The 93956-nt window shown below is 68.6% G+C and carries 97 protein-coding genes and 3 tRNA genes (1 of these 100 cut by a window edge); 43 read left to right on the top strand and 57 right to left on the bottom strand.

Features of this window, described 5'->3' with window-relative positions; all coding sequences use genetic code 11:
- Nucleotides 1-177: 177 nt before the first annotated feature.
- The 4 genes from ACK4S2_RS00720 to dnaQ all read left to right on the top strand — a co-directional run bounded on the left by ACK4S2_RS00720 (nt 178) and on the right by dnaQ (nt 3192).
- Nucleotides 178-885, top strand: coding sequence for a CatB-related O-acetyltransferase (locus ACK4S2_RS00720; RefSeq protein WP_409619312.1), 708 nt, complete (start codon nt 178-180; stop codon nt 883-885).
- A gap of 171 nt (nt 886-1056) precedes the next feature.
- Nucleotides 1057-1911: a shikimate dehydrogenase gene (locus ACK4S2_RS00715; RefSeq protein ID WP_409619295.1), complete on the top strand. Its 855-nt coding sequence runs from the start codon at nt 1057-1059 to the stop codon at nt 1909-1911.
- Nucleotides 1908-2504, top strand: a complete 597-nt coding sequence (gene coaE, locus ACK4S2_RS00710) for a dephospho-CoA kinase (RefSeq protein ID WP_409619293.1) — start codon at nt 1908-1910, stop codon at nt 2502-2504. Before ACK4S2_RS00715 ends, coaE begins: the two co-directional genes overlap by 4 nt.
- Nucleotides 2497-3192 (top strand): DNA polymerase III subunit epsilon, encoded by a 696-nt coding sequence (dnaQ, locus tag ACK4S2_RS00705; RefSeq protein ID WP_409619292.1) that lies wholly within the window; start codon nt 2497-2499, stop codon nt 3190-3192. Before coaE ends, dnaQ begins: the two co-directional genes overlap by 8 nt.
- Before the next feature lie 52 nt (nt 3193-3244).
- Here the strand turns inward: dnaQ and secB are convergent, their stop codons facing one another.
- Nucleotides 3245-3715, bottom strand: coding sequence for a protein-export chaperone SecB (gene secB / locus ACK4S2_RS00700; RefSeq protein WP_409619290.1), 471 nt, complete (start codon nt 3713-3715; stop codon nt 3245-3247).
- 228 nt (nt 3716-3943) lie between these two features.
- On the opposite strand from secB, the gene rpsA reads away from it, so the two are divergent.
- The 5 genes from rpsA to ACK4S2_RS00675 all read left to right on the top strand — a co-directional run bounded on the left by rpsA (nt 3944) and on the right by ACK4S2_RS00675 (nt 7592).
- Nucleotides 3944-5626 carry a 30S ribosomal protein S1 gene (rpsA, locus tag ACK4S2_RS00695; protein WP_409619288.1) on the top strand — a complete coding sequence of 561 codons (1683 nt, stop codon included), beginning with the start codon at nt 3944-3946 and terminating at the stop codon, nt 5624-5626.
- Between the two features lie 178 nt (nt 5627-5804).
- Nucleotides 5805-6110 carry an integration host factor subunit beta gene (ihfB, locus tag ACK4S2_RS00690; RefSeq protein ID WP_409619286.1) on the top strand — a complete coding sequence of 102 codons (306 nt, stop codon included), beginning with the start codon at nt 5805-5807 and terminating at the stop codon, nt 6108-6110.
- Nucleotides 6107-6463 (top strand): lipopolysaccharide assembly protein LapA domain-containing protein, encoded by a 357-nt coding sequence (locus tag ACK4S2_RS00685; RefSeq protein WP_409619284.1) that lies wholly within the window; start codon nt 6107-6109, stop codon nt 6461-6463. The genes ihfB and ACK4S2_RS00685 overlap by 4 nt, the downstream gene beginning before the upstream one ends.
- A 2-nt stretch (nt 6464-6465) precedes the next feature.
- Nucleotides 6466-7152 carry a phosphoribosylanthranilate isomerase gene (locus ACK4S2_RS00680; RefSeq protein WP_409619310.1) on the top strand — a complete coding sequence of 229 codons (687 nt, stop codon included), beginning with the start codon at nt 6466-6468 and terminating at the stop codon, nt 7150-7152.
- Nucleotides 7149-7592, top strand: coding sequence for an N-acetyltransferase family protein (locus ACK4S2_RS00675; RefSeq protein ID WP_409619282.1), 444 nt, complete (start codon nt 7149-7151; stop codon nt 7590-7592). Before ACK4S2_RS00680 ends, ACK4S2_RS00675 begins: the two co-directional genes overlap by 4 nt.
- On the opposite strand, the gene yidD is transcribed toward ACK4S2_RS00675, so the two are convergent.
- From yidD to rpmH, 3 genes are all read right to left on the bottom strand, one after another.
- Entirely contained in the window at nt 7593-7847 is a 255-nt protein-coding gene (gene yidD, locus ACK4S2_RS00670; protein WP_409619280.1) for a membrane protein insertion efficiency factor YidD, read from the bottom strand.
- Nucleotides 7844-8185, bottom strand: coding sequence for a ribonuclease P protein component (rnpA, locus tag ACK4S2_RS00665; protein WP_409619278.1), 342 nt, complete (start codon nt 8183-8185; stop codon nt 7844-7846). The genes yidD and rnpA overlap by 4 nt, the downstream gene beginning before the upstream one ends.
- Before the next feature lie 102 nt (nt 8186-8287).
- Nucleotides 8288-8422, bottom strand: coding sequence for a 50S ribosomal protein L34 (gene rpmH, locus ACK4S2_RS00660; RefSeq protein ID WP_409619276.1), 135 nt, complete (start codon nt 8420-8422; stop codon nt 8288-8290).
- Nucleotides 8423-8711: 289 nt separating this feature from the next.
- On the opposite strand from rpmH, the gene ACK4S2_RS00655 reads away from it, so the two are divergent.
- The gene (locus tag ACK4S2_RS00655; RefSeq protein ID WP_409619308.1) at nt 8712-10046 is read left to right on the top strand and encodes a sensor histidine kinase; all 1335 of its coding nucleotides are present in this window, start codon (nt 8712-8714) and stop codon (nt 10044-10046) included.
- Nucleotides 10047-10109: 63 nt separating this feature from the next.
- Nucleotides 10110-10186: transfer RNA gene (locus tag ACK4S2_RS00650), tRNA-Arg, on the top strand.
- Nucleotides 10187-10203: 17 nt separating this feature from the next.
- On the opposite strand, the gene ACK4S2_RS00645 is transcribed toward ACK4S2_RS00650, so the two are convergent.
- Nucleotides 10204-10605, bottom strand: coding sequence for a hypothetical protein (locus tag ACK4S2_RS00645; protein WP_409619274.1), 402 nt, complete (start codon nt 10603-10605; stop codon nt 10204-10206).
- Between the two features lie 173 nt (nt 10606-10778).
- Between ACK4S2_RS00645 and ACK4S2_RS00640 the strand changes: the two genes are divergently transcribed.
- Together ACK4S2_RS00640 and ACK4S2_RS00635 are read left to right on the top strand one after the other, a co-directional pair.
- Nucleotides 10779-11777, top strand: coding sequence for a hypothetical protein (locus tag ACK4S2_RS00640; RefSeq protein ID WP_409619272.1), 999 nt, complete (start codon nt 10779-10781; stop codon nt 11775-11777).
- Nucleotides 11778-11786: 9 nt separating this feature from the next.
- Nucleotides 11787-12674, top strand: coding sequence for a recombinase family protein (locus ACK4S2_RS00635; protein ID WP_409619270.1), 888 nt, complete (start codon nt 11787-11789; stop codon nt 12672-12674).
- A 15-nt stretch (nt 12675-12689) separates the two neighbouring features.
- On the opposite strand, the gene ACK4S2_RS00630 is transcribed toward ACK4S2_RS00635, so the two are convergent.
- Complete coding sequence (locus ACK4S2_RS00630; RefSeq protein WP_409619268.1) at nt 12690-14204, bottom strand: malonate--CoA ligase; 1515 nt, start codon at nt 14202-14204, stop codon at nt 12690-12692.
- A gap of 63 nt (nt 14205-14267) precedes the next feature.
- Nucleotides 14268-15371, bottom strand: a complete 1104-nt coding sequence (locus tag ACK4S2_RS00625; protein WP_409619267.1) for a DUF475 domain-containing protein — start codon at nt 15369-15371, stop codon at nt 14268-14270.
- Nucleotides 15372-15702: 331 nt separating this feature from the next.
- Between ACK4S2_RS00625 and ACK4S2_RS00620 the strand changes: the two genes are divergently transcribed.
- Nucleotides 15703-16173 carry an Rrf2 family transcriptional regulator gene (locus ACK4S2_RS00620; RefSeq protein WP_409619265.1) on the top strand — a complete coding sequence of 157 codons (471 nt, stop codon included), beginning with the start codon at nt 15703-15705 and terminating at the stop codon, nt 16171-16173.
- A gap of 45 nt (nt 16174-16218) precedes the next feature.
- On the opposite strand, the gene katG is transcribed toward ACK4S2_RS00620, so the two are convergent.
- Nucleotides 16219-18390, bottom strand: coding sequence for a catalase/peroxidase HPI (katG, locus tag ACK4S2_RS00615; protein WP_409619263.1), 2172 nt, complete (start codon nt 18388-18390; stop codon nt 16219-16221).
- Nucleotides 18391-18530: 140 nt separating this feature from the next.
- On the opposite strand from katG, the gene ACK4S2_RS00610 reads away from it, so the two are divergent.
- Nucleotides 18531-19421, top strand: a complete 891-nt coding sequence (locus ACK4S2_RS00610) for a LysR substrate-binding domain-containing protein (RefSeq protein ID WP_409619261.1) — start codon at nt 18531-18533, stop codon at nt 19419-19421.
- Nucleotides 19422-19548: 127 nt separating this feature from the next.
- On the top strand, nt 19549-20055 hold the full coding sequence (locus ACK4S2_RS00605; protein ID WP_409619259.1) for a murein L,D-transpeptidase family protein: 507 nt from the start codon (nt 19549-19551) through the stop codon (nt 20053-20055).
- A gap of 37 nt (nt 20056-20092) precedes the next feature.
- Here the strand turns inward: ACK4S2_RS00605 and ACK4S2_RS00600 are convergent, their stop codons facing one another.
- From ACK4S2_RS00600 to ACK4S2_RS00575, 6 genes are all read right to left on the bottom strand, one after another.
- Nucleotides 20093-21289, bottom strand: a complete 1197-nt coding sequence (locus ACK4S2_RS00600; RefSeq protein WP_409619258.1) for a phenylacetate--CoA ligase family protein — start codon at nt 21287-21289, stop codon at nt 20093-20095.
- A 14-nt stretch (nt 21290-21303) separates the two neighbouring features.
- On the bottom strand, nt 21304-22125 hold the full coding sequence (locus tag ACK4S2_RS00595; protein WP_409619256.1) for an ABC transporter ATP-binding protein: 822 nt from the start codon (nt 22123-22125) through the stop codon (nt 21304-21306).
- Between the two features lie 58 nt (nt 22126-22183).
- Nucleotides 22184-23470, bottom strand: a complete 1287-nt coding sequence (locus tag ACK4S2_RS00590; protein WP_409619255.1) for an ABC transporter substrate-binding protein — start codon at nt 23468-23470, stop codon at nt 22184-22186.
- Nucleotides 23471-23541: 71 nt separating this feature from the next.
- Nucleotides 23542-24618 carry a branched-chain amino acid ABC transporter permease gene (locus ACK4S2_RS00585; protein WP_409619253.1) on the bottom strand — a complete coding sequence of 359 codons (1077 nt, stop codon included), beginning with the start codon at nt 24616-24618 and terminating at the stop codon, nt 23542-23544.
- Between the two features lie 84 nt (nt 24619-24702).
- Nucleotides 24703-24933: a hypothetical protein gene (locus ACK4S2_RS00580; RefSeq protein WP_409619251.1), complete on the bottom strand. Its 231-nt coding sequence runs from the start codon at nt 24931-24933 to the stop codon at nt 24703-24705.
- Nucleotides 24934-25143: 210 nt separating this feature from the next.
- Nucleotides 25144-26130, bottom strand: a complete 987-nt coding sequence (locus tag ACK4S2_RS00575; protein WP_409619249.1) for a branched-chain amino acid ABC transporter permease — start codon at nt 26128-26130, stop codon at nt 25144-25146.
- Nucleotides 26131-26275: 145 nt separating this feature from the next.
- Between ACK4S2_RS00575 and ACK4S2_RS00570 the strand changes: the two genes are divergently transcribed.
- Entirely contained in the window at nt 26276-26992 is a 717-nt protein-coding gene (locus tag ACK4S2_RS00570) for a papain-like cysteine protease family protein (RefSeq protein ID WP_409619247.1), read from the top strand.
- Between the two features lie 22 nt (nt 26993-27014).
- Here the strand turns inward: ACK4S2_RS00570 and ACK4S2_RS00565 are convergent, their stop codons facing one another.
- Nucleotides 27015-27848: an ABC transporter ATP-binding protein gene (locus tag ACK4S2_RS00565; protein WP_409619245.1), complete on the bottom strand. Its 834-nt coding sequence runs from the start codon at nt 27846-27848 to the stop codon at nt 27015-27017.
- Nucleotides 27845-29818, bottom strand: coding sequence for a long-chain fatty acid--CoA ligase (locus ACK4S2_RS00560; protein WP_409619243.1), 1974 nt, complete (start codon nt 29816-29818; stop codon nt 27845-27847). The genes ACK4S2_RS00565 and ACK4S2_RS00560 overlap by 4 nt, the downstream gene beginning before the upstream one ends.
- A 282-nt stretch (nt 29819-30100) precedes the next feature.
- On the opposite strand from ACK4S2_RS00560, the gene ACK4S2_RS00555 reads away from it, so the two are divergent.
- The 3 genes from ACK4S2_RS00555 to ACK4S2_RS00545 all read left to right on the top strand — a co-directional run bounded on the left by ACK4S2_RS00555 (nt 30101) and on the right by ACK4S2_RS00545 (nt 33174).
- The gene (locus ACK4S2_RS00555; protein WP_409619240.1) at nt 30101-32041 is read left to right on the top strand and encodes a PAS-domain containing protein; all 1941 of its coding nucleotides are present in this window, start codon (nt 30101-30103) and stop codon (nt 32039-32041) included.
- Nucleotides 32038-32745 (top strand): response regulator transcription factor, encoded by a 708-nt coding sequence (locus tag ACK4S2_RS00550; RefSeq protein ID WP_409619237.1) that lies wholly within the window; start codon nt 32038-32040, stop codon nt 32743-32745. The genes ACK4S2_RS00555 and ACK4S2_RS00550 overlap by 4 nt, the downstream gene beginning before the upstream one ends.
- 72 nt (nt 32746-32817) lie before the next feature.
- Nucleotides 32818-33174 (top strand): dihydrodipicolinate reductase, encoded by a 357-nt coding sequence (locus tag ACK4S2_RS00545; RefSeq protein ID WP_409619234.1) that lies wholly within the window; start codon nt 32818-32820, stop codon nt 33172-33174.
- 64 nt (nt 33175-33238) lie between these two features.
- Here the strand turns inward: ACK4S2_RS00545 and ykgO are convergent, their stop codons facing one another.
- Together ykgO and ACK4S2_RS00535 are read right to left on the bottom strand one after the other, a co-directional pair.
- Nucleotides 33239-33364 carry a type B 50S ribosomal protein L36 gene (gene ykgO, locus ACK4S2_RS00540; RefSeq protein ID WP_409619231.1) on the bottom strand — a complete coding sequence of 42 codons (126 nt, stop codon included), beginning with the start codon at nt 33362-33364 and terminating at the stop codon, nt 33239-33241.
- Between the two features lie 71 nt (nt 33365-33435).
- Nucleotides 33436-33510, bottom strand: a tRNA-Val gene (locus tag ACK4S2_RS00535).
- A 198-nt stretch (nt 33511-33708) separates the two neighbouring features.
- Between ACK4S2_RS00535 and ACK4S2_RS00530 the strand changes: the two genes are divergently transcribed.
- The 5 genes from ACK4S2_RS00530 to ACK4S2_RS00510 all read left to right on the top strand — a co-directional run bounded on the left by ACK4S2_RS00530 (nt 33709) and on the right by ACK4S2_RS00510 (nt 37282).
- On the top strand, nt 33709-34575 hold the full coding sequence (locus tag ACK4S2_RS00530; RefSeq protein WP_409619228.1) for an N-formylglutamate amidohydrolase: 867 nt from the start codon (nt 33709-33711) through the stop codon (nt 34573-34575).
- Between the two features lie 192 nt (nt 34576-34767).
- Complete coding sequence (gene trmD, locus ACK4S2_RS00525; RefSeq protein WP_409619306.1) at nt 34768-35511, top strand: tRNA (guanosine(37)-N1)-methyltransferase TrmD; 744 nt, start codon at nt 34768-34770, stop codon at nt 35509-35511.
- A gap of 230 nt (nt 35512-35741) precedes the next feature.
- The gene (gene rplS, locus ACK4S2_RS00520; protein ID WP_409619225.1) at nt 35742-36113 is read left to right on the top strand and encodes a 50S ribosomal protein L19; all 372 of its coding nucleotides are present in this window, start codon (nt 35742-35744) and stop codon (nt 36111-36113) included.
- An 11-nt stretch (nt 36114-36124) separates the two neighbouring features.
- Nucleotides 36125-36346 carry a 50S ribosomal protein L31 gene (gene rpmE / locus ACK4S2_RS00515; protein ID WP_409619222.1) on the top strand — a complete coding sequence of 74 codons (222 nt, stop codon included), beginning with the start codon at nt 36125-36127 and terminating at the stop codon, nt 36344-36346.
- A 126-nt stretch (nt 36347-36472) separates the two neighbouring features.
- Nucleotides 36473-37282: a division plane positioning ATPase MipZ gene (locus ACK4S2_RS00510; protein WP_409619220.1), complete on the top strand. Its 810-nt coding sequence runs from the start codon at nt 36473-36475 to the stop codon at nt 37280-37282.
- Nucleotides 37283-37327: 45 nt separating this feature from the next.
- Here the strand turns inward: ACK4S2_RS00510 and ACK4S2_RS00505 are convergent, their stop codons facing one another.
- The 7 genes from ACK4S2_RS00505 to dapF form a co-directional block, all read right to left on the bottom strand.
- Nucleotides 37328-40564, bottom strand: a complete 3237-nt coding sequence (locus tag ACK4S2_RS00505) for a beta strand repeat-containing protein (protein WP_409619217.1) — start codon at nt 40562-40564, stop codon at nt 37328-37330.
- A gap of 180 nt (nt 40565-40744) precedes the next feature.
- Complete coding sequence (gene infB / locus ACK4S2_RS00500; protein ID WP_409619215.1) at nt 40745-43291, bottom strand: translation initiation factor IF-2; 2547 nt, start codon at nt 43289-43291, stop codon at nt 40745-40747.
- The gene (locus ACK4S2_RS00495) at nt 43288-43932 is read right to left on the bottom strand and encodes an RNA-binding protein (protein WP_409619212.1); all 645 of its coding nucleotides are present in this window, start codon (nt 43930-43932) and stop codon (nt 43288-43290) included. Before ACK4S2_RS00495 ends, infB begins: the two co-directional genes overlap by 4 nt.
- 22 nt (nt 43933-43954) lie before the next feature.
- The gene (nusA, locus tag ACK4S2_RS00490) at nt 43955-45562 is read right to left on the bottom strand and encodes a transcription termination factor NusA (RefSeq protein WP_409619209.1); all 1608 of its coding nucleotides are present in this window, start codon (nt 45560-45562) and stop codon (nt 43955-43957) included.
- Nucleotides 45563-45574: 12 nt separating this feature from the next.
- Complete coding sequence (gene rimP, locus ACK4S2_RS00485; protein WP_409619304.1) at nt 45575-46204, bottom strand: ribosome maturation factor RimP; 630 nt, start codon at nt 46202-46204, stop codon at nt 45575-45577.
- 234 nt (nt 46205-46438) lie between these two features.
- Nucleotides 46439-47692, bottom strand: coding sequence for a tRNA (N(6)-L-threonylcarbamoyladenosine(37)-C(2))-methylthiotransferase MtaB (gene mtaB, locus ACK4S2_RS00480; RefSeq protein WP_409619206.1), 1254 nt, complete (start codon nt 47690-47692; stop codon nt 46439-46441).
- A complete protein-coding gene (gene dapF / locus ACK4S2_RS00475; protein ID WP_409619203.1) occupies nt 47689-48507 on the bottom strand; it encodes a diaminopimelate epimerase in 819 nt (272 codons plus the stop codon). Before dapF ends, mtaB begins: the two co-directional genes overlap by 4 nt.
- 107 nt (nt 48508-48614) lie before the next feature.
- Here dapF and ACK4S2_RS00470 point away from each other — a divergent pair.
- Nucleotides 48615-48691 (top strand) — tRNA-Lys (locus ACK4S2_RS00470).
- A gap of 104 nt (nt 48692-48795) precedes the next feature.
- A complete protein-coding gene (locus ACK4S2_RS00465) occupies nt 48796-50052 on the top strand; it encodes a DNA polymerase IV (protein WP_409619302.1) in 1257 nt (418 codons plus the stop codon).
- A gap of 54 nt (nt 50053-50106) precedes the next feature.
- Here ACK4S2_RS00465 and rimM read toward each other — a convergent pair whose 3' ends face one another.
- The 6 genes from rimM to ACK4S2_RS00435 all read right to left on the bottom strand — a co-directional run bounded on the left by rimM (nt 50107) and on the right by ACK4S2_RS00435 (nt 54248).
- Nucleotides 50107-50607 carry a ribosome maturation factor RimM gene (gene rimM / locus ACK4S2_RS00460; RefSeq protein ID WP_409619200.1) on the bottom strand — a complete coding sequence of 167 codons (501 nt, stop codon included), beginning with the start codon at nt 50605-50607 and terminating at the stop codon, nt 50107-50109.
- 61 nt (nt 50608-50668) lie between these two features.
- Entirely contained in the window at nt 50669-51016 is a 348-nt protein-coding gene (gene rpsP, locus ACK4S2_RS00455; protein ID WP_409619197.1) for a 30S ribosomal protein S16, read from the bottom strand.
- Nucleotides 51017-51055: 39 nt separating this feature from the next.
- Complete coding sequence (locus ACK4S2_RS00450) at nt 51056-51370, bottom strand: chorismate mutase (RefSeq protein ID WP_409619194.1); 315 nt, start codon at nt 51368-51370, stop codon at nt 51056-51058.
- Nucleotides 51367-51936: a GNAT family N-acetyltransferase gene (locus ACK4S2_RS00445; RefSeq protein WP_409619191.1), complete on the bottom strand. Its 570-nt coding sequence runs from the start codon at nt 51934-51936 to the stop codon at nt 51367-51369. The genes ACK4S2_RS00450 and ACK4S2_RS00445 overlap by 4 nt, the downstream gene beginning before the upstream one ends.
- The gene (gene ffh / locus ACK4S2_RS00440; protein ID WP_409619188.1) at nt 51933-53447 is read right to left on the bottom strand and encodes a signal recognition particle protein; all 1515 of its coding nucleotides are present in this window, start codon (nt 53445-53447) and stop codon (nt 51933-51935) included. The genes ACK4S2_RS00445 and ffh overlap by 4 nt, the downstream gene beginning before the upstream one ends.
- A 288-nt stretch (nt 53448-53735) precedes the next feature.
- On the bottom strand, nt 53736-54248 hold the full coding sequence (locus ACK4S2_RS00435; protein ID WP_409619185.1) for an FxsA family protein: 513 nt from the start codon (nt 54246-54248) through the stop codon (nt 53736-53738).
- Between the two features lie 139 nt (nt 54249-54387).
- On the opposite strand from ACK4S2_RS00435, the gene ACK4S2_RS00430 reads away from it, so the two are divergent.
- The 7 genes from ACK4S2_RS00430 to ACK4S2_RS00400 all read left to right on the top strand — a co-directional run bounded on the left by ACK4S2_RS00430 (nt 54388) and on the right by ACK4S2_RS00400 (nt 59168).
- Complete coding sequence (locus tag ACK4S2_RS00430) at nt 54388-55050, top strand: Tim44/TimA family putative adaptor protein (RefSeq protein ID WP_409619182.1); 663 nt, start codon at nt 54388-54390, stop codon at nt 55048-55050.
- 1 nt (nt 55051) lies between these two features.
- Nucleotides 55052-56053, top strand: a complete 1002-nt coding sequence (locus ACK4S2_RS00425) for a murein transglycosylase A (RefSeq protein WP_409619179.1) — start codon at nt 55052-55054, stop codon at nt 56051-56053.
- A 3-nt stretch (nt 56054-56056) separates the two neighbouring features.
- Complete coding sequence (locus ACK4S2_RS00420) at nt 56057-56665, top strand: Smr/MutS family protein (RefSeq protein WP_409619176.1); 609 nt, start codon at nt 56057-56059, stop codon at nt 56663-56665.
- Between the two features lie 10 nt (nt 56666-56675).
- Nucleotides 56676-57128 (top strand): tryptophan-rich sensory protein TspO, encoded by a 453-nt coding sequence (gene tspO, locus ACK4S2_RS00415; protein ID WP_409619173.1) that lies wholly within the window; start codon nt 56676-56678, stop codon nt 57126-57128.
- 58 nt (nt 57129-57186) lie between these two features.
- Complete coding sequence (locus ACK4S2_RS00410) at nt 57187-58059, top strand: SPFH domain-containing protein (RefSeq protein WP_409619170.1); 873 nt, start codon at nt 57187-57189, stop codon at nt 58057-58059.
- A gap of 22 nt (nt 58060-58081) precedes the next feature.
- Entirely contained in the window at nt 58082-58330 is a 249-nt protein-coding gene (locus tag ACK4S2_RS00405) for an NfeD family protein (protein ID WP_409619167.1), read from the top strand.
- Nucleotides 58331-58415: 85 nt separating this feature from the next.
- Complete coding sequence (locus ACK4S2_RS00400; RefSeq protein ID WP_409619165.1) at nt 58416-59168, top strand: hypothetical protein; 753 nt, start codon at nt 58416-58418, stop codon at nt 59166-59168.
- A gap of 320 nt (nt 59169-59488) precedes the next feature.
- Here ACK4S2_RS00400 and pyrF read toward each other — a convergent pair whose 3' ends face one another.
- The 3 genes from pyrF to ACK4S2_RS00385 form a co-directional block, all read right to left on the bottom strand.
- Nucleotides 59489-60208, bottom strand: a complete 720-nt coding sequence (pyrF, locus tag ACK4S2_RS00395) for an orotidine-5'-phosphate decarboxylase (RefSeq protein WP_409619162.1) — start codon at nt 60206-60208, stop codon at nt 59489-59491.
- Between the two features lie 93 nt (nt 60209-60301).
- On the bottom strand, nt 60302-60919 hold the full coding sequence (locus ACK4S2_RS00390) for an enoyl-CoA hydratase/isomerase family protein (RefSeq protein ID WP_409619159.1): 618 nt from the start codon (nt 60917-60919) through the stop codon (nt 60302-60304).
- On the bottom strand, nt 60916-61671 hold the full coding sequence (locus tag ACK4S2_RS00385) for an SDR family oxidoreductase (protein ID WP_409619156.1): 756 nt from the start codon (nt 61669-61671) through the stop codon (nt 60916-60918). Before ACK4S2_RS00385 ends, ACK4S2_RS00390 begins: the two co-directional genes overlap by 4 nt.
- Before the next feature lie 123 nt (nt 61672-61794).
- Here ACK4S2_RS00385 and ACK4S2_RS00380 point away from each other — a divergent pair, with 123 nt between their 5' ends.
- The 4 genes from ACK4S2_RS00380 to ACK4S2_RS00365 all read left to right on the top strand — a co-directional run bounded on the left by ACK4S2_RS00380 (nt 61795) and on the right by ACK4S2_RS00365 (nt 66063).
- Nucleotides 61795-63279, top strand: a complete 1485-nt coding sequence (locus ACK4S2_RS00380) for a DUF2125 domain-containing protein (RefSeq protein ID WP_409619153.1) — start codon at nt 61795-61797, stop codon at nt 63277-63279.
- Between the two features lie 67 nt (nt 63280-63346).
- The gene (locus tag ACK4S2_RS00375) at nt 63347-64711 is read left to right on the top strand and encodes a TldD/PmbA family protein (RefSeq protein WP_409619150.1); all 1365 of its coding nucleotides are present in this window, start codon (nt 63347-63349) and stop codon (nt 64709-64711) included.
- A complete protein-coding gene (locus tag ACK4S2_RS00370; protein ID WP_409619147.1) occupies nt 64698-65483 on the top strand; it encodes a 3'(2'),5'-bisphosphate nucleotidase CysQ in 786 nt (261 codons plus the stop codon). Before ACK4S2_RS00375 ends, ACK4S2_RS00370 begins: the two co-directional genes overlap by 14 nt.
- A gap of 112 nt (nt 65484-65595) precedes the next feature.
- Nucleotides 65596-66063, top strand: a complete 468-nt coding sequence (locus ACK4S2_RS00365) for an Hsp20 family protein (RefSeq protein WP_409619144.1) — start codon at nt 65596-65598, stop codon at nt 66061-66063.
- 56 nt (nt 66064-66119) lie between these two features.
- On the opposite strand, the gene ACK4S2_RS00360 is transcribed toward ACK4S2_RS00365, so the two are convergent.
- The 3 genes from ACK4S2_RS00360 to ACK4S2_RS00350 all read right to left on the bottom strand — a co-directional run bounded on the left by ACK4S2_RS00360 (nt 66120) and on the right by ACK4S2_RS00350 (nt 68818).
- A complete protein-coding gene (locus tag ACK4S2_RS00360) occupies nt 66120-66605 on the bottom strand; it encodes a CAP domain-containing protein (protein WP_409619141.1) in 486 nt (161 codons plus the stop codon).
- A gap of 73 nt (nt 66606-66678) precedes the next feature.
- A complete protein-coding gene (locus ACK4S2_RS00355; RefSeq protein ID WP_409619138.1) occupies nt 66679-68031 on the bottom strand; it encodes an aspartate aminotransferase family protein in 1353 nt (450 codons plus the stop codon).
- Nucleotides 68032-68041: 10 nt separating this feature from the next.
- A complete protein-coding gene (locus ACK4S2_RS00350) occupies nt 68042-68818 on the bottom strand; it encodes an IclR family transcriptional regulator (protein ID WP_409619135.1) in 777 nt (258 codons plus the stop codon).
- An 82-nt stretch (nt 68819-68900) separates the two neighbouring features.
- Here ACK4S2_RS00350 and ACK4S2_RS00345 point away from each other — a divergent pair, with 82 nt between their 5' ends.
- Nucleotides 68901-70382, top strand: coding sequence for an aldehyde dehydrogenase (locus ACK4S2_RS00345; RefSeq protein ID WP_409619132.1), 1482 nt, complete (start codon nt 68901-68903; stop codon nt 70380-70382).
- An 83-nt stretch (nt 70383-70465) separates the two neighbouring features.
- Nucleotides 70466-71704 (top strand): Tm-1-like ATP-binding domain-containing protein, encoded by a 1239-nt coding sequence (locus tag ACK4S2_RS00340; RefSeq protein ID WP_409619129.1) that lies wholly within the window; start codon nt 70466-70468, stop codon nt 71702-71704.
- On the opposite strand, the gene ACK4S2_RS00335 is transcribed toward ACK4S2_RS00340, so the two are convergent.
- The 15 genes from ACK4S2_RS00335 to ACK4S2_RS00265 form a co-directional block, all read right to left on the bottom strand.
- Nucleotides 71701-72453: an HpcH/HpaI aldolase family protein gene (locus tag ACK4S2_RS00335; protein ID WP_409619127.1), complete on the bottom strand. Its 753-nt coding sequence runs from the start codon at nt 72451-72453 to the stop codon at nt 71701-71703. The genes ACK4S2_RS00340 and ACK4S2_RS00335 overlap by 4 nt on opposite strands.
- The gene (locus tag ACK4S2_RS00330; protein ID WP_409619125.1) at nt 72450-73826 is read right to left on the bottom strand and encodes an FAD-binding oxidoreductase; all 1377 of its coding nucleotides are present in this window, start codon (nt 73824-73826) and stop codon (nt 72450-72452) included. Before ACK4S2_RS00330 ends, ACK4S2_RS00335 begins: the two co-directional genes overlap by 4 nt.
- Nucleotides 73823-74911, bottom strand: coding sequence for an LLM class flavin-dependent oxidoreductase (locus ACK4S2_RS00325; protein WP_409619122.1), 1089 nt, complete (start codon nt 74909-74911; stop codon nt 73823-73825). Before ACK4S2_RS00325 ends, ACK4S2_RS00330 begins: the two co-directional genes overlap by 4 nt.
- Nucleotides 74908-75597: a GntR family transcriptional regulator gene (locus ACK4S2_RS00320; protein ID WP_409619119.1), complete on the bottom strand. Its 690-nt coding sequence runs from the start codon at nt 75595-75597 to the stop codon at nt 74908-74910. The genes ACK4S2_RS00325 and ACK4S2_RS00320 overlap by 4 nt, the downstream gene beginning before the upstream one ends.
- Nucleotides 75594-76283 (bottom strand): EthD family reductase, encoded by a 690-nt coding sequence (locus ACK4S2_RS00315; RefSeq protein ID WP_409619116.1) that lies wholly within the window; start codon nt 76281-76283, stop codon nt 75594-75596. The genes ACK4S2_RS00320 and ACK4S2_RS00315 overlap by 4 nt, the downstream gene beginning before the upstream one ends.
- Nucleotides 76284-76289: 6 nt before the next feature.
- Complete coding sequence (locus tag ACK4S2_RS00310) at nt 76290-77615, bottom strand: TRAP transporter large permease subunit (RefSeq protein ID WP_409619113.1); 1326 nt, start codon at nt 77613-77615, stop codon at nt 76290-76292.
- 3 nt (nt 77616-77618) lie between these two features.
- Entirely contained in the window at nt 77619-78131 is a 513-nt protein-coding gene (locus ACK4S2_RS00305; protein WP_409619110.1) for a TRAP transporter small permease, read from the bottom strand.
- 97 nt (nt 78132-78228) lie between these two features.
- On the bottom strand, nt 78229-79203 hold the full coding sequence (dctP, locus tag ACK4S2_RS00300; RefSeq protein ID WP_409619107.1) for a TRAP transporter substrate-binding protein DctP: 975 nt from the start codon (nt 79201-79203) through the stop codon (nt 78229-78231).
- A 112-nt stretch (nt 79204-79315) separates the two neighbouring features.
- Entirely contained in the window at nt 79316-80935 is a 1620-nt protein-coding gene (locus tag ACK4S2_RS00295) for an AMP-binding protein (RefSeq protein ID WP_409619105.1), read from the bottom strand.
- Nucleotides 80932-81717: an aspartate/glutamate racemase family protein gene (locus ACK4S2_RS00290; protein WP_409619102.1), complete on the bottom strand. Its 786-nt coding sequence runs from the start codon at nt 81715-81717 to the stop codon at nt 80932-80934. The genes ACK4S2_RS00295 and ACK4S2_RS00290 overlap by 4 nt, the downstream gene beginning before the upstream one ends.
- On the bottom strand, nt 81714-82496 hold the full coding sequence (locus tag ACK4S2_RS00285; protein WP_409619100.1) for a cyclase family protein: 783 nt from the start codon (nt 82494-82496) through the stop codon (nt 81714-81716). The genes ACK4S2_RS00290 and ACK4S2_RS00285 overlap by 4 nt, the downstream gene beginning before the upstream one ends.
- Nucleotides 82496-83719: an SDR family NAD(P)-dependent oxidoreductase gene (locus ACK4S2_RS00280; RefSeq protein ID WP_409619097.1), complete on the bottom strand. Its 1224-nt coding sequence runs from the start codon at nt 83717-83719 to the stop codon at nt 82496-82498. The genes ACK4S2_RS00285 and ACK4S2_RS00280 overlap by 1 nt, the downstream gene beginning before the upstream one ends.
- Entirely contained in the window at nt 83716-84885 is a 1170-nt protein-coding gene (locus tag ACK4S2_RS00275; protein WP_409619094.1) for a thiolase family protein, read from the bottom strand. The genes ACK4S2_RS00280 and ACK4S2_RS00275 overlap by 4 nt, the downstream gene beginning before the upstream one ends.
- A 3-nt stretch (nt 84886-84888) precedes the next feature.
- The gene (locus ACK4S2_RS00270) at nt 84889-85323 is read right to left on the bottom strand and encodes an organic hydroperoxide resistance protein (RefSeq protein WP_409619092.1); all 435 of its coding nucleotides are present in this window, start codon (nt 85321-85323) and stop codon (nt 84889-84891) included.
- A complete protein-coding gene (locus ACK4S2_RS00265) occupies nt 85316-86917 on the bottom strand; it encodes an AMP-binding protein (protein ID WP_409619089.1) in 1602 nt (533 codons plus the stop codon). The genes ACK4S2_RS00270 and ACK4S2_RS00265 overlap by 8 nt, the downstream gene beginning before the upstream one ends.
- A gap of 103 nt (nt 86918-87020) precedes the next feature.
- On the opposite strand from ACK4S2_RS00265, the gene ACK4S2_RS00260 reads away from it, so the two are divergent.
- Complete coding sequence (locus ACK4S2_RS00260; RefSeq protein WP_409619086.1) at nt 87021-87908, top strand: LysR family transcriptional regulator; 888 nt, start codon at nt 87021-87023, stop codon at nt 87906-87908.
- A gap of 44 nt (nt 87909-87952) precedes the next feature.
- On the top strand, nt 87953-88894 hold the full coding sequence (locus tag ACK4S2_RS00255; protein WP_409619083.1) for an NADP-dependent oxidoreductase: 942 nt from the start codon (nt 87953-87955) through the stop codon (nt 88892-88894).
- Here the strand turns inward: ACK4S2_RS00255 and ACK4S2_RS00250 are convergent.
- Genes ACK4S2_RS00250 through cbiB form a run of 4 tightly spaced genes read right to left on the bottom strand, consistent with a single transcriptional unit; the run spans nt 88863 to nt 92661 of the window.
- The gene (locus ACK4S2_RS00250; RefSeq protein WP_409619080.1) at nt 88863-89552 is read right to left on the bottom strand and encodes a GntR family transcriptional regulator; all 690 of its coding nucleotides are present in this window, start codon (nt 89550-89552) and stop codon (nt 88863-88865) included. The two genes, ACK4S2_RS00255 and ACK4S2_RS00250, sit on opposite strands and share 32 nt — an antisense overlap.
- Nucleotides 89553-89612: 60 nt before the next feature.
- Nucleotides 89613-90524 (bottom strand): glycosyltransferase family 2 protein, encoded by a 912-nt coding sequence (locus ACK4S2_RS00245; RefSeq protein WP_409619077.1) that lies wholly within the window; start codon nt 90522-90524, stop codon nt 89613-89615.
- Nucleotides 90524-91687, bottom strand: coding sequence for a lytic murein transglycosylase (locus ACK4S2_RS00240; RefSeq protein ID WP_409619076.1), 1164 nt, complete (start codon nt 91685-91687; stop codon nt 90524-90526). The genes ACK4S2_RS00245 and ACK4S2_RS00240 overlap by 1 nt, the downstream gene beginning before the upstream one ends.
- A 59-nt stretch (nt 91688-91746) precedes the next feature.
- Entirely contained in the window at nt 91747-92661 is a 915-nt protein-coding gene (gene cbiB, locus ACK4S2_RS00235) for an adenosylcobinamide-phosphate synthase CbiB (protein WP_409619073.1), read from the bottom strand.
- Between the two features lie 218 nt (nt 92662-92879).
- On the opposite strand from cbiB, the gene ACK4S2_RS00230 reads away from it, so the two are divergent.
- Nucleotides 92880-93284, top strand: a complete 405-nt coding sequence (locus ACK4S2_RS00230; RefSeq protein ID WP_409619070.1) for a hypothetical protein — start codon at nt 92880-92882, stop codon at nt 93282-93284.
- On the opposite strand, the gene ACK4S2_RS00225 is transcribed toward ACK4S2_RS00230, so the two are convergent.
- Nucleotides 93247-93956, bottom strand: partial view of a glutathione S-transferase family protein gene (locus ACK4S2_RS00225; RefSeq protein WP_409619067.1) — the 3' portion only. It continues 277 nt past the right edge of the window; the window shows 710 of its 987 coding nt (coding positions 278-987); the start codon falls outside the window, past its right edge; its stop codon occupies nt 93247-93249. The genes ACK4S2_RS00230 and ACK4S2_RS00225 overlap by 38 nt on opposite strands.

Below are 93956 nucleotides of genomic sequence, written 5' to 3'. Positions count from 1 at the left end.
GCTGAACAGCGACCCGCTCGTCTCGTCCGTCCCGCGCATCATCACCCCCACCGTTGTCGTGCAAAGGGTGAATCATGTTCCTAACTCCGGGTCGAGGGCTGACTTCTTCAGCAGCCTGTTAGTGTCAAAATTGGAAACGACTTCGCCAGATCGGCGTGGAATCTTGTGCCAGCCTTGATGCAGTTCGACCAGGCCGCCGCCCAAGCCCTGTGGCAAAGCCACCGGATCACCTTTCACCCGCGGCTGCGCGACCCCGTGCCGCTGCAAGGCGCCGCAGCCCGGTTCGAGCGGTATACCCAGCACCTTCCCGGCGCCTTCATGCCGATGGGCGCCTACAGTTACAGCCGCAGCCATTTCGGGCATGTCGCCCGGATCGGGCGTTACTGTTCGATCGGGGCCGGGGTGCAGGTGATGGGCGATGCGCACCCGACCGGCTGGGTTTCCTCCAGCCCGGTGTTCTATCGGCGCCGGCGGGCGGCGCAGTGGGACAGCGCGCGCGAGGACTTCCCCGAGTTCCGTGCCCTCGGCCCCCCGGTCGAGATCGGCGAGGATGTCTGGATCGGCGACGAGGTTCTGCTGGCGCATGGTGTGCGGCTTGGCACGGGCTGCATCGTCGCGGCGCGGTCGGTGGTCACGCGCGATGTTCCGCCTTATGCCATCGTCGCCGGCGCGCCGGCGCGGGTGATCCGCAGCCGGTTTCCCGACGCGCTGGTCGAGCGCCTGCTTGCCTCGCGCTGGTGGGATTGGCCGGTTGCCGCCCGGGATGCGATCGACCCGCGCCGGGTCGAGGCGCTGCTCGACCATGCGGCCAGCCTGCCCGGCCGCGTGCCGCCCTTGCCCGAGAGCCGCTTTACCGTGGCCGAGGCGCTGGCCGCGCCGGGCTGATGCAACACGGGCACAGTTTTCGCCGCCGCGCCAAGCCCTCTGGCGGTTCGGGGGCGCAACCGTGCTATACCATGGTTCCGCAGCCCGAAGGGGCGCCATTCCGGGGGGGATGTCCATGAGCCACCAGCTGTTCGCGCAGCCCGAATGCGCACAAGCGCGGGCACGCGCCGCATGACGATGCAACCTGCGCCCGCGCATCCGCGGATTCCCCTGGCCGGCGTCATCGGGTCTCCGATCGCGCATTCGCGGTCTCCGGCGCTGCATGGCTTCTGGCTGCGCCGGCATGGCATCGCGGGGCACTATGTGCCGCTGGACATTGCCGCCGGCGACCTGGCCGCGGCGCTGAAGATGCTGCCCAAGATCGGGTTCGTGGGCTGCAACGTCACCATCCCGCACAAGGAAAACGTGCTGGCGCTGGCCGATATCGTCACCGACCGCGCCGCGCTGATCGGTGCGGCCAACACGCTGATCTTCCGCAAGGACGGCAAGCTGCACGCCGACAACACCGATGGCATCGGCTTCATCAACAACCTGCGCCAGAACGCGCCGCACTGGGTTGCCTCGGCCGGTCCGGCGGCGGTGTTCGGGGCCGGCGGTGCCGCCCGGGCCATCGTTTCCGCCTTGCTGGAGGCGGGCGCACCCGAGGTGCGGCTGGCAAACCGCACCCGCACCCGCGCCGAAACCCTGCGCACCGATTTCGGCACCCGGGTCACCGTGGTGGACTGGACGCAAGCCGCCGCGATGGTCGAGGGGGCGGCAACGGTCGTCAACACCACCTCGCTGGGCATGACCGGCAAATCCGAATTCAAGGTGCCGCTGGATCGGCTGAGCCCGCGCGCCCTGGTCACCGATATCGTCTACACCCCGCTGGAAACGCCGTTCCTGCGCGCGGCGCGCGACATGGGCTGCACGACGGTGGACGGTCTGGGGATGCTGCTGCACCAGGCTGTGCCCGGGTTCGAACGCTGGTTCGGTGTGCGCCCTGCGGTCGATGACGAAACCCGCGCGGCGGTGCTTTCGGCATGAAGCCTTACGTGCTGGGCCTGACCGGCGGCATCGGCATGGGCAAATCGACGACCGCAGCCATGTTTGCCGAAGCCGGCGTTCCGGTCTGGGATGCCGATGCGGCGGTGCACCGGCTCTATGCCCCGGGCGGTGCCGCCGTGGCGCCGCTGGCGGCCGCCTTTCCCGAGGCGGTGCAGGCCGGCGCGATCGACCGTGCCGCGTTGCGTCGCCGGATTGCCGCCGACCCTGCCGCATTGCCGCGGATCGAGGCCATCGTTCACCCGCTGGTTGCCGCCGACCGCGCCGCGTTTCTGGCCCGCCAGACCGCCCCGGTGGTGCTGCTGGACATTCCGCTGCTGTTCGAGGGCGGCAACGAGCGGCATTGCGACGGGGTCGCGGTGGTGTCGGTGCCGCCCGAGGTGCAGCGCGCCCGCGTGCTGGACCGCGGCACCATGTCGGCCGAGGACCTGGACCGCATCCTTGCCCGCCAGATGTCCGATGCCGACCGGCGCGCCCGGGCGACCTGGGTGATCGATACCGGCACGCTGGACAGCGCCCGTGCGGCGGTGCACTCCATCCTCGACGCGATCAGGGCGGGGCAAGCGCATGCGTGAAATCGTTCTCGATACCGAAACCACCGGGCTGGAGCCCGCCGAAGGCCACCGGATCGTGGAAATCGGCGCGGTCGAGCTTTACAACCACATGCCGACCGGGCGGGTGTATCACCAATACATCAACCCGCAGCGCGACATGCCGCCCGAAGCCTTTGCCGTGCACGGATTGTCCGAGGAGTTCCTGCGCGGGCACCCTGTGTTTGCTGCCATCGGCCAGGCCTTTCTGGACTTTGTCGGCGATGCGCGGCTGGTGATCCACAACGCGGCCTTCGACATCAAGTTCCTCAACTTCGAACTGGGCCGCATCGGCCTTGCCCAATTCGAGTGGGACAGGGTGACCGATACGCTTGCCCTGGCGCGCCGGCGGTTTCCCGGCGCACCGGCATCGCTCGATGCGCTGTGCCGCCGCTTCGGGGTCGACAATTCGGCGCGCGAGAAACACGGCGCCTTGCTCGACAGCGAAATCCTGGCCGATGTCTATCTGGAGCTGATCGGGGGCCGACAGCCCGACCTGGTGCTGGCGCCCACGGCCCCGCGCAGCACCGGCGCGGCAGTGCCCGATGCCGACTGGCGCCCACGGCCCCGCCCTGCCCCGCTGCCCCCCCGGCTGACCGAGGCCGAGGCCGAGGCCCATGCCGCCTTTGTCGCGGCGATGGGCGAGGCGGCGATCTGGAACCGCAAGGCCTGAACAATGCTGCGGCTGCCGGCCGGCTGCGGCGCCGGCCGGGCCGGGTGCCGGCTCAGGCGTTGCCGGCCTGGGCGCGGCGCGCCAGTTCCTGGCGGTAAAGGCCCAGGAAATCCACCGGGTCGAGGTTCAAAGGCGGGAAGCCGCCGTCGCGGGTCATGTCCGACACGATGCGGCGCACGAAGGGGAACAGCATCCGCGGGCATTCGATCAGCAGGAAGGGATGCAGCTGTTCGTCCGGCACGCCCTCGACGTGGAAGATCCCGCCGTAATCGACCTCCATCAGGAACATGGTCTCGCCATCGACCTTGTTCTTGGCGGTGATCTTGTATTTCTGCACCACCTCGAACTGGTGTTCGACCGCGCGTTTGCTGGCATCCAGCGCCACCTGGACCTGGATGTCGGGTTGCACCTCGCCGCTGTTGATGCCTTTCATCGCCAGCACGTTCTCGAAACTCAGGTCGCGGATATACTGCGCCACAATGTTCATGCGCACCTGCGGGGTGGCGCCGTTTTCTTCGGCCATTTCGGACTCCTGCTGAAAAAACCCGTCAGGCTCTGTTAACAGTAAGCCAAGCCCTGCCGCAATGGCGGCTGCGTTGCGGCTTTGCCTTGTCACGCGGGCATCAAGGCTGTAAAGGCCGCGCATCCCGCGCGACCGACTCAAGCCTCGGCTGGTCCGCCCGCGCGATGCCACCAGACCGGCGGAGCCAACCGCCTGGCCCGTGAAACAGACCAAAGGAAACTGAACCGCATGTGCGCTAAACCGACGATGGAGGAATTCGAAGCCCTCCTGAACGAAAGCTTCGAACTCGACACCCCCGAAGAAGGCTCGGTTGTCAAAGGCAAGGTCATCGCCATCGAGGCGGGCCAGGCCATCATCGATGTCGGCTACAAGATGGAAGGCCGCATCGACCTGAAGGAATTCGCAAACCCCGGCGAAGCGCCCGACGTGAAGGTCGGCGACGAGGTCGAGGTCTATCTCGACCGCGTGGAAAATGCCCGCGGCGAAGCCGTCATCAGCCGTGAAAAGGCCAAGCGCGAAGCTGCCTGGGATCGGCTGGAAAAAGCCTATGCCAAGGAAGAGCGCGTCGAAGGCGCCATCTTCGGCCGCGTCAAGGGCGGGTTCACCGTCGATCTGGGCGGTGCCGTGGCCTTCCTGCCCGGAAGCCAGGTCGATGTGCGCCCCGTGCGCGATGCCGGCCCCCTGATGGGCATGAAGCAGCCCTTCCAGATCCTCAAGATGGACCGCCGCCGCGGCAACATCGTGGTGTCGCGCCGCGCCATCCTGGAAGAAAGCCGCGCCGAACAGCGCGCCGAGATCATCGGCAAGCTGGCCGAAGGCCAGATCGTCGATGGCGTGGTCAAGAACATCACCGAATACGGTGCCTTCGTTGACCTCGGCGGCGTCGATGGCCTGCTGCACGTGACCGACATGGCCTGGCGCCGCGTCAACCACCCCTCGGAAATCCTGTCGATCGGCGAAACCGTCAAGGTTCAGGTCGTCAAGATCAACAAGGAAACCCACCGCATCAGCCTGGGCATGAAGCAGCTCCAGACCGACCCGTGGGATATCGTGGAACGCACCTATCCGATCGGGTCGGTCCACAAGGGCCGCGTGACCAACATCACCGACTACGGCGCCTTCGTCGAGCTGGAAGCCGGTGTCGAAGGTCTGGTCCATGTCTCGGAAATGTCCTGGACCAAGAAGAACGTGCACCCCGGCAAGATCGTCTCGACCTCGCAGGAGGTTGACGTCATGGTGCTGGAAATCGACAGCGCCAAGCGCCGCGTGTCGCTGGGCCTCAAGCAGGTCATGCGCAACCCGTGGGAAGTGTTCGCCGAACAGCACCCGCCGGGCTCGGTCATCGAAGGCGAAGTCAAGAACATCACCGAATTCGGTCTGTTCATCGGCCTCGAAGGCGACATCGACGGCATGGTCCACCTCAGCGACATCAGCTGGGACCAGCGCGGCGAGGATGCCATTGCCAACTACCGCAAGGGCGACATCGTCAAGGCTGCCGTTTCGGAAGTGGACGTCGAGCGCGAGCGGATCTCGCTGTCGATCAAGGCGCTGGGCGACGACAGCTTCAGCGATGCCGTCGATGGCGTGAAGCGCGGTTCGGTGATTACCGTGACCGTCTCGGCGATCGAGGATGGCGGGATCGAGGTGGAATATAACGGCGCCAAGTCGTTCATCCGCCGCTCCGATCTGGCGCGCGACCGTGCCGACCAGCGCCCCGAGCGCTTTCAGGTGGGCGACAAGGTCGATGCCCGTGTGACCAACATCGACCCCAAGACCCGCCGTCTGGGCCTGTCGATCAAGGCGCGCGAAATCGCCGAGGAGAAGGAAGCGGTCGAGCAGTATGGCTCGTCTGATTCGGGTGCCTCGCTGGGCGATATCCTGGGTGCGGCCCTGCGCGGCGACCGCAACTGATCCGTCGGGCAACCTGCCCGGGAAACGGCCCCGCCTCGGCGGGGCCGTTTTCGCATTGGCGCGCAGCATCGCGCGCATGGCCTGCGCAAAGGGTGCAATACTGTTTGTGCGCAGGGATTTTCTTTCTATAGTCGCCGCAGGCCCGGGAACAGGGCATCGCAACATGCGGGGGGACTGTATGATCAGGTCTGAGTTGATCCAGAAGATCGCGGACGAGAATCCGCATCTGACACAGCGTCATGTCGAGCGGATCGTGAACACGGTGTTCGAAGAAATCATCTCGGCGCTGGCGCGCGGCGACCGGGTGGAACTGCGCGGTTTCGGCGCATTTTCCGTCAAGTCGCGCGATGCAAGGGTGGGGCGCAACCCCCGCACCGGCGAATCCGTCGCGGTGGAACAGAAGCGCGTGCCGTTCTTCAAGACCGGCAAGCTGTTGCGCGACCGGCTGAACGGCCATGACACGGGACCGGACGACGACGAATGATGAAATACCTGCGGTATCTGCTGCTGGCCGTGCTGGCGATCTGTCTGGTTGTGGTGGCCCTGGCCAACCGCGATGCGGTGGTGGTGCGGCTGCTGCCCCCGGATCTCGAAGCCCTGACGGGCCTTTCCTGGTCTGCACAGTTGCCGCTGTTCGCCGTCATCTTTCTCGGCCTCGTCGCCGGACTACTGATCGGCTTCGTCTGGGAATGGCTGCGCGAACACAAGCACCGCGCTGCTGCTGCCGCCCATGCCCGCGAGGCCGAGCGTCTGGCGCGCGAGGTGGCGCGTGCCGCCCCGCCCCCGCCCAAGGATGACGTTCTGGCCTTGCTGGAACCCCCGCGCAAGGCAGGTTGATGATGGCATTTCGTCTGGTGGTCGGGGGCCGCGACATCGGCGCGGGCGGCCCGGTGCGCGTCAAGGTCTGCGGGCTGCGCACTGTTGCCGACATGGCGGCGGTGGCGGCGGCCGGCGCGGCCTATGCCGGCCTCGTGTTCTTTCCGCCGTCGCCGCGCAACCTGACCATCGCGCAAGCACGCGATCTGGCGCTGCAGGCTCCGCCCGGCCTTGCAAAGGTGGCGCTGACGGTCGATGCCGACGATGCCTTGCTGGAGGCCATTCTGGCCGAGGTTCCGGTCGATATCCTGCAACTGCACGGCCGTGAAACGCCCGATAGGGTGGCGCAGGTGCGGGCGCGGTTCGGCTTGCCGGTGATGAAGGCGGTGGGCGTGGGTTCGGAGGCCGATCTGCCGGCGCTGGAGGACTTCGGCGCGGTGGCCGACATGCTGCTGGTCGATGCCAAGGCGCCCAAGGGCGCCGCCCTGCCCGGCGGCAACGGTCTGGCCTTCGACTGGCGTCTGATAGCCGGGCGCCGTTGGTCTTGCCCCTGGATGCTGGCCGGTGGGCTGACGCCCGACAACGTGGCCGAGGCGTTGCGCCTGACGGGTGCGCGGCAGCTGGACGTCTCGTCCGGGGTGGAGTCGGCACCGGGGGTCAAGGATCCGGCGCGGATCGACGCCTTTTGCCGCGCTGCGGTGGCGGCGTGATCGTCTGGCGCCTTGCCACGCGGGCCGATGTGCCGGCGGTGGTGGCGCTGTTGGCCGACGATGCGCTGGGCGCCACCCGCGAGGGCCGGGACGCAGCCCCCTATCTCGCGGCCTTCGATGCCATGCAGGCCGAGGGGGGCAACCACCTGATCGTCGGCGAACTGGCGGGCCGGGTGGTGGCCACCTATCAGCTGACCTTCATTTCCGGCCTTTCGCTGCAGGCCACGCGCCGGGCCCAGGTGGAATCGGTGCGGGTTGCGGCCGACCTGCGCGGGCAAGGCCTGGGTGCTGCGCTGATGGCCGATGCCGAAGCGCGCGCCCGCGCTGCGGGTTGCGGCCTGATCCAGCTGACCACCAACCGCGACCGTGCCCGGGCGCATGCCTTTTACGCGCGCGAGGGCTATCGGCCCAGCCACATCGGGTTCAAGAAGCCGCTTTAGTCAGTGCCGGTGCCCGGCGTCGTGCTCGGGGTCGGCGCCCGGCACCGGATCGTAGCCGTGCCCGCCCCAGGGGTGGCAGCTTGCCAGCCGCCGCGCCGCCAGCCAGCCGCCCTTCAGCGCGCCGTGGCGCTCCAGCGCTTCCAGCGCATAGACCGAACAGGTGGGCTGATAGCGGCAGCCGTGGCCGACCCAGGGGCTCAGCAGCAGGCGATAGGCCCGGACCGGCAAGGCCAGCAGATGCGCCATCGGGCTCATGCCGGGCGGGCCTGATGCAACCGGGCCAGGGCGCTGCGCAGATCGGCGCGCAGTTCGTCGAACCCGCGGGAAACCGTGGCGTCGGGCCGCGCGACCAGCACGTAATCCCAACCCGCCATGCCGCCCGGCACCAGGATTTCGCGTGCCAGCGCCCGCAGCCGCCGCTTGGCGCGGTTGCGCATCACCGCGTTGCCGATCTTTTTCGAGGCGGTAAAGCCCACGCGCAGCGCGTCCGACCCGTCGTCGCGGGGCCGGGCCTGCACCAGAAACCCGGCCGTGCCCTGCCGCCGCCCCTGGGCGGTGCGCAGATAGTCGGCGCGGTGCTGCAGAACCTTCATGCGAGGCTTCTCACGGCAACGACAAAAGGCGCCGCAGGCGGCGCCTTTCAGACCCGGTGAACCCGAAGAACGAACAAGGGCCCGAAGACCCTGTTCCGAAGCTCAGGCGCAGAGGTTCTTGCGGCCCCGCGCACGGCGCGCAGCCAGAACCAGACGGCCGCCCTTGGTCGCCATGCGGGCGCGGAAGCCGTGGCGCCGCTTGCGGACCAGCTTGGAAGGTTGGTAGGTGCGTTTCATCGCGGCTCTCCATTCGTCTGCGGCCCGCACCCCAAAAGGATTCGAGAGCCGCCATGTTCAAGGCCCGGTTCCTACCGGCCCGAACCCGCCAAGTCAACCGCAGCGCCTGCCTTTTTTCGCCGATTCCGCCTGCCGGTTCCGCTTTCGCTGTTGCAGCACGTGCAGGTTTGATAGGAATGCGAAAAATGTCGCTTCCTGCGCTTTGGCCGGGCAGGGCGCACCAGAGGGACGGAGGATCATCCTGAACACGCTGTCGGGGCGGTTTCTGGCGCTGACCGTGGTTTTCGTCATGCTGGCGGAGGCCCTGATCTTTCTGCCCTCCGTCGCCAAGTTCCGCGAAGACTGGATGCGGCTGCGGCTGGAAAAGGCGCAGCTGGCCGCCCTGGCCCGCCTGACCACCGACGCGCCGGTGGACGAGGCGCTGGAGGCCGAGTTGCTGGCCAACGCCGAAGTGTTCAACGTGGTGCTGCGCCGCGACGAGGTGCGCCAGCTTGTGTTGTCGTCGCCGATCCCGTCGCCGGTGGCGGCCACCTACGACCTGCGGCAGGCAACCGTCTGGGATCTGGTGCGCGATGCCCTGGCCGCGATGCTGGGCAGCGGCAACGAGGTGATCCGCATCATCGGCACGCCGACCAACGATGCCGGCCTGCTGATCGAGATCACGACCGAAAGCGCACCGTTGCGCGCGGCACTGCTGGACTTCGGGTTGCGCATCCTTGCGCTGTCGGCGGCGATTTCGGCGGCAACGGCGCTGCTGCTGTTTCTGGCCGTGCGGCAGCTGATGGTGCGCCCGATCGCGCGGGTGGTGGAACACATGACCGCCTATGCCGCCGCCCCCGAAGATGCCCGCCGCGTGATCCGGCCCACCGCCCGCATCCGCGAATTGCGCGAGGCCGAGGAGGCGCTGCAAGCCATGCAGACCCAGCTGACCGGCGCCTTGCGACAGAAGGAACGCCTCGCCCAGCTGGGCAGCGCGGTGGCCAAGATCAGCCACGACCTGCGCAACATCCTGGCTTCGGCGCAACTCTTTGCTGACCGCATGGAAGGCAGCGCCGACCCGGCGGTCGCGCGGGCGGCACCCAAGCTGGTGGCGTCGATCAGCCGTGCCATCAACCTGTGCGAAACCACACTGGCCTTCGGCAAGGCCGAAGAACCCCCGCCGCGGCTGGCGCCGCTGGCCTTGCACCCGCTGGTCGAGGAGGTTCTGGAGGCCGAGGGCCTGACCGCAGGCGGCAAGGTGACCGCGCTGGTCGATCTGCCCGAAGGGCTGACCGCGATGGCCGATCACGAACAGCTTTTCCGGGTGCTGTCGAACCTCATCCGCAACGCGCGCCAGGCGATCGAGTCCACCGGCAAGGACGGCGAGATCGAGATCAGCGGCGGCGAGGATGCCGATGGTCTGTGGCTGCGCATCGGCGATACCGGCCCGGGCCTGCCGCCCAAGGCGCGCGAGAACCTGTTTTCGGCCTTTCAGGGTGGCGCCCGCAAAGGCGGCACCGGACTGGGCCTTGCCATCGCGGCCGAGCTGGTGCGCGGCCACGGCGGCCGTCTGGAACTGCGGCGCAGCGATGCGGAAGGCACCGAATTTCTCATCACGCTGCCGGCAGCCGCCGGTGCCGGTTGAACCGCGCGTCGCGTCGTTTTCGCCCTTGCATTGCCCCGAACCCGCCGCTAGAAGCGCGGCATCGGACCCGTAGCTCAGCTGGATAGAGCACCAGACTACGAATCTGGGGGTCGGGCGTTCGAATCGCTCCGGGTCCGCCACCTTCCTCTGAAATCAGTCATGTTTTCGGCATTGTGCCGGTCTTTCCCCAGGTTTCAGCAGATGCCTGGATGCAACAGATTGCTTCGGATTGCGGTCTGAACGATTCCCGCAACTGCCCGACGCGCATCCGGCCGTTGAAGGTGCGGCCGGAACCGTCGGCGAACGGGTCCAGCATGACGTCCGCCGACCAGCGGGCTTTGGCCACGGCTTCGGTGACCGGCGGCGCGCGGGTGCCCAAGGCGCGCTTGCGGCCCGCCTGCGCCGCACCGCCGGGCCCTTCGTGGGGCAGTGCCTTGGGGTCCGCTTGCAGCTCATCACATGGCCGTCGCGGCGCAGGATCGCATGAAGCCGCCGGGAACCGACCTCCCTCTCGCAGGATCGCGATGATCCGATTTTCCCTGAGCTTCGATCGCGTCATCTCCGGTCCTTTCCGCGCGCCGGGCTCTGCCATCGGATGGACGAGGTATCGGGGGTCACGGCAGGCGGCGTCGGGCCAATTCCCATCCTGCTGTGCCCCCATCCTGCTGTGCCCCTTGCGCCCGGGCGCCGGCCTGCGCAGTATCCGGCCGCGCCCGAACCACAGGTTGACCCATGTTTTCGCTTCGTCCCGCTCTTGTTGCCCTTTGCATCCTTGCGGCCCTGCCGGCCCATGCCGCGTCGCTCGACGGTCTGGCGGTCGAGGTCGTGAACGAAAGCGAACCCGTGCTGTGCGCCGAAAAGGACAACGTGGCACTGTCCTTCTCGCACCCCGGTGTCCGTGCGTTCCGCATCGAGGCAGCGCATCCGGTGTATCTGGCGCCGGGGATGCGCGACAACTGGGAAGCCGACTGGACGGCTTGCGACATGTCGGGCGATCCGGTGTTCGCCTCGCCCGCGCCGCCCGGGCGGGAAACGCTTTACGAACAGCCCGACATGTGGGTGGTGGGCTGGCGCCATTCCACCTTCTGGCGCCCGGCCACGGCAACCGTGCGCATCGGCGACAAGGTGCACGAAGGGTTGCACCTGCTTCAGGTCTGGCAACTGCGCACCGACGGCGCCGAGGAGGTGCTGGTGCTGTATCCGCAGGACGGGTATTGGCGCGCCCGGCCGCTGGCGCCGCGGCCGATGCGCAACACGGCCTACGGGTCTTCGTTTCTGGTCGGTCCGGTGGAGTTCGACGGCCGCCCCGTGGTGAACCTGCGCGAGGTGGCCTTCGATCCGGCGGCGCGGCGGTTCACGCTGCACTTTGCCCGCGGCGGCACTGGCACGGTCACCATGGTTGGCGTCGACGAAAACCGCATCGCGCTGGACGTGGGCTTTGACGCGCCCATCGCGGATGCGCCCTTTGCGATGCTGCGGTCGATGTATGTGACCGAGTTCAACAACGATGCCGCCCGCGTGGCGGTGCGCGAGGCGGGTGCCAATGCCTGGCGCGAACAAGGGGTCATGGCCTTTGACCGCGCCACCGCCACCGACATCTGGCTTGGGCGTCTGGCACCTTCGCAGCACAACAAGAGCGCGCCGGATTTCGTTCTGAACAGCTTTTCCGACGGGCCGGTGCCGAAACGTCCGAAAAACGAGCCGCCGCCCGGCCCCGGCGCCATCAACTGAGCCGGACTCGTGGCGCTGATCGGTTACGCCCGCGTTTCGACCGAGGACCAGACGCCCTTGCCCCAGGCCGAGGCGCTGCGCGCCGCCGGTTGCGCCGAGATTCATGAGGAACAGGCCTCGGGCGGCAATCGCGCGCGCCCGGTGCTGGCGCGGGTGCTGGACCGCATCCGCCGTGGCGACACGCTGCTGGTGGTGCGCATCGACCGGCTGGCACGGTCCTTGTCGCACCTGCTGGAAATCATCGAGCGGCTGGAGGCGAAAGGCGCCTTTTTCCGATCCTTGCAGGATCCGATCGACACGGCCAGCCCGCAAGGCAAGTTCACCTTGCAGGTGCTGGGGGCCGCCGCCGAATTCGAACGCGCGCTGATCCGCGAACGCACCCAGGCCGGGCTGAAGTCGGCCCGGGCGCAAGGCCGGATCGGCGGCAACCCGGGCTTGCGGGCGCGCGACCCGGCGGCCATCCGCAAGGTGCGCATCGCGCGGGCCGACAGCTATGTAGCGCGGTTGAACGAAACCGCCGAAGACTGGGTGCCGCATGTGCGCCGCCTGCGCCCCGACATGGCCTGGGAAGATGTGTTGCGCATCGTCAACGCCGGTCTGCCGGCCGGTCGCCCGGCCTGGACGCAGGCGCGGCTGCTGCGCGCCGTGAACCGCTATGTGTCCGAAGGCTTCCTGCCCGCAACCGTTCTGGGCCGGGCGCGCCGGGTCGAGGCCGACGACCGCCTGCCGGCCCTGGTGGCGGCGATCAAGGGGGCCGACCCCTCGATCACGTTGCAGGCCATCTGCGACCGGCTGGAGGCCATGCGCGAACGCACCCCGCGCGGGCGCAGCCGCTGGCAGCCTTCGTCGGTGCGAATGCTGCTGGAACGGGCCGGGCGGCTGGGATTGCTGCCCTGATCCGGTCGCCGGACTTCAGGCGCGGAACCGCGCGGCGTGCAGGGCGCGCAGTTCGTTCTTTTGCACCTTGCCCATGGTGTTGCGCGGCAGGGCATCCATCAGCACCAGCGCCTTGGGCTGCTTGAACCGCGCGAGTTGCGCCGCGAGCGCCGCCCCGATCGCGGCCAGGTCCGGCGCCTCGCCCGGTTTCGGCACGATCACCGCCAGCACCGCCTCGCCGAAGTCCGGGTGCGGCACGCCGACCACCGCCGATTCCAGCACGCCGGGCTGGTCGTCCAGGATCAGCTCGATCTCCTTGGGGTAGACGTTGTAACCCCCGGTGATGATCAGGTCTTTCTGCCGCCCGACGATGGTCAGGTAGCCGTCGGCGTCGAAGCGCCCGAGATCGCCGGTGATGAAGAACCCGTTGTCGCGCAATTCCTCGCGCGTCTTTTCGGGCATCTGCCAGTAGCCCTTGAACACGTTCGGGCCGCGCACCTCGACCATGCCGATCTCGCCTTGCGGCAGCGGGGTGCCGGTGGCGGGGTCGGTCACGATCACTTCGATCCCGGGCAGGGCAGGGCCCACGGTGCCCGCCCGGCGTTCGCCCTCGTAAGGGTTCGAGGTGTTCATGTTGGTTTCCGTCATGCCATAGCGTTCCAGAATCCGGTGGCCGGTGCGCGCCTCGAAGGCGGCATGCGTTTCGGCCAGCAGTGGCGCCGAGCCGGAAATGAACAGCCGCATGTGGGCGGCGAGTTCGCGGGTGAAACGCGGGTCGTCCAGCAGCCGGGTGTAAAAGGTCGGCACCCCCATCATGGTCGTGGCGCGCGGCATCAGGCGCAGCATCGCGTCCAGATCGAAGCCGGGCAGAAAGATCATCTCGCCCCCGGTCAGCAGCGCGATGTTGGTGCCGACGAACAGCCCGTGCGTATGAAAGATCGGCAGCGCGTGCAGCTGCACGTCGGCGGCGGTGAACCGCCAGGCTTGCGCCAGCGTTTCGGCATTGGACAAAAGGTTGCCCTGCGTCAGCATCGCGCCCTTCGACCGCCCCGTGGTGCCCGAGGTGTAAAGGAACGCGGCCAGATCCTCTGCGCCGCGTGCCACCGGTGCGAAATGGTCGGGCTGCGCGGCGGCGAGGTCGGCAAAGCTGCCCTGGCCTTGTGTGTCCAGCGTCAGCAACCGCGCGCCGTGGCGCTCGGCCACCGGGGCCAGTGCCGTGGCCGCCTTGGGGTCGGCCAGCAGAACCCCGGGTGTCGCGTTGCCGACGAAGTATTCGACCTCGGCCGCGGTATAGGCGGTGTTCAGCGGCAGGAAGATCGCGCCGGTGGCAACCGCGGCACCGTAAACCGCCAGCGCCGCCGGCGTTTTTGCCACCTGCACCGCCACCCGGTCGCCGGGCCGGATGCCGCAGGCCACCAGCGCATGCGCCGCCCTATGCACCATCGCCAGAAACGCCGCGCCCGAAATCGCGCTGCCATCGGCCAGATGCAGCAGCGCCCGGTCGCGGTCGGCCAGCGGGGCAAACAGGCGGTCATAAAGCGGGTTGGTCATGGCAGGGTTCCCGATATGGTCAGCCCGCCCGTTCTAGGCCAGCCCGGCGCCACCGCCAAGCCTTCAGGCGGTGGGGTTCCGCCGGCTCCACCGGATCGACGACCACAGCGACACGCCGATCAGCGCCGCACCGCCAAGGCCGGTGATGACTTCGGGAATGTGCAGCAGCGTCTGCACATACATGATGACCGACAGGATCAGGATGGCATAGAACGCGCCGTGTTCCAGAAAGCGGTATTGCGCCAGCGTCCCCTTTTCCACCAGCATGATGGTCATGGAGCGCACATACATCGCGCCGATGCCAAGGCCGATGGCGATGACGAACAGGTTGTGGCTGAGCGCGAAGGCCCCGATCACCCCGTCGAAGCTGAAGCTCGCGTCCAGCACCTCGAGATAGAGAAAGGCGCCGAGCCCGCCCTTGGCCGCCCCTGTCAGAACTTCCTGGCCGCGGTCCAGCACACCGCCCAGCACCTCGACCAGCAGAAAGGTCAGCAGGCCCCAGATTGCCGCATGAAAGAAGATGTTGGCCGCTACAGGGCCAAGCCGGGGGTCTTCGCTGGCACCGATGATGCGCGAAAAGACCAGCATCACGATCAGCACCAGCGCAATCTCGATTCCCTTGACCGAGGAATAGGCGCTGGCCTTTTCCTCCAGCCAGGCGACCCAGTGGATATCCTTTTCGTGGTCGAAGAAGAACGACAGTGCCACCATCATCAGGAACGTCCCGCCGAAAGCCGCAATGGGCAGGTGGGCATCGTGCATGATGCGCGCGTATTCCTCTGGCTGGCTGGCGGCCATGACCATCGCCGTCCAGGGCCCGACCTTGGCCGCAATCACCACGATCAGCAGCGGAAACACGATCCGCATGCCGAATACGGCGATGAGGATGCCCCAGGTCAGGAACCGCTGTTGCCAGGCGGGCGTCATGTCCTTCAGCTTGTTGGCGTTGACGATGGCATTGTCGAACGACAGGCTGATTTCCAGCACCGCCAGAACCGCGCAGATCAGAAAGATCGCGGCCGTGCCGCCCAGCGTGCCGGTGGTTTGCCACCCCAGCACGGCACCCAGCGCCAACCCGATGCCCGTCGCCACGAAGGCCCAGCGAAGATAGTGCAGCGTGCCGCGCTTCGGGATGCCTCCGGCCGGGGAAACATCGCTATGTGCCATGAGAGTCATGCCTTGCGGCTGAGGACGGAAAGGTTGCCGACATCGCGAAAGCACCGCAACTTTCGCCAGAGGGGCCCGGCCACCTGCGCGCGGAGCCAAGGCGCCGGGCTGCGCATCTGATCTAGCGGTGCGGGGCTGCCCTTGCAAGCCGCCGCCTTGTCTTGAACGGCGCGCTGCAGCACAGGCGCAACGGTCCTCGCCCCGGTGGGCTGAAAACCGCCAGCCACAAGAAACGATTCCCGGCCGGATTCCCAGCAGTCATGATTCAGATCAGATACCGCGCGCGGCCGCTCTGGCATCGTGTCAAAGTTGCCGTAGCGATGAGACTTTGATGCGCCTCACGATCCGAACCAATCTGGCCGCGCGCGTGCTGATGTTCTGCGCCGTCAACGACGGTCGCATCGTGCGCACCGCCGAAATCGCCCGGCAGTGCAATGCCTCGCTGAACCATCTGTTGCAGGTGGTGCATGTGCTGCAGGAAAACGGCTTTGTCGATACGCTGCGCGGCCGCACCGGCGGCTTGCGGCTGGCGCGGCCGATGGCGCAGATTTCGGTCGGGCATGTATTCCGGGTGCTGGAAAGCGGCACGCCGTTTGCCGAATGCTTCGATCCGGCCACGAACACCTGCCCCCTGGCGGGGCCGTGCCGGCTGCGCGATTGCCTGCGCCGCGCGGTCGAGGCGTTCTTTCGAGAGCTCGATACCGTCAGCCTGGCCGATCTGGTGCAAGGCAATTGCGGTCTGCGCGATCTCCTGCTGATGGCCGACGCTTTGAAGCCGCCTTGCGCGGCGGGGGCCGAATAGAGACGGCCCCCCGTTCGGGGGGCCGCAGCCGTCGATCGCAAAGGCTCAGGCCGAAAGGTCGAAGCGGTCGGCGTTCATCACCTTGGTCCAGGCCGCCACGAAGTCGTTCACGAACTTGGCGCGGTTGTCGTCCTGGGCATAGACCTCGGCATAGGCGCGCAGGATCGAGTTCGAGCCGAACACCAGGTCAACCCGGGTGGCGGTGTGCTTTACCGCGCCCGACTTGCGGTCCACGATGTTGTAGCTGTTCGCCCCGGTCGGTTCCCACTTGTAGGCCATGTCGGTCAGCGTGGTGAAGAAGTCGGTGGTCAGCGCACCGGCCCGGTCGGTGAACACGCCGTGTTTCGTGCCGCCGTGGTTGGTGCCCAGAACCCGCATGCCGCCGACAAGGCAGGTCATTTCCGCCGCCGTCAGGCCCATGAGCTGCGCGCGGTCCAGCAGCAGTTCTTCGGCGGAAACGGCATAGTCCTTCTTCAACCAGTTGCGGAAGCCGTCGGCCACCGGCTCCAGCCACTTGAAGCTGTCGGCATCGGTCTGCTCGGCCGTGGCATCGCCGCGACCCGGCGCAAAGGGCACCTCGATGTCGAAGCCGGCGGCCTTGGCTGCCATCTCGACCCCCACGTTGCCCGCCAGCACGATGATGTCGGCCACCGAGGCGCCGCGCTTGGCCGCGATCGGCTCCAGCACCGCCAGAACGCGCGCCAGCCGGGCGGGTTCGTTGCCTTCCCAGTCCTTCTGCGGGGCCAGCCGGATGCGGGCACCATTGGCGCCGCCGCGCAGGTCCGAGCCGCGGAAGGTGCGCGCCGAATCCCAGGCCGTCGCCACCAGATCGGCCACCGAAAGCCCGCTGGCGGCAATATCGCGCTTGGCCGCGCCGATGTCCCAGTCGGTGGTGCCGGCGGGAACCGGGTCTTGCCAGATAAGGTCTTCCTGCGGCGCCCAGGGGCCGATGTAGCGGCTGCGCGGGCCCATGTCGCGGTGGGTCAGCTTGAACCAGGCACGGGCAAACACCTCGGAGAAATGGGCCGGATCCTTGTGGAACCGCTCCGAGATCTGGCGATAGATCGGGTCCATCTTCATCGCCATGTCCGCATCGGTCATGATGGGCATGGTCTTGATCGAGGGGTCTTCGACATCGGGCACCATGTGTTCGGGCTTGATGTCGATGGGCATCCACTGCCAGGCGCCGGCGGGCGACTTCTTCAGCTCCCATTCATACCCGAACAGAAGGTCGAAATAGCCGTTGTCCCACTGGATCGGGTTCGTGGTCCAGGCGCCTTCGATGCCGCTGGTCACGGTGTTGCGCCCGATACCACGGGTGGTGTGGTTCATCCAGCCCAGGCCCATTTCCGAGATGTCGGCACCTTCGGGCGCCGGGCCGAGGTTGGCCGCATTGCCGTTGCCGTGCGCCTTGCCGACGGTGTGGCCGCCCGCGGTCAGCGCCACGGTTTCCTCGTCGTTCATCGCCATGCGGGCGAAGGTTTCGCGCACATGCAGCGCGGTCAGCAGCGGGTCGGGCTTGCCGTCCACGCCTTCGGGGTTCACGTAGATCAGGCCCATGTGCACCGCGGCAAGCGGGTTTTCCAGCGTGGCCGGGTTCTTGATGTCGGCATAGCGGTTTTCGGCCGGGGCCAGCCATTCCTTTTCGCTGCCCCAGTAGACATCCTTTTCCGGGTGCCAGATGTCTTCGCGGCCGAAGGCGAAGCCATAGGTCTTCAGCCCCATCGATTCATAGGCGATGGTCCCGGCCAGGGCCATCAGGTCGGCCCAGCTCAGCTTGTTGCCGTATTTCTTCTTGATCGGCCACAGCAGCCGCCGCGCCTTGTCGAGGTTGGCGTTGTCGGGCCAGCTGGCCAGCGGGGCAAAGCGGTGGTTGCCGGTGCCGGCGCCGCCGCGGCCATCGGCCACGCGATAGGTGCCCGCCGCGTGCCACGACATGCGGATCATCAGGCCGCCGTAATGGCCCCAGTCGGCCGGCCACCAATCCTGGCTGTCGGTCATCAGCGCGACCAGATCGGCCTTCAGCGCCTCGAAATCCAGCGTCCGGACGGCCTTGCGATAGTCGAAGCCCTTCAGCGGGTTCACCTTGCTGTCGTGCTGGTGCAGGATGTCGAGGTTCAGCGCCTTGGGCCACCAATCCATCACGCCGGTTCCAGTTGTGGTGTTCGCACCATGCAGCACCGGGCACTTGCCGGTTTTCATGTCGTTTCCGTCCATCGTTCGCTCCTCGTCTTGCATCATGTGGCAGCGGGTCTGCCCCTCTCGCGAAGGTGGGCATACCCAGGCTGGAATCGTTCTAGCATGGCCAGCCGATAATGAGAATTTGCATTTTCTAATGTAACCGATATGTTTTTCTGATGAATGGATTGTCGATGAAACACCTGCGCTACTTCGATGCGCTGGCCAGCCACGGCCATTTCGGGCGTGCGGCCGAAGCCTGCGCCATTTCGCAACCCGCCTTGTCGCTGCAGATCAAGGAACTGGAGGATTTGCTGGGCGCCGCGCTGGTCGAACGCGGGGCGCGGCAGATCCGCCTGACCAGCCTGGGCGAGGCCTTTGCGCTGCGGGTGCGCGATATCCTGCGGGCGGTGGACGAACTGGGCGACCTGGCCCGGGCCACGGCCGGCCCTCTTGCCGGGCGGTTGCGGCTGGGCGTCATTCCCACGGTGGCGCCCTATCTCTTGCCGCGCATCATCAAGCGGCTGGCTGCCCGGTTTCCCGGCCTGGACCTGCGCCCGCGCGAGGCGGTGACCGGCCGGCTGATCGACGAGCTTGCCGAAGGCCGGCTCGATACCGCCATCGTGGCCCTGCCGGTGTCGGAGCCCGCGCTGGTCGAACGCCCGCTGTTCGACGAGGAATTCGTGCTGGTCCGCCCGCTGGAAGATGCCGGCAAACCCGTGCCCGACCCGACGACCCTGCGCACGATGCGGCTGCTGTTGCTGGAAGAAGGCCACTGTTTCCGCGATCAGGCGCTGAGTTTCTGCAAGCTGTCGCCCAGCGTGGCCCGCGAGGTGATGGAGGGCAGCTCGCTTTCAACCCTGGTGCAGATGGTCGGCTCCGGCATCGGTGTGACGCTGATCCCCCAGATGGCGGTCGAGATCGAAACGCGGTCGGCCCCGGTGTCGGTGGTGCCCTTGGGCGAACCGCGGCCCGGGCGCACCGTCGGCATGATCTGGCGCCGCAGCAACCCGTTGTCCGACCAGCTGGAACGCATTGCCCAATGCGTCGGCGAAGCCGGCGCCGGATGACCCGGCACACGCCGATGTGATATGGCGGCGGCGCTGGCGCTGCTGTAGGAAACGCTGACCGGGGCACACCCCGGCGGGCAGGCGACAACAACATCCGGGCGTCCGACCCCGGGGACTGGGGCAGACGATGCGGTGGATGATCCGGCTGGGCATGTTGGTGGTTCTGGCGGTGGGGCTTGCGTCCTGCGCGCCATCCAAGTTCCGCAGCTACAACGGCCCCGAAGTGACCCGGATCGAGGTGCACAAGGCTGCGCGCAAGATGTATCTGCTGCACCACGACAAGGTGCTGAAGTCCTATGACATCGGGCTTGGCGCCAACCCCGAGGGTCACAAGCAGTTCGAAGGCGACAGCAAGACCCCCGAGGGGCTGTATTACATCGACCGCCGCAACCCCAACAGCAACTTCCACCTGTCGCTGGGCATCTCCTATCCCAACCCGCAGGACCGCGCCTTTGCCCAGGCGCAAGGCAAGTCGCCGGGGGGCGACATCTTCATCCACGGTCGCGCCGGCAAGCACAACCTGCGCGGCCGGGGCCAGGACTGGACCGATGGCTGCATCGCGGTGACCGACCGCGAGATCGAGGATATCTACGCGATGGTCCGCATCGGCACGCCGATCGCCATCTACCCCTGACAGCGGGGCAGGGCGCCGCGGCGGCGGGCGGACCGCCTCAGCCGTAGCTGCGGCGGTCCTCGATCACCTTGCCGTCGTTGGGCAGGCTGCCGGGCGGCACCAGCTCCACCCGACCCTTGAGTTTCAGCACGTCCAGCAGGCTGCTTTCGTACAGCGCCGGGTTCGAGGCGCGGGTTTCCACCTGCACCGTCATCACGTCCATCTCGCCCTGGCGTTCGGCAATGACGCGCGCCCGTGACACTTCGGTATGGCGGGCCACGAAATCGGCCACCTGTTCGGGGCGCACGAACATGCCCTTGATCTTGGTGGTCTGGTCGGCGCGGCCCATCCATCCCCTGATGCGCGCATTGGTGCGCCCGCAAGGGCTTTGCCCCGGCATCAGTGCCGACAGATCGCCGGTGGCAAAGCGGATCAGCGGGTAATCGGGGTTAAGGGTCGTCACCACGACCTCGCCGACCTCGCCCACCGGCACAGGATCGCCGGTGCCGGGGCGGACGATTTCCACGATCACGCCTTCGTCCAGGATCATGCCGTCCAGCGCGTCGGATTCGTAGGCGATGTTGCCCAGATCGGCGGTGGCATAGCATTGCCGGCAGGCGATGCCGCGGTCGGCGTATTCCTTGCGCAAGCTGGGGAACAGCGCGCCCCCGCCAACGGCCGCCTTGGCGATGCGCAAGGCCACGCCCATCTCGTCGGCCTTGTCCAGGATCACCTTCAGGAAATCCGGGGTGCCGGCATAGGCGGTGCTGCCGATATCCGCCGCAGCGCGCACCTGCAACTCGGTCTGCCCGGTGCCGGCAGGCACCACCACGGCGCCCACGGCGCGGGCGGCGTTGTCGAACATCATGCCGGCGGGCACCAGGTGATAGGAAAAGCAGTTCTGCACGATATCGCTGCGCCCGATGCCCGTGGCGTGCAGAAAGCGGCCAAGCCGCCACCAGTCGTGCCCCACGCCGCCCGGTTCGTAGATCGGCCCCGGCGACTGGAACACCTGCGCCACGTTCTGAACCGCGATGCCGCCGAAGGGGGGGGCTGCCTTCTGCCGCCCCGTCAGGTCGGCCTTGCGCAGCACCGGCAGGCGGGCGAGCGCGGCAAGGTCCGGCAGGGGGGCGCCGTCGATCTGGCAGGCCCCGGGATGCGCGGCAACCCGGGCGATCTGCGCGTTCAGCGCCGCAAGCTGCGCCGCCTCGCGTTCGTCGCGGCTGCGTGTTTCCAGAGCGTCGTAATGGCTCATGGCATTGTCCCCTCTCATGCCAGCCAGCGCTTGCGGCGGCGATAGCTGCGCACGTCGCGGAACGACTTGCGCCCCTTGTCCGACATGCCCAGGTAGAATTCCTTGACGTCCGGGTTTTCGCGCAGGTCGCGCGCCGTGCCTTCCATCACCACGCGGCCCGATTCCAGGATGTAGCCGGTGTGGGCATAGCGCAGGGCGACGTTGGTGTTCTGTTCGGCCAGCAGAAAGGTCACGCCTTCCTTCTCGTTCACCTCGCGCACGATCTCGAAGATCTGTTCGACCAGCTGCGGCGCAAGGCCCATGCTCGGCTCGTCCAGCAGCACGGTTTCGGGCCGGCTCATCAGCGCGCGTCCGATGGCGGTCATCTGCTGTTCGCCGCCCGAGGTATAGCCCGCCTGCGACCGGCGGCGTTCCTTCAGGCGCGGGAAATAGGTGTAGACCATCTCCAGATCGCGGGCCACCTCGGCGCGGCTGGCGCGGGTGTAGGCGCCGGTCAGCAGGTTTTCCTCCACCGTCAGGTGCTCGAAACAGTGCCGGCCTTCCATCACTTGGATCACGCCCATCCGCACAAGGTCGGCCGGGCTCATCGCGGCGGTGTTCTGCCCGCGATACAGGATGCTGCCCTTGGTCACGTCGCCGCGCTCCGAGGCCAGCAGCCCCGAAATCGCCTTGAGCGTGGTGGATTTGCCCGCCCCGTTGCCGCCCAGCAGCGCGGTGATGCCGCCCTTGGGCACCGTCAGGCTCACCCCCTTCAGCACGAGGATCACGTGGTTGTAGATCACCTCGATGTTGTTGACCTCCAGAACGGTCTCTCGGGTCGGGGCTGCGTCCAGCATGGGGCTTCTCCGGGGATCGGTGGGGGTGCGGGGCCGGGCGACCGGCCCCGCCGTCAGGTCAGTTGCAGCGCTTGGCGATGTTGTTTTCCTTGGCGAATGCCTCGGAGTCGGCCACGATCAGCGGGTCGATCACCTCGCTGTCCGACTGGATCCAGTCGGTGATCAGGTTCCACTTCTTCGCCTTGGCATCCCACTGCTGCACCAGACCCAGGCCCGGGCCGCCGTGGTTTTCGCAGGTCACCTTGAAGGCGGGCCCGAAGTTCGGCAGGCCCAGCTCGGCCATCCGCGCTTCGGTGATCTCCAGGTTCTCCATGCCGTCGCGCATCATCGCCGGGGTGATGTTCGGGGTCTTGTGGATTTCCTGCGCCTTGCGCGCCGCCTCGACCGCCAGCATCGCCGCATACATGCCGCGCGAATAGAGCACCGAGCCCACCTGGTCGCCGTTGCCGGCGGCCTTGCCCGCGTCGATCACGTATTTCTTCATGTCGGCATAGACGGGGTAATCCATCCCGGTGCCGTGCATCGCCAGGCTCTTGTAGCCATGCGCGCCTTCACCAGCGGGCAGCACGTCGTTTTCCGAACCCGACCACCAGACCCCGATGAAGTTTTCCATCGGGAAGCGGATGTTGGCGGCTTCCTGGATCGCCACGGCGTTCATCACGCCCCAGCCCCACATCAGCACGTAATCCGGTCGGTCGCGGCGGATCTGCAGCCACTGAGATTTCTGCTCCTGTCCGGGGCTGTCCACGGGCAGCAGCGTCAGGGCATAACCGTGCTTCTTGGCAAGTTCTTCCAGCGTGCGGATCGGTTCCTTGCCATAGGCCGAGTTGTGGTAAAGCAGCGTGATCTTCTTGCCGTCCAGCTTGCCGCCGTTGATGTCCAGCAGGTGCTTGATGGCGATGGAGGCGCCATCCCAGTAGTTCGCCGGATAGTTGAACACATGGCTGAACACGGTGCCGTTCTTGGCGCTGGTGCGCCCGTAACCCATCGTGTGCAGCGGGATCCCGTCGGCGGTGACCTTGGGGATCAGCTGGTAGGTGATGCCGGTGGACAGCGGCTGGATGATCAGCGGGTTCTGCCCCTTGATCGCCTCATAGCATTCCACGCCCTTTTCGGTGTTGTAGGCGGTTTCGCATTCGGTCTGGCGGATCTTCACGCCGCCGATGCCGCCGTCGCGCTCGTTGATGAGCGTCAGGTAATCGGAATAGCCGTCGGCAAAGGGGATACCGCCCGCGGCGAAGGGCCCGGTGCGATAGCTCAGCGACGGAAAATGCAGGTCCTGCGCCAGGACCGGGGTGCCAACGGCAATCGCCGCTGCCACCAGTGCTGCAAATCTGATCTTCATCCTTGGTTCCTCCCAAAGGGTTGCGAAGTTGCGCCGGGCGGGCCCGGTTCTTGGTCTTGGCCGGCCCGGCCCTAGTGCGGGAAGGGCCAGAGCCGAAGCTTTTCCTTGGCCACGCGCCACAGCTGGTTGATGCCATGCGGCTCGGCGATCAGGAAAATCACGATCAGCGCACCGACGATCATCAGTTCCATGTGCGCCGCAAGGTCGGTGGGCCAGCCGAACTGCCCCACCAGCACGTTCTTCAGCAGCACCGGCAGCAGCACCAGAAACGCCGCACCGGCAAAGCTGCCGAAGATGCTGCCCAGACCACCGATGATGATCATGAACAGAACCAGAAAGGATTTCTGGATGCCAAAGCTTTCGCCCACCTCGGCCGCGCCCAGGTAGACGGCAAAGAACAGCGCCCCCGCGATCCCGATGAAGAAGGACGATACGGCAAAGGCCGAAAGCTTGGCGCGCAGCGGGTTCACCCCGATGATCTCGGCGGCGATGTCCATGTCGCGGATCGCCATCCACTGCCGGCCCAGGGCGCCGCGCGTCAGGTTGCGCGCCAGCCAGGCCAGCGCGAACAGGATCACAAGGCAGAACAGGTATTTCGCCCAGGGCGCCGTGCCCGCGCCGGTGATGGCAATGCCGAACAGCGTGCGTTCGGGCGCGCTGATCTGCCCCGAGGCGGAATAGTTGTAGAACCACGGCACCTTGTTGAACAGCCACACCAGAAAGAACTGCGCCGCCAGCGTCGCCACCGCAAGATAGAACCCCTTGATCCGCAAGGAGGGCAGGCCGAACAGCACGCCCACGCCGGCGGTGATGCCCCCCGCCAGCAACACATGGATCAGGATGTTGACCTCGGGAAACGCGGTCATCAGCTTGTAGACGGCATAGGCCCCCACCGCCATGAACCCGCCCGTGCCAAGGCTGACCTGCCCGCAATAGCCGGTCAGGATGTTCAGCCCGATCGCAGCAATCGCATAGATCAGGAAGGGCACGAACACCGCATTGGCCCAGTAATCGTTGATGATCAGCGGGATGATCCCGAAAGCCACCGCCAGCACCGCATAATACCGGATCCGGTCGAACCGGATCGGAAAGGTCTGGCTGTCGTCCCGGTAGCTGGTCTTGAAATCTCCGGCCTCGCGGTACAGCATCTCAGACCCTCCCCCCGGTCATGCAAAAGGGCGCAAGGTTCCGGCCCGGAACCTGCGCCCTGTCCTTCAAGTTGCGCCGTGCCGTCAGGCGTGCGCGTTCTCCTGCTGCACCACGCGCGTGCCCACCGGCACGTCGCGCGTCAGCGCCACCACCTGCCGGCGCGCGACCACGCCAAGCGCCAGCCCCAGCAGGCACAGCACCGCCACCATCCAGAACAGCGGATGCCCGTCCACATAGGCCAGCACCGACAGCCCGCCGAACACCCAGAACGCCGAGAACCCCAGCGTGCAGGCGATCGCCCAGAACTTCTTCATCCCCCGACTCCTCCCCGAGCCCGGCGCAAGGCGCGCCATGATGTCGCAGAGTAGAACGGTCGCAGGCGGTGGCTGTCAACTTGTATTCGCAAGGCAGAATTTGTTGCGCCGCAGCGCGGCTTTCACCTTGGCCAAATATCCTCCGGGGGGTGCGGGGGGTGGAAAACCCCCCGCTGCCGACGCCCGGGCAGGTCACGATCCGGGTCATCCTCATACCCTCTCGATGATCTTTTCGCCAAACAGCCCCTGCGGGCGGAACACCAGGAACACCAGCGCCAGCACATAGGCGAACCAGTTTTCCGTGGCGCCCCCGATCATCGGGCCGATGAAGAACTCGAACAGCTTTTCGCCCACCCCGATGATAAGCCCGCCGACGATGGCCCCCGGGATCGAGGTGAAACCGCCCAGCATCAGCACCGGCAACGCCTTCAGCGCGATGAGGCTGAGCGAGAACTGCACCCCCGACTTCGACCCCCACATGATGCCTGCGACCAGCGCCACGAACCCGGCGATCGACCAGGTCAGCACCCAGATGAACCGCAACGAGATGCCCACCGACAACGCGGCCTGATGGTCGTCGGCCACGGCGCGCAAGGCGCGGCCCTGCTTGGAATACTGCGAAAACAGCGTCAGGCTGACCACCAGCATCACCGCCACCACCGTGGCCACGATGTCGAGCTGGTCGATGAAGAAGCCGTAGCCGAACAGGTTGTAAGTAAACTCGTCGATGGCCCCCGACATGCCCTGCGGAATGCCCACGTCCAGCTTCTTGATGTCGGCGCCCCACATCACGTCGCCCAAGCCTTCCAGGAAATAGGCCAGGCCGATGGTCGCCATGAACAGGATGATCGGTTCCTGGTTGACCAGATGCTTGAGGATGTAGCGTTCCACGATGATCGCCAGCCCCACCATCACCAGCGCGGTCAGCGCAATGGCCAGGACCGCCGGAACGGTCCAGCCGAACTTGTGCAGGTTGGTGCCGAACACGGCGTTGATGAGGTGGGCAAAGGGGATCTGCCCGTTCTGGATGCCGACCAGCGTCATCGCCGCAAACAGGGCCAGCACACCTTGCGCATAGTTGAAGATGCCGCTGGCCTTGAAGATCAGCACGAAGCCCAGCGCGACCAGGGCATAAAGCACCCCGGCCATCAGACCGTTCAGCGTGACCTCGATGGCGAAAAGCAGGGTATCAGGCATCGGCGAATTCCTTCAACTGCGCATTTGCCGACGGCACGCGAGTAGCGTAGGTTCGGCCCGTCGAGTGCTTGAATTTTCTGCCACGCGCGCCGTCGGCGCGCAGACTGCTCCGTTCGGCGCGATTGATGCCAAAAGGAGACGTCGCATGACCATGGTCCTGCGATCGGGCTCGACCAGCCCCGAAGTGGCCCGGCTGCCGGCGGCCTTGAACGCCGCCCTGACACCCAGCCCCAACCTGCCGCCCAACGGCCGATTCGATGCCCCCACCGATCAGGCGGTGCGCGCGTTTCAGCGCGAGGCCTGGCTGGAAATCGACGGGCTTGCCGGCATCTGCACCCAGAACGCGCTTTATGGGCAAGAGGCCTTTCCGCCCGTGCTGCACAACGTGCCCTGCCTCAGCCAGCCCACGCCCACGACCTGCTGGGCGGCCTCGGCGGCGATGCTGAAGGGCAGCACGGTGGCCGCAATCCGTCTGGCCACGCCCGCCCGGCTGCTCAACCAGGCCGGCGCGCTCATCAACGGGTCCGAGGCAACGGCCAGCGGCGCCGAACAGCGCGAGTTCGGCCGCATCCACGGCCTGCACCTGCACCCGCCGCGGTGCTGGCTGGTCTCGGCGGTCATCGCCCGGGTGACGATGGGGCCGGTGATGATGCAATGCCTGTGGAACACCGGCAGCTACCTGCAAGGGCAGGGGTCCGACGGGCACTGGGTGGTGCTGGTCGGTGTGCGCGGCACCCGCAACGAAACGGGGCGCGAAACCACATTCCGCATCCACGACCCGTTGAACGGGATCTATTCCGCCAACTATGCTGCCATGCTGCGCCGGGTGCCGCTGGCGACCTACGCCTTCTTCACCCGCTGAGCAGGGGGCCTGCGGGGGCCGGTCAGTCATGGCTGACCCCCAGATAGGCGTCGATCACCGCCTGGTTGCTGCGGATTTCGTCGGGCGGGCCGTCGCCGATCTTCTTGCCGTAGTCCATCACCACGACGCGGTCGGACAGGTCCATCACCACGCCCATGTCATGCTCGATCAGCGCGATGGTGGTGCCGAATTCGTCGTTCACATCCAGGATGAAGCGGCACATGTCCTCCTTCTCCTCGACGTTCATGCCGGCCATCGGCTCGTCCAGCAGCAGCAGCATGGGTTCCGCCGCCAGCGCGCGCGCCAGTTCCACCCGCTTTTTCAAGCCATAAGGCAGGCGGCCCACCGGCGTCTTGCGGATGTGCTGGATTTCGAGAAAGTCGATGATCTTCTCGACCTTCTCGCGGTGTTCGTCTTCCTCGCGCTGGGCCTTGCCCCACCAGATCGCCTGATCCAGAAAGCTTGCCCTGGTCATGGTCAGGCGCCCGGTCATGATGTTGTCCAGCACCGTCATGCCTTCGAACAGCGCGATGTTCTGGAACGTGCGCGCGATGCCCTGGCGCGCCACCTCGAAGGGCTTCATCGGCGGGCGCTTCTGGCCGCGGAACCAGACCTCGCCTTCCTGCGGGACGTAGAAGCCGGAAATGACGTTCAGCATCGAGGATTTGCCCGCACCGTTCGGGCCGATGATGGCGCGGATTTCGCCTTCGCGGATGTCGAAGGAAATGTCGGTGATCGCCTTTACCCCGCCGAAGCGCAGCGTGATGTTGCGCATCTCCATCAGCACGGGGCCGATCCTGCGCCCGTCCGGGGTGATCCAGCCTTCGGGGTTCTTCATGTCGATGGGGGCGTTCATGCGGCCTCCTTGCGGGCAGGGCGGGTGCCGACGACCTTGGCATCGCGCAGCTCCAGCGTGGCGCTGATATAGCCCTTGCGCCCGTCCTCGTAGGTGACTTCGGTGCGGGTGCTGACGGTGCGCGACCCGTCGTAAAGTGCCGCGATCAGGTCGGCGTATTTCTCGGCGATGATGTTGCGGCGCACCTTGCGGGTGCGGGTCAGTTCGCCATCGTCGGCATCCAGTTCCTTGTGCAGCACCAGAAAGCGGTGGATCTGGCAGCCCGACAGCATCTTGTCCTGCGCGACGCTCGCGTTCACCTCCTCGACATGGCGCTGGATCATATCCAGCACCCTGGGGTGGCCGGCCAGTTCCTGATAGCTGGAATAGGCGATGTTGTTGCGTTCCGCCCAGTTGCCTACCGCCGTCAGGTCGATGTTGATGAAGGCGGTGCAACGGTCGCGCCCGGCGCCGAACACCACGGCCTCGAGGATGTTGGGGTAGAACTTCAGCTTGTTTTCCACATACTTCGGCGCGAAAAGGCTGCCGTCGGCCATCTTGCCCACGTCCTTCGCCCGGTCGATGATGCGCAGATGCCCGGTGCCTTCCTCGAAGAAACCGGCATCGCCGGTGGCGACCCAGCCTTGCGCATCCTTGGTCGATGCGGTGCTGGACGGGTTCTTGTAATATTCGACAAAGGTGCCGGGGCTGCGATAGAACACCTCGCCCGATTCCGCGATGCGCACCTCGACCCCCGGGCTGGGCACACCCACCGTGTCCGAGCGCACCTGCCCGTCGGGCTGCTGGGTGATGAACACCGTGGCTTCGGTCTGGCCGTAAAGCTGCTTCAGGTTGATGCCCAGCGAGCGGTAGAAATCGAAGATCTCGGGCCCGATCGCCTCGCCGGCGGTATAGCCGACGCGGATGCGGCTGAAGCCCAGCGTGTTCTTCAGCGGCCCATAGACCAGCAGATCGCCCAGGGCGTATTTCAGCCGGTCGAGGCCGGACACCGGCTTGCCGTCCAGAATCGCCGGGCCGACCTTGCGGGCATGGGCCATGAAGGTGTCGAACAGCCATTTCTTGAACCGGCCCGCATCCTCCATGCGGATCATCACCGAGGTCAGTTGCGTTTCGAACACCCTCGGCGGGGCAAAGAAATAGGTCGGCCCGATTTCCCGCAGGTCGGTCATCATGGTGCTGGGGGATTCGGGGCAGTTCACGCAGAACCCGGTCCAGTAGGCCTGCCCGACCGAAAAGATGAAATCGCCCACCCAGGCCATCGGCAGATAGGCCAGGATATCGTCATCGGCGCGCAGCTTGTCGAATTCGCTGGAGTTCTTCGCCGTCTCGATCACGTTGCGGTTCGAAAGCACCACGCCCTTGGGCTTGCCGGTGGTGCCCGAGGTGTAAAGCATCACGCAGGTGTGGTCCCAGCCCAGTTCGGCGATGCGGGCGTCCAGCTCGGCATCCACCCGCTGATGGCCGACGCGGCCTTCGGCGGCCACGTCGTGCAGCCAGTTCAGATGCGCATGGTCGTATTTCCGCATCCCCCGCTTGTCGTGATAAAGGATGTGGGTGATCGCGGGCAGCCGGTCCTGGATTTCCAGCACCTTGTCCACCTGTTCCTGGTCGCCGGCAATCACGAACCGCGCGCCGCAGTGATCCAGCACATAGGCCATCTCCTCGGCCACGGCATCCTGATACAGCGGCACCGGAATGGCCCCGCACATCTGTGCGGCCACCATCGACCAGTAGAGCGCCGGGCGGTTGCGCCCGATGATGGCCACATGGTCGCCCCGGTCGATGCCCAGGATCATCAGGCCGCGGGCGATGTTGCGGATTTCCTCGGCCGTCTGCGCCCAGGTCCAGGTCTGCCAGATGCCGAATTCCTTTTCGCGATAGGCTGGCCGGCCGCCATGCTGGCGGGCGTTGCGCGCCAGCAGCGCAGGAATGGAAGACGGTGCGCCGGACGGCGGGGTTTGCGTGACCACGATGTCTCCTCCCTTCGCCGGTTGTCCGGCGCAAGCCCAAGTCGAGGCGTTGCCCGCCTTCGTTGCTGGTTGCCCCGATGGATCGGGGCGAATGATTGCCTGACTTTTTCGCAATCCTTACGAATTGCAACAGGCGCGGGCAGGGGGTTTTCGGCGCTGCGCCGGCGGTGCTAGGTATTCGGTGGGGCGCTGGCGGTTCGGGTGGGACCGGGGGCGCTGCCCCCGGACCCCCGGGATATTTTCGGACAGAAAATGGGGGCGGTGCGCCTTGGGGAGGGGCCGATGCCACTGAGCGAGGATGCCCATGCCAGCCTGACGCGGGCCGGGTTGAACCTGATCCAGCAGGCGCTGTCGATCTTCGACCGCGACTTGCGGCTTGCGTTGTGCAACCGGCGCTATCAGGACATGTTCGACTTTCCCGACTGGCTGGTCGCGCCCGGTGCCGGCTTCGAGGAGACCATCCGCTATCTCGTGCAGCGCGGCGAATACGGGCCGGTGGCCGATGCCGAGGAGGCGGTGCGCGTGCGGGTGGATACCGCCCGCGCCTTCGTGCCGCATTACATGGAGCGTCAGCGCCCGAACGGGCGGTGGATTTCGGTCGAGGGGGCGCCCTTGCCGCAAGGCGGGTGGGTGACCGTCTATACCGACATCACCGAGGTGAAGGTGCAGGAGGGTCTGTTGCGCGCGCGCTCCGAGGAGCTGTCGGGCGAGGTGCTGGCCAATGCCGAACGCCTGGCCAAGGCGAACCGGGCGCTGGCCGCCACCAACACCGCGCTGGAGGAAGCCAAGCGCGAGTTGACCGAGATGGAGGCGCGCACCCGCCTGACCACCGAGATGATGCCGGCGCATATCGCCCATGTCGGGCGCGACCTGCGCTATACCTATTCCAACCGGCGGCTGACCTCGGTGCTGCCCGGGCGGCCGTCGGACATTCTGGGCCTGACCGGGCGCGAGGCGCTGGGCCCGGCGACCTTTGCCAAGATCGAGCCGAACCTGCGGCTTGCCCTGGCCGGCGAGGCAAGCGTGGTGGAGTTCACCGACGACGACAGCGGCCGGCGCATCCGCGGCGCCTTTACCCCCGACCGGGTGGGGGACGGGCCGATCAATGGCGTCTACATCCTGTCGATGGACGTGACCGAGGAGGCGCAGGCCCGCGCCGCGTTGACCCAGACGCGCAAGCGCGAGCTGGCGGCCCAGCTGACCAGCGGCCTGGCGCATGACTTTGCCAATCTGCTGACCATCATCATGGGGTTGCAGACCCGGCTGCAGCGCATGCCGATGCCGCCCGAGGCCGGCGACCTGGTGGCGGCCACGCTGGCGGCTGCCCGTCGCGGCGGGGTGCTGCTGGACCGGATCGCCTCGATTTCCGGGCGGCGCGACCTGCGGCCGGTGCCGGTGGACCTGACCGCCTTCGGGGCCGAGCTGCGCACCCTGGCCCGTGCCGCGTTGGGCGACCGGGTGGCGCTGGACATCCGCATCGAGGGCTTCGACGGCCCTGTGCTGCTGGACCCGGGCGCCTTGCAGGATGCGCTGGTCAACCTGATCCTGAACGCGCGCGATGCGATCGGCCCGCGCGAAGGCCGGATCAGCGTCACCGCGCGGCCCCTGCGCGACACCTGGGCCGAATTCGCCGTGGAGGACGACGGGCCGGGCTTTACGCCGCAGGCGCTGGAGCGCGGGCTGGACCCGTTCTTTACCACCAAGGGCGGCGAGGGCTCGGGGCTGGGCCTGGCGATGGTTTACGATCAGGTCAAGCTGGCCGGCGGGTCGGTGCGGCTGGCCAACCGCCCGCAAGGGGGGGCCGTGGTCACGCTGCGGCTGCCGCTGCGCCCGGTGACGGTGCCGGTCGCCCCCGGCCTCGTGCTGCTGGTCGAAGACAGCGACGCCATCCGCGAATCGGTGCGCGAGATGTTGCGCGGCCTGGGCCATGCGGTGATCGAGGCCGCCAGCGCCGACGAGGCCGAGCCGCTGGCGGACTTGCCGGGCCTGACGCTGGTGCTGTCGGACATCAACCTCCAGGGCCCGACCACCGGCGTGGCGCTGGCCGAGCGCCTGGCCGGGCAGGGCTGCGCCGTGCCGCTGGCGCTGATGACCTCGCTGCCCCCCGGCGACCCGCGCCGCGCCGCGGCCGAGCGGCGCTTTCCCGTGCTGTCCAAGCCCTTCGACGCACCTGCGCTGGCCGCCTTTCTGGCGCGCCTGCCATTGACCGGAGCCGCCGCATGAGCCAGAGCCACATTGCCATTCTGGATGACGAGCCCGAGATCCGCCGGATGCTGGCCGATGCGCTGGAGGAAGCGGGCTACCGCGTGACCACCTTTGCCCGCGCCACCGAATTCGAGGCGGCGCTGAACCGCGCCACGCCGGATGTCTGCCTGGTCGATCTGGGCCTGCCCGACCGCGACGGTCTGGCCGTGGTGCACCGGCTGGCGCTGGAATCGGGCGCGGCGATCATCATCATCTCGGGCCGCGCGCAGGTGCAGGACCGGGTGACCGGGCTGGAACTGGGGGCCGACGACTATATCATCAAGCCGTTCGAGCCCGCCGAGGTGGTGGCCCGCGTCCGCGCCCGCCTGCGCAAGGGCCGCAGCGATGCCGCGCCCAAGGCGCCGCAGGTCGCCCGGTTCAACGGCTGGCGGGCCGAGTTCGACCGCTATGTCCTGGTGGCCGACGATGGCAGCGAAACGCCGTTCAGCCATGCCGAAGGCGAGGTGCTGCGCATGTTCCTCGACAGCCCCAAGCGGTTGATCTCGCGCGCGCAGATGCAGGAAACCCTGGGCGGGGCGGCGGGCGAAAGCTTCGACCGGGCGATGGACGTGCGCATCTCGCGGCTGCGCACCAAGCTGCGCGAGGATCCGCGCAATCCCCGCCTCATCAAGACGATCTACGGGGCCGGCTACATCTTTCTGGGCGAGGTGACCTGGGGCTGACCGGCGCCGGTGATCCGTCTGTTACGCGGCCGCGTATATTGCCGCGGACGTGTTGCCAAAGGTGCTTTCATCATGCGTGTCCTTCCTGTTCTTGCCGCCGGTGCCCTGGCCCTGATCGCCGAACCCGGGGTCGCCGACACCCAGCGGATCGAATCGCGCGATGCCTTCGTCTCGCTGGTCAAGGACCGGGCGCTGACCCGGTTCGGCATCACCCTGAACGTCGCCCCGGACGGCACCATCCGCGGCCGGGCCTTCGGGCGCCCGGTCACGGGGGCCTGGTCGTGGAAAGGCGGCTATTTCTGCCGCACGCTGATCTTCGGCGACGAGAACCTGGGCGACAACTGCCAGCTGGTCGAAAAGCGCGGGGAATCGCTGCGCTTTACCGCCGATCAGGGCAAGGGCGATTACGCCGACCTGCGCCTGCGATAGGCCGGAAAAAGCCAAAGGCCGCATCCTGGGATGCGGCCTTTGGCATTGCCTGCTACAGGAAGGCTCAGCCCTGACGGGCCTTGTAGCGCTTCTGCGTCTTGTTGATTACGTAGATCCGGCCCTTGCGGCGCACGATCTGGCAATCGCGGTGACGCGTCTTGAGCGAGCGGAGCGAGTTTGCGACCTTCATCGGTGCTCTCCTGACTTCGCGGCGCGGCGTGCGCGCTTCGGGTTGCGTTCTGCCCGTTTCCGGGCGGTGGATGGTGGGCGCGACAGGGATCGAACCTGTGACCCCTACGATGTCAACGTAGTGCTCTACCGCTGAGCTACGCGCCCGTTCCGCTTGCCGTCCTGCCGCCTGCGCATGCAGGAAAACAGGCCGGGGCCGCGGCGGTGCATGGGCGTATAGACAGAGTCGCCGCCGGCTTCAAGGGGGGATCGTGCGCCCCGGCACGAAACCCGGCCGATGAATCCGATGCCAAGGCATCGACAGGACAGGATTTCCACCTATACCATGTCCGGCAAGGAGGACCGATGCCCCGCCCGCCCTACGATCTGTTCCTGCCGCGCCGGCACGATACCGCCACGGTCTTTGCCTCGCCGCATTCGGGGCGGGATTACCCCGACGATTTCGTGGCGCAAAGCCCGCTGGCTGCGCATGTGCTGCGTTCGTCCGAGGATGCGTTTGTCGACCTGCTGTTTGACGCGGCGCCGAAATGCGGCGCGCCCCTGCTGGCCGCGCGCACGCCGCGCGCCTGGGTCGATCTGAACCGCGCGCCCGACGAGCTGGACCCGGCGCTGATCGAGGGCGTGCCGCGCGGGTCGCTCAACCCGCGGGTCGCCTCGGGGCTGGGGGTGATTCCCCGCGTGGTGGCGGGGGGCAAGGTGATTCATCCGCAGCGCCTTTCGCGGGCCGAGGCCGAGGCGCGGCTGGAACACGGCTGGCACCCCTATCATCAGGCGTTGCAGGATCTGCTGCGGCGGTCGCGCCAGACCTTTGGCGCGGTGCTGCTGGTCGATTGCCATTCGATGCCGCACGAGGCGATCGCGGCCCATGCCGGGCCCGGCCGCCGCGTGCCCGAGGTGGTGCTGGGCGACCGGCACGGCGCGGCCTGCGCGCCCGAGGTGATGGCCGGGGTCGAGGCCGCCTTTCTGCGCGCAGGTTTCGTGGTGGCGCGCAACAGCCCCTTTGCCGGGGCCTACATCACCCAGGCCTACGGGCGCCCGCCCATCGACCAGCATGTCGTGCAGGTCGAGATCGACCGCAGCCTTTACATGGACGAAGCCGTCGTGCGCCCTGCGCCGGGCTTCGAACTGCTGCGCCGACGCCTGTCGGCCGTGGTGGCCGATCTGGCCGAGCTCGGGCGCCGAATCGGGCGTCCGGCGCTGGCTGCGGAATAGGGCGCGGGCTGGTCACACAGGCCCGGGCGGTGTATCGCTGCGCCAGCGGCACCGGCCGGGGGTTTCGCACCCCCGGACCCCCGCGGGATATTTCTGCAAGGTGAATGGGCGGAGGGCGCGGTGTCGGGCGAAGGCAAGGGCAGGTCGCACGGGCGGTTTTCGGTGCAGGTTTCGGCGCGGCCGCGCGACCTGATGGAGGAACCCCGCGTGGTCAAGGGCGCCTGGCGCGCCCGCGTCGTCACCCTGTTCCCCGAGGCGTTCCCCGGCACGCTGGGCCTGTCGCTGACCGGCAAGGCGCTGGACCAGGGGCTATGGGCGCTGGACGCCATTCCCTTGCGCGACTTCGGCATCGGGCGGCACCGCAATGTCGACGATACGCCGGCCGGCGGCGGCGCCGGCATGGTGTTGCGCGCCGATGTGGTGGCGGCGGCGCTGGAGGTGGCCTGCCACGGCGCGCCGCCCGACCGGGCGCGCTGGCCGGTGGTCTACCTCAGCCCGCGCGGCGCGCGGTTCGACCAGGCCACCGCGCGGGCCTGGGCCGCGGCCGACGGCGTGACGCTGGTCTGCGGCCGCTTCGAAGGCGTCGACCAGCGCGTGCTGGACCGCTTTGCCATCCAGGAAGTCAGCCTTGGCGATTTCGTGATGACCGGGGGCGAGATCGCGGCCCAGGCGATGATCGACGCCACCGTGCGCCTGCTGCCCGGCGTGCTGGGCAATGCCGCCTCGACCGAGGAGGAAAGCTTTTCCGGCGGCTTGCTGGAGCATCCGCACTACACCCGCCCGCCGGTCTGGGAAGGGCGCGAGATTCCGCCCGTGCTCTTGTCGGGCAACCATGCCGAGGTGGCGCGCTGGCGCCAGGCCGAGGCCGAACGCATCACCGCCGAACGCCGCCCCGACCTGTGGGCGGCATGGCAGGCGCGCCCGCGCAAGCCTTGACCCCGCGGCCCGCTGCCCCTATACCACGGCGGTTCGCAGGCGGGATTCGCCTGGCGGACCTTGCCTTGTTGACCTTGGCCTTGCCTGCTTCGGCAAGGTGCCGGTCGGCGGCAAGCCGGATAAGGCACGAACGACCTTCTGCGGGCGCCACGGGCGGACCCGGTCGAAGACAGAAGCTCTCGGGCGGCATCACATCCGCGGATCAACCGCGCGTCAGGAAAGGAACCGCGATGAACCTCATCGCCCAGCTGGAAGCCGAGCAGATCGCTGCGCTTGGCAAGACCATCCCCGACTTCAAGGCCGGCGACACCGTGCGCGTCGGCTACAAGGTGAAGGAAGGCAACCGCACCCGCGTGCAGGCCTATGAAGGCGTCTGCATCAGCCGCAACGGCGGCGGCATCGGTGCCAGCTTCACCGTGCGCAAGATTTCCTTCGGCGAGGGCGTGGAGCGCGTGTTCCCGCTGTATTCCACCAACATCGACAGCATCGAGGTCGTGCGCCGTGGCCGCGTGCGCCGCGCCAAGCTGTATTACCTCCGGTCGCGCCGCGGCAAGTCGGCCCGGATCGCGGAAATCTCGAACACCAAATCCAAAGGCGAGTGAGGAGCGGTCCGATGAAAAGCGGCATTCACCCCGACTATCACATGATCACCGTCAAGATGACCGACGGCACAACCTATCAGACCCGCTCGACCTGGGGCAAGGAAGGCGACGTTCTGGCGCTGGATATCGACCCGCTGGCGCATCCGGCCTGGACCGGCGGTTCGACCAAGCTGATGGACACCGGCGGTCGCGTCTCGAAGTTCAAGAACAAATACGCCGGCCTCGGCTTCTGAGCCAGCGCCAGGGCGGAACGGAAGAAAGGCCCCGGAGACATCCGGGGCCTTTTGCATGCGCCTTCCCACTTCCCCTTGCGCCTCACCGCGCCTATGAAGGCGCAAATGTCGTGAAAGTGACAGGCAATGGCGCATATCATCGTTGTCGGCAATGAAAAGGGCGGTTCGGGCAAATCGACCACCTGCATGCACGTCGCAACGGCGCTGGCCCGCGGTGGCCTTCGGGTCGGGGCGCTGGACCTGGACCTGCGGCAACGCACCTTCGGGCGCTATGTCGAAAACCGGGTGGCCTTTGCCCGCAAGTCGGGGCTTTCCTTGCCCACGCCCGACCTGCGCGACCTGCCCGAACCCGACCCGGCCAGCCTGAAACCCGGCGAGAACACCTTTGACCACCGGCTGTCCGAAGCGGTGGCGGCGCTCGATGCCGTGTCGGACTTCATCGTCATCGATTGCCCCGGCAGCCATACCCGGCTCAGCCAGCTGGCGCACAGCCTGGCCGATACGCTCATCACGCCGATGAACGACAGCTTTGTCGATTTCGACCTGCTGGCGCGGATCGACCCCGACACGGGCAAGATCCTCGGCCCCTCGATCTATGCCGAAATGGTCTGGCAGGCGCGGCAGCTGCGGGCGCAGGCGGGTTTGCGCCCGATCGACTGGATCGTGCTGCGCAACCGCCTGGGCGCGCAGCAGATGCACAACAAGAAAAAGGTGGGAAAGGCGCTGGAAGACCTGTCGAAACGCATCGGCTTTCGCGTGGTGCCCGGGTTTTCCGAACGCGTCATCTTCCGCGAACTGTTCCCGCGCGGGCTGACCCTGCTGGACCTGCGCGATGTCGGGGTCGACAGCCTGAACATTTCCAACGTCGCCGCCCGGCAGGAATTGCGCGACCTGATGCGCGCCGTGGCCTTGCCGGGGGTCGAGCCGAACTTCTGATTGCCAAGGGGCCGCGCGGATTTACCCGCGCGGCCCCCTGCCGGATTACAGGAAGATGAAGTCGGCGCCGGTAAAGGCCGAGTTCACCACCTGGAAATCGGCCACGCCGAAGGTTCCGGTCAGGTCGATGCGGAAGTCGTAGCCCGCCGTGCCATCCAGCCCGACGAACAGCGATGTGACGCCGTTGGCCGACTGGATCTGCGCCTGCCCGCCCACCAGTTGCGACCCGTTGCCCGCAGAGAAGCTGTTGATGTTGATGGCGTTCAACCGGATCCGGTCGCCCGATTCGCCATCGGCGATCAGGTCCACGCCGACCCCGCCCGACCAGGTGTCGAACCAGAACTGGTCGGCCCCGGCCCCGCCGAACAGCACGTCGTTGCCGTCGCCGCCGTTCAGGATGTCGCGTCCGGCCCCGCCGCGCAGCGTGTCGGCCCCGCCGTGGCCGAACATGTTGTCGGCAAAGGCCGATCCGGTCAGGTCGAACCGTTCGACGTTGATGTACTGCATGTCATAGCCCAGCAGGCCGCGCAGCGCATACCAGCCACCGCCGACATACATCGACTTCACGCCGCTGGCCGATTGCGAGGCATCGGCGATCAGCAGGTCGTCATTCGCGCCGCCGTCCACACGGTGTTGCTGGCCGCGGCCCAGGTTCACCACGTCGTTGCCGCTGCCGGTGGCAATGCTGTGGTTGCCGGTGCTGAGCGACAGGTCGATGGTATCGTTGCCGGCGCCGGTGGTCAGTCGGACGTTTTCGATGCTGTTGACCTGGGTGGCGTTGTTGGTCAGCGTGCCGTTGCCGTTCGCGTCCAGCGTCAGTTTGTGCGACAGGGTCGAGGCGCCCAGGTCCATGATCCAGGTATCCGAACCGTCGCCGCCAAAGATGCGGTCGTTGCCGCCGGTTCCACCGTTCAGGATGTCGTCGCCGGCGCCGCCGCTCAGCGTATCTGCAAGGCCGCCGCCGTCCAGGGCATCGGCGCCGCTGCCGCCGGTCACGTTGAACCGCTCGACGTCGATGTGGTCCGTGGCCATGGTGCCGTCGACATCGCCATAGCGATACCAGCCGCCCGAGGTATACCAGCGCGACACTTGCGACGTGGCCGAGGAATAGTCGAGGATCAGCAGGTCGGTCCCGGCGCCGCCATGCACCACGTCGAACCCGAGGCCCACCGCGATCTGGTCGTTGCCGCCGCCGCCATAGACGGTATCGTCCATCGCGTAACCGGCGGTGCTGAAGTTGTCGTTCCCGGCCCCAAGGCCCACGTTCACCGATTCGATGTTGGTCACGCCAAAGCCCAGGCCCGTCATCTGCGCCGTGGTCTGGCTGGCTGCGGCGTTGAACACCAGGTTCTGGGTAAAGGCGCTCAGGTCTGCCACCCAGCGGTCGTTGCCCGTGCCGCCATCGATGATCGCGGTGCCTTGCGCGCTGTTCAGCACGTCGTCGCCCGCGCCGCCGCGCAGCACATCGTGCAGGCCGCCGCCGTCCAGCAGGTCATCGGCGCTGCCGCCCGTCACGTCGAACCGCTCGACGGCGATGTGGTCGACATAGTGCCGGTCGGCGCCCACGGCATAGCGATACCAGCCGCCCGAGGTATAGCGGTTGGTCACCGCTTCGGTCTGGGCGGAATAGTCGATGATGAGCAGGTCGGTGCCGTCGCCGCCATGAAACAGATCGCGCCCGGTGCCCAGGTTGACCGAATCGTCGCCGGCGCCGCCATAGACCGCATCGTTCAGGTTGTAGCCTGCGGTGCTGATGCTGTCGTTGCCCGCGCCCAGCGACAGCTCCACCTGCTCGATGTTGCGCAGGTCGAAGTTGCGGCCGGTCATCTGGCTGGTGGTCTGGCTGTCCGCCGCGTTGAAGTTGAAGTTGAAGGTCAGCGCGGTCAGGTTGGCATTCCACAGGTCGTCGCCCGCCCCGCCGTCGATGGTGGCGCGGCCCTGGTCGCTGGCCAGCGTGTCGTTGCCGGCGCCGCCGATCAGCGTGTCCACATCGGCGCCGCCACCCAGCCAGTCGTTGCCGGCACCACCTGTCAATCGGTAGCGTTCGAAGTTGATGTAGTCGACGCGGTTCCCGGCCTTGTCGGCATAGCGGTACCAGCCGCCCGAGGTGTAGCGATGCGTGATATGCGCGCTCGGGTCGGTCTGCGCGCTCCAGTCCATCACCAGCGTGTCGGTGCCGTTGCCACCGTTCACGTTGTCCTTGCCCTGGCCGGTCGAGATCGTGTCGTTGCCGTCGTTGCCGAAGATATAGTCGTTATAGGCGCCGGCATGGGCGACCAGGTTGTCGTTGCCCAGACCCGCGGTCATGTGCAGCGCCTCGATGCCCGAGATCGTGCCGACGTTGGTGGTCTGGCTGTTCAGGTTCACGTTGGTTGCCAGCGTGCGTGCCGACTGGTCGGCCTGCCAGGTATCCACCCCGTCGCCGCCGTGAATGGTATCGCGCCCGGCGCCGCCGTTCAGCCAGTCATTGCCGCCGTTGCCCGACAGCATGTCGTTGCCCGCCGCGCCCCAGAGCGAATCGCTGGCGCTGCCGCCGGTCAGCCAGAACTGTTCGACATTGATGAAATCCACCGAAAGGCGCCCGGCGCCATCGGCCAGCCGATACCAGCCGCCCGAGGTGTAGACCTGCGTCACCCGGGTGGTTGCCGCGCTGAAATCCGCCTCCAGCCGGTCGAAGCCGTTGCCGCCGTTGAAGGTGGACCGGCCCGCATTGACGATGAACACGTCGTCGCCGTCGCCGGAACTGAACCAGTGGTTGCCCGATTGTGCGCGGGTATCCAGCAGGTCGGCGCCCACCCCGGTGGTCAGGGTAACCGACTCGATCCGCCGGATCTGCGCGCCGGTGGCGGCGATGCTGGCCCAGGTGTTGCCGATGGTCAGCACCAGCGACACATCCAGGTTCAGGCTGCCGTAGTCGCCGATCCAGCGGTCGTGGCCCAGGCCGCCGTCGATCGAATCCGCGCCGAGGCCGCTGGTGATGACGTCATTACCTGCCCCGCCCGACAGGCTGTCATTCAGGCCGCCGCCTTGCAGCACGTCGTCGCCCGACCCGAACCACAACTCGTAGCGCTCGAAGTTGATGTGGTCGATCCGGCTGTCGAAATCGTCGGTAAAGGTGTACCAGCCGCCACCGACATAGCGATAGTCGATGTTGGTGGTCAGCGTGCGGTAATCCACGCGCAGCGTGTCGGTCCCGCCTCCGCCGTTGGCCGAATGCTGACCCGGCGGGGTGACGATGACAAGATCGTTGCCCGCGGTTGTCGGCAAGCCCGTGATTCCCATGATGACCTCCTGGGGTTGATGTCGGGCCGACACTGAACCGCCGCATTTCGACCGTATTTGATCTGGCGCAAACTCCACATTCCGGTTGCTGCAGTTCAAGACATTCGGTCGGCGCCGGCGCCAAGGAAAAAGGCCCCCGGACCTGCGTCCGGGGGCCTTTTCAACCGTGGGTCGAGGCGCTTACACCAGCGACCGTTCCACCGTCTCGCGCTCGAAGATCTCGATCACGTCGCCCGGGCGGATATCCTCGTAACGCTCGAAGGCCATGCCGCATTCCTGGCCCGACTGCACTTCCTTGACCTCGTCCTTGAAGCGCTTGAGCGTTTTCAGCGTGCCTTCGTGGATCACCACGTTGTCGCGCAGCAGGCGCACCCCGGCAGACCGGCGGGCGATGCCTTCGGTCACCAGACAGCCCGCGACGTTGCCGACGCCGGTGATCTTGAACACCTCGAGGATCTTGGCATAGCCGATGAAGTTCTCGCGCACTTCGGCCTTCAAGAGGCCCGAGGCCGCCTTGCGGATGTCGTCGATCAGGTCGTAGATGATCGAATAATACCGGATCTCGACGCCCTTCTGCTGCGCCGCCTGCCGCGCCGTGGCATTGGCGCGCACGTTGAACCCGATCACCGATGCCCCGCTGGCCTCGGCCAGGCCGACATCCGAATCGGTGATCGCGCCGACGCCATAGTGCAGCACGCGCACGCGCACCTCGTCGTTGCCCACCTTTTCCAGCGCCTGCACGATGGCCTCGGCCGAGCCCTGCACGTCGGCCTTGACCAGCACCGGCAGTTCCGCAACCGACTGGTCGGCCTTGGCCTTGGCCATCAGCTGTTCCAGCGTGGTGGCGGCGCCGGCGGCGGCGCGCTTGTCCTTGGCGACCTGTTCGCGGTAGGCGGCGATCTCGCGCGCCTGGGCTTCGGTTTCCACCACGTTCAGCACGTCGCCCGCTTCGGGCGTGCCGTTCAGGCCCAGCACCTCGACCGGAACCGAGGGCCCGGCTTCGGCGATTGTCTCGCCCTTGTCGTTGATCAGCGCGCGGACCTTGCCCCACTTTTCGCCGACGACAAAGATGTCGCCCTTGCGCAGCGTGCCGCGCTGCACCAGCACCGTGGCCACCGGGCCGCGGCCCACATCCAGCTTGGCCTCGATCACCGCGCCCATCGCCGCGCGGTTGGGGTTGGCCTTGAGTTCCAGGATTTCCGCCTGCAGCGCAATGGCTTCCAGCAGGTTGTCCAGGCCCTGGCCGGTCTTGGCCGAAACCTCGACATCCTGCACGTCGCCGGACATTTCCTCGACCACGACGTCGTATTGCAGCAGGTCGGTGCGCACCTTCTGCGGGTTCGCATCGTATTTGTCGATCTTGTTGATCGCCACGATCATCGGCACCTTGGCCGCCTTGGCGTGGTTGATCGCCTCGACCGTCTGCGGCATCACGGCGTCATCGGCCGCCACCACCAGCACCACGATATCGGTCACCTGTGCGCCGCGGGCGCGCATGCTGGTAAAGGCCGCGTGGCCGGGCGTATCGAGGAACGTCACCAGCGACCCGTTGGGCGTGGTCACCTGATAGGCGCCGATGTGCTGGGTGATCCCGCCGGCTTCGCCGGCCACCACGTTCGCCTTGCGGATCGCGTCCAGCAGGCTGGTCTTGCCGTGGTCGACGTGGCCCATGATGGTCACGATCGGGGGGCGCGGGCGCAGGTCTTCTTCGCGGTCCACGACCGTGTCGATGGCCTGTTCCACGTCGGCATCGGTCACGCGCACGGCGCGGTGGCCGAATTCCTCGATCACCAGTTCGGCGGTGTCGGCGTCGATGGTCTGGTTCATGCTGACCATCATGCCCATCTTCATCAGGCACTTGACCACATCGGCCGCGCGTTCGGCCATGCGGTTCGCCAGTTCCTGCACCACGATGGTTTCGGGCAGCTGCACGTCGCGCACCTGCTTTTCGGGCTTGTGGCCAAAGCCCATCGCCTTCTGGCGCGCCTTTTCCTGCTTGCGCTTCATCGCGGCCAGCGACCGGGTGCGGCCGCCTTCGCCATCCAGCGCGGCGGTCAGCGTCAGCTTGCCGGCGCGGCGGCTGTCGTCGCCGCCCTTGGCCTTGGCGGCACGCTCGCGGTCCTCGCGTTCGCGTTCGCGGTCGGTCTTGCGCGGGGTGGGCGCGGTCTTGGTGCGTTCGTCGGCAGGGCCGACCGGCGCCGCGGCGCCGGGTGCGCCGGCGCCGGCGGCGACCCTGGCCGGCGCATTCGCGGCGCGGCGGGCAATCTCGGCCTCGCGGCGGGCCTTGGCCTCGGCCTCGGCCTTCAGCCGCTCCTCCTCCTCGGCCTTGCGGCGGGCGGCTTCCTCGGCGGCGCGTTCCTCGCGTTCGCGCGCCTCGATTTCCTCGCGCTTGCGCTGGCGTTCTTCCTCGCGCGCCTTTTCTTCGGCGGCGCGGGCGGCGGCCTCCTCGGCCTCGCGCGACTTGGCTGCGCGCAGCGCCGCCAGGCGGCGCTCCATCTCGGCATCCGAGATCCCGGCCGGACGCTTGGCGGGGTCGCCCAGCGGCTGCGGCGATGCCCCGCCGGCGGCACCGGCGACGCCCGGCTTCTGCGGCACCACCACGCGCTTGCGCTTGACCTCTACGGCGACGCTCTTCGTGCGCCCGTGGCTGAAGCTCTGCTTCACCTGGCCAGGTCCACGCGTCCCGCCACCCAGCCCGAGGGGTTTCTTGCCGTCAGTATCGCTCATGCGTCTTTCGTATCCTTCAAGGCGGTCCTGCCGCCAACATGCTTGCCAGCTGCGCGGCGCAGCCCGGCCAGCCTTGCCGCTTCCTCTACAACACGTCCCGTGAGTCCACCAGCGCCAAGCGCGGCGTGTATGGCACGTTCACGGGCAAAAGCCAAACCCAATTCCTGCGCCGTCAGGCAGGTCACCAGGCTCTCGGGTCCGTCGGGCGGGCGCAACCGCGCCCTTTCGCGCTCCGACCCGTCTTCGGCCTGGATCAGCACCCGGGCCTTGTCCTTTTCCAGCCAGTCCTTGACCTTTTCCAGCCCGGCCACGGCCAGCCCGGCCTTGCGCGCCAGGGCGATCAGGTCCACCACGCGCCGCGCCAGCCCGGCCTCGACCATCGCGGCCAGGTCGGGCGGCACCGCCACCTGCTGCCGCGCAGCGCGCGAAAACAGGTTTTTCGACACCGCCTTGTCCAGCGCGGCCCGGTCAGAGGCCACATAAACGCCGCGACCCGGCAGCTTGCCCATCAGGTCGGGCACGACCATGCCGTCGGGGCTGATCGCAAAGCGGATCAACCCCGGTTTCGGCCGGCTTTCCCCGGTCGCAATGCACTTGCGTTCGGGGTCGTCCTGGTCGGTCTGCCTGCCGCCGCGCGTCAAGGGAATTGCCCGAGGCCCGAAATCAGGCCTCGTCCTCCTCGTCGTCGGCCGATTCGGCCTCGGGTTCATTCTCGGTCGGATCGACCCAGCCCAGCATGACGCGGGCGGTCATCACCAGGTTCTGCGCTTCTTCCAGCGACATGTCGAACTTTTCCAGGATGCCGTCGTCCTTCTTGCGCTGGCCGTTTTCGGTGGTCCAGCCGCCGGCAAGCTCCCAGTCGGCGCAGGTGGCAAAGTCTTCCAGCGTCTTGATGCCTTCCTTGCCCAGGGCCTCCAGCATCTGCGGCGTCAGCCCCTCGAAGTTGATGAGGCTTTCCTCCACCCCCAGCTTGCGCGCGGCTTCCAGCGCCTTGCGGGCCTGTTCTTCCAGATGGTCGCGGGCGCGGGCCTGCAGTTCCTCGGCGGTCGATTCGTCGAACCCGTCGATCGACAGCAGCTCGTCCATGTCGACGTAGGCCACTTCCTCGAGGTTGGCGAACCCTTCGGCCACCAGCAGCTGCGCCATCATCTCGTCCACGTCCAGCGTGTCCATGAACAGCTTGGTGCGTTCGGCGAATTCGGCCTGGCGGCGGGCCGATTCGTCGGCCTCGGTCAGGATGTCGATGTCAAGGCCGGTCAGCTGGCTGGCCAGGCGCACGTTCTGCCCGCGCCGCCCGATGGCCAGCGAAAGCTGTTCGTCCGGCACCACGACCTCGATCTTGCTGGCGTCCTCGTCGAACACCACCTTGCTCACCTCGGCCGGTTGCAGCGCGTTGACAAGGAAGGTCGCCACATCGGCGTTCCACGGGATGATGTCGATCTTTTCGCCTTGCAGCTCGTTCACCACCGCCTGCACGCGGCTGCCGCGCATGCCCACGCAGGCGCCCACCGGGTCGATCGAATTGTCGTAGCTGATGACGGCGATCTTGGCGCGGCTGCCCGGGTCGCGGGCGCAGGCCTTGATCTCGATGATGCCGTCGTAGATTTCGGGCACTTCCATCTTGAACAGCGCCATCATGAATTCGGGCGAGGTGCGGCTGAGGAACACCTGCGGGCCGCGGGCCTCGCGGCGCACATCCTTGACATAGGCGCGGATACGGTCGCCGATGCGATAGCTTTCGCGGCCGATCTTGTCGTTGCGGCGCAGGATGCCTTCGCCCCGGCCGATATCGACGATGATGTTGCCGTATTCCTCGCGCTTGACGGTGCCGTTGATGATGGTGCCGACGCGGTCCTTGAATTCCTCGTATTGCCGGTCGCGCTCGGCCTCGCGCACCTTCTGCAGGATCACCTGTTTGGCGCTTTGCGCGGCGATGCGGCCCAGGTCCACCGGCGGCACTTCGTCGACGATCTCGTCGCCGACCTTGGGGTCGCGCAGATAGTTCTTCGCCTGCTTGACGGTCAGCTGCGCGTGGTGGTTTTCCAGCGCCTCGTCCTCGACCACGGTGCGCACGCGGGCAAAGGTGGCCCGGCCGGTCTTGCGGTCGATCTTGACGCGGATGTCCATGTCGGCGCCGTAGCGCGACTTGGCGGCCCGTGCCAGGCTGTCTTCCATGGCCTGGATCACCAGTTCGGGGTCGATCATCTTTTCCCGCGCCACCGCATCGGCGGTTTGCAGCAGTTCAAGCTGGTTGGCAGAGGTGATTGCCATCGCGGCCTCCTGTCAGTGCTTCACGGGCGCGGCGGGATCTTCCGCCTCGTCGTCGTCATGGTCTTCGGTCTCGATCCCCTCGATCCCGTCTTCGTCGATGTCGGCGCCGTCGAAGGCCCCGGATTCCTTGCGCTGGCGCAGCATTTCCGCGATCAGCTCGTCGGTCAGGATCAGCTTGGCATCCGACAGCCATTCGAACCGCAGCCCGATGGTCACGTCCTCGCCGCCTTCCTCGATGGTGATGAGGATCTCGTCGCCTTCGGTGCCGGCCAGGATGCCCTTGAACCGGCGCCGCCCGTCGATCAGCTCGCCGGTTTCCACCCGCGCCTCGTAACCGTTCCAGGTGTCGAAATCCTTCAACCGCGTCAGCGGCCGGTCGATGCCGGGGCTGGACACCTCGAGCGTGTAATTGTCCTCGATCGGGTCTTCCACGTCCAGCACGGCCGATACGGCCGTCGAGATCCGCGCGCAGTCGTCCACGTTGATGCCGCCTTCGGGCCGGTCGGCCATGATCTGCAAGGTGCGCGTCTTGCCGCCCATCAGGCGGATGCGCACCAGCTCGTAGCCCATCGCCTCGATGGTGGGTTGAACGATGCCGGCAAGCCGCCGGTCGATGGCGGTTCTGGCAATGAGGTCGGACATGGTGTCGGTCACGGGGGCTCCCCCAAAACGAAAAACGGGCCGTCAGGCGGCCCGTTGCTTTTCCGGTGGGCTTCGGGTGTGGACCCCGAGGCGCCGCTGTTGCAAGCCATATACGCAGGATGCCCGCGCATTGCAAGGGCGCTTGGGGCAAAAGCAGGGGTGCTGCGCCGCCGCCTGGCGCTTCTCGGACCGATGTCGAACCCGACAGGCGCCCCCGGGGACAGAAAATGCAGATCAGGGCGCCAGCAGCACGCCGCCATCCTGCCCGGTCACCGTTGCGGTCACGATGGCGCCTTCGGGCCGGTCGGTGGCAAAGGCGACTTCGGTGAACTGTTCGGTGCGGCCCATGCGCGGGGATTCGGTCAGGATGCGGTGGGTGCGCCCGACCTGGGCGGTCAGGTGGCGGGTCAGCGCGGCCTCGCCCACCGCGCGCAAGGCGGCGGCGCGGTCGCGGATGAGGGGCCCGGGCAGTTGCGGCATCCGCGCCGCCGGGGTGCCCTTGCGCGGGCTGAAGGGAAAGACGTGCAGAAAGGTCAGGCCGCAGTCCTGCACCAGTTTCACCGAGTTGTCGAAATGCGCGTCCGTCTCGGTCGGGAAGCCGGCGATGATGTCGGCGCCGAACACGATGTCGGGGCGCAGGCGGCGCGCGTCTTGGCAAAAGCGGATGGCATCGTCGCGGCTGTGGCGGCGCTTCATCCGCTTCAGGATCAGGTCGTCGCCGTGTTGCAGGCTCAGGTGCAGGTGCGGCATCAGCCGCGGCTCCGAGGCGATGGCCTGCATCAGGTTTTCGTCTGCCTCGATGCTGTCGATGCTGGAAATGCGCAGGCGCGGCAGGTCGGGCACCAGGCGCAGGATGCGCAGCACCAGATCGCCCAGCCGGGGTTGCGCGGGCAGGTCGGCGCCCCAGCTGGTCAGGTCCACCCCGGTCAGCACCACCTCGGCAAAGCCCTTGTCCACCAGGCGCTTGATCTGATCCACCACCACGCCCGCCGGGACCGACCGGGAATTGCCCCGGCCGTAAGGGATGATGCAGAAGGTGCAGCGGTGGTCGCAGCCGTTCTGCACCTGCACATAGGCGCGGTGGCGGCCGAACCCGTCGATCAGGTGGCTGGCGGTTTCGCGCACCGCCATGATGTCGTTGACCTGCACCCGTTCGGTTGCCCCGATCAGGTCGGGCACCAGGCCGGCCCAGGTTTCGGGCTGCATCTTTTCGGTGTTGCCGATGACGCGCGTCACCTCGGGCATGGCGGCAAAGGTTTCGGGTTCCACCTGTGCCGCGCATCCCGTCACGATGATCGGCGCGTCGGGGTGTTCGCGGCGGATGCGGCGGATTTCCTGCCGGGCCTTGCGCACCGCCTCGGCCGTCACCGCGCAGGTGTTGACCACATGCGCCCCCTGCACCCCGGCGGCGGCCGCCAGGCCCTTCATCGCTTCGGATTCATAGGCATTGAGCCGGCAGCCGAGCGTGTGGAACACCGGCGCGGTCATGCCGCCAGCTCGCCCCGGAACACCAGCGCGGTGGGCCCGGTCATCCAGACCCCATCGTCGCGCCAGTCGATGTCCAGCGTGCCGCCATCGACATCCACGGTCACGCGCCGCCCCGTCAGCCCGCGCAGATGCGCGGCCACCGCCGTGGCGCAGGTGCCCGACCCGCAGGCCAGCGTGATGCCCGTGCCGCGTTCCCACACCCGCATCCGCAGCCGGTCGGGGGCGGTCAGGCTGGCGAATTCCACATTCGTGCCTTCGGGGAACAGCGGGTGGCGTTCCAGTGCGGCGCCCTCGCGGGCCACGTCCACCGATTCGGCATCCGCCACGAACAGCACGCAATGCGGGTTGCCCATGCCCACCGCGATGGGATCGCCCGGCAAGGGCAGGTGTGCAGGGTCGGCGCCGGGGGCCAGCGGGATCGCAGGCGCCTCCAGCAAGGGCGGGCCCATGTTCACCGCCGTCAGCCCGCCGCCTGCATCCACCGCGCGCAACACCCCGCGCACGGTGCGGATGGTGACCTCGGCCTTGCCGGTTTCGTCCATCAGCAGCCGCGCGACGCAGCGCGTGGCGTTGCCGCAGGCGCCCGCCTGGCTGCCATCGGCGTTCCAGAACACCAGCCCCGCATCGGCGGCATCATCGGCCACCACCTCGGCCAGCTGATCGAATCCCACACCCCGGTGCCGGTCGCCCAGCGCACGCGCCAGCGCCGCCGTCACCGGCGCCCCGCCCTTGCGGCGGTCGATCACGACGAAATCGTTGCCCAGCCCGTGCATCTTGAGAAACCGGACAGGCTCTGCGGCGGCATGCGTTTCCATGCCGGGGCATATACGCCTGCCCGGATTTTTTCGCCAGTGCCCGGTGCATTTTTCCAAGGCAGGCCCTTGACCCCCCGGCGCACTCCGCATAGGAAGCGCCTCGGTGAGGGCCCGTAGCTCAGTTGGTTAGAGCGGCTGACTTTTAATCAGTAGGTCATAGGTTCGAGTCCTATCGGGCTCACCACTTCCAAGGGCCCGGGCAGCAATGCCCGGGCCTTTCGAATTTCCCCTCGCCCCGGCGCGCCCCCCGTGGACCGCGGCGGGCCAAAGGCGCATCCTGTGCCCATCATGCCCGCCTTCTGCCGCGATTGTCTTGCCCCCCTTGCCGCGCCGGCGCCGCGCTGCCCGTCGTGCCGCAGCCCGCGGGTGCTGGCCGATGCCGAGCTGTTCGACCTGGCCATCGCCCATGTCGATTGCGACGCCTTCTATGCCAGCGTGGAAAAGCGCGAAAACCCCGCCTTGCGCGACCAGCCGGTGATCGTCGGCGGCGGCACGCGCGGTGTGGTCTCCACCTGCTGCTACATCGCGCGCATCCACGGCGTGCGCTCCGCCATGCCGATGTTCGAGGCGCTGCGCCGCTGCCCGCAGGCCGTGGTCGTCAAGCCGCGCATGGCGCTTTATGCCGAGGTCAGCCGCGCCATCCGCGACCGGATGCAGGCGCTGACCCCGGCGGTGGAACCCCTCAGCCTCGACGAGGCGTTCCTCGACCTGACGGGCACGCAGCGGCTGCACGGGGCACCGCCGGCGGTGCTGCTGGCGCGGCTGGCGCGCGGGGTGGAAACCGATCTGGGGATTTCGCTGTCGGTCGGGCTGTCGCACAACAAGTTCCTGGCCAAGATCGCCTCCGACCTCGACAAGCCGCGCGGCTTTTCGGTGATCGGCCGCGCCGGGACCGAGGCCTTTCTGGCCGACAAGCCGGTGCGCTTTCTGTGGGGGGTGGGCCTGGCCACGCAAGAGGCGCTGGAACGCGCCGGCATCCGCCGCCTGGCCGACCTGCGCGCCTGGGACAAGGCCGACCTCGCCGCCCGCTTCGGCGCCTCGGGCGCGCGGCTTTGGCATCTGGCGCGCGGGCAGGACGACCGCCCGGTTTCCCCGCACGATCAGCCCAAGTCGATTTCCCGCGAAACCACCTTCGACGCCGACCTGTCGGATGCCGACCTGCTGCAAGGCCACCTGTGGCGGCTGGCCGAACAGGTGGCCGACCGCGCCAAGGCCCGCGGGCTGCAAGGCCGCACCGTCACGCTCAAGCTCAAGCAGGCCGACCACCGCATCCTGACCCGCCGCCGCGCGCTGGCCGAACCGGCGCAACTGGCCGATGCGATCTGGCGCGCGGCCGAACCCCTGCTGGCGGCCGCACAGCCGCAGGCGCCATTCCGGCTGATCGGGGTGGGGCTTTCCGACCTGTCGCCGGCCAGCGGGCACGACCCGGCGGGCGACCTGCTGGACCCCGGCGCCGGCAAGCGCGCCGCCGCCGAACGCGCGGCCGACCGCATCCGCGCCCGCTTCGGCGCCGACGCCATCATCAAGGGCCGCGCGCTGCGCTGATCCCTGCTGCCTTTGGCGCGCAGGCTGCGGCGCCGGTCGGGGCAGGGCAGGGGCTCAGATTTCCTCGGGCAGGTCCACCACCAGGCGGCGCCCGGCAAGATCCACCGTCGGCACGACGGCGCGGGTAAAGGGCAGCATCAGCGATTGCTTCATGCCCGGCCCCATCACCTCGATCATGTCGCCGGCGCCGTGGTTCTGCACCGACACCACGCGGCCCAGCTCGGTGCCGCCGGCGTCGCGCACGCTCAGGCCGATCAGGTCGGCATGATAGAATTCGTCGTCCTCCAGCGCAGGCAGGCGGGCGCGGTCGGCAAACAGCTGCGTGCCTTTCAGCGCCTCGGCCTCCTCGCGGCTGCGCACGCCCGTCAGCCGGGCCGAAAGCCCGTTCGGAATCACGCCGGTCAGCGTGACGCCGAAGCTGCGTTTGCCGTCTTCGGTGAACAGCGGCGCATAGCCGGCGATGGCGGTGGGGTCGGCGGTAAAGCTTTTCAGCCGCACCTCGCCTTTCACGCCGAAGGCGCCCGCAATGGCGCCGACGCAGACACGTTCGGTCATGGTCCGATTCCGGGGCGCAAGGGGAAACGGCCCGCCCGGTGCCGGGCGGGCCTGCGGCGGATCATTCCGCGGCGGCGGCCTTCTTGGCCTTTTCGGCAGCGCGGGCCTGGGCCTTCTTGCCCGGCACGGCGGCCTTGGGGTTGTTGCGCTCGGTCTTGGCGCGCAGGCCGGCGGCTTCCAGGAACCGCGCGACGCGGTCGGTCGGCTGGGCGCCGAGGTTCAGCCAGTGCTGCACGCGCTCGACGTCCATCTTGACGCGGTTCTCGTTGTCCTTGGCCAGCAGCGGGTCATAGACCCCCAGCTTTTCCAGGAAACGGCCGTCGCGCGGCATGCGGCTGTCGGCGGCGACGATGGCATAGTGCGGGCGCTTCTTGCTGCCGCCGCGGGCCAGACGGATCTTCATGGACATGGGTCTTCTCCTTGGGTTTTCAGGGGCCGGAACTCCGGCTTACTTCTGCAGTTTCTCGTGATGCCGGATGACTTCCGAGATGATGAACGCCAGGAACTTCCGGGCGAATTCGGGGTCCAGGTCGGCTTCCTGCGAAAGCCGCTCCAGACGTTCGATCTGCCGCGCCTCGCGCGCGGGGTCGCTGGGGGGCAAGGCGTGCTCGGCCTTCAGCCGGCCCACGGCCTGGGTGTGCTTGAACCGCTCGGCCAGCGTATAGACCAGGATGGCATCCAGACGGTCGATGCTGGCGCGATGCTCGCGCAGCAGGGCGGCGGCGCGGATGGAGGCGTCGGTCGTCGGGGTGTCCGGGGTCATGCGCAAGCCTCCATTCCGCCGTCGGCCAGGGCCGCGGCCGCGGGGTGGCGCCAGATGTCGGTGGCGCCGTATTGTTCGTGAACAAAGGTTCCGTCCCGCACGCAGCCCATCCGCCGCGCCAGCGCGGCGCTGCGGGTGTTGTGCGGGTCGATCAGGCTGATCGCCGTGGTCCAGCCCAGAACGTCATAAGCCCAGGCCCGCGCCGCGCGCGCCGCCTCGTGCGCCAGGCCCTTGCCTTCGGCGCCCGGGTGCCAGACGCTCCAGGCGATTTCCGGTTCGGGCCAGCCTTCGGGGTAGAACGGCCCCGTGGTGCCCAGCGGCGCATCGGTGGCCTTGTCGCAGAACACGAACACCCCGTAGTCGCGATGCACCCAGTGCCCGGTCAGGTGGCAGAACCCCCGCCAGGCCAGGTTGCGCCCCACCCCGCCGCCCACGAAGGCCGCCCGGGACGAGGCCGCAAAGGCCGCATAGGGCTCGAAATCCGCGGCCACCGGCGCGCGCAGCCGCAGCCGTTCGGTTTCCGGAACCGGGGTGCCGACCAGCCGCGGATGCGTGCCTGCGTTCATTTCTTGCGCCCGAGGCCAAGGCCCGACAGCCCGCCCGGCAGCTTCAGTCCGCCCAGACCCCCGCCCAGGCCGCCGCCGCCCAGACCCGGCAGCTTCATCCCCTCGCTCATGCCGCGGCCCAGTTCGGCCAGCTGGTCGGGGGTCATCTTGCCGGGGTCGGGCATGCCGCCCTTGCCCATCATCTGCTTGATGGCGGCCTTGACCATGCCGCCCTTGCCCATCTTCTTCATCATGTCCGCCATCTGGCGGTGCATCTTCAGCAGGCGGTTCAGGTCGGCCACATCCAGCCCGGCGCCGGCGGCGATGCGTTTCTTCCGGCTGGCATTCAGCAGGTCGGGGTTGGCGCGTTCCTTTTTGGTCATCGACTGGATCAGCGCGATCTGCCGGCGCAGCATGCGGTCGTCGAAGCCCGCCTCCTCGGCCGCCTTCGCCGCCTTGCCCATGCCCGGCATCATGCCCATCAGGCTTTGCATGCCGCCCATCTTCAGCATCTGTTCCAGCTGCAGCTTCATGTCGTTCAGGTTGAACAGACCCTTGGCAAAGCGCCTGGCCATGCGTTCGGCCTGTTCGGCCTCGAAGGTCTCGCGCGCCTTTTCCACCAGCGCGACGATATCGCCCATCCCGAGGATGCGGCCCGCCACGCGCTCGGCGTCGAAAGCCTCCAGCGCGTCGGATTTCTCGCCCAGGCCGACAAAGCGGATCGGCTTGCCGGTGACGGCGCGCATGCTCAGCGCCGCACCGCCGCGGCCGTCGCCATCCATCCGGGTCAGCACCACGCCGGTGATGCCGACCTTGGCGTCGAATTCCTGCGCCACCTCCACCGCGACCTGGCCCGTCAGACCATCGACGACCAGCAGCGTCTCGCGCGGGGCCACGGCATCGCGCACCTGCGCGACCTCCTCCATCAGCGCGATGTCGATCTGCAGCCGCCCCGCGGTGTCGAGGATATAGACGTCATAGCCGCCCAGCGTGGCCGCCTGCCTGGCGCGCCGCGCGATCTGCACCGCCGATTCGCCTTTGACGATCGGCAGGAAATCCACCCCGACCTGTGCTGCGAGGATCTGCAACTGTTCCATCGCCGCCGGGCGCTGCGTGTCGAGCGAGGCGAGCAGCACCTTCTTGCCTTCGCGCTCCTTCAGCCGGCGCGCGAGCTTGCCCGAGGTGGTGGTCTTGCCCGAGCCTTGCAGACCCACCATCAGGATCGGCGCGGGGGGGTTGTCGATCTTCAGCCGTTCGGCCGGGCCGTCGCCCGAAAGCATGGCCACCAGTTCGTCATGGACGATCTTGATGACCTGCTGGCCGGGGGTCACCGATTTGGTAACCGCTTGTCCCGTCGCCTTTTTCTGCACCGCCTTGACGAAATCGCGCGCCACCGGCAGCGACACGTCGGCCTCCAGCAGCGCGGTGCGCACCTCGCGCAGCGCGGTTGCCACGTCGTTTTCGGACAAGGCCCCCTGCTTGGACAGGCGGTCGAAGACGCTGCCAAGGCGTTCGGACAGGTTCTCGAACATCGGGGCCTCCATCGGGCACGAAACGGGCGGCGCAATGGGCAGCGACACCCACGGGCGCAACGCGCTGGTGGATGGCGATCCCGGCATGCGCCAAGGGACCGGAAGGGCACGGCCATTCCGGGATTGCACCGCCGATACGCCGCGGCGGCGCCGAAGTCAAGCCGTGCCCCCGCGGCCGGCGGCGCAAGCGGGGGGTTTCACACCCCCCGCGCCGGTCGGCCCTGCAGGCCGACCGGCCCCCCCGTGGGATATTTCCGGACAGAAAATGAACCAGGGGTCCGGGATGCGTCAGCCTTGCGGCGGGCGGGTCCAGCCCGAAGGCGGCTGGCGCGGCAGCGGCCTTGCGGCGGGGTCGATCTCGGTGGCCTCGCCGTCGATCACGTCGTCGCGGGCCTCGGGCCAGCGCGGGCCGGGCGCAAAGCCGCCCGCGGTGCCGCCCATCGCGGCGCCCATCACCACCACCCGCGCGGCGATCCGCCGCATCAGCGCCGCCCGCACCGCCGGCACCAGCAGCAGGAACCCCAGCGTGTCGGTGAAGAACCCCGGGGTGATCAGCAAAAACCCCGCCAGCAGGATCATCGCGCCATGCGCCAGCGGCGCGGCCGGATCGGCCAGCCCGTTCAGCGACCGCTGCACTTCGCGCAGCGTGGCCAGCCCCTGGCGGCGCACCAGCAGCGTGCCCAGCGTGGCCGTCAGCAGCACCAGCCCCAGCGTGGGCCACAGCCCGATGCGGCTGCCGATGGTGACGAACAGCGCGATCTCGATCAGCGGGATCAGCAGCAGGGCAAGAAAGATCGGCACGGGCAGCGCCTTTCGGGCAAGGGTCGGTCGGCTGAGGTGGACTTGACAGCCCCCTGCACATACATAGGTGACAACGGTTCGCAGAACCAACCCCCCATGCGCCCTGTCGGCACCGGCAGGCCCCTGACCCCGAGGCCCCATGAGCTCGTCCCTGATCCAACTGCTGGTCCTGGCCGCGATCGCCGTATTCCTGATCGTCAAGCTGAAGAACGTGCTGGGCACGCGCGACGGTTTCGAACGCCCGGCGCAACCGCTGGAAGGGCCCGCCCCGGCCGCCCGCAAGCGCGACTTCGAGGTGATCGAAGGCGGGCAGGACCGCGACATCACCGACCATGTCCCCGACGGCAGCCCTGCCGCCAAGGCGCTGGCGGCGATGAAGCTGGCCGAGCCGGGCTTTTCGGTGACCGAGTTCCTGGGCGGGGCGCGCGGCGCCTACGAATGGATCCTGATGGCGTTCGAGCAAGGCAAGCTCGACGACATCGTGCCGCTGCTGTCCAAGGAGGTCTACGAAAGCTTTCAGGCCGTGGTGGACGCGCGCGAGAGGGAGGGTCTGAGCGTCGAGGCCAAGTTCGTCGGCCTGCGCGAGATGACCTTGCAGGATGCCACCTTCGACCGCGACACCCGCGAGGCCGAGCTGACCGTGCGGTTCGTGGGCGAGCTGACCAGTGTGATCCGCAACCGCATGGGCGAGGTGGTCGAGGGCAGCCCGACCGAGATCCGGCGCCAGCGCGACGTCTGGACCTTCGCCCGCCGCATGGGGGCCGACGACCCGAACTGGCAACTGGTCGCCACCGGCGAATGACATGTGGCGCGGGCTTGCCCTGGCGCTGGGTCTGATGGCCGGCGCGGCCGGGGCCGGCCCCTTGCGTTTCGACGACCTGCCGGGCTGGGCCGAGGATGACCACGCCGCCGCACTGGCCGTCTGGCGCGACACCTGCGACCAGCTGCGCGGCCCCGAATGGGGGCCGCTGTGCGCGCTGTCGGCCGAAGTGGCCGATGCCCGCGCCTTTTTCGAGATGTTCTTCCGCCCCGTGGTCGTGGGCGAGCCGCCGGCGCTGTTCACCGGCTATTACGAGCCCGAGTTGCAGGGTTCGGCGGTGCGCACGCCCCGCTTTGCCTGGCCGGTCTATGCCCGCCCGCCCGAGTTCGACGGCACCGGCCTCTGGCACAGCCGCGCCACGATCGAGCAGCGCGGGTTGTTGCGCGGGCGGGGGCTGGAGCTGGTCTGGCTCGACGATCCGGTCGAGGTGTTCTTCCTGCAGGTGCAGGGGTCGGGGCGCATCCGCCTGCAGGATGGCCGCACGATCCGGCTGGGCTTTGCCGCCAAGAACAACCACCCCTACCGTTCGGTCGGCGCCGAACTGGTGCGGCGCGGGGCGATGGCGCCGCATGCCGTGTCGGCGCAAGGCATCAAGGCCTGGGTGCGGCGCAACGGTGCCGAAGGCCAGCGCCTGTTGCAGCACAACCCGTCTTTCGTGTTCTTCCGCAAGCTGCCCGACCTGCCCCCCGACAAGGGCCCCATCGGCGCGATGGGCCGCAGCGTCACTGCCTTGCGCTCGGTCGCGGTGGATCCGGCCTTCGTGCCGCTGGGCGCGCCGGTCTGGGTGGAAAAGGACGGGCCCGACCCCCTGCGCCGGCTGATGGTGGCCCAGGATACCGGCACCGCCATCAAGGGCGCGCAGCGGGCCGACATCTTCTACGGCACCGGCGCTGCCGCGGGCGAGGCGGCGGGCCGCGTGAAGGATGGCGGGCGCATGGTGGTGCTGCTGCCCATCGACACCGCGCTTGCCCTGGCCGGGGACTGACCCATGCCCCGCCGCCGCAGCCTGCACCCCGAAGAACAGGAAGTCTGGGATCTGGTCGCCCGCACCGCCCGCCCGCTGCACCCGCCGCGCGCCCGCCAGGCCGAGACCGCCCCCCCGGCGGCGACCCCCGCCCCCGTGCCGCCGGTCGCAGAACCCGCCCCGCCGGCCCCCCTGCCGGCCTTTCGCATCGGCGCCCGCGCGCCGCAGCCGCCGGCGCGGCACGACCTCGCCCCCCCCATCGGCCAGCAGATCGCCGCCCACCCCCTGCGGATGGACGCCGCCACCCACAAGGCCATGCGCCGCGGCAAGCTGATGCCCGAGGCGCGGCTGGACCTGCACGGCCTGACCCTGGCCGAGGCGCACCCCGAGCTGATCCGCTTCGTGCTCAACGCCCAGTCTGCCGGGCTGCGGCTGGTGCTGGTGATTACCGGCAAGGGCAAGGACCGCGACCGCGGCGGCCCGATTCCCACCCGCTTCGGCGCGCTGCGCCACCAGGTGCCGCACTGGCTGGCGCTGCCGCCCCTGCGCGGCGCGGTGCTCCAGATCGCCGAGGCGCACCTGCGGCACGGCGGGTCGGGGGCCTTCTACGTCTATCTCAAACGAAGCCGGTAAAGGGGCACACATGGACTGGGGCCTGTTCCTGACCTACCTCGCCGCCTGCGGTGCCGCCGCCACCACCGGCGTCGTGTTCCAGCCCGGCGACTGGTATCGCAGCCTGGCGAAACCGGCCTGGACCCCGCCCGACTGGGTGTTCCCGGTGACCTGGACGGTGCTTTACCTGTGCATGTCCTGGGCCGGGGCGCGGGTGGCGGCCCTGCCCGGCACCGGGCAGGCGCTGGCGCTGTGGTCGGTGCAGATCGCGCTCAACACGCTCTGGACCCCGATCTTCTTCGGCCTGCGCCGCATGCAGGCGGGCTTTGTGGTGATCGTGCTCTTGTGGCTGGCGGTCGCGGCCACCGGCATCACCTTCTTCCTGCACGACCGGCTCGCGGGGGCGCTGTTCGTGCCCTACATCGCCTGGGTCAGCATCGCCGCGGCGCTGAACTGGTCGGTCTGGAAACGCAACCCGGCCTGACCCCTTTTCAAATCCTCCGGCCTGCGGCACCTTGGCGCAAAGCCGAAAGGAATTGCTCATGGAAGATTTCATCGGGGCCAACATCGTGTGGCTTGCCCTGGCCGCGCTGCTGGTCGTCACCGTGTTCCTCGGCGTGCGCGTGGTGCCGCAATCGGAAAAGTACGTGGTCGAACGCTTCGGCCGCCTGCAATCGGTGCTGGGCCCGGGGCTCAACCTGATCGTGCCGTTCATCGACACGGTGGCGCACCGGATCTCCATCCTCGAACGCCAGCTGCCGTCCAGCCGGCAGGATGCGATCACCGCCGACAACGTGCTGGTGCAGGTGGAAACCTCGGTGTTCTACCGCATCATCGAACCGGAAAAGACGGTCTATCGCATCCGCGATGTCGATGGCGCCATCGCCGCCACCGTCGCCGGCATCGTGCGCGCCGAAATCGGCACGATGGAACTGGACGAGGTGCAGTCGAACCGCAGCCGCGTCATCGCGCGCATCAGCGAAAGCCTGGCCAATGTCGTGGACGACTGGGGCATCGAGGTGACGCGCGCCGAAATCCTCGACGTCAACCTCGACGAGGCGACCCGCGCCGCCATGCTGCAACAGCTCAACGCCGAACGCGCCCGCCGCGCCCAGGTGACCGAGGCCGAAGGCAAGAAGCGCGCCGTCGAACTGGCCGCCGATGCCGAACTTTACGCCGCCGAACAGGTGGCCAAGGCCCGCCGCATCCAGGCCGATGCCGAGGCCTACGCCACCCGCGTGGTGGCCGAGGCGATCCGCGAAAACGGGCTGGAGGCGGCGCAATACCAGGTCGCGCTGAAACAGGTCGAGGCGCTGGCCTCGGTGGCGCAAGGCCCCGGCAAGCAGACCATCATCCTGCCGGCCGATGCGGTTGCCGCCTTCGGCGATGCGTTCAAGCTGCTTCGGGGGCGCTAGGGCCATGTGGCAGGCGTGGTGGATGTGGGTTGCCGCCGGCGTGGCCATCGGTGTGCTGGAACTGCTGGCCCCCGGCTATGTGTTCCTCGGCTTTGCGCTGGGCGCGGTGGCCACCGGGGCGCTGGTGGCGCTGGGCTGGGTCTGGTCGTTTCCGGTGGCGCTGGCGGCCTTCGGGGCGCTGTCGCTGGCGGCCTGGGCGGCGATGCGCCGCCTGCTGGGCCGCCGCGCCGGACAGGTCAAGGTCATCACGCGCGACATCAACGACAACTGAACCGCCCCGCGCTTGACCCCGCCGGCAAGCGCCGCGACACTGCGCGCGCAAGCGCCGCCCCGGCGCGGCCTTCAAGGGGGTTTCGATGCGCGCTATCGCCTTGGCCTTGCTGGCCTTTCTTCCGTCTGCCGTGGCGGCCGCCGAACCGGGCCGCTGGTCGCTGATCGCCGAATCGGGCGGGTGCGAGGTGGCCTTTCTGCCCGAAGCGGTGGATGACGGCATCTTCTTCGTCGATCGGGGCGAGGCCGATTGCGGCCCCGACATCGGCCGCATCACCGGCTATGCCCTGAACGAGGACGGCGCCGTGATCGTGTTCTATTCCACCCTGTCCGGGGTCGATCTGGTGGGCCAGGTCACGCGCAGCGACGACGGGGTGTTCACCGGCACCCTGCGCGGCGGCGGCGCCTTGCGGCTGGAACACCGCTCGGGCCCGCGCGGCATCACCGATCCGGGCACCGGCCTTCTGACCGGCGAGGCCCCCGTGACCATCGAGGACGACCCCGAGGCCGCGGCCGACGAACCGCTGGCCGCCGTGCCCGCGCCGGGCGATTGCCTCGTCTACGCCGGGCAGGAAGGCGCCTGTGTGGATCAGGCCGACCTCGGCCCGCCCGAAGGCGGCAAGCTTCAGGTGCTGACCCGCATGAACCTGCGCGACCAGGGCACCACGCAAGGCTCGCAGGTCGTGGGGCGCGTCGAGCCGGGCACCTGCCTCGATGCCGGCTTCTGCGCCGAGGATGGCGAAGGCCGGCTGTGGTGCGGCGTGCAAGGCGCCGCCGGCCAGGGCTATATCCTCAAGCAGGACGACAAGACCGTCTTTGCCCGCAATTCCTGCCGCTGAGCGGGCCGGGCCGGGCCGGGCGTTCGCCCGCCGCCGCCGTTGCGCAGGGCAGGTCAGGGCAGGGCAGCGGAAGGCTCCCGCACCCGTGCGGCGCCCCGGCGGGGCGCCCCCCGGCCTTGGGCCGGGCGGGGGGCTCTGCCCCCCGCACCCCCCGCCCTGGCGCGGGGGCGTCACACCGGGGCCTGCACCACCGGGCAGGGGCGGTTGTTCGGGCGGCGGCAGACAGGGCCAAAGGTTGCGCATTCGTTAAAACGCGCCGCCAACCCATTGAAAAACATGGGGTGGGATCCTGTCCCTCGCAGGGACGGGCGGGGCGGGGCTCAGCGGTTGGGGTGCCGGGCCTGCGGGTTGGCCAGCTCGGCATTGATCGCCAGCACCGCCGCGCGCGGGTCTGCGGCCTGCCAGACCGGGCGACCCACCACGATATGGTCGGCCCCGTCGGCCACCGCCTGCGCCGGCGTCGCCACCCGCTTCTGGTCGCCCGCCGCCGCCCCCGCAGGCCGCACCCCCGGCGTCACGATCAGCTTGCCCGCCGCCTGCGGCAAGGCCCGGATCATGGCGGCTTCCTGCGGGCTGGCGATCACGCCGTCGGCGCCCGCCTCCAGCGCCCGGGCGGCCCGTTCCAGCGCGATCTCGCGCAGGTCGCCGGGCCGGATCAGGTTGGCGTCCAGGTCGGCCCGGTCCAGCGAGGTCAGGATGGTCACGGCCAGGATCCGGGTCGGCTTGCCCGCCTTGCCCGCCGCCGCCGCCCGCACCACCTGCGGGTCGCCGTGCACGGTCAGGAAATCGGGCTCGTATTGCGCCAGCCCCCGCACCGCCGCCTCCACCGTCGCCCCGATGTCGAACAGCTTGAGGTCGAGAAAGATGCGCTTGCCCTGCTCCTGCTTCAGCTCGTTGGCCAGCGCCAGCCCGCCGCCCGTCAGCATCCCCAGCCCGATCTTGTAAAAGCCCGCAGCATCGCCGATCCGGCGCGCCAGGTCCAGCCCGTCCAGAATGTTCGGCACGTCCAGCGCCACGATCAACCTGTCGTCGGATGCCATCCTCGCCCCCTCCTTGCCGGGTTGCCTTGCGCCGGGCCACTGCCGGGCAAACGCCGCGCGCCTACCTTGCCGGGCGGCCGAAGGCAAGGCGGCTCAGCCCCGGATCATCGCCTTGATCGCCGCCGCATGCCCGGTCCGGGCGGCCAGCACGTCGGCCGCCACCTCGCGCACGCTGGCCATCAGCGCCTCGGGCGGCACCAGCCGGTCCACCAGCCCCCAGGCCAGCGCCTCGTCGGCCGGGATCTTCTGCCCGCCCATCAGGATCATCTTCGCCCGCGCCGGCCCGACCAGCGCCACCAGCCGCCCCGGATCGGACGGTTGCGGCAGAAAGCCCAGCCGCATCACCGGGTAAAAGAACCGCGCCCCCGGCACCGCTAGCCGCAGGTCGCAGGCCAGCACCATGCCCATCGCCCCGCCGGCCAGCGTGCCGTTCAGCGCCGCCACCGTCAGGCCGGGAAACTCGGCGATCGCGGCCGAAACCTCCTCCCACAGATCCGAGGTCGCCAGCCCCGCCCGCGCCTCGTCCAGGTCGGCCCCGGCGGAAAACACGTGGCCTGCCCCGGTCAGCACCAGCACCGCCGCCCCGTCGGCCGCCGCACTGCGCGCCACGTCGCGCAAGGATGCCAGCATCGCCCCGGTCAGCGAGTTCGCCTTTTCCGGCCGGTCCAGCGTCACCACCCAGAGGCCGCCTTCGGTTTCGACCCGGATCATGCCACCAGCCCCACCGCGCGCCGCACCGCCTCGTCCCGCAGGGAACATTCGCCACCGCGGTAAGCCTCGCCCCCCGGGCCGCACAGCCAGACCAGCGCCTGCGCCGGCCATTCGGGCGGGATATGCACCGACCAGTCCAGCTGGCTGACCGGGTTGATGCCCGAGGCGCGGATCTGCGCCTGCATGTCGGTGGCCACCGTGCCCGGCGACAGCGAGATCACCCGAACCCCGGCGCCGCCCGCCTCCAGATGCGCGGCGCGGGTCAGCATCAGCGCCGCAGCCTTGGAGGAACAATAGGCCGCCCAGCCTTCGAGCGGGTTGTAGGCCGCCCCCGACCCGATGGTCAGGATCGTGCCGCGCCCGCGGGCGATCATGCCGGGCAAGGCCGCGTGCATGCCGTTGAAAACGCCCGCCACGTTCACCGCCAGCGTGCGGGCGAAAGCGGCCGGGTCGGCGGTGGCGATGGGCGCGATGGGGTCCACCACGCCGGCGTTGTTCACCAGCACCTCCAGCGGGCCGAAGGCGGCCTCGGCCCGGGCCAGCGCCGCCGCCAGCGCCGCCGCATCGGCCACGTCGCACGGCAGCGCCAGCGCATCGGGCCCCAGTTCGGCCGCCAGCGCGCCCAGCCGCGCCGCATCGCGCGAGATCAGCGCCACCCGCGCCCCTTGCCCGGCAAAGGCCCGCGCCGCCGCCGCCCCGATGCCGCGCGCCGCGCCGGTAATTGCCACCAGCCGCCCGGAAAGTTCCGTCATCCCGTTCCCCTTCGTCGAATGCGCAGGCAAGGTTAGGCCCGCCCCCGCGCCGCCGCAACCGGCTTGACCGCCCGCGGCCGAGGCAGGATGCTGGATCAAAGCATTTTCCCGAAAGGATCGGTCATGCCCGCCTTGCGCCCTGTCATTGTTGCCGCCTTCGCCGCCACCCTTGCGGCCGGGCCCGCTGCCGCGCAGGTCACCCCCGAACAGGTCTGGACCGCGTGGAAGGGGCTGGCCGGCGACATGGGCTATACGCTGACCGCCACCGCCGAACGCCGCGATGGCAACCGGCTGGTGCTGGACGGCGTGCTGGCCACCATGTTGGCAGAAACCCACGCGATGCGCGCCCCGATGGGCCGGGTCGTGCTGCGCGACCGGGGCGACGGCACGGTGGACATCACGCTGGAGCCCGCCTTCGACATCACCATGACGGTGACCGAGCCCGACAGCGAGCCGGTGGAAATGGCGCTGTCGCTGGAGCAGGACGGTTACACCGCCGTCGTCTCGGGCACGCCCGAGGCGCTGACCTACGATTTCTCGGCCGCTGCGCTGACCATCGGCATGTCGGCCCCCAGGGTCGATGGCAAGGAAATGCCGCTGGACATGACGGTGACGCTGCGCGGCCTGGCCGGATCGGCGCGCACCCTGCCCGGCGACCCGATGGGCCTGGCCTCGGACCTGTCGGCCGAGGCACTGGAGCTGGCGGTTTCGGCCGAAAACCCCGAAGGCGAAGGCACCTTCGACCTGTCGCTGGGCGCCGAGGCGCTGCAATCGAGCTTTCAGGGCGCGATGCCGCAGGCGCTGGCGCAGGCCATGACCGCCGGCCTGACCGGCAAGGGCAGCTATGGCACCGGGCCCATCGAGTTCGCCTTCGACGTCGACGACAAGGGCAAGACCAGTTCGGTGGCAGGGCGCGCGGCCGGCAGCGGGGTGGAATTCGGGCTGGACCCGGCCGGCCTGTCCTATCGCGGCACGGTCACGGGCGCCGAAGTGACGCTGGCCGGGTCGGACATTCCGTTTCCGCAGCTGACCGTCACGCTCGGGGAATACACGATGGGCCTGACGATGCCATTGACCCGCAGCGACACCGCGGCCGATTTCGCGCTGCTGCTGCGGCTGGTGGACCTGGGCCTGCCGGACGAGATCTGGTCGATGCTGGATCCGGCCGCCAGCCTGCCGCGCGACCCGGCCACGCTGGTGCTGGACACCAGCGGCAAGGTGCAGCTGTTCCACGACCTGACCAGCCCCGAGGCGCAAGGCGAAGGCGCCCCCGGCCAGTTCGAAAGCGTCACGATCAACGCCTTGCAGCTGAAGGCGGCCGGCGCCGACCTGACCGGGACCGGCGCCTTTGCCTTTGACAACACCGATACCGAAACCTTCGGCGGCATGCCGCGCCCCGCGGGCAGTGCCGAGCTGACGCTGACGGGCGGCAACACGCTGCTGGACCGGCTGGTGGCGCTGGGCGTGGTGCCGCCGGATCAGGTGATGCTGGTGCGCGCGATGCTGGCGATGTTTGCCCGGCCCGGCGCGGGGCCCGATACGCTGACCTCGAAGCTGGAGATCACCCCCGAAGGCCAGATCCTGGCCAACGGCCAGCGCATCCAGTAACCCGGCGGCTGGACAGCCGGGGGGCGGCGCGTTACCTCGGGGGGGCATATGGAAAGGCCCCCTTGCGATGACAGATGCCCGCCTCGATTCCGCAGCCCTGGAACGCCTGACGCAGACGATGCTGGACATTGCCCGCAAGGCCGGTGCGGAAAGCGCCGATGCGGTGGCGGTGGCAGGGCAGTCGGTCTCGATCGACGTGCGGGGCGGGCGACTGGAACAGGCGGAACGGTCCGAAGGCGTGGACATCGGCCTGCGCGTGCTGATCGGGCGGCGGCAGGCCTGCGTGTCGGCCAGCGACGTGTCGCAGCGGGTGATGGCCGAGCTGGCCGAACGCGCGGTGGCGATGGCGCGCGAGGCGCCCGAAGACCCCTTTGCCGGGCTGGCCGCGCCGGAGCAACTGGCGCGAGGGTGGGATCTGGCAGCGCTGGAACTGGCCGACCCCGCCCCCGAACCCGCGCCGGCCGACCTGCAGGCCGATGCGCTGGCCGCCGAGGCCGCGGCCCGCAGCCACGCCGGCATCACCCAGGTGGACAGCGCCAGTGCCAGCTATGCGCGCCGGGCGTTTCATCTGGCGGCGACCAACGGGTTTTCGGGCGGCTACGGGCGCACCTCGCGTTCGGTGTCCTGCGTTGCGATCACCGGCACGGGCAGCGCGATGGAACGCGACTGGGCCGCGGAATCGCGCCTGTGGCAGGCCGACCTGCCCGACCCGGCCAGCGTCGGGCATCTGGCGGCCGAGCGCACGCTGGCACGAGCCGGCGCGCGCAAGCCGCCGACAGGCGCCTTTCCGGTGCTGTATGACGAACGGGTGGCCAATTCGCTGATCGGGCACCTGCTGGGGGCGATCAACGGCACGGCCATTGCCCGCGGCGCCAGCTGGCTGCGCGACGCGATGGGCACCCCGGTGCTGCCGCCGGGGCTGGACCTGATCGAGGATCCGCTGCGCCCGCGTATTTCGGCCAGCCGCCCCTTCGACGGCGAAGGTCTGCCGTGCACCCGCCGGGCGCTGGTGCAGGACGGGGTGTTGCAATCCTGGGTGCTGGACCTTGCCACCGGGCGCAAGCTGGGCCTGCCCAGCACCGCCAGCGCCGCCCGCGGCACCGGCGGCCCGCCGGCCCCCAGCCCGGGCAACGTGGCGCTTACGCAAGGCTCGGCCAGCCGCGCCGACCTGATCCGCGACATGGGCACGGGGCTGCTGGTCACCTCGATGCTGGGGGCGACGATCAACCCGACCACCGGCGATTATTCGCGCGGGGCGGCCGGGTTCTGGGTGGAAAACGGCGAAATCGCCTGGCCGGTGAACGAATGCACCATCGCCGGCAACCTGCGCGACATGCTGCGCCGCATCACCCCGGCCAACGATGCGCGGCCGCACCTGTCCACGGTCGTGCCCAGCCTGCTGGTCGAAGGACTGACGCTTGCGGGCGGCTGAAGACCTGGCGCTTCTGGCCGACGCCGCGCGCGAGGCCGGCGCCGTTGCCATGCGCTACTGGCGGCGCCACCCCAGGGCCTGGAACAAGTCCGACGGCACCGGCCCGGTGACCGAGGCCGATCTTGCCGTCAACGCCATGCTGGCGCAGCGGCTGCGCAACGCCCGGCCCGGCTACGGCTGGCTGTCCGAGGAAACCGCCGATACCCCCGACCGGCTGGAGCGCGCGCTGTGCTTCATCGTCGACCCCATCGACGGCACCCGCGCCTTCATCGAAGGGCAGGATACCTTTGCCATCGCGCTGGGCATCGCCGAGGCCGGTCGGATGCGCGCGGGCGTGGTCTATCTGCCGGCGCTCAAGCGGCTTTATGCCGCCCACAGCCAGGGCCGGGCCACGCTGAACGACCAGCCGCTGACCGCCAGCCCCGCCACCGAGCCCGACGGCGCCCGGGTGCTGACCACGGCGCCCAACATGGCCGCACAGCACTGGCCCGGCGGGGTGCCCGACCTCAGGCGCAGCTTCCGGCCTTCGCTGGCCTATCGCATCTGCCTGGTGGCCGAAGGGCGGCACGACGCGATGGTCACCTTCCGCGACGCCTGGGAATGGGACATCGCCGCCGCCAGCCTGATCGCCGAGCGTGCCGGCGCCATCGTCACCGATGCGCGCGGCGGGCCGCTGCAGTTCAACGCGGCGCATCCGCAGGTGCCCGGGGTGATCGCGGCGGCGCCCGGCCTGCATGGGCCCCTGCTGGCGCGCACCCGCGCCGCCTCTTGACATCGCGCCAGGGCATTCCCAGCTATCCTTTATCCGGGCGCCGCAACGGGCCCGGCAAACCCGCCTTGCCCCGAAGGGGAGGGCACACATCATCGCTCTGAATGAGGATGCCATGCGCAATTTCGATCTTGCCCCGCTCTACCGCGCCACCGTCGGCTTCGACCGCATCGCCGACCTGATGGACCGCGCCCTTGTGGGCGACGCTGCCCCCACCTACCCGCCCTACAACATCGAGAAGACGGCCGAAAACAGCTACCGCATCTCGATCGCCGTGGCCGGATTCGCGCCCGAGGATCTGGCCGTCGAGGTCAAGGACACCACGCTGCACATCACCGCCCGCAAGGCGCCGGAAACGGTGGAACGCACCTACCTGCACCGCGGCATCGCCACCCGCGCCTTCGAGCGCAAGTTCGCCTTGGCCGATCATGTCAAGGTGTCGGGCGCCATCCACGAACACGGGATGCTGCACATCGACCTTGTGCGCGAAACGCCCGAAGCGCTGAAACCCCGCCGGATCGAGATCGCCCGCGGCGATGTCCGCACGGTCGAGGCGACGGTCAGCGAACCGATCGACGCCTGATCGGACCCCAACCGGCTTTCGCGGCGGGGTGCGGGCAACCGCACCCCGTCTTGCGTTCAGCGCGCCATCACCAACACCCACCACAGCCGGCCGCTGCCCTTGGCCACCGCAAGGCCGGCGTGGCGCAGATCGCCGCGCAGCAACCCTTCCCGGTGCGGCGGCGACCCTTGCCAGATCTGCGCCACCACCCCGGCATCCAGCCGCCGGGTGAAGGCGAGGTTCTCGTGCGCGGCCTGCATCGCATAGCCCTGCGCCGCGATTCGTCCCCGCAGGTCCGGCCCGCCCGGGCGCTGATGGTCGAAAAACCCGTGCATCGCCATGTCGCAGGCATGGGCCCAGGCCGCCGCCCGCAGTGCGGCCGAGGGTTCCAGCGCCGCCACGCCATAGGCCGCGCGCGTGCGGTTCACCCAGTCCAGCAACCGCGCCTCGGCCGCCGTGCCGCCCTGAACCGGCACGCAAGCCCCCTGCGCCATCGCCAGCACCGGCCAGACCGCCAGCATCAGCACTGCCAGAAGCGCGCGTCCGATCCCGCCGTTTCCCATCTTCACCTTGTCCCAAATATCCCGGGGTGAATTGGCCGCAGGCCAAGAGGGGCAGCGCCCCTCGCCTTTCCGCCTACAACGCGGCAAATCCCGTTTCCAGTGCCGACAGGATCACCTGCGCATCCGCCTCGGTCAGCACCAGCGGCGGCGACAGGATGATGTTCGGCCCCGAAACCCGCACCATCGCCCCCGCACTATAGGCCACCTGCTGCACCCGGGCGGGCACCGCCTTGTCGGCGGGCCTGCGGCTGGCACGGTCGGCCACCAGTTCCAGCGCCAGCATCAGCCCATGCCCCCCGCGCACGTCGCCGATGACCTCGAAGCGGTCCTTCAGCCGGTTGATCCCGGCCCAGAGCTGCGCCCCCCGGGCCGCCGCGTTTTCCACCACGTTCAGCCGCTGCGTCTCGGTCAGGCAAGCCACCGCCGCCGCAGCCCCCACCGGGTGACCCGAATAGGTGTAGCCGTGGCCGATGGCGGCCTTGCCGCTTTCGTCGCGCTCGAACACCTGGGCCACGTGCTCGGCGATCATCACCGCGCCAAAGGGGAAATAGCCGTTGGTGATGGCCTTGGCGGTTGCCATGAAATCGGGTTGCACACCCCAAAGCCGGCTGCCGGACCAGGCGCCGGTGCGGCCGAAGGCGGTGATGACCTCGTCCGCGATCAGCAGGATGCCGTTCCGGCGGCAGATCTCGGCCACGCCGGGCATGAAGCTGGGGTGCGGCGGAATCACGCCGCCGGCGCCCAGCACGGGCTCCATGATGAAGGCCGCGATGGTGCCGGCGCCCTGAAAGGCGATTTCATCCTCCAGCGCCGCCAGGCACAGTTGTGCCAGCCGCGCCGGGTCGCTTTCGTTGAACGGGTTGCGATAGGTGTAGGGCGCGGGAATGTGAAAGCAGCCGGGCAGCAGGGGTTCGTACATCGTGCGGAAATTGGCGTTGCCGTTCACGCTTGCCCCGCCGAAATGCGTGCCGTGGTAGCCCTTTTTCAGCGACAGGAACTTCACCCGCCCCGCCTCGCCGCGGATCTTGTGGTATTGCCGCGCCAGCCGCAGCGCGGTTTCCACGCTGTCGCCCCCGCCCGAGGTGTAGAACGCCCGGGTCAGCCCGTCGGGGGCGAAGAATTCGCGCAAGGCCTCGGCCAGTTCGATCACCGCATCGTTCGAGGTGCCGCGGAAGATCGAATAGTAGGGCAGCCGGTCCAGCTGGGCGGCGATGGCATCCTTCACCGGCTGGCAGGAATAGCCGAGGTTGACGTTCCACAGCCCGCCGACGCCATCCACCACTTCTTTCCCGTCGATATCGCGGATGCGCGTGCCATGCGCCTCCACCACGATCGTCGGCGGGTTGGCCAGGCTGTCGGCCGGTGCCGTCATCGGGTGCCACAGGCTGCGGGCGTTGTTGGCTTTCAGGAAATTGGCGTCTTTCATGGGCGTCTCCTCAAGCCGCGGCGCGCCAGCGGGCGGCGATGTCGTCGGGCGGTTGGCCGCCCAGATGGGTGGTGATGCGGGCGGCGGCCTGCATCAGCGCGGGCAGCACGGTGGCGGGTTGCATCCGCGCGCGGGGTGCTGCCACCGCCAACGCGCCCATGCAGGCGCCGTCGGCGCCGAACAGCGGCACGGCCAGCGAATGCACCTCCAGCTCCAGCCCGCCGATGCTTTCGGCATGGCCTTCGGCGCGCACGGCAGCCGCGAGGCCGCGCAAGGCGGCCGGGTCGGTCACGGTCAGCGGCGTCAGGGCAGGCAGGGGGGCTGCCAGCACGGTTTCGCGCGCGGCCGGGTCCAGCGCGCCCAGCACCGCAAGGCCCGAGGCGGTGGCGTGAAACGGCAGCACATCGGCATCCGACATCATCACCCGCGTGGCGTGGCGCGTGGAATAGGCAAAGGCCAGCGCCTGCAACCGCCCGGCCACCAGCACCGACAGATGCGCGGTTTCGCCCGTTGCCTCGGCCAGCGCATCCAGCACCGGGCGGGCCGCAGCCTGCAACGGCACCGCCGATTCCCGCAAGGCGGCCAGGCGCAGCACCGCCGGCCCCAGCCGGTATTCCCGCGCCGGCCCCACCTGTTCCACCAGCCCCGCAGCGGCAAGGTCGGTCAGCAGCCGGTGGCAGGTGGCCTTGTTCAGCCCCGCCCGCCGCGCAAGCTCCGACAACCCCGCCTGGGGTTCGGCGCGGGTGAACAGGCTCAGCAGGTCCAGGGCTTTTGCAACGGTGCTCATGCAGGCAGCTTGACAGGGACAGGCCGAGCCGTCAAGATATTTGAACCAGTGGTTCATATATTGAACCGTTAAAGAGGGAATCATGGATCAGGCCGCTATCGACCGCCTTGCCGCGCAGCCCGTTCCGAAAGGGCGCCTGCTGATCGGCGGCGCATGGGTCGAGGGGCAGGGCGGCGAAACCCCGGTGATCTCGCCCATCGACGGCCGCATCCTGACCACGCTTGCCAATGCCAGCCCCGAGGATGTGGCCCGCGCCACCGCCGACGCCCGGGCAGCCTTCGAGGCCGGGCGCTGGTCGCGCGCCGCCCCGGCTGCCCGCAAGGCGGTGTTGCACCGGCTGGCCGACCTGATCGAACGGCACGCCCTGGAACTGGCGGTGCTCGGCGTGCGCGACAACGGCACGGAAATCTTCATGGCGCTGAAGGCCGAACCGGGCAGCGCCGCGGGCACCTTCCGCTATTACGCCGAGGCGATCGACAAGGTTTACGGCGAAATCGCCCCCACCGCGCCCAATGTGCTGGGGCTTGTCCACCGCGAGGCCGTGGGCGTGGTCGGCGCCATCGTGCCCTGGAACTTCCCCCTGATGATCGGCGCGTGGAAAATCGCGCCGGCGCTGGCGGCGGGCAATTCGGTGGTGCTGAAACCGGCGGAAACCGCCTCGCTCACCCTGTTGCGGCTGGCGGAACTTGCGATCGAGGCGGGCGTGCCGCCCGGCGTGTTCAACGTGGTCACCGGCCCCGGGCGGGTGACGGGCGAGGCGCTGGCCCTGTCGCCCGATGTGGATGTGCTGGTCTTTACCGGCTCGGGCGCCACCGGGCGGCGACTGCTGGAATACTCGGCCCGCTCCAACCTGAAACGCTGCTACCTGGAACTGGGCGGCAAGTCGCCCAACATCGTCTTTGCCGACGCCCCCGACCTTGCCGCTGCCGCGAAAGCCGCCGCCACCGCGATCTTCCGCAATGCCGGGCAGGTCTGCGTGGCCGGGTCGCGCCTGCTGGTCGAACGCAGCGTCCACGACGCCTTTGTCGCGGCCCTTTGCGCGGCAACGGCGACCATGCGCCCCGGCAACCCGTTGCACCTGTCCACGCAGATCGGCGCCGTCAATTCCGAAACCCAGCTGGCGGGCAACCTGCGCTTTGTCGCCGATGCGCAGGCCGAAGGCGGGCAAGTGGTGCTGGGCGGCACCCGCGCGCTGGCGGAAACCGGCGGTTTCTACATGGACCCGACCATCGTCGCCGGCGTCGCCCCCGGCCACCGCCTGTTCCGCGAGGAGGTGTTCGGCCCCGTGCTGGCCGTAACCCCCTTCGACACCGAGGACGAGGCGATCCGCCTGGCCAATGCCACCGACTACGGCCTTGCCGCCGGCGTCTGGACCGCCAGCCTGGCGCGCGCCCACCGCATGATCCGCGCCTTGCGCGCCGGGGTGGTGCACGTCAACACCTATGGCGGCACCGATGTCACCGTGCCGCTGGGCGGTGTCAAGCAATCGGGCAACGGGCATGACAAGTCGTTGCACGCGCTGGAAAAATACACCGATCTGAAAACCGCCTGGATCCAGCTTTGATCCTTTCACCTTGAGACAAATATCCCGCGGGGGTCCGGGGGCGCGAAGCCCCCGGCGCCGGCCGCCAGAACCGGAGCCGAGGCATGGGCGACCGTATCCTGATCGTCGGAACCTACGACACCAAAGACGACGAACTCACCTATCTGGCGCAGGTGATCCGCGCGCAAGGCGGGCAGGCGCTGACGATGGATGTCAGCGTTCTGGGCGATCCGCAGGCCCCGACCGACTGGTCCAAGCACGATGTCGCCGCGGCCGGCGGTGGCAGCATTGCCGAGGCGATCGCCGCTGAAAGCGAAAACACCGCGATGCAGCTGATGGCGCGCGGTGCCGCTGCCTTGTGCGCCCGGTTGCACCGAGAAGGGCGTTTCGACGGCGTGATCGTGCTGGGCGGCAGCATGGGCACCGATCTGGCGCTGGACCTGTGCGCGGCCCTGCCGCTGGGTGTGCCGAAATACATCGTCTCGACCGTCAGCTTTTCGCCCATGATCCCGCCGGAACGGCTGGCGGCGGATGTGCAGATGATCCTGTGGGCTGGCGGGCTTTACGGGCTCAACTCCGTCTGCAAGGCGTCGCTCAGCCAGGCGGCGGGCGCGGTCCTGGGGGCCGCCCGGGCGGCGGAGCCGCCGCGCCGCGACCGGCCGCTGATCGGCATGACCAGCTTCGGCAAGACGGTCCTGCGCTATATGGTCCGCTTGAAACCGGCGCTCGAATCGCGCGGCTACGAGGTGGCGGTGTTCCACGCCACGGGCATGGGCGGGCGAGCGTTCGAATCGCTGGCCGATCAGGGCGCCTTTGCCGCGGTGATGGATTTCGCCCCGCAGGAGGTTTCCAACCATCTGTTCGGATCGGCCATTTCCGCCGGCCCCGACCGCATGACCGCGGCCGGGCGCCGCGGGATTCCGCAGATGGTGGCGCCGGGCTGCTATGACCTGCTGGATGTGGTGGGCTGGCACGAACCCCCGGCCGCCTTCCGGGGCCAGCCGAGCCACGCGCACAACCGGCTGATTTCCAGCTATCTGCTGGATGGGCCGCAGCGCCGGCAGGTGGCGCGTGCGATCTGCGACAAGCTGGCCTTGGCCGAGGCGCCGGTCACGCTGTTTCTGCCCGTGCAAGGCTGCAACGAATGGGACAGGCCGGGCGGCCCCTTGTCCGACCCCGCCGCGCTGGCCGAGTTCTGCGAGGAGCTCCGGCTGCGCTGCCCGGCCAATGTCCGGCTGGTCGAGCTCGATGCCCATATCAACGACGACGCCTTTGCCGATGCGGTGCTGGCGGCCTTCGATGCCTGGGTGGCAGGTGGCATCGTGCCGCCCGGCCGGGCCTAGGCCGAGCCGAAGGCCGCGTCGAACCCGGCCACCAGCACCGAGGCATCCGACCCCGCGATCCCCAGCGCGATGCGCCCGGCAAAGGGCGCCAGCCCCTCGCGCGACATGGCAAAGATGCCGGCGGGGCAGCCTGCGCCCGCGCAGGCGGCAAGAATGCGGTCCACCGCCTGCGCCACGCTTTCGGGGCGCGCTGCCGCCGCCAGCCCCACGCCCAGGTCGCCCGGCCCGACGAACACGAGGTCCACCCCCGGCACGGCGGCGATTTCGGCTGCGGCCTCCAGCCCGGCGACGGTTTCCACCTGCACGGCGACCACGGTTTCGGCGCGCGCACGGTCCAGATAGCGCGGAATGTCGCGGCCATAGCCGGCGGCCCGCCCCGGCCCTGCGCCGCGCGAGCCTTCGGGCGGGTAGCGGGCGGCATCGACCGCCGCCAGCGCCTCGGCGGCAGAGTTCACCCGCGGCACCAGCACGCCGGCGGCACCCCAATCCAGCGCCTGCGCAATGGCCACAGGATCGTTCCCCGGCACGCGGACCAGGGCCGCGACCCGATGCACCGCAGCCGCCCGCACCATGCCTTCGCCGGTCGAAGGGTCGATCGGCCCGTGTTCCATGTCGATGCAGACGAAATCGGGGAACGAGCCGCAGGCGATTTCCACCACCATCGGCGAAGGCACTGCAAGAAACGGCCCGCGCAGCACCGGGGCCTCGCCGCGGTGGGCGGCGCGAATGCGCTGGCGCAGCGGTGTCATGCAAAGACCTTTCCGGGGTTCAGGATGCCGCGCGGGTCCAGCGCGGCCTTGATCGTGCGCATCGTGGCCAGCTCCGCCGCCGAGCGGCTGTGACCCATCACATCGCGCTTGAGTGTGCCGATCCCGTGTTCGGCCGATACGGTGCCGCCCAGATCGCGGGTCAGGTCGTAGACCAGGGTTTTGATTTCCTTCGTCGGCTGCGCGGCGCCGCAGGAGGGGACGTTGACCACGAGGTGCAGGTTGCTGTCGCCCATGTGGCCGTAGCTGAGCGTCTGGGCATCGGGCCAGCGCGCCTTGATGCGCGATTCCAGCGCGGCCACGGCAGCGATCATGCGGTCCAGCGGGATGCCGATGTCGAAAGGCGTGATCGGGCCCAGGATGCGCGGGTATTGCGAAACCGACTCGCGCACCGCCCAGAGCGCGCGTTCCTCGCGCAGGTTGGCGGCGATCACGGCATCCTCGACCACGCCGGCCTCCATCGCCTCGGCCAGCAGCGATTCCAGCCGGTCGCGGGTGGCGGGGTCGAACCCGCCGGCCTCGACGATGACATAGACGCCGTGCCGCCCGGTCAGCGGGTGCGCCGCACCCGACCCGGCCTGCATGACGTCGTAGAAGCTGGGCCACATCACCTCGAACGAGGTCAGCATCGGGCCAAGCGCGGCGCGCGCCCGTGCCAGCAGCGCCAGCATCGCCGCACTGTCGGGCAGGCCGGCAAAGGCCGTGGCACTGTGCGTGGGGCGCGGGTGCAGGCGGAACACCGCCTCGGTCACCACGCCCAGCGTGCCTTCGGCGCCGATGAACAGTTGCTTGAGGTCGAGCCCCACGTTGTTCTTCAGCAGCCGGTTCATCGCCGGCAACACGGTGCCGTCGGCCAGCACGGCCGTCAGGCCCAGGACGTGATCCCGGGTCATGCCATAGCGCAGCACCTGGTTGCCGCCCGCATTGGTGGAGATGATGCCGCCCAGCGTGCAAGACCCGCGGCCGCCCAGATCCACCGCCAGCAGCATGCCGGCATCGGCCGCTGCCGCCTGCGCGGTTTGCAGGATGCAGCCGGCCTCGGCGGTCAGGGTGGCCTGGGTCGGGTCCACCGACAGCACGCGGTTCATCCGTTCCAGCGACAGGGCCACACCGCCCGCCAGCGGATGCGCCCCGCCGCACAGCCCCGAAAGCCCCCCTTGCGTCACCACCGGGGTGCCGAGCGCGTTGCAGAGGCGCAGCACGGCGGCGACCTGATCGGTGTTGCGCGGGCGGATCAGCGCCAGCGGCAGCACCGGCGGCAGGCCGGACCAGTCCTTGCGGTTGCGGTCGGGGATGTCGTCCCCTGCGGTCACGATATCGGGGCCCAGTTCGGCCAGCAGGCGTTCGACGATCATGCCCGCAACCCCGCCTTGCGCAGCAAGGGCAACACGCCGTCGCAGAAGAATGGCAGTTCGTTGACGAAGTTGACGAAGCTGACCGTGGTGCCGGCAAAGCCCGCGCGCGACATTTCGACCATCTGTTCGGCAATGTCGTCCGGCGTGCCGATCAGCGGATAGGTTCCGGCGCCGCCGGCAAACCACTTGCGCCGCAGGCGATAGGTTTCCGCGTCGTGGTTCGAGGCATTGGCGGCCTGCGTGCCCATCATGTAGTCCAGCGCGGCGTTGTCGGCCATCGTGACGGCGTAGTGTTCGTAATAGTCCTCGGCCTCGGCGCGGCTGGGGCGGCAGACGACGTGGGTGGTGGTATAGACCCCGACCTTGCGCCCGGTCTGTTCCGACCGGCGGGCCACATCCTCGATGGTGTCGCGGCCGGCCTCGATGCTCTTGAAGGTGGTGAACAGGAAATCGGCGTGCTGCGCGGCAAAGGCCCGGCCGGGGGGCGAGAAGGCCGCGTTCAGCACCGGCGGGCGCACCCCGCGCAAGGGCTTGGGCGCGGTGGCGGCCTTGCGCAGCTTGTAGAAGCGGCCGTCGTAATCGAACGGCGCGGCTTCGCTGTAGAGCCGGCCGATGATCTCGATCCACTCGCCGGCCTGGTCATAAGGGGCATCCACCCGCTCCAGCCCGAACATGCCGAATTCGTCGGGGTTCCAGCCGGCCACGATGTTCAGCCCGGCCCGCCCGTTCGAAGCGTGGTCGACGGTCGCCCAGGCCTTGGCGGCAAAAACCGGGTGGACCATCGGCACATGCACGGTGGAAAACAGCCCGATGCGTTCGGTGACCCCGGCCAGGGCGGCGGCAAAGGTGAAGGTTTCGAACGAATGCTGGCGGGCGTTGGTTTCGCCCTCGAAGCCCTTCCAGCGGGCGATGGGCAGAAAGAAGTCGATGCCGGCCCGGTCGGCGATCTGCGCCGCCTGCACGATCTGCGGCCAGGCGGCCGTCCAGCGTTCGGGCACCTTGGTCACGGTCAGGCCGCCGTCGGCATTGGTCGAAAACACGCCCAGCTTGAAAAGGTTGGGCCCGTGCATGGGGTGGGGGGTCATGGGGTTTCCTTCGGGTCGGGGCGCGCGTTTTCGGGGGTGCTGACCGCGGTTTCGAACCAGGCCAGCGCGGAATCGATGAAATCCTGCATCACGCGGCGGGCGCCGGCGGCATCGCGGGTGGCAAAGCATTCCACCAGCGCGACGACGCCGGCCGTGGCAACCGCCGGCGCATCGGGCAGGCGCAGGGTCGCGCGGCGCACGACGATGACCTGATCGTCGAATTGCCGCAGCACCTGCTGCATGCGCTGGTTGGGAATGCGCGACAGCCACAGCGCGCGGAACGCGATGTTGGCGGCGGTGGCCTCGTCGGGGGTGGTGGCGGCCACCATGCGGTCGCGCGCGGCAAGGTAGGCGGGCATGTCGGCATCGGGCCGGTTGGCGGCGATGTCGGCCACGGCCTGAGGTTCCAGCAGGCGGCGGATCTGAAAGATTTCGTGGATGTCGCGCAAGGTCAGCTGCGGCACGAAGAACCCGGCATCGCGCTGATCGACCAGGCCCAGTTGCGCCAGGCGGAACAGCGCCTCGCGCACCGGGGTGCGCGAGACTGCAAGACGGCGTGCCAGATCCTCCTCCACCAGCCGGGCGCCCGGCGCGAACACCGGCTCGGCCAGCATGGCGCGCAAGGCGTTGGTCACTTGAACCGCCAGAGGCGGCGCGCGCCGCACGGCAAAGGCATCGTCGGTCATGGGCGCACCCGGTCGGTCCACATCGGATAGTGGAAATTCCCACCACGGAACGGCGGAAAGGTGTGAAAGTCGGCCCGCAATTCGTGCCGCACAGGCGATTGCAGCGCGGCGGTCAGCGCCTCGGGGCTGTCGAACAGCACGCGGTTGCGCTGCAGGTTCTGCGCCTTGGCCATCGGCAGGTGGCTGACCCACTCGACAGGGGTGAGGATCTCGATCCCGCGGATGCCGGGGAGGCGCTGGAACAGCGGGGGGTGCCCGGTCATGTAATGGTCGTGCCAGGCGTTCGGATCCTCGGCCGGGCCGGGGTAATGCACGACATAGGAACAGGGCAGCGCCCCCGGCGCGGCGTGCAGCACGGGGTCGGGCACCGCCCAGGTGCGCCGCCAGAAGGCCTGGGCATTCGCCCCCACGCCGACCAGCGAAGGCAGCAACCCCGGCAGGCCCTGCAAGACGCCATCGCGGGCGCAGGCGGCCTCCAGCGCCTCCAGCCGGGCAAAGTGCAGCTGCAGGCCAAGCGGCGGCGGCGCGCCGTCGTCGACATGGCTGTCGCGCGCGGCGGCGGGGGTGAAGATCAGCGCATCTTCCAGCGCCGGAACCCGGGCCAGAAGCCCCCGCAGCGCGGCAAGCTCGGCCGCCGGCACCGCCACCGGCGCGTTGTCGTGGAACAGGACCAGCGCAAAGGACATCGGCGGCTACCTCGCAATCATGCCGGGCAGCCACAGCGCCAGCGGCGGAAAGGCGACGATGGTGCCGATCAGGACCAGCGTCAGGCCGACATAGGGCGCAGCCGACACCGCCATGGTGCGCAGCGTGGTGCCCTTGGGCGCCGACCCCAGCGCCACATACAGCAGCATCCCGAAGGGCGGGGTCGTGAAGCCGATTTCATAGGCCAGCAGCAGGATCAGCCCGAACCACACCGGATCGAACCCGAACGACTTGGCGATCGGCATGAACAGCGGAATGGTGATGAGCATCATCGACACCTGGTCCATGAACATGCCCAGCACCAGCACCACCACGATCATCGTCGCCAGGATGCCGTAAGGCCCGATGTCGAAGCTGGTGATCGCCGTGATGAACCCGCTGGATGCCCCGGAGAACGCAAAGATCTGGCTGAAGGTGGTGGAGGCGGTGATGATGAGAAAGGTCATCCCGGTGACCTTCATCGCATCGTCCAGCGCCTGCCAGATCACCGCCCAGCGGAACTTGCGATAAACCAGCAGCAGGGCGATCACGCCCATGCAGCCAAGGCCCGCGCTTTCGGTCGGCGTGGCGATCCCCAGGATGATCGTGCCCACCACGCAGAAGATCAGGAACCCCATCGGCAGGATGTTCGACGCCACCGCGCTGAACTTGGCCCAACCGCTTGCCGTGGGGACGGGATATTGCGGGGCGGCATCCGGGTCGATCGCGGTCTGAACCCAGATCAGCAGGGCGAACATCGACACCAGCACCAGGCCGGGAATGAATCCGGCAATCAAGAGCGCGCCGACGTCGATCTGCGCCAGCGACCCCAGCAGCACCCCCAGCGTCGACGGCGGGATGATGACCGCCAGCGACCCGGCCCCCAGGATCGGCCCGAAGGCCATGTGCGGCTTGTAGTTGCGCTTGAGCATTTCGGGCGCCATCATCGAGCCCATCATGCCGGCGTTGGCCAGGCTCGAACCCGACAGCGCCGCGAACACGGCGCCCGACCCCAGCGTCACATAGGACAGCCGCCCGCGCAGGTTGCCGATGGCCAGGTCGAGCGCGTGGATCACCCGGTCGCCCAGCCCCGAACGGAAGAACAGGCTGCCCATCACCAGGAACATCGGCAAGGGCGCCAGCGCATAGGTGGTGATCGCCTCGGAAAAGTTCGCCACCATCTGCGTCACGCCGCGGTCGAACCGGCCCGGCCCGAAGACCAGCAACATGCCCATGATGTTGGTGGCAAAGAACGCAAAGGCCACCGGCAGCCCCAACCCCATCAGCACCAGGATCGAGGAAATCAGCGCCGCAAAGGCATAAAGCCAGTCCATCGGTCAGTGCCCCCCGACTTCCAGCAGGTCGCGGTCGTAGAAATCGTCGTATCCCAGCGCATAGCGCAGCCATTCCAGCGCCGACAGGCCAAAGGCCAGCACCATCGGCGCAAAGACCACCCATTTCGGGATGTCGAAGGTGCGCATCTCGTAGGTGCCCCGCTCGATCGCCAGCAACATCGAGTTCAGCGCGACCCAGCCGATGTAAAGGCACAGCACCATGCAGGCGACGTAAACCACCCGCGACAGCACCTGCTTGGCCTGGCGCGGCAAGGCGATGCGCAGGAATTCCACGAACACGTGCCCCTTCTTTCGCACCAGCCACGGCATCGACAGGAAGGTGATGTAAAGCAGGAAGAATTCCGAGGTGTTCACCGCCCAGGCCAGGGGGCGCAGCCCGGAATTGCGCACGGCGACATCGGCCACCACCAGCAGCACCAGCGCACCGATCAACAGGCGCGCGGCGATGGCCAACAGCCAGCAGAGCCGACCCGACAGGTCGAACAGGGTTTTCATCGGCAGGGTTCCGGTCAGGGGCCCGATGGCCGGCGCAAGGCGCCGGGTGCGGGCGGGCAGAGAGGTCGGGCCGGGGGCGCGCCCCGGTCCGGTCAGGTTACTGGAACAGCTCTTTCAGCTTGGCGATGTGGGTCGGGTCGCGCGATTCCATCCGCTGCCACGAGGCTTCGGCCGCCATCGCCAGGAACTTTTCCTTGCCGGCGCCGGTCATGCTGACCACCTTCTGCCCCTTGTCGACCATCTCCTGCGCCAGTTTGGCGGCCAGGGCGGCGGTTTCGTCATAGGACTTCTGTTCGAACTCGGCCGCGGTTTCGCCGACGATCTTCTTGGCCTCGGGCGACAGGGCCTCCCACGAATCCTTGTTCATCGAGATCAGCACGTCCATGCGGAAGTAGCTGGGATCGACGCGGTATTTCGTGAACTTGTCCCAGCCGAACGAGGCATAGCCCAGCACCGGATAGGCGTTGGCGTTGATGACGCCGCGTTCCAGCGAGGTATAGACCTCGGGCGCGGGCTGGATGATCATCGTCGCACCCAGGTTGTCGAACAGCTGCTTGTAAAGCGGCGACGCGCGGATGGTGATGGTGGAAAAGTCCAGCATCCCGTCGGCGGTCAGCTTGGGCTCGTTCACCGTCCAGATGTGGAACCCGGCCGAGGCGTTCATGTGCGCCAGCAGCTTGGCGTTGCCTTTCTGCTGGTAGATGCTGTCGATCAGATCCCAGGCGCCGTTCTTGCGGGCCTCGGCCGGCGGCAGGCTGGAGGCCGAAAGCACCTCGCCTTCGGGCACCAGTTCCAGATACAGGCCCGCGGGCGTGTGGATCATGTCGATCAGCCCGTTCTGCTGCGCGGTGCCCAGCTGCGGGTTGGGGATGACTTCGGGCCCGCCCTTGACGTCGATGCGCACCACGCCCTTGCCGCGTTCGTTCACGGCCGCGACAAAGCGCAGGAATTCCTGGGTGAAGTCGCTGGGCCCGGGGGCGAAGTGCACAGCGTTGATGACGTCTTCTGCGGTGGCGGCAGTGCCGAACACCGACAGCATGGCGGCGAAGGCCACCGATTTCAGCTTGTTCATGGAGTGCTCCGTGTTGGTGGTGGTGTCCCGCGGGGGCGGGCAGGGCCGGTCAGTGCTTGGCTGCCAGTTCTTTGTATTCTGTATACGGTATTTTCCCCTCCCTAGCAATGTTTCATGTTCGAAGGATTGCACGCAGCGCCTGTTTTTCGGCGCGCAGGTCATGGGCGCGCGGGTCGGCCATCGGGTTTTCGGCCAAGTCGCCCAGATCGGCCTTGCGCAGCTTCTGGGTCGAGGTGACGGGCAGCGCATCGCGGAACACCACGAAACCCGGCACCTTGAAATAGGCCAGCCGTTCGGCGGCGTGGCCCAGCAGCGCCCGCGCCAGCGCCGGTTCGTCGGCGCCGGGGCGCGGCACGATGACGGCCAGAACCTCCTCGCCGCGCAGGGGGTCGTCGGTGGCCACGACAGCGGCTTGTGCCACCTGGGGATGCGCGTTCAGCACGCCTTCGACCTCCAGCGCGGCGATGTTTTCGCCGGAACGGCGGATCACGTTCTTTTTCCGGTCCATGAAGTGCAGCGAACCGTCCGGGCCCTGCACCATGATGTCGCCGGTGTGCAGCCAGCCGCCCGCGGTGACGGCGGCGGTGGCCGCCGGGTCGTTGAGGTAGCCGGAAAACAGCCCGCGCATCGGGTCGGGGCCGGCGGCGCGCACCCACAGTTCTCCGGGCTGGCCTTGGGCAACCTCGGCCCCGGCATCGTCCACCAGCCGGACCTCCATCGCCGGGCCGGGGCGCGTGGGGCGGCCGAGGCAGCGGGTGCCGACGTGGCGCGGTTCCTGCACCGCGCTCAGCAGGCAGGCGCCCCCGGTTTCGGTCATCGCCCAGCCTTCCAGCAGCGGCACGCCGAAGCGGCATTCGAAGGCGGCGTGATGGTCGGGGTGCACCCCGCCGCCCAGCCCGAAGCGCAAGCCGTGGTCGCGGTCTTGCGGGGTTTCGGGAATGGCCAGCAGGATTGCCGGCATCACACCCAGATAATGGAAACAGGTGGCCTGCGTTTCGCGCGCCATGTCCCACCAGCTGCGCGGGTGGAACCGATCGACGATCACCTGCGCGCCGCCCGTGGCCAGCATCCCCATGAAGCTGTTGCCCATCGCGTTGACGTGAAAGGCGGGCAGCGGGGTCAGCAACCGTTCCTGCCCTTGCCGCAAGGTCACCGGCGCGGGCTGCGCGGCATACCAGGCGCCCCAGCCCATGAAATAGCGGTCCGACAGCATGCATCCCTTGGGTCGCCCGGTGGTGCCCGAGGTATAGATCAGCGCGCATTCCCCATCGCCCGGCGCAGGGCCGGGGCCGGGGGCGGTCGGTGCCGGCGGCGGTGCATCGCCATCGGCCATCGCCGCCACGCCATGCCCTTGCACCTGCGCCAGCCGGTGCGGCAGCGCCACGGCCAGCACGGCGCCGGAGTGGGTCAGCAGGTAATGCAGCTCGTCCGCCGTCGCGTCAGGGTTCATCGGCACGACCGAGACGCCCAGGCCGTTCAGCGCCAGCCAGTGCAGGAAATGCACCGGCCGGTTTTCCAGCAGCAGCGCGACGCGGTGCCCCGGGCCATAGCCAGCGGCGGCATAGGCCGCGCGCAAGGCCAGCACCTGCGCCTGCGTTTCGGCATAGGTCCATTCCGTGCGGCCTGCGCCCCACAGGTCGGCCACCACCTGCGGCAGGATGAACAATGGCCGGTCGCCTTGCGCTGCTGCCACCGCCGCCAGTTGCGCCGAAGGGCTGGCTGCCAGCGTCATGCCCCCCGCCCCCGTGCCACCAGCGCGCGGAAATCGTCGATGGCGACTTGCGGCGCGCGGGCGCAATAGGCGCCGCCGGCCGGTTCAAGCCCGTTCAGCCGGAACAGACGCACCTGCATTTCCGCCTGCATCAGCGCGACGGCGGCGCAGTTGACCACCGGCGCATGGCCCACCTTCAGCCCGTGTTCGCCGGCGATCAGCAGCCCCGGCAACACGCCTGCCGGCACGATCACATCGGCGCCGCCGGCGACCATCGGTTCGGCCACCGTGCGGAACGCCGCGATCATCCGGTCCTTGGCCGCGGTGTCGCCTGCAAAGGCTGCCGAGAAATCCGACGGGTTCGCGTTCAGCCCCGCCACATGGGAAATCCGCCCGCCAAGGCCGTAAAGATCGCCCTGTTCCAGATGCCAGTCGCGGTAGATGTCGTCGAGCGAGACAAGCCCGATCCGCCGCCCCATCTGGGCTGCCAGATGCAAGGTCGCCTCGCCCGTGCCGACCACGGGGATGGGCAGGGCCGATTTCAGCTCCATCAACCCCGGTTCCTGGAAATGACCGACGACAAAGGCATCATAGCCCTGGGCCGCGGCCTCCAGCCCGTTGTCCACGGTCAGGACGGCGCAGCGAAACTCCGACAGGCGGGAAAAGCCGCGGTCGGGGGGCGTCAGGCCGTGCACATGCACCGTGGTGCCGGGGCTGGCGATGCCGTTCAGGTAGTCCGACAGCCGCGCCATGTAGGCCGCGCTGGCCGATGCGTCGATGAAGCTTTGCCACCAGATCTTCATGGGGTGTCCTTTCCGGGGATCAGCGCCAGCACGCGCAAGGGGCTGCCCGAGCCTTCGTGCACTTTCAGCGGCGCCGCGATCAGCACCGCGCCGGTGGGGGGCAAAAGGTGCAGGTTGGTCAGGCATTGCAGGCCATAGCGGCCTGCGCCGTGCAGGTAATGGTGCGCAGGGTAGGGGGGCGTGAAATCGCCCCCCTGCCCGGCATCGGTGCCGATGGTTTCGGTTCCGAACCCCAGGATTCCGCGGTCCTGCACCAGCCAGCGCATCGCCTCGGCATCAGGCCCCGGGGTATGGGCGCCATCGCTGCGCAGGTTGGCATAGGCCGCGCCGCTGCGCCGCGACCAGTCGGTGCGCATCAGCACCCAGGCGCCGGACGGGATGCGGCCATGCGCGGCCTCCCACGCCTCCAGCGCGGGGCGGGTCAGCAGGTGGTCGTCATCGGCGGCGGCCTCGGCCGAACAGTCGATGACCACGGCCGGCGCGATCATGTGTTCGGGCGGCAGCGTATCCACCGTGCCCTGCGGCCGGTCGCGCCCGGTGAACCAGTGCGCGGGGGCATCGAAATGCGTGCCGGTATGTTCGCCGAAGCTGAGGTTGTTCCAGTACCACGCGGGGCCTGCGGCATCGTAGCGGCTGAGCCGTTCGATCCGCACGGGGGCGGATTGGGCGAACTCGGGCGGCAGGACGATGGTCGGGAAATCCTCGGTCAGGGTCTGGGTCAGATCCACGACCTGCACCCGCCCCGAAGTCAGCGCCGATGTGAAGGCCGAAAGGATCATCACAACCTCCCCTGGGCAAGCTCGCGTTCCACCCCCTTGGGGTTTTCGCGCAGGCGGTCCATCAGGTCGCGGGCCAGATCGCCGATGACGGCTTCCTCTTGCCCGCGCAGCAGGGCCGCGACGATGCCATCGGCCAGCGCCTTGCCGGTGACTTTCGGCTGGGCAAAGCCCTGGAACCACGCATCATCGGTCGGCCCGGCAAAGGCGGTCAGCAACCGCACGCCCCCTTGCGCCAGATCGGCGCGCAAGGCACGGGAAAAGGCCAGCGCGGCGGCATGGGCGGCGGCATAGCCGGCCAGGCCGGGCGGGTGGGCATGGGCAAAGACCGACAGGAGGTTGACCCAAGCCACCGCGCCCCGGTCGCCATCGGCTCCGCGCGCCGCAAGGGCGGGGCCAAAGGCGCGCGCCAGCCGCATCAGGCCGAAGGCCACCGTTTCCATCGCGGCCTTGGCCTCGGCCGTGGCGGCTGGGGCCATCAGGCCGCCGGGGCGGGGCAGATCGGCGGTGTTGATGAGGATTTCGACCTTGCCGCCGATCTGGGCCGCGAGGTCATGGACCGAACGGTCCGATGTCACGTCCAGCGCCACCATCTGCACGCCCGGCATTGCCTCCGGCGCCGCGCGGACGGTCAGCGGTTTCCACGGGTCGGGGACGCCCATGTAAACCCCCGCCGCCCCGGCGCTCAGCAGCGCCTGCGCCAGCGGCAGGGCCGCGATGTGGCGGGCGTCGGTGATCAGCACGCGGCGGTCCCGCGGGTCGGCGACCATTTCCTGCCATTGCGGATCGGATGCCATATCCTCGCCCTCCCTGGCCGCGTGCAGCACGGCGTTGCCGGCCCGGTCCAGCAGAAGCGACAGGCGCAGCGTGTCGCCCATGCTTGCCCCGGGCGACAGATGCACCAGTGCCTGCGGCCCGCAGTCCATCTGCACCAGCCCCACGCGCCAGGGCGCGCGTTCGCGGAAATAGCTGTCGGCGGGCACCTCTGCCGTGGTGGCCGACAACAGGCGCGCGCCCTGCGGGGCGGGCACAAGGGCAATGTCGCCCAGACAGGCCGGGCACAGCTCTGGCATCGGCCAGGCGAACCGCCCGCAGGCGGTGCAGCAGGGCAGGGCAAAGTGCCCTTCGGCCGCAGCCGCCGTCAGCAGATGCGCGGCGCGGCTGCGGGCGCCCGGCGGCAGGGCCGGGCGGCGGGTGCGGTGCAGGGGGTTCTTCCTGGCCCTCATCCTGCCCCCTCCAGCACCACCGCGCCCGAGCCCAGGCCGCGGTCGAAGTTGATCATCCCGAAGCCCGACACCAGCGCCCGCCGCGCGCCTGCAACCTGCCGGTCGCCTGCCGTGCCCAGAAGCTGCCGGATCGATTCCACCAGCCCCAGATGTCCGCCTGCGCAGCCCGCCTGCCCGACCGAAAGCTGCCCGCCGCTGGTGTTGTGCGGCAGGTCGCCGATCACGGTGAAGTCATGCGCTTTCAGGAAATCCGGCAGCTCCTGCGGCGCGCAGAACCCGAGGTCGGCGAATTGCATCGCGCTGATGACGGGGTAATCGTCATAGGTCTGCACCAGGTCCATATCCTCCGGCGCGCAGCCCGCCATCGCCCAGAGTGTGCCGATATCGCGCTGCCAGCCGCCGCGCCGCATCACCGGATCAGCGGGAAAGCCGTTGTGCCGCTCGATCGCGGCCGCCAGCCGGACAAAGGGCAGGCCCTGCGCGCGCGCCGTTTCCTCGCGCAGCACCAGAAACGCCTCGGCCCCGGCGCAGGGCATCACGCAGTCGAACAGGTGGATGGGCGGCGCGATGGGCCGCGCGGCAAGGTAATCGTCCAGGCTCAGCGGCTTTTTCATCAGCGCGTGCGGCGTGCGCAGGGCGTTCGCCCGCTGCGCCACTGCCAGCCGCCCGATATCCGCCCGTGTCAGCCCGGTTTCGGCCATGTAGGCCGCAGCGATCAGCGCAAAGCTGACGTTCGGCCCGCCTGCGCCATAGGGGTAAACCCCGTCTTGCGAAAAGCGCGAGAAGTTTTCCAGCGACTGGCGGAAGGATTGCGGCGCATTGGTGTCGGCGGCGATCATCGCCACCACATCGGCATCGCCCGCCTGCACCGCCCGCGCGGCCCGGCGCAAGGCCGCCACCCCGGCCACCCCGCCCAGGGGCAGGAAATCCAGAAACCGGGGCGACAGGCCGAAATGCTGCGTCAACCCGATGGCGCTGTCGGGGGCGAGGCTGAAGCTTGCCACCGAAAGCCCGTCGAAATCGGTATGCGCCAGGCCCGAGGCCGCAGCCAGCCCGGCCAGCGCCTTGCCCACCCACCATTGCGCCGGCTTCGTGGAAAAGCGGGCGTAGGGCACCGTCACCGGCGCCGCCAGAACCACCCCGTCATACCCGCGCGGGGTGGGCATGGGTCACACCACCGTCAGCGTCACGGCGACATTGCCGCGGGTGGCGTGCGAATAGGGGCAGCGTTCGTGCGCGCCTGCCACGATCTCTTGCGCAAGCGCGGGGTCGATGCCGGGCAAGGAAACCGAAAGCTCCACCGCCAGGGCATAACCCACGGCCACCGGCCCGATGCCCACGGTGGCGGTCACCGCCGTATCCTCGGGCAAGGCGATCTTGCGTTGCCGGCCCACCAGCTTGACCGCGCCCAGGAAACAGGCGGCATAGCCGGCGGCGAACAGCTGTTCGGGGTTGGTGCCATCGCCCCCCGGCCCGCCCAGGCCCTTGGGCACCGTCAGCGTCAGCGACAGGCTGCCGTCGGGTGCGCTTGCCCGCCCGTCGCGCCCGCCGTGCGCGGTCATCGTCGCCTGATACAGGATCTTTTCCGGCACCATCTCAGCCATGACGCAGTTTCCTTTTCAATTTGCGCAGGTCCAGCGCTGCGCCGTTTGCCACCGCGGCTTCGGCCCGGGCACGGATTTCGCCGCGTTGCAGCTTGTTGGTGGAACTGACCGGCAAGGCACCCGTGAACACCAGCCAGCCGGGCAGCTTGTGATAGCTCAGCCGCTCGCCCACCCGGGCCAGCAGGGTTTCGGCATCGGGCGCATCGCCTGCCGGCACGACAAAGGCAAACACCTCCTCGTCGCGCACCGGGTCGGACACCGGGGTCACCGCCACGGCCTGCACGGCCGGGTCGGCGGCCAGTGCCGCCTCGACCTCCAGCGCCGAGATGTTTTCGCCCGACCGGCGCACGATGCTTTTCTTGCGATCGACGAAATAGAACCGGCCCGCCTCGTCCACCGACATGATGTCGCCGGTGTGGAACCAGCCGCCTTCCCAGGCGGCCTCGGTCGCGGCCGGGTCGCCCAGATAGCCCGAAAAGAACCCCCGCCGCGGGTCGGGGCCGCGGGTGCGGCACCACAGCTCGCCCGGTTGGCCAGGCGGCACGTCCTGGCCTGCGTCATCGACGATGCGCCATTCCATGTCGCCGCGGGCGACCCCGATGCAGCGGCGGCCGGGGTCATAGGCGACGCCCGCCGTATCGGTAATGGCGCCGGCGCCGGTTTCGGTCATGGCCCAGCCTTCGACGATGGGCAGGTTGAAGCGGGATTCGAAGGCAACCCGGTGCTGCGCATCCACCCCGGGGCCAAAGGTGAACCGCGCGCGGTGGCGGCGGTCGTCGGGGCCGGGGGGGCGTTGCAGCAGGATGGCCGGAATCACCCCCAGCGAATGCACGATGGTGGCGCCGCTGTCGGCAATGGTCGCCCACCAGCGGTCGGGGTGGAAGCGGTCCAGCGGCACGATGGTGCCGCCGATGGTCAACATGCCCACCACGGTGCACCCCAGCGCGTTCATGTGAAAGAACGGCAGCGGCGTAAGCGATACCTCTTGCCCCGGGGTCATGGCGGCGATGCCGGGCATGGTGGTGTACCAGCGCGCCACGTTCAGGAAGTAGTGGTTCGACAGGATGCAGGCCTTGGGCTTGCCCGTGCTGCCGGATGTGAACAGCAAGGCCGCTTCGTCGTCCGGGTGTCCGCCTTCGGCGCTGCGCCGGACCGGCGCGGCAGGGATCGGCGCATCCGGGGCGGCCACCGGCACGCCATCCGGCACGCCTGCCGCCAGCAGCGTTTCGAAGCCCGGAGCGGCGATCACGCATTCGGCCTGGCTGACGGTCATCTGGTGGCGCAGCTCGTCGGGGCGCGTGTCGCCGTTGATCGGCACGGCGGAGGCGCCGATGGCATTGAGCGCCATCCAGTGCAGGATAAACTCCGGCCGGTTGCCCATCAGCAACGCCACCCGAGACCCGCGGCCATAGCCGGCGGCAATGTAGGCGTCGCGCAGGCGGTGGGTTTCGGCCAGCGCGTCGCCGTAGCTGATGCAGTAGCCATGGGGCGCCCAGGGCAGCCTGGCCGAGGCCGGCGCCAGAATGCAGGGGTGGCCCGGCGCCTTTTCCGCGCCGGTGGCGAGTGCCTGATACGGTGTCGCAACCTCGGCCATCGGTCCCCCCGACTGTGTTCCCCAGGGTCAGGCTACGCCGCCATCTTCGGTCTTTCCAATTCAAAGAGTTTGCGCGACCGATAACGATTTGCTATCGAACGGCATGGATCTGAGACAGATTCACTATTTTGTTGCCATCGCGGAGGCCGAGCATTTCGGCCGCGCGGCGCAGCGTCTGCACATCGCGCAACCGGCCCTCAGCCGGCAGGTCAAGCTGCTGGAAGCGGAGCTGGGCGTCGATCTGTTCGAACGCCTGCCGCGGGGTGTGCGCCTGACCGAGGCGGGCCGGGTGTTCCTGGCCGAATGCAAGGGGCTGCAAGGCCATCTGGCGCGGGCGATTGCCGCCACCCGGGCCGCCGCGGCCGGCCAGCAAGGCGCCTTGCGGCTGGGGTTCATCGAGGCGGTGGCGTGGCAGGGGTTGGTGCCCGACGCGATCCGCGCGTTTCGCGCAGCCTTTCCGCAGGTGGACCTGACGCTTGCGGCCATGCCCACCGGCGAACAGCTGGCCGCGCTGCGGCAAGGCCAGCTCGATGCCGCGCTGATCTACAACCCGCTGCCGGCCGACGATCTGACGGCCACCCCCCTTGTGCGGCACAAGGCGGTGTTGGCGGTGCCGGCGGAATGGCCGCATCAGCGCGTGACGCTGGCCGACCTTGCCGCGATGCCGCTGGTCGGGTTTCAGCGCCGCGCCAGCCCGCGGTTTTTCGACGATCTGCACGCGCGGTTCCGCGCCGCCGGCTTTACGCCGCGCTATGTGGCCGAACTGATGGCCGAAACCGAAATCCTGGCGCTTGTCAGCGCGGGGGTCGGGGCGGCGGTGGCCAATTCCTGCCAGATGTGGCGGCCGCCGCATGGCGTGCGGTTCGTGGATGTCGAGGGGCTGAACGTGTCGCTTGGTCTGGCGCTGATGCACCGGGCCGATGATGCCGCGCCGGTGCTGGAACGGTTCAAGGGCATCCTTGCCGGGCTTGCGCAACAATTTCAGGCTTGAAGGATCGTGCAACCCCGCTCAGTCTGCCGCGAAAGGAGATCGCCATGACCCGGACCGCGCAGGCTGCAACCTACGACCGCCACGGCGGCCCCGAGGTGATATCGGTGGGGCCTCGGCCCATGCCCCAACCCGGCCCCGGGCAGGTTCTGGTGCGCCTGCACGCGGCCGGCGTGGCGCCGCTGGACTGGAAGTTGCGGGCCGGCCTGCTGGCGGCGCATTTCAGCCTGACCTTTCCCAAGACTCCGGGCCGCGATGGTGCCGGCGTTGTCGAGGCCTGCGGCGACGGCGTTTCGGGGTTTGCCCCCGGTGACCGGGTGGCGGTGATGGCCCCGCCGGCCGGGCAGGCCGGCACCTATGCCAGCCACATCGCGGCCGATGCCCGTCTGTGCCTGCCCTTGCCGGATGCGGTCCGCTTCGACGAAGCGGCGGCGCTGATCAATTCCGGGCTTTCGGCCTGGATCGCGGTGATGCGCACCGCGCAGGTGCAGCCCGGCCAGCGGGTTCTGGTGCAATCGGGCGCCGGGGCGGTGGGCGGGCTGATGGTGCAGCTTTGCGCGCATCTGGGCGCCGAGGTGACGGCGACCTGTCGGGCGGAAAACATGGATTATGTCCGATCGCTGGGGGCGCATCGCGCCATCGCATATGACCGGCCCTGGCCGGCCGACGTTCCGCCGCAGGACGTGGTGTTCGACCTGATGGGCGGGGCGGTGCACGATGCCTGCTATCCGCTGCTGCGCAAGGGCGGGCATCTGGTCTGGCTGACCGCGGCGCCGATCACGGATCGCGGCGCCGAACATGGCGTTCGGGTCACCCGGGCGATGATCGCCGACGATCCGCAAGCGGTGGCCGAGGTTCTGGGCCTGGCAGCGCGCGGCATCCTGCGCCCCCAGATCGCCGGTGCGCTGCCGCTGGATCAGGCCGCCGAGGCGCAGCGCCGCCTGGCGGCAGGCGAGGTTACGCGGGGGCGGTTGATCCTGCGGCCCTGACGCGCCGGCGCGGGGTCGGGGCCGGTTCGGGCAGGCGCGCCTTCAGCACGGTTTCGGTGCGCCGGTAATGCGTTTCCAGCGCCGCAAGCGCCCCCGAAGTATCGCGCGCCAGGGCAGCCTGCGCGATGGCGCGATGTTCGGCCGCCAGGTCCCGGCTGCCTTCGCGGGCCTCGACCGTCAGGGCGTGATAACGGTAGCGTTCGGATTCGGAATAGAGCCGCTCGAACAGGTCCATCAGCCGCGGCGACCCGCAGCCGGCCACCAGCGCGCGGTGAAAGGCGTGGTGCAGGCGTTCCAGCGCATCGGCCTCGGTCCCGGCGGCCTCCAGCAGCGCGGCCAGCGTATCGCGCACGCCGGCGGCCCAGTCGGGCCTGCCCGCCGCGATCGACCGGCGCAGCGCCTCGGATTCGATCAGGATGCGGGTGTCGGTGGTATCGGTCACGTCCGCGGCCGAAACGGGGGCCACGATGAAGCCGCGCAGGGGCAGCGCGACAACCAGCCCTTCGGAGTGCAGCCGGTTCAGCGCCTCGCGCACCGGCGACATGCCCATGCCGTAACGGTCGCACAGCAGGGACATCCGCAAGGGCATGCCCGGTGCCAGCGCACCCGAGACGATGTCGCGGCGCAAGGCGGCATGGGCGGTTTCGGCAAGGGTCATGGCGGCTCCGGTTTCTGTGCCTTGCACAGTGCCCTTGCGAGGGCCCGCGGCGCAAGAGGATCAGCCGAGGTCCGGGAAACGCGCCGCCACCTTGGCCCGCAACCCCAGATCGGCCTCGCGCAGCAGGCCTTGGGCTGCAAGGTCGCGCAGCAGGTCGGGCCGCGCGGTCTGGATCGCGGTGTAGAAGGCATCGACCTGGTCGGGCGTCGCCCCCAGCAGCCAGCGCTGCATGTCGGGCCGATACTGATAGGCGCCGCGTTCCAGGCGATAGGCCAGCCGGCCCTTCCACGACAGCGGATCCTGCGCGTGGAAATGCAGCAAGGCCAGATCGGGGTGGAACCGCCCGCCGAACACCGGCTCGCCCCGGATGCGCGCCCCGTGGATGCGGCCGACCATGTCCTTGACGCCGGTGCGGAAAAAGCATTTGCCCACCGTGTGCGACAGCATCCCCCGGTCCAGCAGCGGGCCGAAACGGCCGTAAAGCCGGCTGGCCAGATGTGCGGATTCGTCGGGCAGCTGGCGGCGAAAGGCGCGGGCGGTGAAGATGTCGTCGGGCAAGGCAGGGTCGTGCAGCGCCTCCCACGGTTCGACGCGCAGGATCAGGCGGTCTGCGGGCAGGTCGGCCAGCGCCTCGGCCACCGGCACGGCGGCCAGCAGGAATTCGTCGACGTCGAAATGCCCGATCCAGTCCAGCCGTGCCTTGCGCAGGATGCGGGTGACGTTCTTGATCTGGCGTTCCTGATGGGTATCGGGCCGCTTGCCGCAAAGCTCCTGCCAGTAGGCGGCATCGCAGCGGGTCACGGTGATGCCGTCCCGCCCGGCAAGAAGGTCGGCGGCCGGGTCGTCGGGGTTGTCGAAATGGAGCCAGATGCGATGCGCGCCAAGGTCAAGGTAGTGGGCGGCAAAGGCGGCCACCTGGGCCGGGCTGGCCTGCACCGTGGTGGCCACGCCCCAACGCGGTGCCCGCGCCATCACAGCCGCCCCAGCAGCGCCGCCGTGGGCCAGGCATCTGCGGGCAGGCCAAGGCGGGCCTGTTCCTTTTGCACGGCAACCCGCGTCAGCGCGCCCAGGATGCCATCCACCTTGCCCACGTCATGCCCCCGCGCCCTGAGTTTGGCTTGCAAGGCCTTTATCTGCTCGGGGTCCAGCCCCGGTTCGGGGCGGCCGGGGTCGAACGGCGGCGCACCTTCGATCAGCGTGGCAAAATAGGCGGCGGTCGTGACGTAGACGAAGCTCTTGTTCCATTCGAACAGCACATGGAAATTCGGCCAGGCGATGAAGGCCGGCCCCTTGCGCCCTTGCGGCAACAGGATGGAACCCGGAAGATCCGCGAGCTGCCCGTTGCGCGCCCTGACCCCCAGTGCCGCCCACTCGGCGCCCGGCAGGGCCTTGTCCACCCCGGTCAGCGACCAGTCGAGCGTTTCAGGCAGCACCACCTCCTGCAACCAGGGCTGCCCCGCGCGCCACCCCAGATCGCGCAGCATCCGCGCGCCCGACAGGATGGCATCAGGGACCGAGGTTTTCAGCAGCACCTTGCCGTCGCCGTCGCCATCGACCCCGCGGGCTGCGATATCGGCCGGCAGCATTTGCACCATGCCGATTTCCCCCGCCCAGGCGCCGGTGGTGGTGGCGGGGTCGAATTCGCCCCGTTCCCACAGCGTCAGCGTGGCCAGCACCTGCGGGCGGAACAGGCCGGGGCGGCGGCAATCGTGCGCCAGCGTGAGCAGCGCGTTCAGCGTGTTGAAATTGCCCTGATACCCGCCGAAATCGGTTTCGAACCCCCAGAAAGCCAGCAGAACCCCGCGCGAGACGCCGTATTCCGCCTCGGCCCGGTCGAACAGCGCCTTGTGCGCGCGGCTCTTGGCGGCGGCCGTCTCGCGGCGGTTCTTGCTGATGAGGCTGCCTGCGAATTCGGTGAAGGTCTTGCGGAACACGCCTTGGGCCCGGTCTGCCGCCAGCACCTTGGGGTCGATGGTGGCGGTGCGAAAGAACCGGGCCACCTGGTCCGGCGCGTGACCCTGCGCCACGGCCTCGGCCCTGATCCCGTCCAGCCAGGCGGGAAAGGGGCCACCGCAGGGCACATCGGCCAGGGCAGGCGCGGCAAGGCAAAGGGCCACAGGCAAGGCAAGGCGCATCTGACTACTCCTGAACTTCGGCCAGCTTAACGGCCCTGCCCGTCAGGAAAAGGGCCAAGTCAGGCCAGAACCGCGGCAACCGCCACCAGCGCCAGCATCAGCGCCCAGACGCGCCACAGCAGCCGCACGGCGGCGTCGATGTCGGCCGGCCCGGCATCGCGGCGACCTTCGGGGTGCACAAAGGGCTGGTCGGTCATCACCCCGCCATAGCTGCGCGGGCCCGACACGGCCACCCCCAGCGCCACGGCCATCGCCGCCTCGGGCCAGCCGGCGTTGGGCGAGCGGTGCCGCGGCGCATCGCGCAGCACGATGGCGGCGGCATCGGGCCGCCAGGCGGCAGCGGCGATCAGCAACGCGGACAGCCGCGCGGGGATCAGGTTCAACACATCGTCCAGCCGCGCCGCGGCCCAGCCGAACTGTTCGTGCCGTGGTGTGCGGTGGCCGATCATGCTGTCGGCGGTGTTGATGGCCTTGTAGATCAGGATGCCCGGCAGACCCGCCACCAGAAACCAGAAGGCCGGGGCGACCACGCCATCCGACAGGTTCTCGGCCGCGCTTTCGATGGCGGCGCGGGCGACGGCGGCTTCGTCCATCGCGGCCGTATCGCGCCCGACGATGCGCGCCACCATCAGCCGCCCGTCGGCCAGCGACAGGCGCAGCGCATCGGCAACTGCCTGCACATGGTCGGCCAGCGAGCGCTGCGCCAGCAGCACCGCCGCCAGCAGGATTTCCCACACCGGCCCGCCGGGCAGCGACGAGAGCCCCAGCCCCAGGGCACCTGCGCCCGCCACCAGAACCGCCACCGCGGCCACCCCGCGCAGGCGCCGGGACGGGCCGTGGTTCCACGCCGAATCCAGCGCCGCCACGGCCCGCCCCATCAGCACCGCCGGATGCGGCCAGCGCGACCAGAGCCAGCGCGGTTCGCCAAAGGCCGCATCAAGCAGCAGGGCGGGAATCAGCAAGGTGGCAGACATGGTTCCGGCTCCGGTGTTCCGAAGCCCGCTTATCGACGACCCGGGCGGCAAGGTCCAGAGCGAGAGATAAGGCCGCGCTGGTCGCGCATGGGTTGTATCTTGCTGAAATCCAACCGGAAAATCGCAGCGGGGTGCAAAAAACCCTTCGGCTTTCGGCCGGCAGCGGCGCCCGCATCGGCGCGGGCAGGTGTTGTCCGGTGTGTGGTCGAGGGTGCAAGGTGCAGGTGCTGATCGTCGAAGCCGATCCCGACAGGGCCCGAAGCTGGGCTGCCGCGCCGGGCGGGCAGGGCTGGACCGTGCGCCTGGCATCGACAAACCGCACGGCCATCGCCTTGATGGATGCCGAAGCGTTCCGGGTCATCGTGCTCAGCCTCGATCTGGCCGATGGCAAGGTGCCGTCGGTGCCGGTTTACGCCGGCTATCGCCAGCCCGAAGCAAAGATCATCGTCGTGACCGCAACCGGCATGTTCCACGACGGTTCGATCTTTCAGTTGTGCAGCAATGCCTGCACGATCCCGGGCACGTCTGCCAAGCCCGCCGATCTGGCGGCGCGGGTGGACAACCACGGCAACCGCCCTGTCCCGGTCAGAAGCGCGGCACCGGGCGCGAATGCGGTGCACTGAAATCGGGGTGCGGCCCGATGGGAACGATCCGGTACGGATTGATCGTATCGTGGCTGTAGTGATAGTGCTGCACGATATGGTCCTGCCGCACGGTTTCGGCCACCCCCGGCACCTGCCAGAGCGCCCGGGTATAGGCCCAGAGGTTCGGGTAATCCACCAGCCGGGCCCGGTTGCACTTGAAATGGCCGTGATAGACCGTATCGAAGCGCACCAGCGTGGTGAACAGACGCCAGTCCGCCTCGGTCACGACGCCGCCCACCAGGAAAGGTTCGCGGCCCAGACGATCTTCCAGCCAGTCCAGCGTGGCAAAGACTTCGGCCACCGCCTCGTCATAGGCGGCCTGGCTGGTGGCAAAGCCGGCGCGATACACCCCGTTGTTGAAACCGTGATAGACCCGGTCGTTCACCGCGTCGATTTCGGGGCGCAGCGACTCGGGCCAGAAGTCGGCGGTGTTGCCGGTCAGATGGTCGAAGGCCGAATTGAACATGCGGATGATTTCGGCGCTTTCGTTCGACACGATGGTGTCCGTGGCCTTGTCCCACAGCACGGGCACGGTGACACGGCCGGATACGTCGGGCACGGCGCGGGTATAAACGTCGCGCAGAAAGGCTGCGCCGTGCAGCCTGTCGCCGGTGGTGCCGGGGAAATCGGTGGCAAAGGTCCAGCCATCGG

The organism is Gemmobacter sp. (assembly GCF_046292685.1).
Taxonomy (GTDB): domain Bacteria; phylum Pseudomonadota; class Alphaproteobacteria; order Rhodobacterales; family Rhodobacteraceae; genus Wagnerdoeblera.
This window is presented reverse-complemented; position numbering and strand designations above follow the sequence as displayed.

What these genes read in the sequence shown, in the direction of transcription:
- ACK4S2_RS00720 (WP_409619312.1), top strand. Translation starts at nt 178, where the DNA reads ATGCAGTTCGACCAGGCCGCCGCCCAAGCCCTGTGGCAAAGCCACCGG.
- ACK4S2_RS00715 (WP_409619295.1), top strand. Translation starts at nt 1,057, where the DNA reads ATGACGATGCAACCTGCGCCCGCGCATCCGCGGATTCCCCTGGCCGGC.
- coaE (WP_409619293.1), top strand. Translation starts at nt 1,908, where the DNA reads ATGAAGCCTTACGTGCTGGGCCTGACCGGCGGCATCGGCATGGGCAAA.
- dnaQ (WP_409619292.1), top strand. Translation starts at nt 2,497, where the DNA reads ATGCGTGAAATCGTTCTCGATACCGAAACCACCGGGCTGGAGCCCGCC.
- secB (WP_409619290.1), bottom strand. Translation starts at nt 3,715, where the DNA reads ATGGCCGAAGAAAACGGCGCCACCCCGCAGGTGCGCATGAACATTGTG.
- rpsA (WP_409619288.1), top strand. Translation starts at nt 3,944, where the DNA reads ATGTGCGCTAAACCGACGATGGAGGAATTCGAAGCCCTCCTGAACGAA.
- ihfB (WP_409619286.1), top strand. Translation starts at nt 5,805, where the DNA reads ATGATCAGGTCTGAGTTGATCCAGAAGATCGCGGACGAGAATCCGCAT.
- ACK4S2_RS00685 (WP_409619284.1), top strand. Translation starts at nt 6,107, where the DNA reads ATGATGAAATACCTGCGGTATCTGCTGCTGGCCGTGCTGGCGATCTGT.
- ACK4S2_RS00680 (WP_409619310.1), top strand. Translation starts at nt 6,466, where the DNA reads ATGGCATTTCGTCTGGTGGTCGGGGGCCGCGACATCGGCGCGGGCGGC.
- yidD (WP_409619280.1), bottom strand. Translation starts at nt 7,847, where the DNA reads ATGAGCCCGATGGCGCATCTGCTGGCCTTGCCGGTCCGGGCCTATCGC.
- rnpA (WP_409619278.1), bottom strand. Translation starts at nt 8,185, where the DNA reads ATGAAGGTTCTGCAGCACCGCGCCGACTATCTGCGCACCGCCCAGGGG.
- rpmH (WP_409619276.1), bottom strand. Translation starts at nt 8,422, where the DNA reads ATGAAACGCACCTACCAACCTTCCAAGCTGGTCCGCAAGCGGCGCCAC.
- ACK4S2_RS00655 (WP_409619308.1), top strand. Translation starts at nt 8,712, where the DNA reads ATGCTGGCGGAGGCCCTGATCTTTCTGCCCTCCGTCGCCAAGTTCCGC.
- ACK4S2_RS00645 (WP_409619274.1), bottom strand. Translation starts at nt 10,605, where the DNA reads ATGACGCGATCGAAGCTCAGGGAAAATCGGATCATCGCGATCCTGCGA.
- ACK4S2_RS00640 (WP_409619272.1), top strand. Translation starts at nt 10,779, where the DNA reads ATGTTTTCGCTTCGTCCCGCTCTTGTTGCCCTTTGCATCCTTGCGGCC.
- ACK4S2_RS00630 (WP_409619268.1), bottom strand. Translation starts at nt 14,204, where the DNA reads ATGACCAACCCGCTTTATGACCGCCTGTTTGCCCCGCTGGCCGACCGC.
- ACK4S2_RS00625 (WP_409619267.1), bottom strand. Translation starts at nt 15,371, where the DNA reads ATGGCACATAGCGATGTTTCCCCGGCCGGAGGCATCCCGAAGCGCGGC.
- ACK4S2_RS00620 (WP_409619265.1), top strand. Translation starts at nt 15,703, where the DNA reads ATGCGCCTCACGATCCGAACCAATCTGGCCGCGCGCGTGCTGATGTTC.
- katG (WP_409619263.1), bottom strand. Translation starts at nt 18,390, where the DNA reads ATGGACGGAAACGACATGAAAACCGGCAAGTGCCCGGTGCTGCATGGT.
- ACK4S2_RS00610 (WP_409619261.1), top strand. Translation starts at nt 18,531, where the DNA reads ATGAATGGATTGTCGATGAAACACCTGCGCTACTTCGATGCGCTGGCC.
- ACK4S2_RS00605 (WP_409619259.1), top strand. Translation starts at nt 19,549, where the DNA reads ATGCGGTGGATGATCCGGCTGGGCATGTTGGTGGTTCTGGCGGTGGGG.
- ACK4S2_RS00600 (WP_409619258.1), bottom strand. Translation starts at nt 21,289, where the DNA reads ATGAGCCATTACGACGCTCTGGAAACACGCAGCCGCGACGAACGCGAG.
- ACK4S2_RS00595 (WP_409619256.1), bottom strand. Translation starts at nt 22,125, where the DNA reads ATGCTGGACGCAGCCCCGACCCGAGAGACCGTTCTGGAGGTCAACAAC.
- ACK4S2_RS00590 (WP_409619255.1), bottom strand. Translation starts at nt 23,470, where the DNA reads ATGAAGATCAGATTTGCAGCACTGGTGGCAGCGGCGATTGCCGTTGGC.
- ACK4S2_RS00585 (WP_409619253.1), bottom strand. Translation starts at nt 24,618, where the DNA reads ATGCTGTACCGCGAGGCCGGAGATTTCAAGACCAGCTACCGGGACGAC.
- ACK4S2_RS00580 (WP_409619251.1), bottom strand. Translation starts at nt 24,933, where the DNA reads ATGAAGAAGTTCTGGGCGATCGCCTGCACGCTGGGGTTCTCGGCGTTC.
- ACK4S2_RS00575 (WP_409619249.1), bottom strand. Translation starts at nt 26,130, where the DNA reads ATGCCTGATACCCTGCTTTTCGCCATCGAGGTCACGCTGAACGGTCTG.
- ACK4S2_RS00570 (WP_409619247.1), top strand. Translation starts at nt 26,276, where the DNA reads ATGACCATGGTCCTGCGATCGGGCTCGACCAGCCCCGAAGTGGCCCGG.
- ACK4S2_RS00565 (WP_409619245.1), bottom strand. Translation starts at nt 27,848, where the DNA reads ATGAACGCCCCCATCGACATGAAGAACCCCGAAGGCTGGATCACCCCG.
- ACK4S2_RS00555 (WP_409619240.1), top strand. Translation starts at nt 30,101, where the DNA reads ATGCCACTGAGCGAGGATGCCCATGCCAGCCTGACGCGGGCCGGGTTG.
- ACK4S2_RS00550 (WP_409619237.1), top strand. Translation starts at nt 32,038, where the DNA reads ATGAGCCAGAGCCACATTGCCATTCTGGATGACGAGCCCGAGATCCGC.
- ACK4S2_RS00545 (WP_409619234.1), top strand. Translation starts at nt 32,818, where the DNA reads ATGCGTGTCCTTCCTGTTCTTGCCGCCGGTGCCCTGGCCCTGATCGCC.
- ykgO (WP_409619231.1), bottom strand. Translation starts at nt 33,364, where the DNA reads ATGAAGGTCGCAAACTCGCTCCGCTCGCTCAAGACGCGTCACCGCGAT.
- ACK4S2_RS00530 (WP_409619228.1), top strand. Translation starts at nt 33,709, where the DNA reads ATGCCCCGCCCGCCCTACGATCTGTTCCTGCCGCGCCGGCACGATACC.
- trmD (WP_409619306.1), top strand. Translation starts at nt 34,768, where the DNA reads ATGGAGGAACCCCGCGTGGTCAAGGGCGCCTGGCGCGCCCGCGTCGTC.
- rplS (WP_409619225.1), top strand. Translation starts at nt 35,742, where the DNA reads ATGAACCTCATCGCCCAGCTGGAAGCCGAGCAGATCGCTGCGCTTGGC.
- rpmE (WP_409619222.1), top strand. Translation starts at nt 36,125, where the DNA reads ATGAAAAGCGGCATTCACCCCGACTATCACATGATCACCGTCAAGATG.
- ACK4S2_RS00510 (WP_409619220.1), top strand. Translation starts at nt 36,473, where the DNA reads ATGGCGCATATCATCGTTGTCGGCAATGAAAAGGGCGGTTCGGGCAAA.
- ACK4S2_RS00505 (WP_409619217.1), bottom strand. Translation starts at nt 40,564, where the DNA reads ATGGGAATCACGGGCTTGCCGACAACCGCGGGCAACGATCTTGTCATC.
- infB (WP_409619215.1), bottom strand. Translation starts at nt 43,291, where the DNA reads ATGAGCGATACTGACGGCAAGAAACCCCTCGGGCTGGGTGGCGGGACG.
- nusA (WP_409619209.1), bottom strand. Translation starts at nt 45,562, where the DNA reads ATGGCAATCACCTCTGCCAACCAGCTTGAACTGCTGCAAACCGCCGAT.
- rimP (WP_409619304.1), bottom strand. Translation starts at nt 46,204, where the DNA reads ATGTCCGACCTCATTGCCAGAACCGCCATCGACCGGCGGCTTGCCGGC.
- mtaB (WP_409619206.1), bottom strand. Translation starts at nt 47,692, where the DNA reads ATGACCGCGCCGGTGTTCCACACGCTCGGCTGCCGGCTCAATGCCTAT.
- dapF (WP_409619203.1), bottom strand. Translation starts at nt 48,507, where the DNA reads ATGGAAACGCATGCCGCCGCAGAGCCTGTCCGGTTTCTCAAGATGCAC.
- ACK4S2_RS00465 (WP_409619302.1), top strand. Translation starts at nt 48,796, where the DNA reads ATGCCCGCCTTCTGCCGCGATTGTCTTGCCCCCCTTGCCGCGCCGGCG.
- rimM (WP_409619200.1), bottom strand. Translation starts at nt 50,607, where the DNA reads ATGACCGAACGTGTCTGCGTCGGCGCCATTGCGGGCGCCTTCGGCGTG.
- rpsP (WP_409619197.1), bottom strand. Translation starts at nt 51,016, where the DNA reads ATGTCCATGAAGATCCGTCTGGCCCGCGGCGGCAGCAAGAAGCGCCCG.
- ACK4S2_RS00450 (WP_409619194.1), bottom strand. Translation starts at nt 51,370, where the DNA reads ATGACCCCGGACACCCCGACGACCGACGCCTCCATCCGCGCCGCCGCC.
- ACK4S2_RS00445 (WP_409619191.1), bottom strand. Translation starts at nt 51,936, where the DNA reads ATGAACGCAGGCACGCATCCGCGGCTGGTCGGCACCCCGGTTCCGGAA.
- ffh (WP_409619188.1), bottom strand. Translation starts at nt 53,447, where the DNA reads ATGTTCGAGAACCTGTCCGAACGCCTTGGCAGCGTCTTCGACCGCCTG.
- ACK4S2_RS00430 (WP_409619182.1), top strand. Translation starts at nt 54,388, where the DNA reads ATGAGCTCGTCCCTGATCCAACTGCTGGTCCTGGCCGCGATCGCCGTA.
- ACK4S2_RS00425 (WP_409619179.1), top strand. Translation starts at nt 55,052, where the DNA reads ATGTGGCGCGGGCTTGCCCTGGCGCTGGGTCTGATGGCCGGCGCGGCC.
- ACK4S2_RS00420 (WP_409619176.1), top strand. Translation starts at nt 56,057, where the DNA reads ATGCCCCGCCGCCGCAGCCTGCACCCCGAAGAACAGGAAGTCTGGGAT.
- tspO (WP_409619173.1), top strand. Translation starts at nt 56,676, where the DNA reads ATGGACTGGGGCCTGTTCCTGACCTACCTCGCCGCCTGCGGTGCCGCC.
- ACK4S2_RS00410 (WP_409619170.1), top strand. Translation starts at nt 57,187, where the DNA reads ATGGAAGATTTCATCGGGGCCAACATCGTGTGGCTTGCCCTGGCCGCG.
- ACK4S2_RS00405 (WP_409619167.1), top strand. Translation starts at nt 58,082, where the DNA reads ATGTGGGTTGCCGCCGGCGTGGCCATCGGTGTGCTGGAACTGCTGGCC.
- ACK4S2_RS00400 (WP_409619165.1), top strand. Translation starts at nt 58,416, where the DNA reads ATGCGCGCTATCGCCTTGGCCTTGCTGGCCTTTCTTCCGTCTGCCGTG.
- pyrF (WP_409619162.1), bottom strand. Translation starts at nt 60,208, where the DNA reads ATGGCATCCGACGACAGGTTGATCGTGGCGCTGGACGTGCCGAACATT.
- ACK4S2_RS00390 (WP_409619159.1), bottom strand. Translation starts at nt 60,919, where the DNA reads ATGATCCGGGTCGAAACCGAAGGCGGCCTCTGGGTGGTGACGCTGGAC.
- ACK4S2_RS00385 (WP_409619156.1), bottom strand. Translation starts at nt 61,671, where the DNA reads ATGACGGAACTTTCCGGGCGGCTGGTGGCAATTACCGGCGCGGCGCGC.
- ACK4S2_RS00380 (WP_409619153.1), top strand. Translation starts at nt 61,795, where the DNA reads ATGCCCGCCTTGCGCCCTGTCATTGTTGCCGCCTTCGCCGCCACCCTT.
- ACK4S2_RS00375 (WP_409619150.1), top strand. Translation starts at nt 63,347, where the DNA reads ATGACAGATGCCCGCCTCGATTCCGCAGCCCTGGAACGCCTGACGCAG.
- ACK4S2_RS00365 (WP_409619144.1), top strand. Translation starts at nt 65,596, where the DNA reads ATGCGCAATTTCGATCTTGCCCCGCTCTACCGCGCCACCGTCGGCTTC.
- ACK4S2_RS00360 (WP_409619141.1), bottom strand. Translation starts at nt 66,605, where the DNA reads ATGGGAAACGGCGGGATCGGACGCGCGCTTCTGGCAGTGCTGATGCTG.
- ACK4S2_RS00355 (WP_409619138.1), bottom strand. Translation starts at nt 68,031, where the DNA reads ATGAAAGACGCCAATTTCCTGAAAGCCAACAACGCCCGCAGCCTGTGG.
- ACK4S2_RS00350 (WP_409619135.1), bottom strand. Translation starts at nt 68,818, where the DNA reads ATGAGCACCGTTGCAAAAGCCCTGGACCTGCTGAGCCTGTTCACCCGC.
- ACK4S2_RS00345 (WP_409619132.1), top strand. Translation starts at nt 68,901, where the DNA reads ATGGATCAGGCCGCTATCGACCGCCTTGCCGCGCAGCCCGTTCCGAAA.
- ACK4S2_RS00340 (WP_409619129.1), top strand. Translation starts at nt 70,466, where the DNA reads ATGGGCGACCGTATCCTGATCGTCGGAACCTACGACACCAAAGACGAC.
- ACK4S2_RS00335 (WP_409619127.1), bottom strand. Translation starts at nt 72,453, where the DNA reads ATGACACCGCTGCGCCAGCGCATTCGCGCCGCCCACCGCGGCGAGGCC.
- ACK4S2_RS00330 (WP_409619125.1), bottom strand. Translation starts at nt 73,826, where the DNA reads ATGATCGTCGAACGCCTGCTGGCCGAACTGGGCCCCGATATCGTGACC.
- ACK4S2_RS00325 (WP_409619122.1), bottom strand. Translation starts at nt 74,911, where the DNA reads ATGACCCCCCACCCCATGCACGGGCCCAACCTTTTCAAGCTGGGCGTG.
- ACK4S2_RS00320 (WP_409619119.1), bottom strand. Translation starts at nt 75,597, where the DNA reads ATGACCGACGATGCCTTTGCCGTGCGGCGCGCGCCGCCTCTGGCGGTT.
- ACK4S2_RS00315 (WP_409619116.1), bottom strand. Translation starts at nt 76,283, where the DNA reads ATGTCCTTTGCGCTGGTCCTGTTCCACGACAACGCGCCGGTGGCGGTG.
- ACK4S2_RS00310 (WP_409619113.1), bottom strand. Translation starts at nt 77,615, where the DNA reads ATGGACTGGCTTTATGCCTTTGCGGCGCTGATTTCCTCGATCCTGGTG.
- ACK4S2_RS00305 (WP_409619110.1), bottom strand. Translation starts at nt 78,131, where the DNA reads ATGAAAACCCTGTTCGACCTGTCGGGTCGGCTCTGCTGGCTGTTGGCC.
- dctP (WP_409619107.1), bottom strand. Translation starts at nt 79,203, where the DNA reads ATGAACAAGCTGAAATCGGTGGCCTTCGCCGCCATGCTGTCGGTGTTC.
- ACK4S2_RS00295 (WP_409619105.1), bottom strand. Translation starts at nt 80,935, where the DNA reads ATGACGCTGGCAGCCAGCCCTTCGGCGCAACTGGCGGCGGTGGCAGCA.
- ACK4S2_RS00290 (WP_409619102.1), bottom strand. Translation starts at nt 81,717, where the DNA reads ATGAAGATCTGGTGGCAAAGCTTCATCGACGCATCGGCCAGCGCGGCC.
- ACK4S2_RS00285 (WP_409619100.1), bottom strand. Translation starts at nt 82,496, where the DNA reads ATGATCCTTTCGGCCTTCACATCGGCGCTGACTTCGGGGCGGGTGCAG.
- ACK4S2_RS00280 (WP_409619097.1), bottom strand. Translation starts at nt 83,719, where the DNA reads ATGAGGGCCAGGAAGAACCCCCTGCACCGCACCCGCCGCCCGGCCCTG.
- ACK4S2_RS00275 (WP_409619094.1), bottom strand. Translation starts at nt 84,885, where the DNA reads ATGCCCACCCCGCGCGGGTATGACGGGGTGGTTCTGGCGGCGCCGGTG.
- ACK4S2_RS00270 (WP_409619092.1), bottom strand. Translation starts at nt 85,323, where the DNA reads ATGGCTGAGATGGTGCCGGAAAAGATCCTGTATCAGGCGACGATGACC.
- ACK4S2_RS00265 (WP_409619089.1), bottom strand. Translation starts at nt 86,917, where the DNA reads ATGGCCGAGGTTGCGACACCGTATCAGGCACTCGCCACCGGCGCGGAA.
- ACK4S2_RS00260 (WP_409619086.1), top strand. Translation starts at nt 87,021, where the DNA reads ATGGATCTGAGACAGATTCACTATTTTGTTGCCATCGCGGAGGCCGAG.
- ACK4S2_RS00255 (WP_409619083.1), top strand. Translation starts at nt 87,953, where the DNA reads ATGACCCGGACCGCGCAGGCTGCAACCTACGACCGCCACGGCGGCCCC.
- ACK4S2_RS00250 (WP_409619080.1), bottom strand. Translation starts at nt 89,552, where the DNA reads ATGACCCTTGCCGAAACCGCCCATGCCGCCTTGCGCCGCGACATCGTC.
- ACK4S2_RS00245 (WP_409619077.1), bottom strand. Translation starts at nt 90,524, where the DNA reads ATGGCGCGGGCACCGCGTTGGGGCGTGGCCACCACGGTGCAGGCCAGC.
- ACK4S2_RS00240 (WP_409619076.1), bottom strand. Translation starts at nt 91,687, where the DNA reads ATGCGCCTTGCCTTGCCTGTGGCCCTTTGCCTTGCCGCGCCTGCCCTG.
- cbiB (WP_409619073.1), bottom strand. Translation starts at nt 92,661, where the DNA reads ATGTCTGCCACCTTGCTGATTCCCGCCCTGCTGCTTGATGCGGCCTTT.